We start from the raw sequence: 110,427 nt of genomic DNA on the forward strand, positions 1-110,427 counted from the left end.
TATGTGCTCGAACGCCACGGCGCACCGGCACGCGGTCTCCATGCGATTCAGCTGGAGGTGGATCGGAGCCTCTATCTCGACGAGGCGCTCGACGCACCGGGAGCGGGCTGCGATTCGCTGGTCGAGCGACTCGCGGGACTGGTCCGAGCGCTCGCTTCGGCGGTGGCCGAATGCGCGGGCGAGCGCGGGCCGCGGCGCGAGGCCGCCGAGTAACAACCAAAAAAATGGCCATCCCGCGAGGGGGTGCGGGATGGCCAGGTTCAGGGAGGAGATGCGCCAAGAAGCGCATCCGCCCGACCGGTGAAGAGGGGGAAGTACCGGCGGGCTGAATCCCAAATAGAAACGGGGCGGGCGGTTTCAAGACCGCCCGCCCCGTTCGCGAAACTATTACGAAGTTACTTCTTCTTCTTTTTGGGCTTCGCCGTTTCGGCGGCTGCCGGGGCATCGGCCTGGACGTCGGTCGCGGCCTGCTGGCTGACCGGGCCCTTGCCCTGCTGGACCTGCATCCCGAAGATTTCGCGCGTCATGTTGAGCGAGAACAGGTGGGCATGCATCAGCGCGAGGAGTCCGTTCTGGTTGAACTGCTTGACCGTTTCGGCATCGAGCTCGCGCAGTTTTTCCTCGTTGATCATGCCGAAGCCGCGATAGACGAACGGCTGTTCGCTCTGATTATGTTCGATCGAGACCTCGCCGTCCATGATCAGGTCGTGCTTCTTGAATTCGTCCATCGCCATCTTGGTGCGCTGCGCGGCCTGGTCGAACTGCTCGCAGAAATTGAGCGTGCGCTCGACCGCTTCGGCCGGCTTGTCGCCGTCGAACAGGGCATGGCCTTCCTCGAATTCACCGATCAGGCCCGAAGTCGGGTCGAAGCAGAGCGAAAGGTCGGTCGCGTCTGGCGTCAGCTTGGTGAGCATGAACGGATAACGGCGGACATAGGCCGGAACGTAGGTCGGGCCGGTGACGCGGCCGTCGCTGTCGACATAGACGTTCACGCCTTCGTTGAGGCCCATCAGGCCGAGCGGGATCGGATTGTCGCCCGAAGAGAACACGATCGGGAGATAGCGCTGGGCGAGCGGGAATTCGTCGATGGTCAGCGGGATCGCATTGGCGGTGGCGAGCCACGGCAGGGCATCGGTTTCCTTGGCCTTCCAGTTCGCGTGGTCGCGACTGTTGAGCGGCATGAGGTCGTTGTAGAACAGGGGTAGGCTGTTTTGCGGCGCGCTGGCCATCGGTCTGTCTCCGGATCGGAAATGGAATGTCGGTTGCGCGGCGCACCCAGGCGGACACGGACGCGGCAATGGCCGCGGGCTTTAAGCAGGAGACACTCTTTTCGCAAGGCTTACGGGGTAGGTGTCACGAGCTTGCCTGGGTTGAGCAATCCATCCGGATCGAGTGCCGCCTTTATGCGGCGCAGGAGATCGAGTCGCGCGGGGTCGGCCAGACGCGCAAGCTCGCCCAACTTGGCTTGCCCAATGCCGTGTTCGGCGGAGATCGAGCCACCCCATTCGGTCACGCGCTCGTAAACCTGCGCGCTGATCTCCTTCCCTTCTTCCTCAACCCAAGCCGGTGCCGCTTCGGGCGGCGCGAGCACGTGAAAATGGATGTTGCCGTCCCCCAGATGGCCGAAGCCGACCGCCTTGGTGCCTGGATAATCTCGTTCGATCTCGGGCGCGATGGAGGCCAGGAAGGCAGGCATCTGCGCTTCGGGGACCGAGATATCGTGCTGCACGGCGGGGCCGAGCGCCTTTTCGGCCGGGGCGATCGTGTCGCGCAATTGCCAGAAATCCTCCGCCTGGCCTTCATTGGCGGCAATCACGGCATCGGCGATCAGCCCTCTTTCGAATGCATCGGCGAGCACGGTCTCGAGCGCTTCGCGCGCATCGGCGACCTTGTCCTTGTCCTCGACCGCCAGTTCGACCAGCGCATTCCAAGGCTGCGGTTCGCCCAGCGGACGCCGCGCATCAGGCAGGTGGTCGACGACCGCGGCGAGGCAGTGCTCAGGCAGGACCTCGAAGCCTTCAAGTTCGCCGCGCAGCCTGCCCTGACAGGTGAGCAGCAATGCGCGAGCGTTTTCGAGACTGTCGAGCCCGACCCAGGCGACCACGCGCTCGGCTACGGCTGGCACCAGCGCCAGCGTCGCCCCGGTCACGATCCCGAGCGTGCCCTCGGAGCCGATGAAGAGCTGCTTGAGATCGAACCCGCGATTGTCCTTCTTGAGCGGGGCGAGATCGGAAAATACTTCTCCTAGCGGCGTCACGACCTCGAGCCCGAGGACCAGGGCGCGCATCGTGCCGTGCCGCAGCACCTGCGTTCCGCCAGCGTTGGTCGCGACCAGCCCGCCGACCGTCGCCGAGCCCTTGCCCCCGAGGGTTAGCGGAAATCTGAGTCCTTCCTCCGCGACCCGCTCGTGCAAGGTCTGAAGCACCAGTCCGGCATCGCAGGTGATCCGGCGCAGTGCTGGATCGAAGTCGCGTACCGCATCCATCCGGCGCAGCGAGAGGAGGATTGCCTCACCGCTCGGATCGGGGGTCGCGCCGCCGCACATGCCGCTATTCCCGCCCTGTGGGACGATCGGCACGCCGTGTTCACGTGCCAGCCGCACCAGGGCGGCGACTTCGTCGGTGGTGGCGGGAGAGGCGAGTGCCAGCGCCGCGCCGTGATAGCGTCCGCGCCAATCGGTCAGCCAAGGCTCGACCAGTTCCGGATCGGTGATGAGACCGCGATCGCCAAGGAGTTCGCGTGCGGCGTCGAGAAAGGTCGAACTGTTGCCCATCTGCATCTATTCGCACGGCAAGGCGGGCAAATACCAGCCTCAAATCGCGCGCCGAGCTTGACCGAGCGCGTCAATTAAGCCCCTATTCAATCAGTTCGGGCCATTCGCGCCGCAAGCCTGCCGGGACCACGGATCCGGCGACACTGCCAATCGAGAGGGACACACCCTTCGCGCCATGCTCGGCCTCGCCGCTCATATCGGAACCATGCTGCTGACGCTCGCCACACCGGTCGGCGAAGACACGGGCGCGCGGTCGGTCGACGCACCGCGCAGCGCACCGATGTCGCTCGCGCCCGAACCGGGCGGAATGCTGCCTGCGCCACGTTACCAGAGCCGGGTCGAGGGGCGGATCACGATCCGGATCCGCCCGCGACGCGGGGGATCGCAATTGCTGTCGGCGCTGCCGACCGCACCGATGAGCCGCGAGATGCGCGGCGTGCCGATCGATCGCTGTTTGCCGCTCGAAAGCGTCGCCGGGGTCCAGGTCACGCGCAACAACGGGCTGCTGCTCTACCTGCGCGATCGCCGGATCGTGCTCGCCGCGCTGGAAAATGCGTGCCGCGCACGCGATTTCTATGCCGGCTTTTACGTCGCCCCGCAGGAGGACAAGCTGTTGTGCGTCGATCGCGATCGGCTGCAGTCGCGGGTCGGAGCGAAGTGCAAGGTCAAGTCGTGGCAGGCGCTCGTCCCCGTCGAGGACTGAGGCTCAGCTTGATTTTTTCGCCGTTTTCCCCTTAGGGGCGCAGTGAGCGACCGCGCGACCCCGCGCCGTCCTCCCAGCGGGAATTACAGACAGATATGAAATTTGCCGATCTCGGCCTTTCCGAAGAGCTTCTGAGCGCCGTCCACGATGCCGGCTATACCGAGCCGACGCCGATCCAGGCCGAAGCCATCCCCCAGGTACAAATGATGCGCGACCTGATCGCGGTGGCGCAGACCGGCACGGGCAAGACCGCCAGCTTCGTGCTGCCGATGATCGATATCCTCGCAAATGGTCGCCGCCGCATGCGGATGCCGCGCTCGCTGATTCTCGAACCGACACGCGAACTTGCCGCACAGGTCGCCGAGAATTTCGAGAAATACGGCAAGAACCACGACCTCAAGCTCGCGCTGCTTATCGGCGGGGTGCAGATGGGCGACCAGGTCAAGGCGCTCGACGAGGGCGTCGACGTGCTGATCGCGACCCCGGGTCGCCTGATGGACCTGTTCGAACGCGGCAAGATCCTGCTCACCGGCTGCGAATTGCTCGTGATCGACGAGGCCGACCGGATGCTCGACATGGGCTTCATCCCCGATATCGAGGAAATCTGCTCGAAACTGCCTGACCAGCGCCAGACGCTGCTGTTCAGCGCGACGATGCCGCCCCCGATCAAGAAGCTGGCCGACAAGTTCCTGTCGAACCCCAAGGCGATCGAGGTCGCACGCCCGGCCTCGACCAACGTCAATATCCAGCAGTACAAGGTGCTGTGTACCAACCGGCAAAAGCGCGAGGCGCTGCGCTACTTCCTCAATAATGACAACGTGCAGACCGCGATCGTCTTCGCCAATCGCAAGACGACCGTTCGCGACCTGTCGAAGGATCTGGAGAAGGCCGGCTTCGCCGCGGGCCAGATCCAGGGCGACATGGACCAGGCTTCGCGCAACAAGGAACTTGCACGGTTCAAGGCGGGTGAGATCACCGTGCTCGTGGCGTCCGACGTCGCCGCCCGCGGGCTCGACGTGAAAGATGTCAGCCACGTCTTCAATTACGACACACCGTGGCATCCGGACGATTACGTCCACCGCGTCGGGCGAACTGGTCGCGCCGGCGCCAAGGGCCGCGCGTTCACCTTCGTGACGCCCGAGGACGCCGAGGCGATCGCCAACGTCGAGAAACTCACCAACCAGAAGATCGAAGTGTTCAAGGTCTCGGGCGGCGGCAGCAAGCAGGATGACGCAAGCGGGGAAGAGCCGAAGGGCGACAAGCCAGCGCGCAAGGCTCGCCGTGGCGGAAAGTCGCGTGACGATGCCGCGCAGCCGGAGCGAGACGATCGCTCAGCCAAGAGCCGGCCCGGAAAGCCCGCGACGGACGAAAAGCCTGCGGCAGACGAAAGACCGGCAAAAGCCGATAAACCCGCGTCAAAGGGTCGCAAACCGCGCAAGGATAGCGAGCCCAAGGCGAAAGCGGGCGAGTGGGAAGGACCGCGGCCGTCCTTCCTCGACCATTCGGCGACCTGACCCGGTTTCGAAGGGAACGCCTTAAGGCGTCCTTAGCCATTCTCGGGATAGTCTCGGCCACATGCAGGCCTGGGCCCATCATACCTACGATCTCGCGCACGAGCTGCTGCCGGTCATGGCGGCGTTCGCGCTGCTGACCGTGCTCGTGAAACGCCGCGCAATTATTGCGGCGATGCGCCGATCGCAGCGCGAGACGATGACCAACATCGGCCTGGTCGCGCTCAACAGCGTGTTCCTTGCGCCGTTTATTGTCCTGCCCAAGGCGTGGCTCGAGGCGCAGATGGGCCTGTTTCCGGGCCTCGCGAACTTCTGGGATGTAGTGCCTGCCGCCTTCGCCGGAGTGGCGGCTTTCCTGCTGGCTGAATTCACCATCTACTGGAGGCACCGGCTCGAACACCATCGCCTGTGGTGGCCGATCCACGCGGTGCATCATTCGGACGAGACGATCACCTGGTTCACGCTGCTGCGCAAGCACCCGCTGGCCAAGCTCCTCTCCGCCGTCGTCGACCATTTGCCGCTGCTGTTGATCGGCCTGCCGCTATGGGCGATCGCGCTGGCGGCGGTGATCCGCAGCTGGTGGGGCTTCTTCATCCACGCCGACGTGCCGTGGACGCTCGGCCCGCTCGGCAAGGTGCTGATGTCACCTGCCGCGCACCGCCTGCACCATATCGACGATCTGGTGCTGTGCGGCGCGAATTACGGCAACACGTTGACGCTGTGGGACCGGCTGTTCGGCACATATGTCGACCCACAACCGTATCTGAATTGTGCCACCGGAGTGTGCGGTGGATCGCGCGGGCTGGTCGGCGAACTGGCGCGGCCATTTGTGCGTGACTCACATCTCGCGCCTGAAAACGCAGAGACGGCGACGGCCTGATCAGGCCGCGCTGACGAAGCTGTCGATCACGCGCTTGGTCCCGGCCTTCTCGAATTCGATCTCGAGCTTGTTGCCTTCCTGGCCGAGCACTTCGCCATAGCCGAACTTGTCGTGGAACACGCGGTCGCCGATCGCGATGTCGGTGCGCGGCTTGGCGGCGAAGCTGGCGGCGCTGCGCTTTGGTTCGGGCAGGCGCTTGGGCGCGGCGTCGTAACCGCTCGCCACCGCGCGCTGCCAGCCGGGCCCGCGCGAGCCGGCACGTCCGGGGGCGTCGCGCGCGACATGCGCGAAGGGATCGTCGCGCTCGGAGAAATTGGCGCGCCACATCGATGCGCCGCCGGTCAGCGTGGTTTCGCTGTCGACATGCTCGTCGGGCAATTCGTCGACGAAGCGCGAGGGGATCGAGCTGGTCCACTGGCCGTAGATACGGCGATTGGCGGCGTGGACGATCGTGCAGCGGCGCCGCGCGCGGGTGATCGCGACATAGGCGAGGCGGCGTTCCTCCTCGAGGCTCGCCAATCCGCCCTCATCGAGCGAGCGCTGCGAAGGGAACACGCCTTCCTCCCACCCGGGCAGGAATAGATTGTCGAATTCGAGCCCCTTGGCGGCGTGGATCGTCATGATCGTGACCTTCTCGGCCTCGTCCGACGCATCGTTCTCCATCACCAGCGCGACATGTTCGAGGAAATCGCCAAGCGTGTCGTAATCCTCCATCGCGCGGGCGAGTTCGGAGAGGTTTTCGAGCCGCCCCGCAGCCTCGGCGCTGCGGTCCTTGTTGAGCATGTCCTCATAGCCCGATTCCTGCACCACGGTACGGAGCAGGTCGGCGGGCGGGACCTGCTCGCTCATCTCGCGCCAGCGGAGGAAATCGCGCAGGAGCGCGGCGATCGTGCCGCTCGCGCGTTTGGGCAGCTCGTCGCTATTGGCGAGGTCGAGTGAGGCCGCTGCGAGCGGCATGCCGGTGGCGCGCGCATGGCGGTGCATCGCTTCCAGTGTCTTCGCCCCGAGCCCGCGCTTGGGCTGGTTGTATATCCGTTCGAAGGCGAGGTCGTCCTGCGGCTGTGCGATCACGCGCAGGTAAGCGAGCGCATCGCGGATTTCGGCGCGCTCGTAGAAGCGGAAGCCGCCGACGATGCGATAGTTGACCCCGATCTGGATGAAGCGATCTTCGAATTCGCGTGTCTGATATTGCGCGCGCACCAGGATCGCGACCTTGTTGAGATCGGCGCCTTCGCCTTCGAGCCGCTCGATCTCCTCGCCCACGCGGCGGGCTTCCTCGGGTCCGTCCCACACGCCGATCACGCGAACTTTCTCGCCCGCGTCGACCTCGGTCCACAATTCCTTCTCGTGTCGCTCGCTATTGGCGCGGATCAGGCCCGACGCGGCACCAAGGATGTGCGGCGTGGAGCGGTAGTTTTGCTCCAGCTTCACCACCTTGCAGCCGGGAAAGTCCTTCTCGAACCGCAGGATGTTGGCAACTTCTGCTCCGCGCCAGGAATAGATCGACTGGTCGTCGTCGCCTACCACGCAGATATTCTTGCGCTCCTGCGCCAGCAGCCGCAGCCACAGGTACTGGACTGCATTGGTGTCCTGATATTCGTCGACCATGATATACTTGAAGCGCTGCTGGTACTGCGCAAGCACCTCGCGTTCCTTGCGGAAGATGTTGAGCATGTGGAGCAGCAAATCGCCGAAATCGCAGGCATTCAGCGCCTTCAGCCGGTCCTGGTAGAGCTTGTAGAACTTCTGGCCCTTGCCGTTGGCATAGGCTTCGCTTTCCGCCGCATCGATGTCGGCCGGGTTGAGCCCGCGATTCTTCCAGCGATCGATCAGCCCGGCGAGCTGGCGCGCGGGCCAGCGCTTCTCGTCGAGATCGTTCTGCTGGATCAGCTGCTTGAGCAGCCGGATCTGGTCGTCGGTATCGATGATCGTGAAATTGCTCTCGAGCCCGACCAGTTCGGCGTGGCGGCGTAGCATCTTCGCCCCGATCGAGTGGAAAGTGCCGAGCCACGGCATCCCCTCGACCCGATCGCCCAGCAATTGGCCGACCCGTTCGCGCATTTCGCGCGCCGCCTTGTTGGTGAAGGTGACGCAGAGGATCTCGCTCGGCCAGGCGAGCTGCATGTTGACGAGGTAGGCGAGCCGGTGGGTGAGCGCGGCGGTTTTCCCCGTGCCCGCGCCCGCCAGCATCAGGACGGGGCCGTCCGTCGTGGTCACGGCCTCGCGCTGCGGCGGGTTCAACCGCGCGAGGAAGGCGCGCTCGCCATCGCTGATCTCGCTTTCGGGGGAATTGGGGGAAATCTCGTTCACAGGCGAACAGCTAGGGAACACGGTTCGTCGCGGCAAGGGCTCGACTAACGGAATCGACGGAACCTTGCGACGAAGGGTCCCGTTTCTCAGGCACATACCCAATCGAGAGGAACTTTGTGATGAAAAAGCTTCTGATGACGAGTGTCGCCGCAGCGACCGCAATGGCCATGGCCCCGAACGCGATGGCCGACGACCACATGGAAATGCAGGTCGAACTGACCGCCCAGCAGCAGGCGATGTATGACGACTGGAGCGATGCCAATCGCATGGCCTACGACGCCTGGCCGGCCGATGTTCAGGTCTATTACTGGACGCTGACGCCGATGCAGACGCGTGCCTGGTGGCAGCTCACCGATGAACAGCGCGTCGCAATCTTCGAGATGGCCCCGGCTCAGCGTGCGGCAACATGGCAGTCGATCTCGCAGCAAATGAACCAGCGCAGCGCCACGGCGCAGACGGCAACCACGACGGACGCCACGACGGCTCCGCGCTACCAGTCGAATGCCGTGGTCCAGACCACGCCTGCTTCGACGCGTTCGGCCAAGGGTGAATACCCGATCTGCCGTGGCGACATGACCGATGGCTGCATCCAGCCCCGCGCCGCGGGCAAGAACTGGGGCAATCGCCCGCTCGATTACTGGCCGGGCAAGCCCGCCAGCGAGATGGATGATGACAGCTAATCGCTGACGATCTCACGAAATCGGGCGTCGCATTCGCGGCGCCCTTTTTCTATGCGTGGCACCAACAGGGGAGAAATCGAAATGCTGACAGGCGGCTGCCATTGCGGGGCGATCCGCTACGAGATCGAGGGCGAACCGATCAACCACGCACTGTGCCATTGCGTCGATTGCCAGCGCACTTCGGGCGCGCCGATGGTCGGCTGGCTGATGGTCGAGAATTCCGCGCTCAAGGTCAGCGGCGAGCCGGTGGTCTATCCCTCGTCCGAACACGCACTGCGCTATTTCTGCGTCCAGTGCGGCACCGGCCTGTTCTATTCCAATGCCGGGATGCTGCCCGGCAAGGTCGACGTGCAAAGCGCGACTCTGGACGAGCCCGGCGAAGTGGCTCCACAGGCGCATATCCAGACCGCCGAACGGATCGGATGGATGAAAGATGTGCATCGCCTTCCCGAATTCGAGCGGTTCCCGCCACAGGACGGCGAGGCGGGGTAGCCTATTCCGGGCGCAGGATCGTCAGCTTGGCCTTGCCGACATTGCGCTCGGCCTCGACCGCCAACGTCCTGACTGCAATGTCCTCGTCGCGTGCCGTTTCGAGCGCGATCCAGGTCGCCGGGCCGATCCAGCCGAGGCGGATCATGCGGTCGAGCGCGACCTGGCCGGCACCGGTATCGTAAGGCGGGTCGAGCAGGATCAGGTCGGTCTGCTGCTTGGCGGGGCCCAGCCCCATCACCGAACCGGCCTGCACGGTGGATCGAGCACGCGCGTCGAGCGCATCGATATTCGCGCGGATCGTGTCGATTGCCTGCTTGTCCTCCTCCACGAACAGGCAATGCGCCGCCCCGCGCGACAGCGCCTCGAGCCCGAGCGCACCCGATCCGGCGAACAGGTCCGCGACCGACAGGTCATCGAAGCTGCCGATCCGGCTGGCCAGCATGTTGAACAGTGTTTCGCGCGTGCGATCGGCGGTGGGGCGCGTCGCATCGCTTTTTGGTATCGCAACCTTGCGACCGCGCCATGCGCCGGCGACGATCCGGAGATTGCCTGGCCTCACAGCTTGAGCTTCCGCTTGAGTGCATCGACCGCCGGGCGGGCAATGCGATCAGCTGCGCCGCGCGGCAGGTCGTCGAGCGCGAACGGGCCATAGGCGGTGCGGACCAGCCGCGAGACCTTGAGACCGAGATGTTCGAGCACACGGCGCACCTCGCGGTTCTTGCCCTCTGTAATGGTGATCTCGATCCACTTGTTCGCGCCGGTGCTGCGCTCGAGATTCGCGTCGATCGGGCCGTAGCGGACGCCGTCGATCTCGATCCCCTCACTCAATTCCTCGAGCTGTTCCTGCGTGACCTCGCCGAAAGCGCGGGCGCGATAGGTGCGCGGGATGTTGGAGGAGGGCAGTTCGAGTGCGCGTTTAAGCTCGCCGTCATTGGTCAGCAGTAGCAGGCCCTCGGTGTTGAGATCGAGCCTACCGACAGGCATCACCCGCGGCGAACCCTTGGGCATCGCGTTGCGCAACGCATCGTAGATCGTCGCGCGCCCCTTCGGATCGCGCTCGGCAGTCAACAGTCCGGTGGGCTTATGGAAGCGGTAAACGAGCGTTGGCGCGGGCTTGCCGACCGGCTTGCCGTCGACGGTCACCCCGCGCAGGTCGGGCAGCACGGTGTTGGCGGTGTCGAGCGTCTTGCCGTCGAGCGCCACGCGACCCTCGTCGATCATGCGCTCGGCGGCACGCCGGCTGGCGACGCCGGCGCGCGCCAGCAGTTTGGCGATCCGCTCGCCTTCACGTTTCGGTTCATCAGACATGGGCGCTCAATTGCTGGCGCGGAGCAATTCGTCCAGCGTTTCGTGAAATCGAGCGATCCCGGTTTCGAGCGTGCCGAGGGTGATTTCGGGCACCGCGGCGCTTTCGAGGCCCTGCTGGCCAAGTTCGGCGGCCCGGAAATCCTCGCTCGCGAAAACGCCGCCGTCGAGCAGTTCCCAGCTGCGCTGCCAGTGATCGCGGGCCTTGTCGGTCGCCGGTGGCTCGGGGATCAGCATGAAATCCTCGACCAGCGTGCGATCGTGTGCCTGCGGCATCAGCGTCATGATGTTCACGTAATCGGGGCTGAAGATGAGGATCGTGCCAGGGACGAGCTGGTAGGCATAAGTAATCACGCGGCGCAGGCCGTCGAGGTCCTGCAGGTCCATCCCGTCCATTTCCTCCGCGCGCCCGACGGCCGAACGCTGGTGCGGCCCGATCTGGTCGCCGGCGGTGATCCCGTCCTTGAAGAACGGCCCGATCGTCTTCGCGTGCAGTCGCTGGACGTGGTAGCTTTCGAGGAAGGCATCCATGATCAGCTTCCAGTTCGCCGCGACCTCGTGCGTACGGCGCGCGAACAGGTGCTGGTCGGCGAGGTGGAGCGCGTCGAAGTCCTCGCCGAGCCTTTCCGCCGGACCGAAATCGGCATCTGCATGAGGCGCGAACCAGATCAATCCGCCCGCTTCGACGCTGGGGAGCTCGATCAGGCCCTTCTCCGACTTGTCGAGGCCGGGGAAGGTTTCGGGACGGGGCAGCGCGAGGAGGCGTCCGTCGAGCGCGTAGGTCCAGGCATGGTAGGGGCAGACCAGCCGCTTCGAACATTGCACTTCATCGCCTTCGACCAGCCGCGTGGCGCGATGGCGACAGACATTGGCAAAGACATGCCCGGTGCCGTCCTTGTCACGCGTGATCAGCAGCGGTTGCCCGGTGGCGTCGTGCGGCACCGCCATGCCCGGTTCGGGCAGCAGCGCAGAGGGCGCGAGCACCTGCGGCATCCTCCCGAACAGCGCGGTTTTCTCGCGCACGAAGAAATCGGGGTCGGTATAGCGTCCGGCCGGCAGGGTCAGGCCGGCTTCTCCCTGGCGTGCAATCCCGTCGGCGATGTCCTGAGCGAGCGCCAGTTGCCCCGCTGTAGGTCGCGATTCCCGCTTTTCGGGAGCCTTCGTGGCCATCATCCATTTCCCATTCAACCAGCAGGCGTTAGTCTGGCACACGCGACGGAAAAACAAAAGGAACGCGCATGGCCGATACGGCGATCGAGGGGGACACTCCGAAAAAGGCAAAACCGGGCTGGGGCGAGGTCTTTCGCTCGTTGCGCAACCGCAAGAGCGGTTTCATGGTGCTGTTCGGCTTTGCCAGCGGGCTGCCCTTCGCGCTTTTCCTCGGCACGCTCTATGCCTGGCTGACGGAGGCCGAGGTCGACCTGGAAACGATGGGCGTCTTCTCGCTTATCGGGCTCGCCTATGCCTTCCAGTTCATCTGGTCGCCGCTGATCGACAAGGTCAATCTCGGGCCCTTCCGCCGCTTCGGGAAGCGCAAGCAGTGGATCGTTCCCGCGCAGATCCTGTTGGGCGCCATTCTCGTCACGATGAGTGTGCTCGAGCCGAAGACCCAGCTGGGCTGGTTCTCGCTCCTCGCCGGGATCGGTGCGCTCGCCAGCGCGACGCAGGACATCGCGATCAATGCCTGGCGCATCGACGTCGCCGACGAGGAAGCGACGCTCGATATCCTCTCGACGATCTACCAGATGGGATACCGCCTCGCCTCGCTCGTCGGCGGCGCCCTCGGCCTGATCATCGCCGCGCGGATCGGCTGGCCCGAAACCTACATGATTATGGGCGCGATCCTGCTCGTGATCGGTTTCTTCGGCACCTTCGCACCCGATAGCGGAAGTGACAGCGCGGCCACGATCGGCGCGAGCGAGGACGAACTCGCCGAGCTTTACGCGCCGGGCGAAGTCCATCCCGAGGCGCGCCGCCGGGCGCTGTGGCAGGTCCTGCTGCTGTGGGGCTGGGCGCTGACGATCCTCGGCATCTTCATGGTTCGCGCGCTGGGCGGCTTCGTGCCGATGCTGCCGCTGGTCCCGCTGGGCGACTCCTATGTGTTCAACCCCAACTGGTTTCTGGGGATGTTCCCGCTCGGCGAAGAGGGGCGCCCGGACCCGACCGAATTCACCGCCAAGATGGGGCCGCTGATCATTCTCGCCACAATCGTGCTGCCGGCAATTATCGCAGCGGGGCTGGCCAAGGTGAAGCGGGACGGCAGGAACGTGATCGCCGAGCGAGAGGCGGGTGAAATCGCACCCATGCCCGGCGCGCTCGATCACCTCTATCGCGCGCTGGTCGTCCCGCTGGTCGAGTTCGTCGGCCGCCTCGGCTGGTCGCTGATCCTGATCCTGTCGCTGGTGCTGACCTATCGTATCTGCGACGCGATCTGGGGCACCTTCGCCTATCCGTTCTATCTCGGCGAACTCGAATACACGAACGACGAAGTCGCCTTCGCGTCCAAGTTCTTCGGTGTCGGCGCAATCATCGCCGGGCTTGCCTTCGGAGGCTACCTGCTGACCGTCATCGGTCGGATGGCGACGCTGACGATCGGCGCGCTGCTCGCCGCGCTCACCAACCTGCTCTACGCCGACATGGCGCGAGGCGGTGCGGCGATGCAGGCGGCGAGCGACGCGATCGGCTTTTCAGCGCTGATCAGCTTCATGGCTCCGTTCGGATCGGACGCGCTGCCGCGGCTGACTTTCACGATCATGTGGGAGAACCTAGCGATCGGGATCGCCGGGGCGGCCTATGTCGCGTGGCTGTCCTCGATCGTGTCGAAGAAATATGCCGCCGTGCAATATGCGCTGCTATCCTCTCTGACGCTGCTGATCGGGACGCTGGGACGCGGGGCGCTGGGCGAGATGATCGAGGACAAGGGTTATTACTACGTCTTCATCCTGACCACGCTGATCGGCTTCATCGCGGTGGTGCTGTGCCTCGCAGAATGGTGGCGCGAGCGACGCTACGGCCAGAAGTCGGGCGTCGTGACGCCCGATCATCACGAAGGGGCCGGGAGCTAGTCGGGTGCCTCGTCGTTGAGCCGCAGAACCTCCCCGGCGAGGTAGAGCGAGCCGGCAATGAGCACGGTCAAGCCGTTTTCCGGCAGCGCAGCCAGCGCCTGCTCGACCGTGTCGAATGCCTTCGCGTTCTCGCCGAAGGCCCCGGCGGCGTGCCAATCGTGTCCTGGCACCGGCACCGCGGAAAGGCTTGCGATACTGTCGCCCAGCGGGTCGACGATCGCGAGCGGGTCCTTGTTCGCGAGCATGCCGAGCACGAGATGCAGACGCTGTCCGGCGAAGTGGCGCGCAAGGGCCTCGCCCGCCGAGCGGTTGTGCCCGCCGTCGAGCCACACCTCGCGGCCGCGCGTCAGCGGGCCGTCCGCCAGCCGGTGCAGCCGCGCAGGCCAGCGGGCATCGACCACGCCGCGCCCGAGCGCCTCTTCCGATACGCTCACGAAGTCCTGATGCCGCAGCATGGCGACCGCGAGCGCCGCATTGCCTGCCTGGTGCGCCCCGGGCATGGCCGGGAGGGGAAGCACGATGCGGCCGTGGCGGTCCTCGTATTCGATCCCTGTTCCGACGTTCGCGCTCCATTCGCGCCCGCGCATTGCCAGTGGAGCACCAGCCGCCATCGCCGCGCGCTCGATCTCGAGTGTCGGCCCGTCGGCATAGTCGAGCGTGACCAGCGAGCAGCCGGGCTTGACGATACCCGCCTTCTCGAACGCGATCCGCGCCATCGGATCGTCGGGTACGCCGTCCTCGGGTGCGAGCAGGAAGCGCTCGTGGTCGATCCCCAGTGCCGCGATCCCGCAGGCGGCGGGATGCTCGATCACGTTGGTCGCATCGAACCGACCGCCGAGGCCGACCTCGACCACGCAGGCATCGGCAGGGGTGCGCGCAAAGGCGAGGAAGCTGGCGGCGATGGTGACCTCGAAGAAGCTAGGCGTGAGGTCCGCACCCGCATCGAGCACTTCTTCGAGCAAGTCCGCGAGCAACGCGTCGGACACCAGCTCGCCCGCAATCCGGATGCGCTCGTTGTAGCGCACGAGATGCGGGCTGGTGGCGACGTGCACGCGCTTGCCGTCGGCTTCGAGAATGGCGCGCAGGAAGGCGCAGGTCGATCCCTTGCCGTTGGTTCCGGCGACGTGGAACACCGGCGGGAGCGAGAGATGCGGGTCGTCCAGCCGCGCGAGCAACGCGCGCATCGTGTCGAGCCCCAGCCGCCCCTCGGGAAGCGAGAGCGCCTCCAGCCTGTCGAGCTGGGCCTGGACTCGCACGTCGTCGGACTGCGCGAAATCGCGCAAGGCTGGCCTCAGGCCGCTGCGCGCGGCGAGAGATAGTCGAGCAGCATCGCCAGCTCGTCGCGCAGTTCGTGGCGATGGACCACGCGATCGACCATGCCGTGTTCGTGCAGGTATTCGGCGCGCTGGAACCCGTCGGGCAACTGCTCGCGAATGGTGTTCTGGATCACGCGTGCCCCGGCGAAGCCGATCAGGCAGCCGGGCTCGGCGATGTGGACGTCGCCGAGCATCGCATAGCTCGCGGTGACGCCGCCCGTGGTCGGGTCGGTCAGCACGACAATGTAAGGAAGGCCCGCTTCCTTGAGGCGGCGCACCGCGACCGTCGTCTTGGGCATCTGCATCAGGCTGAGGATGCCCTCCTGCATGCGCGCGCCGCCGGCGGCGGTGCAGATCACGTAGGGCACGCGGTCCTTGAGCGCGCGGTCGACGCCATGGACGAAGGCACTGCCCACCGCCATGCCCATCGACCCGCCCATGAAGGCGAAATCCTGCACGCCGAGCACCACGCGGTGGCCCTTGATCGCGCCTGCCGCATTGGTCAGCGCATCGGGATGCGGGTTCTTTGCGCGCGCCTGCTTGAGCCGCGCGGGGTAAGCCTTCGTATCCTTGAACTTGAGCGGGTCCTCGCGGACCTGCGGCGTCGGCAGGACCTCGTAACCCTGGTCAAGCAGGATGGCGAAGCGCATGTCGGTGCCGATGCGCCCGTGATGGTCGCATTTGGGGCAGACGCGCGCGTTCTCGTCATATTCCTTGGTGAACACCATCTCGTCGCAAGCGGGACACTTGATCCAGAGATTGTCGGCGGTTTCCCGCTTGGCACCGAAGGGAAGCGAATTGCGAACACGTGATAGCCAGCTCATGGCTGAGCCCTTTCGGCGCTGTGGACCGCCTTGGCAAGGGCCGAGACGGCCTCGCGCAGCCTGTCGGGCGCGTTTTCGCCGTGCTCGCCAACCAGCTCGACCAGCGCCGATCCGACCACCACGCCATCGGCATGGGCGGCGATGTCGGCCGCCTGTTCGGGCGTGCGTACGCCGAAGCCGACCGCCACCGGCAGATCGGTCTGCGCTTTCAGCCGCGCGACCGCTTCGGCGATCGAACCGCTCGCGGCCTGCTGCTTGCCGGTGATCCCGGCGACAGAGACGTAATAGAGGAAGCCTCCCGCGCCCTCGAGCACTTGCGGCAGGCGTGCGTCATGGGTGGTCGGCGTGGCGAGGCGGATCACGGCGATCCCCGCGTCGCGCAGCGCCGGTCCGAGGTCCTCGTCCTCCTCGGGGCCCAAATCGACGCAGATCACCCCGTCGACGCCGGCATCGGCAGCGGCTGAAGCGAACCATTCGGGCCCGCGCCGCACCATCGGATTGGCATAGCCCATCAGCACCAGCGGCACGTCCGGATGCCGCGCGCGGAACCTCGTCGCGATCGCGAGCACGTCGGCGGTGGTCGTGCCCTTGCCGAGACTGCGCAGGTTGGCGGCCTGGATCGCCGGTCCGTCGGCCATCGGATCGGTGAAGGGCATGCCGAGCTCGATCACATCGGCGCCGCCCGCGACCAGCGCATCGAGATTGGCGTCGGTATCGCCGTCGCCCGCCGTCACGAAGCAGACGAGCGCGGGGTGCGCTTTGGCGAAGGCGTTGGAGAGGCGATTCGCGGGGTTATCGTTCATTTCGGGGGGCTCGAAGCTGAAGGCATGGACCGGGTGTTACACTGTTCAGGGGAAGAAAAATCGGCGGGGGTCGAGCGGGGGGGGGCGTGAAAGTGGCCGTAGAGGGCGGGATCGCTGCGGTCATCAATCTAAGATGGCACACCCAAAGCTATGTAGGACAGCTTACCTATATCGCTAACATCATCCCTTTTTCTGAAAGCGGGATCTGGTTGCGAACCAAATCTTGACAGCAGCCAACGCGCAGAGGGCGATAAACAAGCACAGAAAAATTGCCGTCTTCCATAAGGGCGTCCAGCTGCCACAGCCATCAAACATGAGCACGTTAGGCGGGAGTTCGAGCTCAGGACAGAATAGATCGTTGAGCCACAGTGACTGATGGAAGATTGCGGCGATTCCTAGCGCCGCGACGAGAGCGGATACGTTGCGATAAGCAGCGAGCGCAATCTTGGTGGTTCGAGCTTCAACAAAATCAGCGAAATGCCAGAGTGCGACCGGTAAGAACATCCACTGGAAGAAATCGATTGCTCCGAACAGGGTGATGATTTGATCTGAGAATGGACGATTGAGCGCGTACGTTTTTGGTAGCCAAGTAAACCATTCATGTAATGCCATAAGGGACGACATCAGCATAAGAAGCATCATGCTGGTCAGCCAATTGACTAGCTTGAGGCGGTATTCGGCGCTCAACTTTTCACATCTCCACCCCCAGCGCATCGGCCACGGTGAAGATGTCCTTGTCCCCGCGACCACACAGGTTCGCCAGGATGATCGCATCGCACGGCATCTCCCGCGCCCGCTCGGCCACCGCCGCAATCGCGTGACTGGGCTCCAGGGCGGGGATGATGCCTTCGGTGCGACACAACAGCTGGAAGGCGTCGAGCGCCTGCTTGTCGGTGATCGCGGTGTATTCGACGCGGCCCGATTCCTTGAGCCACGAATGTTCGGGGCCGATGCCGGGATAGTCGAGCCCGGCGCTGATCGAGTGGCCTTCGGTGATCTGGCCGTCCTCGTCCTGCAGGAGGTACGTCTTGTTGCCGTGGAGGACGCCGGGCGCGCCGCCGAGCAGGGACGCGGCGTGTTCATTGCCGTCGAGCCCGCGACCCGCCGCCTCGACCCCGAGCATCTTCACGTCCGCGTCGTCGAGGAAAGGGTGGAACAGGCCGAGCGCGTTCGAGCCGCCGCCGATCGCGGCGACCAGCAGGTCGGGCAGGCGGCCGATGCGGTCCTGCATCTGCACGCGCGCTTCCTTGCCGATCACGCTCTGGAAATCGCGCACGAGCTCTGGGTAGGGATGCGGGCCCGCGGCGGTGCCGATGATGTAGAAGGTGTCGTGGACGTTCGCGACCCAGTCGCGCAGCCCCTCGTTCATCGCGTCCTTCAACGTCGCGCGGCCGCTGGTGACCGGGATCACCTCGGCGCCGAGCAGTTTCATCCGGAACACGTTGGGCTGCTGCCGTTCGACGTCGGTCGCGCCCATATAGACGGTGCAGGGCAGGCCGAAGCGCGCGCAGACGGTGGCGGTGGCGACGCCGTGCTGGCCTGCGCCGGTCTCGGCGATGATCCGCGTCTTGCCCATGCGGCGGGCGAGCAGGATCTGGCCTATGCAATTGTTGATCTTGTGCGCGCCGGTGTGATTGAGCTCGTCGCGCTTGAACCAGACTTGCGCGCCCCGTTTTTCGCCATTTGGGCCGTCGGGCGCGGACTTCCGCAGCTCCTCGGTCAGCCGCTCGGCGTAATAGAGCGGGCTGGGTCGGCCGACATAATGTTCGAGCAAATCGTCGAACTCGGCCTGGAATTCGGGATCGGCCTGCGCCGCGCGGTATTCGCGCTCGAGATCGAGCACGAGCGGCATCAGCGTTTCGGCGACGTAGCGCCCTCCGAACTGGCCGAAATGGCCGCGTTCGTCGGGCTGATTGCGATAGGAATTGGGGGTCTGGTCGGTCATGCGTTTCTCGCCGCCTCGCAAAACGCGCGGATCTTCTCCAGGTCCTTGACCCCGGGCTCGCTTTCGGTGCCGCTCGAGGTGTCGACCAGCATGGCGTCGGTCTCGCGGATCGCCTGTGCGACGTTGTCCGGGTCGAGACCGCCGGCGAGCCCATAGGGCAACTTGCCGTCATACCCCTTGAGCAGCGTCCAGTCGAAGGCGGTGCCGTTGCCGCCGGGCAGCTTCTGTGCCGGTGCGTCGAACAGCAGCATGTCGGCCGCGCCTTCATAGGCCTTGGCGCGTTCGAGCGTCTGCGCGTTCTGGAGGCCGCGTGCCTTCCACACCTCGACGGGGGCATTTTCCTTGACGACCTTGAGCCATTCGGCGGTTTCGCTGCCGTGGAACTGGACCACATCGGGGCGCACCGCCTCGATCGCGAGTGCGGTCGGCTTGGGTTCCTGGTTGACCAGCAGCAGCACGACCTTGAGCGAGGAGGGCGCGCGCATCCGCAGCTTGGCCGCCTGGTCGAGCGTGACGTGGCGCGGGCTCGGCTCGTAATGGACGAGCCCGATATGGGTCGCCCCGGCCTCCGCCGCCGCGTCCATCGCCGCCTCGTCGCGAATGCCGCAAATCTTGATCTGGATGCTCATGCGCGCACCGATTACGCGGTTATGCGCCGCGCGCAACCCCGGCGATCGGGACTGGCGATCGGGCTTATCGGCGCGCATCCTCCGCCATGCGTATCGTATGGCGGATCGCCTCGCGGCCTTCGGGGGCGGAATGGCTCATCAGGATGGTCGAGGCGGCGGGAAAGGCCGCGCCGAAGCGGCGCGCGGCCGCGGCGTAATTCGCGACGTCCGCATCGGCGAGATTGCCGAGGCTGCGCGCGCCAGCGCCCTTGATCAGGCATCCGCCGAAGGCGACCCCCGGCTCGGGCTGGACGGTGATGTTGTCGCTTGTGTGGCCGGGGCCCGGGTAGAACAGCTTAATTGGCCCGAGCGCTGCGGTGGCGGGACCGGTGGCGAAACCGTCGGCGCCAAAGTCGATCGTGTTCCTTGCGGGCTCGAAATCGACCGTCGGGGCGAGTTCGTTGGTGAGCGCATGGGCCCAGGTCTCGACCCCGGCGCGGTGGAGCGCGCCGATTCCGCCCATCTTGTCCTGGTGGAAATGGGTGATCACCGCCGCGCGGACCGGGCGGTCGAGCACCGCGGCGGCATAGCGCAGGATGTCTTCGGTCTGCGGTTCGGTCCACGCCGTGTCGACCAGCACCGCGTCATCGTCGCGCAGCACGATCATCCCGTTCGACGCAATCGGCCCGGTGCCGGGAAGGTCGAGATAGGAAGTGTGCATCCACACGTCGTTTGTAATTCGGCTCAGCACGATCTCGCCGAACTCGACACGTTCCTCGATCTGTCGGCTTTCGGTGACGCGATACTCGTCCTTCGGCATCGAAATGCAGGACGACAGGGCGAGCAGGGCGGCGAGGGCGGCGAACCGCTTCACAGCGTCGCCTCGATCTCCCGCGCAGCCTGGACCGGGTCCTCGGCCTTGGCGATCGGGCGGCCGATCACGAGCACGCCGGCGCCGTCGTCGCGCGCCTGGCGGGGGGTGACCACACGCTTCTGGTCGCCGGTCGCCTTGCCGCCGGGCCGCAGGCCGGGGACGACGAAATAGCCGTCCTTCCACTGCTTGCGCACCGCTCCGACCTCGTGGCCCGAACACACGATTCCGTCGAGACCGGCTTTTTCGGCGAGTTCGGCGAGGCGCATGACCTGGTCGTGCGGCTTACCGTTGATGCCGGTGCGCTCCATGTCGCGATCGTCGAGACTGGTAAGCAGCGTCACCGCGACCACTTTCGTATGCTCGCCCGCCGCCGCCTTGGCGTCCTCCATCATCGCCCGCCCGCCGCTGGCATGGACGGTGACGATCGCGGGTTCGAGCACGTGCAGCGAATGCATCGCGCCGGCGACGGTGTTGGGAATATCGTGCAGTTTCAGGTCGAGGAAGATCGGCAGTCCGAGATGGGCGATCTCGTGGACGCCGTGGTGGCCGTGCGCGCAGAAGAACTCGAGCCCGAGCTTGAATCCGCCGACATGGCCCTTGACCTGCTTCGCGAGCGCCTTGGCGGCGTCGAGCCGCGGAACGTCGAGCGCGAGGAAGACCGGGTTGTGGTTCATGTGCCCGCTTCTTTTTGGGGATTGGTCGGGCTCAGCGGGCTGTCTTCCGCAGGCGTATCGGGATCGGGATCGACCGAATCCGGAATGCCGTCGCCATCGCGATCGCGGATGCGCTCGGTGTTGGCCTTGGCGTAGTTGAGCGAATTGGCCTTCTGCGCATTCTCGAGCGCGGCGATGCGGCGCTTGAGCCGCCATTTCTCGCCGCGATGGAACAGCCACATCGGCACGAAACCGATCAGGAAGCTGACGATCACCAGCGCGGGGATCTTCGTGTCGAGGACGATCCCTTCCCAGATCTGGACCGTCACCTGCGGTTCCCAGTTCGCCACCGAGAAAGCGACCAGCACCACGAGGAGCAGCGCCCACAGGATCGTCTTCAGGACTTGCATCGGTTCAATCTCCGCCCTTTTTCTGCCGTCCTAGCGGGTTGCGCGGAAACTGGCGAGTCCCCGTGCCGGGGCGGGTTCAGCCCTCTTCCTGTTCTTCGGCGAAGACGCGTTCGAAAATCGTATCGACATGCTTGAAGTGGTATTCGAGGTCGAATTTCTCTTCGAGCTGCGCGTCGGAAAGCACCCCGGTGACCTCGTCGTCGGCCTTGAGCAGGTCGAGCAGCGAAAGCCTGCCGTCCGATTCCCACACCTTCATCGCGTTGCGCTGGACCGCGGCATAGGCGTTCTCGCGGCTCATCCCGTTTTGGGTGAGGGCGAGCAGCACGCGCTGCGAGTGCACCAGACCACCCATCCGGTCGAGATTGGCCTGCATGCGTTCGGGATAGACGAGCAGCTTGTCGATCACCCCGGTGAGCCGCGCGAGCGCGAAATCGAGCGTGATGCAGGCATCGGGCCCGATGAAGCGTTCGACCGAGGAGTGCGAGATATCGCGCTCGTGCCACAGCGCCACGTTCTCCATCGCGGGGAGCGCATAGGCGCGGATCATGCGCGCCTGCCCGGTGAGGTTCTCGGTCAGGATCGGGTTGCGCTTGTGCGGCATCGCCGACGAACCCTTCTGGCCGGGCGAGAAATACTCCTCGGCTTCGAGCACTTCGGTACGCTGGAGGTGCCGCACCTCGACCGCGATGCGCTCGATCGAGCTGGCGATCACGGCCAACGTGGCGAAGAACATCGCGTGGCGATCGCGCGGGATGACCTGGGTCGAGACCGGCTCGGGCACCAGTCCCATCTCGGCGGCGACATGCGCCTCGACCTGCGGATCGATATTGGCGAAGGTGCCGACCGCCCCGCTGATCGCGCAGGTCGCGATCTCGGCGCGGGCATCCCACAGCCGCTCGCGATTGCGCTTCATCTCGGCATAGGCCTGCGCGAGCTTGAGGCCGAAGGTGACCGGCTCGGCATGGATGCCGTGGCTGCGACCGATCGTGGGGGTATACTTGTGTTCCTCGGCACGTCGGGCGATCGCCTCGAGCAATGCGTCCATATCCTCGAGCAGCAGGTCGGCCGAACGCATAAGCTGGACCGCCAGCGTGGTATCGAGCACGTCCGAGCTGGTCATGCCCTGGTGGAGGAACCGGGCCTCGTCACCGACATTGTCCGCCACCCAGGTGAGGAAGGCGATCACGTCGTGCTTGGTCACGCGTTCGATATCGTCGATCGCATCGACGTCGATCTTCGGGTTCGTCGCCCACCAGTCCCACAGCGCCTTGGCCGCGCTTTCGGGCACGACGCCGAGTTCGGCGAGCTTGCTGGTCGCATGCGCCTCGATCTCGAACCAGATGCGGTATTTCGCCTCCGGTTCCCAGATGGCGGTCATATCGGGGCGGGCGTAACGGGGGACCATGGTCGACTCCGGGAAGAGGGGGATGGGCTGCGCTGCGCGCCTATGGGGCGCGTGCCCGCTTGGCAAGGTCGCTTGCGGCGCAAGCGGCGGTTAACCACCTTCGAACGAGCGATTGCGTTGCACCGACAGTCCGTGCATCATGGGCGGCGAAACGATTGAATTGTCGAAGGGTCCCGCGCGTGAACATGCACCATCTCCTGTCCGCCACCGCGATCGTCGCGGTCTGCGCAACCCCCGCCGTCGCGGGTGAAGAAATCATCTACGAGGAGGTGCCGTCCTGGGTCGTCGCGCCCGATCTCGATGCGGCGATGGAGAAGGACGAGACGCTCGTGCTGATCGACCGGCAGGTGCGGATGGAAGACGGCGTCGTGCACGATTATTTCGACGTCGCGATCAAGATGGAAAACCCGCAGGTCGTCACCCAGCTCGGTACGCCGCAGCTGCAATGGCAGCCCGACAAGGGCGATCTGCGCGTCCACCGGATTCAGATCATCCGCGACGGCGAGGTGATCGACGTGCTCGCCGACGGCACCAAGCTCGAGGTGATCCGGCGCGAACGCCAGCTCGAAAGCCGGCTGATCGACGGCATGCTTACCGGAACGATGGCCGTGCCCGGCCTGCGGGTCGGTGACGTGCTTCGGATGTCGCATTCGACGACCAAGCGCGACCAGGCGCTCGATGGCGAGATGCAGGTGCTCCAGGGGATCCTGCCCGAGCCGATGGAGATGGGCTACGGCCGCATCCGCGTGAGCTGGCCGGAAGACGAGCCGATGCGTTACAATGCCACCCGCGATTTCGCGTTGGCCGAGCCGGTGATCGAGGACGGCTACAAGGTCCTGTCGGTCGAATTCCCGATCCCCGAACTCGACGAGATGCCCGACGATGCTCCGCGCCGCTATCGCATGCCGCCTCTGCTCCAGGTTGGCACCTATGACAGCTGGCGCGAATTGTCGGCGCAGATGGCGACCCATTTCACCACCGAGGGCACGATCGATCCCGAAGGCGAAATCGCGGCGAAGATCGCCGAGATCGAAGCCAAGACCGACAAACAGCTCGAACGCGCGGCGCTGGCGCTGCAGATCGTGCAGGACGACGTCGCCTATCACCTCAACGGTCTCGATGGCGGCAACTATCTGCCGCAAAGCCCGGAAGACACGTGGGAGCTGCGCTATGGCGACTGCAAGGCCAAGTCGCTGCTGCTGCTCGCCATGCTGCGCGAGATGGGGATCGAGAGCGAAGCGGTGCTGGTCCATTCGAGCTCGGGCGACTGGGTGCCCGACATGCTCCCGATGCCGGGCAATTTCGACCACATGATCGTCCACGCCGTCATCGATGGCGAGGATTACTGGCTCGACGGCACCAATGCCGGCGTTCGCCTCGCGACGATCGGCGAGGTCCCGCCGTTCTTCAATGCGCTGCCGCTGCGCCCCGAAGGTGCCGAACTGATGCCGATGACGCAGCGCTGGCCGAGCGTCCCCGATCGCACCGCGGTGGTCGAAATCGATCATTCGGCAGGTTTCGATTATCCGGCGATGTTCTCGATCGACGTCACGCTTGAAGGCACGATGGCGACACGGCTGCGCGATCCGGCAGAAGAAAGCGACCGCGAGAAGGTGCTCGATTTCGCCAGCAATTTCGCGCGCAACCTCGTCGGCACCAATTTCGTCAAGGACGCGACCGTCACCTTCGACGAGGACAGCGGACAGGCCCGGCTCGAAGCCGAAGGCGTGACCTATAGCTGGTGGGAGTTCGAGCGCGGGCGCGCCAAGCTGACGCCGTATGTGTCGAGCAACGATTTCGGCTTCTCGCCCGATCGCGCACGTCGCGAATGGCGCGATATTCCCTACCAGAGCGGGGGCCCCGTGCGCTGGCGCGAGGATTTGCGGATCGAACTGCCGCAGGGCGATGTCGCCTACGACCTGCGCGGCGTCGAGGTGCGCGAAGAAGAAATCGCAGGCACGCGGATTTCGCGCAGCGCCACGCTCGACGGCGCGAGCCTGCGGGTGCAGTCCGACAAGGCCGAAATCCCGGTCGAGATCCCGGCCTCGGCTTTTGCCGAGAACCGCCGCGCGGCGTCGCGGCTGGGTAGCGGCGACTACGTCGTCCGCGTCAGCGAGGGGGCCAAGCGTTATTGGGAATACTCGGCCGAGGAAGCCGAACGCCTGATGGCACCGATGGAAGCCGCGCTCGACGCCTATGTCGACACCGATCCAGACGAAGCCTCGCGCCATATCCGCCGCGCCGAAATGCGCGTCTTCACCTATGATTACGCCGCCGCGGCCGAAGATTACACGCGGGCGATCGAACTCGAACCGAGTGCGACGCTCTACAACCAGCGGGCGCAGGCCTATGCCAATGCCGGCGAATGGGACCTCGCGCTCGACGATGCGCTCTATGCCTACGAATTGCAGGGCGATGTCGCGACCGCGCTCAACCTCGCGGCGATCCAGGCCGAAATGGGCGACGTCGATACCGCACTCGCGCTGCTCGAGGAATTCGAGCTCGGCGGCGACGAGCGTGCCACGCTGGCGCAAGTCCGCGCCGAATACGAAGGCGAGGCGGGCCGCCCCGAGGCGGGCTGGGCGATGCTCGAGGACGTCCTGCTCGAACGCCCCGGAGACAGCGAGCTGCTGAATTCGCAGTGCTGGCACATGGGCACGTGGAAATATCGTCTCGACGAAGCCGAGGCAGTGTGCACCGAAGCGGTGCAGGCTTCGCAATACGGGGCCAACGTGCTCGATAGCCGGGCGATGGTCTATTATCGGAATGGCGATTACGACAAGGCGATGCGCGATATCGACGCCGCCTTGCGCAGCGAACCGAGCCTTGCCGCTTCGCGCTACCTCAAGGGCCTGATCCTGATCGAACAGGGCAAGACCGCGGAGGGCCGGCGCGAGATCGCCTATGCCGAGCGGATCTCGCCGCGGATCGTGCGCCAGTACGAGCGCTACGGTATCTCCTCGGCCAAGTGATCGATGCGGGCGAAGGGGCTAGATCAGCCCCTTCGCGCGCAGCGAGGCGTGGCCCTCGCGCCCGACAATCACATGATCGTGGACGGTCACGCCGAGCAGGCGACCGGCCTCGGCGATCCTGCGGGTGATGTCGATATCGGCGCGGCTCGGTTCGGGACTGCCGGAGGGGTGGTTGTGGACGAGGATCAGCGCGGTCGCGCCGATCTCGAGCGCGCGCTTGATGACCTCGCGCGGATGGATCGCGGCCTCGTCGATCGATCCGTCCGACACGCGCTCGTCGAGGATAAGGCGGTTGCGCGCGTCGAGATGGAGGACCCGCACGCGCTCGTGCATCAGGTGCGCCATGTCGATGTGAAGATAGTCGAGCAGCGCCTGCCAGCTTCCCAGAACCGGCCTTTCGGCAACCTTAGAACGCGCCATCCGACGTGCCGCGAGCGCGACGATCTTGAGCGCGGCGGCACTGGTCTCGCCCATCTGCGGGTGATCGGCGAGCGCTTTCGCGTCGGCGTCGAGTACGGCCGAGAGACTGCCGAAACGCGCGATCAGCGATTTGGCGATCGGTTTGGTATCGATCCGCGGGCGCGCGGTTGCGAGCAGGTATTCCAGCACCTCGTAATCCGCCAGCGCCTCGGCCCCGCCTTCGAACAGCCGTTGCCGCAGCCTTGCGCGATGGCCGCTGTTTCCGCCTACATTTGCGTCACTTGCGTCCATCGGGAACGCGCTCCCCCCTGCCGCATTGATGCCCGGCGCAGCATTGCCTTTGCATTGGCGTACGCGCAAGGGGACAGGCATGGCGAAGCGCCGCGACAACAGTGAGGGTGGAATGCCGCCCGTGCCCCGACGGGGCTTCTGGCGGCCGGCGCTGCCATGGATTGTCGTGGTGCTCGCCGTGGTGCTGGGATTCGCCTGGTCGCAGCGCAACGAGATCGCCGACGACATCATCGCTTCCGAACTGGAAAAGCGCGGGATCGAGGCAAGCTACACCGTCGAGCGGATCGGCGGGCGGCGACAGGTGCTGCGTGACCTGGTGCTGGGCGATCCGGATCGGCCCGACGCGACGGTCGAGCGCGCCGAGGTGCGGATCGGATGGACGATGCTCGGGCCTGCGGTGCGCTCGGTCACGCTCGAGCGCGCCCGGCTCTACGGCACACTGCGCGACGGCGAGTTGAGTTTCGGCGCGCTCGATCCGCTGCTGTTCGCCGAAGACGAGCCCGACCGTCCGCCGAGCCTGCCCGATCTCGACGTGACGATCGTCGACGGACGCGCGCGGATCGCGAGCGAATACGGGGTGCTCGGTCTCGTTCTCGAGGGAAGCGGCAACCCAAGCGACGGCTTCGAGGGGCAGCTTGGGGCACTAATGCCCGACCCGCGGTACGCGGGCTGCGAAGCGACGCGCGCGAGTTTCTACGGTACGGTGACAACCAACGACAGCCGCCCGACGTTCGACGGACCCTTGCGCCTTCGCGAGCTTGCCTGCGAAGACCGCCAGATCGCGCTCGCGGCGCTCGATTCCGAGCTCGAACTGACCTTGCCCGCCACTTTCGATGCGGCCGAGGGCGAGCTCGCGATCGAGACCGGGGCGGCGCGCTACGGTGCGTTCGCCGCCCAGGCGCTCGAGGGGAGCGGGCGGTTCGACCTCAAGCCCGGCGAGGCGACCCTCGATTACGACCTCGCGCTGCTCGGGCTCGATACGCCCGAAGCCACGCTGGCGCGGCTCTCGAGCGACGGCGTGGTCCGGTTGCGCGACGATTTCGCGCGACTGGAGTGGTCGGGCGGTTTCGACGGCCGCAATCTGCGACCGGGCGAATCCTTCAATCGCGCGCTCGCCGCGATCGGGAGCGGGGCCAACGACACCCCCTTCGCCCCGCTTGCGGCGAAGCTGCGCGCCGCGCTGTCGCGCCAGACGCTCGGCAGCAGCCTTGAGGGGAACGTAACGCTCCGGCGCGGGGAGGGTACGCTCAGCCTGGTGATCCCCGCCGCGACCTTGCGCAATCGCAATGGCGTGCGGCTCGCCGAACTCAGCCGGTTGCGCTGGAGCAATGCCGAAGGCGGCAATCTCGGCGGCTCGTTCCGGACCGGCGGGCCCGACCTCCCGCGCATGACCGGTTCGCTGACGAGCGCGGCGGGCGGCAGTGCCGTCTGGCAGCTCTCGCTCGAGGAATATGCGGCGCGGTCGAGCCGGATCGCGGCACCCGACCTGCGGATCGTGCAGTCGCCGGACGGTCGCTTCGACCTGACCGGAGATGTCCGGCTGAGCGGCCCGCTGCCAGGCGGTTTCGCGCGCAACCTCGCCTTCCCGCTCGACGCGGTGTTCGAGAAGGATGGGTCGTTCCGCGCCTTCACCCGATGCACGCCGGTCCGTTTCGACCGTTTCGAATACGCCAACCTAAGGCTCGCGCGGCATGCGGTGACCCTGTGTCCGCCGACCGGCAGGGCGATCGTGCGCGGGGGCAACGGACCGCTGCGGATCGTCGCCGGCGCGCCATCGCTCGATCTGGCCGGCACGCTGGCGGGGACCCCGATCCACATTCGCTCGGGGCCGATCGCGATTGCCTATCCCGGGATCGTGCGTGCGAGTGAACTGTGGGTGCATCTTGGCCCGCCCGACAGCGGGGCGGATTTCGTCCTCTCCGATCTAGACGCGGAGCTCGGCGGGAAGGAAATCTCGGGTACCTTCGCCGATACCGAGGCGCGGCTCGTCGCCGTCCCGCTCGATGTCAGCAATGCCGCGGGCGAGTGGCGTTACGCGAATGGCGTGCTGTCTCTCTCTGGAGCCACCTTCCTGTTGGCCGATCGCAACGATCCGCAGCGCTTCTACCCGCTCGACGCGACCGAGGCGGCGTTGACGTTAGAGGACGGCGATATCCGCGCAGAAGCCAACCTGCGCGATCGCGACACCCAGCGTCTCGTCGCCGCGGTCGAGGTCTTTCACGATCTCGCGAGCGGTTCGGGCAATGCCACGCTCGACACCGATGCCCTGCGCTTCGATGCCGCGTTCCAGCCCGAAGACCTGACCTACCTCGCCAAGGGAACGATCGCCAATACGCGCGGGCTCGTGAGCGGGCAGGGGCGGATCCGCTGGGCCGACGGTACGATTGACAGTGGCGGTGAGTATTCCTCCGCCGACCTCGATTTCGCCGCCCCGTTCGGCCCCGTAGAGGGCGCATCGGGCACGCTGGTCTTCACCGACCTTCTCGCGTTCGAGACGGCGCCCAGCCAGACCTTCCAGGTGCGCTCGATCAATCCCGGGATCGAGGTCAATGACGGCGAGATCACGCTGGCGCTGCGGCGTGGCTTCGAAATCGGGATCGAGGGCGGTCGCTGGCCCTTCATGGGCGGCACGCTGACCCTGCGCCCGACCGATGTGCGCTTCGGCGAGGGCGAAGTGCGGCGGTTCACGCTGGTGGTCGACGGCTTGCAGGCCTCGCGCTTCATCGAACGGTTCGAACTCGCCAATCTCAGCGCGACCGGGACCTTCGACGGGCGGTTGCCGCTCGTTTTCGACGATAGCGGTGGCCGGATCGAGGGCGGCGTGCTCGTCTCGCGCCCGCCGGGTGGGAATCTCTCCTATGTCGGCGAACTGACCTATCGCGACCTGTCGACGATGGCGAACCTCGCCTTCAACGTGCTCAAATCGCTCGATTACGCGCAAATGCGGATCAACATGGACGGCGACCTTACCGGCAATATCGTCACCCGCGTCCGCACGTTCGGGGTCCGCCAGGGCGAGGCGGCCGAGCGCAACATCGTGACCCGCAGCCTCGAAGGACTGCCGATCCAGCTCAACCTCAACATCAATGCGCGGTTCTACGAGCTGATCGCGCTGCTCAAGTCGATCTACGATCCCACCGCCCTGCGCGATGCCCGGTCGCTCGGGCTGATCGACGACCAGGGTAATATTATTGCGCGCGAAGTACGCAATCCGCCACCGCCAGACGTCGATCCCTTCGAAGACGAAATAGACGATATTCAGCCTTCCGAAAGCGAGGAACAGCCATGATTTCGACCAATTTCCGGCGCATTTTGGCGCTGGCCGCGATCGCGGCGGGCCTTTCGGGCTGTGTCACCGTCGACGCCCCGACCGAGCCGATCGTGATCGAATTGAACATCAACATCCGCCAGGAAGTGATCTATCGTCTGGCGGCAGACGCGGAAGACGCGATCGACGAAAATGCCGACATCTTCTGATGCGGCCTGAAAGGAGCGAAACGATGATTCGCAAGCTAATGATCACCGCCGCATTGGGCGCGCTCGCGCTGGGCGGCACCGCACAGGCGATGCAGGATCGCGATCCGGCCTACGAGGCGGCGCGTGCATCGGGCAAGGTCGGCGAGAAGGTCGACGGATATCTCGGCATCGTGGGCGAATCGACCCCCGATCTCGAGCGCATCGTCGCCGACATCAATATCCGCCGCCGCGCGGTCTATACCCAGCGCGCCAAGGCGCAGAACGCGACGATCAACGAATACGCGATCTCGGCGGGCTGCAAGCTGATCCTGCGCACCGCGCCCGGCGAAAAATACCAGGCCCCCGACGGCAGCTGGCAGACCCGCACGCAGGATCCCCCGATCCTGCTGCCACAGTGCCCGCGCAGCTGACGCAAACCGCGTCCGCTTCGGTTGACTTGCCACAGGCCCCCTACTAAGGGGGCGGCGCCCTTGGCGGGCAAGTCCGTGCCCGTGCCATCGATCCCTTCAGGAGAGCAGGCATGAGCGAAGACAAACCCGCACGGGATTCAATCGAGGAGGATGCGCGAGTCGACGCGCTCGAAGCGCGGCTTAAAGCCGCCGAGAGCCGCGAAGAATTGCGCAACCGGAAGCAATCCTCGGGTGCCGACGCGAATTATCGCAGCGGCAACCGGGTGCTTGCGGACTTGCTCGGAGGAATCCTCGGCGGAGCGGTGATCGGGTGGGCCATCGGCTTTTTCACCGGCACCAATCCGTGGGCCCTGCTGGTAGGCCTGTTCCTCGGGATCGTGGTCGCCTTCAGGAACATCATTCGCGCGGCAAATGTGCGACCCGACGAATGACCCCTCGCGGGGTTCGGGGCGCGCAGCTTAGAGATTACGAAGGTTAGACTCACGTGGCAGCCGAAGAAGGCAAGGTCGACCCGATGCACCAGTTCGCGATCGAACCGATCGCGGGCACGGAGGCGTGGGAAATCGCCGGTTACAACATCGCTTTCACCAACAGCGCGCTGTGGATGCTCATCACCACGGTGGTGCTGTTCCTGTTCGTTATGGGCGGCATGAAGCGCCAGCTCGTGCCGGGCCGTTGGCAGATGATGGTCGAATCCTTCACCGGCTTCATCGACAACATGCTCGAAGCGAATATCGGCAAGGCGGGGCGCAAATACGTGCCCTACGTCTTCAGCCTGTTCATGTTCATCCTGTTCGCGAACCTGCTCGGCCTGCTGCCGCTGGGCGTGATCGGGCTCCACCCGTTCACCTTCACCAGCCACTTCACCGTGACCGGCATCCTCGCGATCCTCAGCTTCTCGATCGTCCTCATCGTCGGTTTCTGGAAGCACGGCCTCCACTTCTTCTCGCTGTTCGTGCCGCACGGCACCCCGCTGCCGATGATCCCGGTGATCGCGCCGATCGAGTTCATCTCGTTCATGGTGCGCCCGTTCAGCCTCGGCCTGCGTCTGTTCGTCGCGATGATGGCCGGCCACGTCCTGCTGGAAGTCCTGTCGAGTTTCGTGATCGACGGTACCAATGCCGGGATCGGTTTCGGCTTCCTCGTCGGCCTGCCGAGCTTCCTGCTGATGATCGGCATCTGTGCGCTCGAACTGCTGGTCGCGGGCATCCAGGCCTATGTCTTCGCCCTTTTGACGTCGCTGTACATCAACGACGCCGAGAACCTTCACTAATCGTCTCAATCTAACGGAATACCAAAGGAGTTCATTATGGATATGGAAGCTGCCAAGCTCATCGGTGCTGGCCTCGCTGCGATCGGTGCCGGTATGGCCGCCATCGGCGTGGGTAACGTGTTCGGCTCGTTTCTCGAAAGCGCGCTGCGCAACCCGGGTGCCGCCGACGGCCAGCAGGGCCGCCTGTTCATCGGCTTCGCCGCGGCGGAACTTCTGGGCCTGCTGGCCTTCGTCGTCGCGATGATCCTGATCTTCGTCGCCTGACGAATACCTGAACTTGCGGGCCGGGGCAGAGCTCCGGCCCGTCCCATGATTTGACTGTCGAACCGCGAGTGCGTCGATGCCCCAGATAGCCCAGCTTGCCGAAACCTGGTCTAGCCAGTTCTTCTGGCTCGCCGTCTTCTTCGGAATCACCTTCTTCCTGATCGGGATGGGGATGGTGCCGAAGATCATGGACACCGTCGACCAGCGCGACAGCAAGATCGCCGACGACCTCGCCGCGGCCAAGGCCGCCCGCGATGCCGCGGACGAGCAGGAAGAAGCCTGGCGCGTGCGCGAGAACGAAAACCGCGAGAAAGCGCGCGGGATCGTCAACGCGGCGAAGGCCGATGCCGCGGCCAAGTCGGAAAAGACCATCGCGGCCGCGCAGAAGCGTCTCGACAAGAAGCTCGACGAGGCGGAAATCCGCATCGGCGAGGCGCGCAATGCCGCGCTGGCCGAGATCGAAGCGGTCGCCACCGAAGCCGCGCAGGACATCGTCCAGCGCGTGGCCGGTATCAAGGTGACCAAGCCCACTGCGGCCAAGGCCGTCAAGGAGACGCTGGCTCATGGCTAACACGCCCGCCCCCCTGACCACCGGCGCGCCGGAAGCTTATACCGAAGTCGACGCCTCTGGCGCGACGCACGAATCGCCTTCGCTGTGGGGCTTCGAGCCCTATCAGTGGGTCTCGGTCGCGATGCTCGTCCTTCTCGCCTTCGCCTTCATCGGCGCCAAGGTGCACAGGACCATCGCCGGCGGACTCGACAAGAAGATCGCCGATATCCGCGAACAGCTCGACGAGGCGAAGGAGCTGCGCGCCGAGGCCGAGGCGCTGCGCAACGAATACGCCGCCAAGATCGCCAACGCCGAGAAGGACGCCGAGGCGATGATCGAAAGCGCCAAGGGCGAAGCCGAAGGCATCGTCGCCAAGGCGGAGGCCGACAGCAAGGCGATCGTCGAACGCCGCAAGCGGATGGCCGAGGACCGCATCGCGGCCGCCGAGCGCGACGCGCTGGACGAGGTGCGCAACCGCGCCGTCACAGCCGCCACCGCAGCGGCCGGCACGCTGATCGACGACAGGTTCGACGCTGACGCCGATCGCGCGCTGGCCGACAAGGTGATCGCCGACATCTGATCGGGCGACACACTGCGAATTTCGAAAGGGCGGCCTAAGGGTCGCCCTTTTTCGTTGGCGGGTGCGATCAGTCGAAGATCGACAGGTCGAGCGGTTCGGATTCGCCGAACCAGACCACGTGTCGGGTATGATCGGCGAGATCGTCCCCGCTGAGGCCATGCGCGAAGATCGTGAGGTCTCCGCGCGCCTCGGCCGCCCACACGGCGAATTCACCGAATTGCGCCGGGCGGAGTGTCAGCTGGCAGGATCCGCGCGGATGGGGCCCGACCGGCGCGATATGGAAATGTCCGACCGGACAGCCGAACCGGTCCTTTGCGCGGGCCGCGAAATGTTGGGCTTCATCCAGCTCGTCTGCATCGAAGTAGATATGCGCATGGAAGCCCTTGATCGTCATCAGAACGCGTCCTTGGCAGCCCTCAGTGCGGCGAAAGTCTCGTGTGGGGCCTCGCCGCCCCAGCGCGCCTGCATCTCGTCGTCGTCGGCGCGGAGGAAGGGATTGGTCTCGAGCTCGCGATCGAGCGGGAACGGCACGGTGGGCTCGCCCGCCTCGCGCTTGGCGTCGATTTCCCTGGCATAGGCAGCCAGCGCATCGTTGCCAGGATCGGCATGGAGCGCGAACTGCGCGTTCGCTTGCGTGTATTCGTGGGCGCAATACATCGTCGTGTCGGCGGGCAGGGTCTTCAATCGCGACAGGCTGTCCCAGAACTGTCCGGGCTCGCCCTCGAACATCCGCCCGCAGCCGAGCGCGAACAGCGCATCGCCGACGAAGGCGATCCCGTCATCGGCGAGGTGGAAGGCGATGTGGCCGTTGGTGTGGCCGGAGACGTCGATCACGCGCGCCGTGTGGTCGCCCAGCGAGACCGTGTCGCCGTGCGCGACCTCGCGATCGATCGGCGAGAGCTTCTCGACTTCCTGCGGGGCGATCACTTTCGCGCCGGTCGCTTCGACGATCGCCTTGTTCCCGCCGGCATGGTCGGGATGCCAGTGCGTGTTCCAGATATGGGTGATCTTCCACCCCTTGGCTTCGGCCTGCTTCAGGTATTCGGCGCCATCGGGCGTATCGATGCAGGTCGTCTCGCCGCTGGCGGGATCGTGGACGAGGAAGCCGTAATTGTCGGACAGGCAGGGGAACTGGTGGATCTGGAGCATGCCCATGAAGGTAGGCGCCCGTCTCGCCGTAGAAAAGGCCCGCCATAGAAAAGGCCCGCCGCTCCGGTGGGGAGGGCGGGCCTTCGCTATCCGCTGGTGCGGCGTGGAAGAGCTTAGTCTTCCTTCTTCTTCAGCGCTTCGCCGAGGATGTCGCCGAGCGAGGCACCCGAGTCGGCCGAACCGTACTGTTCGACGGCCTGCTTCTCTTCGGCGATCTGGTACGCCTTGATCGAGAAGTTCGGCTTCTTCGAACGGTCGAAGCCGGTGACCATCGCGTCGAGCTTCTGGCCGGTCTGGAAGCGATCCGGACGCTGTTCGTCGCGGTCGCGGCCGAGGTCCGAACGCTTGATGAAGCCCGTGGCGCCATCTTCGCCGACCTGCACTTCGAGACCGCCATCGCGGACTTCGAGGACGTGCACGGTGACGACCTGGCCCTTGCGGAGCGAGCCCGAAGCGGCGGCTTCGGTCGGCGCACCCTTTTCGAGCTGCTTCATGCCGAGGCTGATGCGCTCCTTGTCGGTGTCGACGTCGAGCACGACGGCTTCGACCTGCTCGCCCTTGCGGTGCAGCGCGAGCGCGTCTTCACCCGAAATGCCCCACGCGATGTCGGACATGTGGACCATGCCGTCGACGTCGCCCGGAAGACCGATGAAGAGGCCGAATTCGGTGGCGTTCTTGACTTCGCCTTCGACTTTCGAGCCCACCGGATGCGCTTCGGCGAACTCTTCCCACGGATTGCGCTGAGCCTGCTTGAGGCCGAGCGAGATGCGACGCTTCTCGCTGTCGACCTCGAGCACCACGACTTCGACTTCCTGCGAGGTCGAGACGATCTTGCCCGGGTGGACGTTCTTCTTGGTCCAGCTCATTTCCGAAACGTGGACCAGGCCTTCGATGCCCGGCTCGATTTCGACGAATGCACCGTATTCGGTGATGTTCGTGACCTGGCCGTCGAGCTTCGCGCCGACCGGGTACTTGGCCGAAACGCCGTCCCACGGATCGCTTTCGAGCTGCTTCATGCCGAGGCTGATGCGCTGCGTTTCCGCGTTGATGCGGACGATCTGCACCGTCACGGTCTGGCCGATCTCGACCACTTCGCTCGGGTGGTTGACGCGCTTGTAGCTCATGTCGGTGACGTGGAGCAGGCCGTCGATGCCGCCGAGGTCGACGAACGCACCGTAATCGGTGATGTTCTTGACCACGCCTTCGATGACCTGGCCTTCGGCCAGCTGATCGATCAGTTCGCTGCGCTGTTCGGCGCGGGTTTCTTCGAGGACGGCGCGACGCGAGACGACGATATTGCCGCGGCGACGGTCCATCTTGAGGATCTGGAACGGCTGCGGCGTGTCCATCAGCGGGGTGACATCGCGCACGGGGCGGATGTCGACCTGCGAACCGGGCAGGAAAGCCACGGCGCCGTCGAGGTCGACGGTAAAGCCGCCCTTGACGCGACCGAAGATGCGGCCTTCGACGCGCTTGCCTTCGCCGAATTCGCTTTCGAGCTTGTCCCAAGCGGCTTCGCGGCGGGCGCGATCGCGGCTGAGCATGGCTTCGCCGTCGGCGTTTTCGACGCGGTCGACATAGACTTCGACTTCGCTGCCGACTTCGAGACCGTGCTCGTCTTCGCCGCGCATGAATTCCTTGAGGTCGACGCGGCCTTCGCTCTTGAGGCCGACATCGATGATCGCCTTGTCGTTCTCGATACCGGTCACGGTACCCTTGACGACGCGGCCTTCGAAGCCGCCGTCGATCTCGTCGCCGAGTTGTTCGTTGAGAAGCGCTTCGAAATCGTCGCGCGAGGGGGTGGCACTGGTTGCCATAAGGTGAAATTCCTGGACTGAATTGCCGGCCACCGGGAAAGCCCGGGGACTTAGGAGGCCGAACGTCCCGCGGGGCCGAATGCCGTCGCGGGAGCCTTCGGGTGCGGGGTTCGTCGGCAGGTGCCAAAAGCACGGGGGAGGGCGGCTCTGCGCCCTTCAGTCAACCCAGCCGTGCTTGGGATAGCCTGCCGCCGAACGGTTCCACACCGTCGGACCGGCGCGCGCCTAGGCGAAAAACGCGCGTAAGGCAAGGGTGATTCGTGCCGGGGGAACGGCGGAGAGAGGGGTCAGTTTTCGCCTTTCAGCGCCCGCTCGACCGCACGGATAGCAGCCGCAATCGCCTCTTCCTTCTTCATCAGCGTGGTGTCGAGGACATAGGCATCGGGCGCCGGCTTGAGCGGCGAATCCTCGCGCTCCTGGTCGCGCTTGTCGCGCGCCTCGATCTGCTCGGTGATCTCCTCGAGCGTCGTGTCGACGCCGTTCTCCTGCATTTCGCGAAAGCGGCGCGAAGCGCGCGCAGCGGCGCTGGCGGTGACGAACAGCTTGGCGTCGGCCTCTTCGGGCACGATCACCGTCCCGATGTCGCGCCCGTCGAGCACCGCGCCGCCATCCTGCAGTGCGAAGGCGCGCTGGCGCTCGAACAGCGCCTGGCGCACGCCGGGGTGGATCGAGACGCGGCTCGCCAATCCGCCGGTTTCCTCGCTGCGAAGTTCGGGATCCTCGAGCAGCTTGTCGTGGAAACCGCAGGCGCAGAGCGCCTCGACCGGGCTGTCGGGATCGAAATCGGAAATGAACGCCTGACGCCCGACCGCACGGTAAAGCAGGCCGGTGTCGAGATGCGGGAGCCCGTAATGTTCGGCGAGGGCGCGGGCGATGGTGCCCTTGCCCGAGGCAGTCGGTCCGTCGACGGCGATGATCATGCGCCTGCCTCCTGTCGTGCTGCCGACCGTTCACGCAGCGCGACGATGATGCCGTAGGTGGCGATCGTCATCCACACGATTTCGAGCACGAGCGTCGGCAGGTTGAAGTTGACCAGCAGCGACACGGTCAGCAGCGCCGCCCCGAGCAGGTTGACGAGATTGTAGACGAGCTTGTCCATCCGCTTCGCGCGATTGGCGTAGGCGAAAGCGGCGACGATGCAGAAGCTGCCGGCAAAGCCGATCAGGTTCGCGGTCTGGGACGAAATGGGAATCATGCGCGAGTGCGCTCCAGCGTATCGATGAAGGTCGGAAAGCTGGTGCCGATAGGCGAAGCGTCGTCGATCGTCACCCCCCGCGTGCTGGCGAGGCCGGCCACCGCCATGCTCATCGCGATGCGGTGATCGAGACGAGTGGGGACGGGACCGCCCCCGGCCAGCGGCGCGCCGCCGGTGCCGTGAATGGTCAGGCCGTCGGAGTGTTCTTCAACCTGCGCCCCGATCGTGCCCAGCGCGGCGGCCATGGCGGCCAGGCGATCGCTTTCCTTCACCCGCAATTCGCCGAGGCCGGTCGTGCGAGTCGTCCCTTCCGCCAGTGCGGCGGCAACAAAGAGGATCGGGAATTCGTCGATCATCGAGGGTGCGAGGGCCGGATCGATGTCGAGTCCGGCAAGCGTCGATTGCCGCACCCGCAGGTCGGCGACCGGCTCACCACCCGCCTCGCGCTCGGCGGCGATCTCGATCGCACCGCCCATCTCCCGCAATATCGCGAGCAGCCCGGCGCGGCTCGGGTTCATCCCGACGTTGCGAATGGTCAGGTCGCTGCCTTCCACGAGCAGCGCGGCGACGATAAAGAAGGCGGCCGAGGAGGGGTCGCCTGGAACCATGACGTTTTGCCCGCGCAGCCCGGATTCGCCCTTCAGTCGGATGACCTTCGCGCCGTCCTCAGCGCCGGACTCCAGCTTCGCCCCGAAGGCCTGCAGCATGCGTTCGGTATGGTCGCGGGTCGTCTCAGACTCGATCACGGTGGTCGTGCCGGCCGTATTGAGCGCGGCGAGCAGCACCGCGCTCTTCACCTGCGCGCTGGCGACGGGAAGGCGGTAGGCAATCGGGATCGCGCGCTTTGCGCCCGTGACCGTCATCGGCAGGCAGCCATCGCGCGACCGGAACTCCGCGCCCATGCGGGAGAGCGGCTCGATCACGCGCCCCATCGGGCGGCGCGACAGGCTGGCATCGCCGGTCAGCGTGACTGCTATGTCCTGGCTCGCGACCAGTCCGGACAAAAGCCGGGCGCTGGTCCCGCTATTGCCCATGTCGAGCGGCGCGCGCGGCGACATCAGCCCGCCCGTGCCGAGGCCCTGGACCACCCAGTCTGCGCCGTCGCGTTCGATGGCGACGCCCATTGCGCGCAGCGCGGCGGCGGTGGCGCGCACGTCATCGCTCTCGAGCAGGCCGGAAATCCGCGTCTCGCCCAGCGCGCTGGCGCCGAGCATCAGCGCGCGGTGGCTGATCGACTTGTCGCCCGGCACCGCGATCGTGCCGCGCAGCGGGCCGCCGGGCGTAAAGGTGCGGGAAGGGCCGTTCATGAGAAGCCGCGCTTTGACAGCGACCGCACCCTATGGCAAGGCGCGCCGCCAATGCGAAAGGGCTTGATTCCATCCCGCCCCGCCGCCACCTGCATCACTGAATTTTCTCCCGCGATTTTCGCGGGGCAAGCGTTTGAGGAAGACCATGGCCAAACCGGAATGGGGCACCAAGCGGACCTGCCCGAAATGCGGCACCCGCTTCTACGACCTGGGCGAAGAGCACCCCGTCACCTGCATCGAGTGCGGGAACGAGTGGGACCCCGAGCCCGTGCTGAAGCCCAAGCAGCCGATCCCCTTCGAGGACGAGAAGAAGGAAAAGGACAGCGATTCCGATTCGGATCTGGCCGATGACGATCTGGACGATATCGACGAGGACGACGATTCGCCCGACAACGAAGTCGACCTCGGTGGTGACGACGACCTTGGCGTGACCAAGGGCAAGGGCGACGACGACAAGGAAGACGACAGCTAATTCGTTTTCTGATAAGGGTTGCCAAACCCGGGGCGCGGTCATAAAGGGCGCGTCCTCGCCACCATCCGGGTCTCTCCGGCAGGCGGCGAAAATGAATGATTGGGGCCTTAGCTCAGCTGGGAGAGCGCAACACTGGCAGTGTTGAGGTCAGCGGTTCGATCCCGCTAGGCTCCACCATTCATCCGTCCTGACCAATATTCGGGACGAACGGTTTTACATCTAGTCGGGGCATGCGCCTCGCACGCTGGCCGACGAGGTTTCGTCCGCCGGCGTTTTTCGCGTTTGGCGGGTTTTCCGCTGAAAAGGAGTACGGCAAAGCGTGTTCGACAACCTGTCCGATCGCCTCGGTGCCACGTTCGACAAGCTGCGGGGGCGCGGTGCGCTCAAGGAGCAGGACGTGCGCGATGCGATGCGCGAGGTGCGGATCGCGCTGCTCGAAGCCGACGTCGCGCTGCCGGTCGTCCGCCGCTTCATCGATGCCGTCACCGAAAAGGCCATCGGCCAGGACGTGCTGCGCGCGGTTTCGCCCGGCCAGCAGGTCATCAAGATCGTCAATGACGAGCTTGTGCGCACGCTGGGCGGCGATCCCGACGAAGAGGAAGGCGCGCCCGCGCCCGAGGAATCGCGCCTCAAGCTCGAGGTCAAGCCGCCCGCCGTCGTGATGATGGTCGGCCTGCAGGGCTCGGGCAAGACCACCAGCACCGCCAAGATCGCGCGCTATATCCGCGAAAAGCACGGCAAGAAGGCGATGATGGCGTCGCTCGACGTCGCGCGCCCGGCGGCGCAGGAACAGCTCGCGGTGCTTGGCCAGCAGGCCGATATCGCCACGCTGCCGATCGTCCCGGGCCAGCAGCCGGTCGACATCGCCAGGCGCGCGCTCGAATCGGCGCGGCTGCAGAATTTCGACGTGCTGATGCTCGACACAGCGGGCCGCCTGCATGTCGACGATGCGCTGATGGCCGAGATGAAGGCGGTCGCCGGCGCGGCCGATCCGGCCGAAGTCTTGCTGGTGGTCGACTCGCTCACCGGCCAGGACGCGGTCAACGTCGCCAAGAGCTTCACCGACGAGGTCCCGCTGACTGGCGTGGTCCTCACTCGGATGGACGGCGATGCGCGCGGTGGTGCGGCGCTCTCGATGCGCGCCGTAACGGGCAAGCCGATCAAGTTCGCCGGTACCGGCGAGAAGCTCGATGCGCTCGAAGCGTTTCATCCGAAGCGCGTCGCGGGCCGCATCCTCGGCATGGGCGACGTCGTCAGCCTGGTCGAGAAGGCTGCCGCGACGGTCGATGCCGAAGACGCCGAACGCCTCGCCAAGCGCATGTCGAAGGGCGAGTTCGACTTGAACGACCTTCGGACCCAGCTGAAGCAGATGCAGAACATGGGCGGGCTCGGCATGCTCGCGGGCATGCTGCCCGGGATGAAGAAGGCCAAGGCCGCGATGGCCGCCTCGAACATGGACGACAAGGTGCTGCTCCACATGGACGCGATCATCGGCTCGATGACCGCGAAGGAACGCGCCAAGCCGGGCCTGATGAACGCCAAGCGCAAGAAGCGCGTCGCCGCCGGTTCGGGCACCCAGGTGCAGGACGTCAACAAACTCCTGAAGATGCACCAGGAGATGTCCAAGGCGATGAAGCAGATCAGGAAGATGGGCGGCCTCGGTGGCCTCGGGAAGCTGTTCGGCGGCGGCGGGATGCCCGGCATGGGCGGCGGTGGCGCGGGCGCTCCTTCGCTCCCCGGTCTCGGCGGCTCAGGGGGCGGCGATATTCCTCCCGAAATCCGGGACATGATGAACAAGAAAAAGTGATTTCAAGAGTTTAGGACTGAAAGGTAATATCAAATGGCAGTTGCAATCCGTCTTTCGCGTGGTGGCGCCAAGAAGCGTCCCTACTACCGCATCGTCGTCGCCGACGCGCGCAGCCCGCGCGACGGCAAGTATCTCGAGCAGATCGGCGTCTACAACCCGCTGCTCGCCAAGGACGACGAGAAGCGCGTCCAGCTGAACGAAGATCGCGCCCGTTACTGGGTCGGCGTCGGCGCGCAGCCGAGCGATCGCGTCTCCCGTTTCCTCGATGCCGCCGGCATCGTCGAGCGTGAAGCGCGCAACAACCCGCAGAAGGCCGAGCCGGGCGAGAAGGCCAAGGAACGCGCCGAAGAGAAGGCTGCGAAGGAAGCCGAAGCCAAGGAGGCCGAAGAAGCGGCCAAGGCCGAAGCCGAAGCGCCGAAGGAAGAAGAAGCCAAGGCCGAAGACGCTCCCGCCGAGGAAGCGGCTGCGGAAGAAGCCAAGGAAGAAGCTCCGGCCGAAGAAGAGAAGAAGGACGAAGCCGCCGACGAAGAGAAGTCGGAAGGCTAAGCCTCGATGTCGGACAAGCCCGTCACCCTCGCGGCCATCACCGGCGCGCACGGCGTGGCGGGCGAAGTCCGGCTCAAGCTGTTCGGAGAGGGGTGGGAGCAATTGCGCTCTCACCCCTCTTTCAATGACGGCGCGCTGAAGCTCGCCAAGGTCCGTTCGGACAACAAGCGCGGCGCGATTGCCCGTTTCGAGGGCGTCTCGAACCGCAACGAGGCCGAGGCGCTGCGCGGCACCGCGCTCACCGTTCCGCGCGACGCGCTGCCCCCGCTCGAAGAGGGCGAATACTACCACGCCGACCTGATCGGGCTCCCGGTGGTCACCGAGCAAGGCGAGGCGATCGGCACCGTCGCCGACGTGATGAATTACGGTGCGACCGACCTCGTCGAGATCGAGCGCGCAGACGGCAGGAAATTCATGGTCCCGCTGACCGAACAGGCCGTGCCCGAGTGGAACGACGAGCGCCTGGTGGTCAACGCGGCCTTCGCCGAAGACTAGGAACGGTCGCGCTCACGACGCTTTGAATCGGTATGACCGATACGAAGTCGCTCCTCTCCGCCATCCTCTTCGCGCCGCTCCTGTCGCTCGGCGCATGCCAGCAATCGACCGAACCGCCGGGCGATCCCTCCAGCGACGATCCAGCAGCGACGCGCCCCTCGGGGAGCCCTTCGCTGCTGACCGTCGAAGGCCGCATCGAAAGCGGCGTCGAATGCCGCGTACTGCACACACCCGATGGCAAGCGCTACGCCTTCAACGGCGGGGATGAATTCGCCTCCGGTGATTACGTCCGCATTACCGGCGAGCTTGCCGATGCAAGTTTCTGCCAGGAGGGCGAGGGCACGCTCGTGATCGATTCGATCGAGAGCGCCGATGCCCCTGCGCGTGATCGCGACCCGGCGCGTACTGGCGGAGTCGCACTGACCGAAGACTACGTGATCGGCAGCTGGACCGCGAAGGGTGTCGGTGCGAACTGCGCAAAGCCCGATTTCCAGATCAGCCGCAGCCCCGGCGCGCTGGTGCTCGAATCGAGCGTCAACGGCGTACCGACCGACAGCATGGTCGTGCTGGGGGACTATCCGCGCCTCGTGCTCGACGATCCGCTGCCCGACCTTCCGCTGGAGAGTCGCGGACCCGACGGTATGGCGATCCTGCGCCCCGCTACCGATGCCGCCTACGATCCGGTCTCGATCGGCGGACACCAAATCGTCGGCGACGGCGTTGTGTTCGTCAAATGCGGAAATTGAGGGCCTAGCGCCGCAACGGTTCGTCCTCGGCCAGGTGATTGCGGATCGTCGTCGCGGCGACGCCTGCCTGACCCATCGCATGGCTGATCTGGTCGAGCCCTATCACCACGTCGCCCGCCGCGAACAGGCCAGGGACGCTGGTTTCGAGATGGTCGTCGGTCGCGACGCAGCCTTCGTCGCTCAGATCGGCCCCCGCCTGCGCGGCGAGTTCGGAACGGATATCCGAGCCGAGCGCGGGGTAGACACTGGCGAATTTCATCCGTCCCTCGGCGGTGTCGAAGGCGAGGCAATCGCCCTCGATCGCGAAATTTTCGACCGGGCCGCCGACCGCATCGATCCCGGCGGCGCGGAGCCGGCGGTCGCAGCTATCCGAAAAATCGTGCTTGGGCAGCGGCGAGACGAGGGTGACATCCTTGGTATAGGTGCGCACGAACTCGGCCTCGGCGCAGCCATGCTTGCCGGTGCCGATGACCGCGACGCGCTTGTCGGTAACCTCGTAGCCGTCGCAGACGGGGCAATAGCGCAGCAGCCCGCGTGATAGCGCCTCGTCGTGGAGATCGTCCTCCATTCCCTCGGGCCGCCGATTGACGACCCCGGTGGCGAGCAGGACCGAGCGTGCGCGATAGGTTGCGCCTTCGGTGCCGACGATAAAGCCCTCTTCGTTGCGCTCGAGATGTATGACCCGCTTCTCCTCGCGATGCGCACCGTATTTCTCGGCCTGTTCGAGCATGCGCGCGAGCAGCTCCTTGCCATTGATGCCGTCGGGAAAACCCGCATGGTTGTGGCTCTTCGGGATCCATGCAGCACGGCTCTCGCCGTCGTCGAAAAGGCGGATGTCGAGGTGGTAGCGCGCGAGATAGATCGCCGCCGTCAGGCCGGCGGGGCCAGCGCCCACGATGATGCAATCGTCCATGAGTGCTCAACGCATGGGATGGTTATACGCTCCGTAAGAGGATAAAGCATTGTTCGGCGCTCAATAAGCAGTTTTGAAGTAGCCGGTTGAACGGTTCACTAGCGATTGGCGGGGGGATTTCTGATGGGTTGGATCGCTTTCCTGCTTCCTATTGCGGTTGCAGTCTGCTTGCGTTTATTCGCGAAGAGCAGAGGGTTTTGGTTCCTGATCGGGTCCCTTTTGGTATCGTACTGGCCTCTGATTGCAGCTGCGCCGACTGCGCTTTGCGGAGATGGCAGTTGCGAAATCGACTGGGTGCCTAATCCCATAGGTCTTCTGATTTTGCTTATCTCTCCGTTTATGTGGATCCATTTTTTGGTCACTTTCCTCATTGTATTTTTCATGCGACCCGACCCGAGAAATTCTGAATGACCTTCGCCGCCACCATCATTACGCTCTATCCCGAAATGTTTCCCGGGCCACTGCGGCTGTCGCTCGCGGGGCGGGCGCTCGAGGAGCAGAAATGGTCGCTCGACACCGTGCAATTGCGCGATTTCGCGCAGGACAAGCATCGCACGGTCGACGATACGCCGGCCGGGGGCGGGGCGGGCATGGTGCTGAAGGCCGATGTGCTGGGCGCAGCGATCGATCATGCGCGGCGGCTGTCGCCCGATGCCCCGGTGCTCGCCATGACACCGCGCGGGAAGCCGATCTCGCAGGCCCGCATTCGCGAGCTGGCGGCGGGGCCGGGGGTTACGCTGCTGTGCGGCCGGTTCGAGGGGTTCGACGAACGTATCTTCGAGGGCCGCGACGTCGAGGAAGTCTCGCTCGGCGATATCGTGCTGTCGGGCGGAGAACCTGCGGCGCTGGCGATACTCGACGCTTGCATTCGCCTGCTTCCCGGCGTAATGGGCGCCCCCGATAGCGGGGTCGAGGAATCGTTCGAGAACGGCCTCCTCGAATATCCGCAATTCACCCGACCTCAGGAATGGGAAGGGCGCACGATCCCTGAAGTGCTGCGATCGGGGGATCATGCGAAGATCGCGGCGTGGCGCAAGGCACGTAGCGAGGAAGACACACGGTTACGCAGGCCGGACCTTTGGGAACGTCATACGGACGCTCGGGACCAGTCTGCCTCTGGCGCGCGGCACGAAACGAAGGACGATTAGGCATGAACCTGATCCAGACACTCGAAGCCGAGGCGATCGAAAACCTCGGTAAGGACATTCCCGAATTCCGCGCGGGCGACACCGTCCGCGTCGGCGTGCGCGTCAAGGAAGGCGAGCGCGAGCGTATCCAGAACTTCGAAGGCGTGTGCATCGCGCGTTCGAACCGCGGCATGGGTTCGAACTTCACCGTGCGCAAGATGAGCTTCGGCGAGGGCGTCGAGCGCGTCTTCCCGCTCTATTCGCCGAACGTCGACACCGTCACCGTGATCCGTCGCGGCGCCGTGCGTCGCGCGAAGCTGTATTACCTGCGCGGCCGCACCGGCAAGAGCGCGCGTATCGCCGAACGTCGCGACACGCGCCCGGCGAAGGACGCCAAGTAAGCTTTCAGGCTTTCGAGCCGACGAACACACGAGGGGCGCTTCCGGCAAGGGAGCGCCCCTTTTGCATTCCGGCCCCGATTTCGTCATTGCGAGCGTAGCGAAGCAATCCAGGGCGCCGACTCGCTTCTTCACTGGATTGCCGTGGCGACTGCGTCGCCTCGCAATGACGAGTTTGGGAGAGAATGACACACCATGCGACTGTTTCTTGCCGCCCTGATGCTAAGCGCTTCGACCGTTCCTGCCGCCGCGCAGGAGGCTGCGATGACTGAGCCCGCCGAAGCCAAGCAGTTGACGTTCGAACGCGTCTTCGGCTCGCCGTCGCTCGACGGATCGAGCCCGCGCGGGGTGAAGATTTCGCCCGACGGCCGTTATCTCACCCTGCTGCGTAACCGCGAGAACGATCGCGATCGCTACGATCTGTGGGCGTTCGATCGCGAGACGCGCGAATGGACGATGCTGGTCGATAGCGAGACGGTAGGATCGGGCCGCGAACTGTCCGAGGACGAGAAGATGCAGCGCGAACGCGCGCGCGTCGGTAATTTGAAGGGCATCATCACCTATCAATGGGCGCCCGACGGCGAGGGACTGCTCGTCCCGCTCGATGGCGATCTCTACCTCGCGCGGCTCGATGGCAGCGTCACGCGGCTGACCGATACCGAGGAAAGCGAACTCAACCCGACGCTCAGCGAAGAGGGCGGTTTCGTCTCCTTCGTGCGCGATCGGCAGTTGTGGGTCGGCGCGGTAGGTGAAGCCGCACAGCCGGTAACACCGAAGGAAGGCGAGGATATTCGCTGGGGCGAGGCCGAATTCGTCGCGCAGGAGGAAATGGGCAGGCTGACCGGCTTCTGGTGGAGCCCCGACGACCGCCGCATCGCGGTCCAGCGCTTCGACGAAAGCGGGGTCGGGATCGTGACCCGCGCCGCGATCGGTGCGACCGGGACCAAGGTTTTCGACCAGCGCTATCCGGTCGCGGGCAGCGCCAATGCCGTGGTCGAACTTTTCGTCATGGATCCCGACGGCAGCGACCGGGTGAAGGTCGATCTGGGCGAAGAAACCGATATCTACCTCGCGCGTGTCGACTGGGCGCCCGATGGCAGCGCGCTTTACGTCCAGCGGCAGGATCGCGGCCAGACCAGAATCGACATGCTCAAGGTCGATCCCGCCACCGGTGACAGCGAAGTGCTGTTCACCGAACGGGCGCGCGACGGATATTGGGTGGAAATCAGCGACAGCTATCGCTTCCTCGAGGACGGTTCACTGATCTGGTGGTCCGAGCGCGACGGCTGGGGGCATCTCTACCGTTTCGCGGACGGCGAATGGACCCAGCTGACCGACGGTGACTGGCAGGTGATGGACCTGGTCGGCATCGACGAGGTGCGCGAGCGCATTACCTTCCGCGCGAACAAGGACGATGTGCTCGCGCCGCAGATCTACGCGATCGACGATTGGTCGGGCGAACCGCAGCTGCTGACCGACCCTGACTACGTCAACGGCGCCTCGATGGACCGCAAGGGCCAGACGCTGCTGGTTTCGCGTTCGAACGATACGCAGCCCACGCAGAGCTACATAGCCGATGCCGAGGGCAATCGCCTCGCCTGGATCGAGGAGAACCGCGTCGAAGGGGACCACCCGTACGCGCCCTATCTCGCGAGCCACGCGCTGGCGCGTTACGGCACGATTCCCGCCGTCGACGGTAGCGAACTCTATTACGAGATGGTCACGCCCGAGCTCGAAGAAGGCAAGAAATACCCGGTCTTCTTCTACCATTATGGCGGTCCGACCAGCCAGGTCGTCGACAAGGGCTGGGGTGGCGCGCTGCGGCAGGCAGTGGTCGACAAGGGCTATATCTGGTTCGCGCTCGACAATCGCGGCACCCCCAATCGCGGGGTCGATTTCCTCAGCCAGATCTACCGCGCGATGGGGACGATCGAAGTCGAGGACCAGGCGACCGGGGCCCAGTGGCTCAAGACGCTGGATTTCGTCGATCCCGACAAGATCGCGACCTATGGCTGGTCGTATGGCGGCTATATGTCGATCCTGATGCTGCAAGCTGATCCGGGCCTGTATGCCGCCGCGATCGCGGGTGCCCCGGTGACCAAGTGGGAGCTTTACGACACCCATTACACCGAGCGCTACATGGGCACCCCGCTGGACGATGCCGAAGCCTATGAGATCGGCAATGCGATCGTGAACGCCGACAAGATCGAGGACCCGCTACTGCTGGTGCACGGCATGGCCGACGACAACGTAGTGTTCGAGAACGCCACCGAGCTGATCGCCGCGATGCAGGAGGCCAACGTCCCGTTCGATATGATGCTTTATCCCGGCTACACGCACCGCGTGGCCGGCGAGAACATCTCGCCGCACCTGTGGAACACCTATTTCCGATTCCTCGAGCAGAACGGGGTGACCGCACCCGAGTGACGAAGCGCGGCGGCAAACTGGGCTTCAATGCCGCCTGGTCGATGGCGGTCGGGGGTATGATCGGCGGCGGCATCTTCGCCACTTTGGGCGTGGTCATCGCCGTGGCGGGCAAGCTCGCCTGGTTGAGCTTCGTGATCGGTGGCCTGATCGCGCTGGCGACCGGATACAGCTATGCGCGGCTGACGCAGGATTTCGACTGCGCCGGGGGCGCCTTCGCATTCTTGCGCCGGGTGGGCGCCGAGCGGGCCGCGCGGGTGACGGTCTGGGCGCTGATGCTCGGCTATACGCTGACCGTATCGGTCTATGCCTTCACCTTCGGGGCCTATCTCGCGCATGCCGTCGGCGGGCCTTCGTGGCTGCCGCAGGTGGCGGCTCTCTTGGCGATCTTCGTGCTGGCCGGAGTCAATCTGAAGGGGGTCGGCGAAAGTGCGACCGTCGAGATCGTCGCCGTTTGGGGCAAGCTGGCGATCCTGTTCGGGTTGGCGTTCATCGGCCTCCTCCGCTGGGCACCCGAACGGATGGCAGCGGCGGACAGCAGCGGGAGCGGGATCAGCGGGGCCATCGTCGGCGCCGCGACCGTGTTCATGGCCTATGAAGGCTTCCAGCTGCTGGCTTACGATTACGACGACATGGAAGACGGCAAGGCCTTGATCGGCAAGGCCATGCTGTGGGCGATCGTTACTACGATCGCGATTTATGTGCTCGTCACCCTGGGCACTGCCATGCTGGTCGGGGCCGATGCGATCATTGCGAAGAAGGAAGTCGCCCTGGCGGATGCAGGTCGTGCTGCGGCCGGAACCGCTGGCTTGATCGCGGTCACGATCGCCGCGGTGTTCTCGACTGCCTCGGCGATCAACGCGACGATTTTCTCCACCGCGCGCCTCGGCAAGGAAGCCGAGGCCGAAGGTGAGCTCCCCGCGATCTTCGGCAAGACCGACAGTGAGGGCGTGCCCTGGGCGGGTGTATTGATCGTCGCGGTCGTGGCGGCGGTGCTCGCGGTCTTCGGTGGTCTCAGCCAGCTCGTGCAAGGCGCGAGCTTCGTGTTCCTTGCGGTCTTCGCCGTCGTCAACGTCGTTGCGGTGCGGCATGGCGTGGCCCATCCGGCGATCGCCTATACCGGCGCCCTCGGCGCTGTCGCGGCCATCCTGCTGCTTGCGCTGCATCTGGCGGGAATCATCTGACCGCAGGGTCGGTCAAGCGAATGTGCGCTTGCGGGTGGGCAGGTAATCGCTATCTCGGCGGCACACTCTCACAGTGGAGACATGGATTTGGGTTACAGGGTAGTCGTCGTCGGTGCGACCGGGAATGTCGGGCGCGAAGTGATGCAGGTGCTCGCCGAGCGCGAGTTTCCGTGCGACGAGGTCGCTGCGGTCGCATCCTCACGCTCGCAGGGGAGCGAGGTCGAATTCGGCGACACCGGCAAGATGCTCAAATGCAAGAATATCGAGCACTTCGATTTCACCGGCTGGGACATCGCGTTGTTCGCCGCCGGGTCCGACGTATCCAAGACCTATGCGCCCAAGGCCGCGAAGGCGGGATGCGTGGTGATCGACAATTCTTCGCTCTACCGGATGGACCCGGACGTTCCGCTGATCGTGCCGGAGGTAAATCCGGACGCGATTTCAGAATATTCCAAGCGCAACATCATCGCCAACCCGAACTGTTCGACCGCGCAGATGGTCGTCGCATTGAAGCCTCTGCACGATGCCGCCACGATCAAGCGCGTGGTCGTCTCGACCTACCAATCGGTCTCGGGCGCCGGGAAGGCCGGGATGGACGAACTGTTCGAGCAGAGCCGCGCGATCTTCGTCGGCGACAGCCCCGATCCGGCAAAGTTCCAGAAGCAGATCGCCTTCAACGTCATTCCTCAGATCGACGTCTTCCTCGATGACGGATCGACCAAGGAAGAATGGAAGATGGTCGTCGAAACAAAGAAGATCTTGAGCGCAAAGATCAAGGTCCAGGCGACCTGCGTGCGCGTGCCGGTGTTCGTGGGCCACTCCGAAAGCATCGCGATCGAATTCGAGGACGAGATGTCGGCGGAGCAGGCCCAGGATATCCTGCGCGAGGCGCCCGGCATCATGCTTGTCGACAAGCGCGAAGACGCCGGATACGTCACCCCGGTCGAATGCGTCGGCGACAGTGCGACCTTCATCAGCCGTGTGCGCGACGATCCCACGGTCGAGAATGGCATCGCGCTGTGGTGCGTCTCGGACAACCTCCGCAAGGGCGCGGCGCTCAATGCGGTCCAGATCGCCGAACTGCTCGGGCGGGAGTGCCTGAAGAAGGGATGATCGCGATGCGGGCGCTACCGGTTCTTGCTGTCCTTTTGCTGGCCGCCTGCGGCGAGCCCGCCTCCGACGAGAGCACATCCGACCAGTCGCAGGTAGAGCTGCCTTCCGAAGCGATCGCCGAGCCCGAGCCTCTCCAGGAAGGCGAAACGGTCGTGTCCGAGGCGCGACCGATCCCGGCGCTCGACGGCGAGGGGCTGCGGATGGTCATTCCGTCGGGCGCGACCCGGCTGATCGCCTTCGGCAGCGGGCGGCAGGTGGTCGAGAACGCGCTCGGGCGATCGCTCGGCAAGGGCGGTACGCGCAGCAGCAATCGCGAGTGCGGTGCCGGCCCGATGGAATTCTCGACGATCGACGGGCTGACGCTCAATTTCCAGGACGGGAAGTTCGTCGGCTGGAACATCGACGGCACGCTCGGCCTGACGACGATCGACGGCATGGGCGTCGGAAGCAACCGCGCGGTGCTTGAGCAGTCGCGCACGCTGGCGATGCAGGACAGCACGCTCGGCAAGGAGTTTCGCAGCGGCGGGATCGGCGGATTCCTCGACGAGGAGGGCGACACGGTCACGATGCTCTACGCCGGCACGCAGTGCTTCTTCCGCTGACATGACCGGCGCCAACCCGATCCTGCCCGCCGATCTCTTTTTCAGCTTTCGTTCGCCCTACAGCTATCTCGCGATCGGGCGCTATCGTGCATTGGCGGAAAGCCATACGGTCGATATCGCGCTGCGCCCGGTCTACCCGCTCGCGATCCGCAAGCCTGATTTCTTCGAACAGAGCAATCCGGCCTGGCTCGGCTACCTGCTGCGCGATGTGCCGCGCCTCGCCGAATATCACGGCATCCCCTTCGGCATCCCGCGGCCGGATCCGATCGTGCAGGACCTCCACACGCGCAAGATTGCCGACAAGCAGCCCTATATCCGCCGCATCACTCGGCTGGGCCAGGCCGCTGCGCGGCGCGGCCACGGCCTCGCCTTCGCGCATGAAGCCGCCGGACTGATCTGGGGCGGCGCGGCGAACTGGCACGAGGGCGATCATCTCGCACAGGCTGCGTCGGCCGCGGGTCTAGACTTTACCGACCTCGAAGCCGAAGCGCGAGACGACGCGGATGCCCTCGACGTCGAGATCGCCGCCAACCAGCAAGCGCTCGAGGACGCCGGCCATTGGGGCGTGCCGACGCTGGTGTTCGAAGGCGAGCCGTTCTTCGGACAAGACCGTATCGACATTGCCAGGTGGCGCATGGAGCAGAAGGGATTGCAGGCACGATGAGCGAACGGATCGCCAGTTTCGACGGGCAGGAAATCGCCGTTCATCGCATGGGCGAGGGACGCCCGGTGTTGCTCCTGCACGGCCTCTTTTCGAGCGCCGAGATGAACTGGATCAAGTACGGCCATGCGGCAAAGCTCGCCGAGGCCGGGTTCGAATGCATCATGCCCGATCTGCGTGCGCACGGCGAAAGCGCCAAGCCGCACGCGGCCTCGGCCTATCCGCACGACGTGCTGGTGAGCGACGTCGCAGCGCTGGTGCAGGCGCTCGATCTGGTCGACTACGATCTGGTCGGTTTCTCTCTCGGTGCGCGAACGGCGGCTCGGGCAGTGCTGTCCGGCTTGACCCCGCGCAGGCTGGTGCTCGCGGGAATGGGGCTCGAAGGGCTCGCCGGATGGGACAAACGTGCCGCCTTCTTCATCGACGCGATCGATCGCTTCGACGAAATCGAACGCGACGATCCGGCCTATTTCGCCAAGAACTTCATGAAGACGATGAAAACCGACCGGGTGGCCGCGCGCCATCTGCTCCAGAGCGTGGGCGACACCGCACCCGAAGCACTCGAAGCGATCTCGATGCCCACCGCGATCGTGTGCGGCGACGAGGATCGGGACAACGGTTCGCCCGAACGCCTCGCCGAGGCGATCCCCGATGCGAAGCATGTCGAGGTGCCGGGCACGCATATGTCGAGCGTGGTGAAGCCCGAGCTTGGACAGGCGATCGCCGATTTCCTATCCGCTTGATTTGGCGCGGCGCGAAGTCCAGACTTCGCGCAACGCAAAATCGAGAGGATGCCGTTTCATGAAATTCCGTACCGCCGCCGCCATCGCGCCGCTCGCGCTGGGGCTCGCCGCCTGTAGTACCGCCAATGCCGAAGCCCCTGCCAGCGCGCCGGTGGCCGCGCAGGATGAGGCGCGCGAGTACCCGCTGACGCCCGAAGGCGCGGCGAAGTGGGTCGCGATGGTCGAGGCGGACCTGTTCGACCATTCGGTCGAGGCCGCGCGGATCGACTGGATCAACGCGACCTACATCACCCACGACACCAACGAACTGGCCGCCAAGATCGGTGCGGTGAGCACCGAGAAGACGGTGCGCTACGCCCTCGAAGCTGCGAAATATGCCGAAGTGGCCGGACTCGCGCCCGACGTCGCTCGCAAGCTCGATATCCTGCGTACCTCGGTGAACCTGCCGGCGCCCACCACACCGGGCGCGGCGGAACGGGCTGCGCAGCTCGCCGTCAGCCTCAACTCGCAATACGGCGCGGGCAAGGGCACGCTCAACGGCGAACCGATCAGCGGCTCGGACATCGAGGCCGAAATGGGCAATCTCGATCGCACGCCCGCTGAATATGCCGAAATGTGGGCCAGCTGGCACACCAATGTCGGTGCGCCGATGAAGGACGAATATCGCGAACTAGTCGGAATCTCGAATGCCGGCGCGCAGGAACTGGGCTTCAGCGACGTCGGTGCTATGTGGCGCTCGGGCTATGACATGACACCCGAGGAATTCGCCGCCGAGACCGAGCGGATGTGGCAGGAAGTGAAGCCGCTCTATGAAAGCCTGCACACCTATGTCCGCTGGAAATTGAACGAGCACTATGGCGATGCGATCCAGCCCAAGACCGGGCCGATCCGTGCCGACCTGCTCGGCAATATGTGGGCGCAGGAATGGGGCAATGTCTACCCGCTGGTCGCGCCCGAGGGATCGGGAGATCTGGGCTACGACCTGACCGAACTGATTGCGGAAAAGGGCCTCGACGAACGCGGGATGGTGAAGGTGGGTGAGGATTTCTTCTCCTCGCTCGGCTTCGATCCGCTGCCCGGGACCTTCTGGGAGCGCAGCCAGTTCACCAAGCCCGAAGACCGCGAGGTCGTGTGCCATGCTTCGGCCTGGGACCTCGACAACAAGGACGACATCCGCATCAAGATGTGCATCAAGCGCAATGCGGACGATTTCATCACCATCCACCACGAGCTCGGCCACAATTATTACCAGCGCGCCTACAAGGACCAGTCCTACCTCTACCTGTCCGGCGCGAACGACGGGTTTCACGAGGCGATCGGCGACATGATCGCGCTATCGATCACGCCCGAATACCTCGTCCAGATCGGGATGCTCGATCGTGACCAGGTGCCCAGTGCCGACAAGGATATCGGCCTGCTGCTGCGTCAGGCGATGGACAAGGTCGCGTTCCTGCCGTTCGGCCTGCTGGTCGATCGCTGGCGCTGGGGCGTGTTCGACGGCTCGATCACGCCCGCCGAATACAATTCGGCGTGGCACGGTCTGAAGCGCGAATACCAAGGCATCACCCCGCCGGTCGATCGCCCCGCCGATGCCTTCGATCCGGGTGCGAAGTACCACATCCCGGGCAACGTCTCCTACACCCGCTACTTCCTCGCACGGTTGCTGCAGTTCCAGTTCTACAAGGCCGCCTGCGACCAGGCGGGCTGGGACGGGCCGCTCCACCGTTGCTCGTTCTACGGCAACGAGGAAGTGGGCGAGAAATTGAACGCCATGCTCGAACTCGGCGGATCGAAGCCGTGGGCAGACGCGCTCGAGGAGTTCACCGGCGAACGCCAGATGAGCGGCAAGGCGATGATGGAGTATTTCGCCCCGCTCAAGGCATGGCTCGACGAGCAGAACGAAGGCAAGCCGACCGGATGGTGAGGTCGCTCCTGCCGCTCGTCGCGCTCGCCCTCTTGGGCTGTGCGCCCATCGCCGGGGAAGAGACGCGCGCGTCCGGCGCCTCGGATGTGGGCGGCGCGCTGTTCGTCGCGGGCAAGTTCGGCAACACGCTCGCGCGGATCGACCTTGCCTCCGGCGAGGAGACCGCGCGGGTGGCCAGCTGTGTCAACCCGCACGAGCTCGCGACCTCGCCGGATGAGCGGTATGTCGCGCTCGCCTGCTATGGCGGACGCACGGTCGATATCTTCCGCACTTCCGATCTCGCCAAGGTGAAGAGCATCGAACTGGGCGAGGGCGCGCGTCCGCACGGGATCGTCTGGCACGCCAATGGCGATCTCTATGCGACCGCCGAGGGCCGCCAGTCGATCTACTGGATCAAGGACCCGCTGGGAGCGGCGGAGACGTTCGAATATGCCAGCGGCCAGCGCGGCACGCACATGCTCGCGGTCGCGCCCGATGGGCGCCATGCCTGGACCACCGACCTGGGTTCGAAAACGGTCACGCGAATCGATTTGCGTACGCGCCGCGCGCCCCTGTCGGTCGAGGTCGGCGAGGAGCCGGAAGGCATCGCGCTGTCGAGCGACGGAGCGACGCTCTACGTCTCGGCGCGCGGTTCGAACGAGGCCTATGCGATCGACCCGCAGACGCTCGAAGTGCGCAAGACCATCCCGACCGGACGGTTCGCGCTGCGCATCGTCACCCGGCCGCAGGGCGACTACGCGGTGACTTCGAACCTGATGGACGGATCGCTGACGGTAATCGACCTCGACACTTTCGAACCGGTCCGCACCATCCCGGTGTCGAGCCCGGCCGAGGCCGAGGCGCGCACGCAGGTCACCGTGCTGTGGTCGCCCGACGGCGAGCGCATCTATGCCGCCGAAACGATGAGCAACACGATCGCCGAGATCGATTTCGCCAGCGGCGACGTGCTGCGCCGGCTTCCGGGCGAGGGCGGTGGCGACGGGATCGCGATCGTCGAATGAGCAAACGCCGCAAGGAGCTGCCCGTGGTGGGCTGGCGCGAGCTGGTGCACCTGCCCGAACTCGGCCTGCACGAGGTTCCCGCCAAGATCGACACCGGCGCGCGAACTTCCTCGCTCCACGGCCAAGTGGTCGAGGAATTCGAACGGGACGGAGAAAAATACGTTCGTTTCAGCGTCGAATTTCCCGAGCAAAAAGTGCGCCAGATTTGCGAGGCGGTGCATGTCGACATTCGCGGCATCACCAGTTCGAACGGCGAGAAACAGCGGCGCTACGTGATCAAGTCGCCGCTACGGATCGGCGATCTCGAATTCCGGGCAGAGATCAGCCTCGCCGACCGCTCGGACATGAAATTTCCGATGCTGATCGGGCGATCCTCCTTGCGTCGGCGCTTCGTCGTCGACAGTGGGCATTCCTGGTTGCAGACAGACGGCCGCGAAGCGGTGAAAGGGCATAAACCATGAAGATTGCGATGCTTGCCCGGAATCCCAAGCTCTATTCGCACCAACGCCTCGTCGAGGCGGCGGAAGCGCGTGGACATTCGCTCGATATCCTCAATACGACCCGCTGCACGGTGCACATCGCGAGCCATCGACCCGAGGTCTATTACAACGGCGAGCCGTGCATCGGCTATGATGCGATCATCCCGCGCATCGGCGCGTCGGTGACCAATTACGGCCTCGCGATCCTGCGCCAGTTCGAGATGCGCGGCTGCTGGCCGCTCAATGAAAGCGTCGCGATCGGGCGTAGCCGCGACAAGCTGCGCAGCATGCAGATCCTCGCCAAGTACGGACTCGGCCTGCCGCTTACCGCCTATGCCAACGATCCCAAGCAGGCCGAGGAGATCATCAAGGCGGTCAAGGGACCGCCGGTGGTGATCAAGCTGCTCGAAGGCACTCAGGGCATCGGCGTGGTGCTTGCGGAGACGATGTCGTCGGCCAAGTCTGTGATCGAGGCGTTCCGCGGCGCCAACGTCAATATCCTCGTGCAGGAATTCATCAAGGAAGCGGGCGGCACCGATATCCGCGCGCTGGTGATCGGCGGGAAGGTCGTTGCCGCGATGAAGCGCACGGGCGCACCCGACGATTTCCGCTCCAACCTCCACCGCGGCGGCAGCGCGCAACTGATCAAGATCACGCCCGAGGAACGCAGCACCGCAGTTCGCGCGGCGAAACGCATGGGCCTCAACGTTTGCGGCGTGGACATGCTGCGCAGCAACCATGGCCCGGTGATCATGGAGGTGAATTCCTCGCCGGGACTCGAAGGGATCGAGAACGCCACCGGCAAGGACGTCGCGGGCATGATCATCGACTATATCGAGAAGAACGCGAAGATCGGGAAGACGAAGACGAAGGGGCAGGGCTGACCTCCTACCACTCGCTCAGGATGTCGACCGGGCTGGTTTCCCTCTCGATTACAAATGGTTCGCCCTATGGAACCGAACAATTGGGTTCGACAACCGTAAATCCCGATGCTAACTCCAATTTCCGGGGGAATTTCATGAATTGGTCGCGCTGTCCCTCATAGAACGATCAACAGGTTCGCAGGGCGACGGATGGCAGCATTGGCCAATACCGGGAGGGGTCCGGCTTCACTGCTCGGATTACGAGTTGCCGATGGATCAATTGGAGGAGCCGCTCGACCCGCAAAGCTGGATCGCGGCAATCGCGCGCCTGCATGATCGCGCCGCAGCGGATGACGAGCCGACGCATCAAGAGCGCTACTTGCGCAGCGCCCATACGCTGTCGCGCCTCGCCCCGGCTGCGCTCGGGGATATATTCGCATCCGAGGCGTCCGAGGCGGAATATGACGAATTCCTGCGCGCGAGCGACCTCTACAAGGCCTCGATCGAACTGCTGAACCCGTCGCTAAAGCTGGTGATTGCCAAACCCGACGGGACGCTCAAGCTGGAGGTCCACGCGCCCGTTTTCGATGCCGTCGGGGCGGCGAACGACGTGTTTCCCCGTGCCATCGTGCTTGGCTGGACGCGATGCGTGATGGCGATGGCGGATCGGGCCGATGAAATCGAAACCGATGTCAGCCGTCAAGACCGGCATACACGCCGGTCCGAACCGCATCCGCCGTCGAGTTCGCATTGATCTTGGAGAACATGTTGGCGCGGTGGATCTCGACCGTGCGCGGGCTGATGCCGAGATTGCGTGCGATTTCCTTGTTCGACAGGCCGTTGGTCAGGCTTGCCAGCACTTCGGATTCGCGGCTCGAAAGCCCGCGAACCAAAGACTGGGCTTTCTCGATCCGTTCGAACTTGGCGCGGCGCACTTCGGCGCGCTTCGTGATATCTCGTAGCGCCCGCTCGAAGCTGTCAGAACTTTGCGGCCATTCGAGGTAGCCGACCGCACCCGACAGCATTGCCTCGATCACGCGTTCGACCTCGGGTTCGTCCGAATACATCGCCACCGGCAGCGTTGCATATGCCGAATCGCCTGCCTCGTTCAATCGCGCAAGCGGTCGGAATTCGCCGCCCTCGAACGCGAGTACGTACCCGCTGCGCGCGCGCCAGGAGAGGAACTCATCGGTATTTTCATAGATTTCGACGTGTTGTCCGTTCTGCAGTATCAGGCGCGAGATTTCCGCGCGCCTTGCAGCATCGGGATCGATGACGTGTACTTGCATGTAATTGCGACCTGACGGGTTACCCAAGACCTGCAGTTTCCCCTATGCGACAGCCCCGAACAACTAGGTGCTAACGCGTAAACCGGTCAAGGGACAGGCAGGTTGGACAACGCGTATGACCGTGCCGTGCGGGTCAGCGGAAGGGCGGTTCGTTGAACGCGCGCAGCTTGCGCGAATGCAGTCGCGGGCCCTCGGCGCGAAGTAGCTGGCAGGTGCGGACCCCGATCTGGAGGTGCGCTGCGATCGCCTCCTCGTAGAACTTGTTGGCCTGGCCCGGCAACTTGATCTCGCCGTGGAGCGGCTTGTCACTGACGCATAGCAGCGTGCCGTAGGGGACGCGGAAGCGATAGCCCTGCGCGCTGATCGTGGCACTTTCCATGTCGATCCCGACTGCGCGGCTGAGTGACAGGCGACGCGCCGAACTGGTGTAGCGCAGCTCCCAGTTGCGATCGTCGGTGGTGACGACGGTGCCGGTGCGCATTCGCTTCTTCAAATCGCTGCCATGCTCGCCCGAGACTTCCTCCGCCGCGGTGGCCAGCGCCTGTTGCACCTCGGCGATCGCGGGGAGGGGGATTTCGGGCGGCAACACCGGGTCGAGAACATGGTCGTCGCGCAAATAGGCGTGGGCGAGCACGTAGTCGCCGATCTTCTGGCTCGGGCGCAGGCCGCCGCAATGTCCGATCATGAGCCAGGCTTCGGGGCGCAGCACGGCGAGATGGTCGCAGATCGTCTTCGCGTTCGACGGACCGACACCGATATTGACCAGCGTGATCCCGCCGCGGTCCTCGCCGACGAGGTGGTAGGCAGGCATCTGGTGGCGCCGCCAGGCGGTGTCCGACAGGCGGTTCCGTGCGTGCTCGACCGGTTCGGACAGGTGCAGCCCGCCCGCGCCGTGGAGCGCCTGATAACCGTTCTTCCCGAGCTGGGCGCCCGCCCAGTCGACGAATTCGTCGACGTAGCGGTGGTAATTGGTGAACAGGATGAAGCGCTGGAAATGCTCTGTGCTGGTGCCGGTATAATGGGCCAGCCGCGCGAGGCTGAAATCGGTCCGCAGTCCGTCGAACAGCGACAGCGGCTTGGGAAATTCGGGATCCTGCAGGTCGTAGCCGTCGGCCAGTTCGTCGCCGATATCGGCGAGCTCGGTCGAGGGGAAATGGCGCGCGAGGTCGTTCGGGCTGACCGAAGCCATCGCCGCGCCTGCCGCACCATCGAGCACGTAGGGGAAGGGAATCTCCTGGGTAGACCGTCCCACCGAGATCTCGACGTCGTAATCGGCGCTCAGCAGGCTCAGCTGCTCTTCGAGATAGGCTGCGAACAGCGTCGGCTTGGTGATCGTGGTGGCATAGATACCGGCCTCGTTGAGCCGCCCGAAGCTGCGTCCGAACCCGCCGGCGGCCTCGCCCCCGCGATAGCGCAGACGCAATTCGGGATAGCACCAGGCGCTTTCCTGCCGCCGGCTATCGGGCGGGATCGTGCCGTCCTTGGCAAACGCGGCAATATCGGCCTGAAGGGTGGCGACGGCTTCGTCGTAGAGCCGCTGCAGGTCTTCGATGATCTTTTTCGTCTTTTGCATCGCGGGCTGATAGCCATAGCAATGTTACAAAGCAAAGGGAGGGCATGCCTTCCGGTCGCTTCCCCAAGTCCGGGCGGCATCTGGTCACTGTCCGAATCCGACCGATTGCCGCACCCGATTTTCGAATTACAAGGTGGGAATGCGATCGAGGTCTCGGCTGGTACCGCGGGGCCCTGTTGCTGGTCCGTTACAACGATCCGCAATCGCAGGTCGGTATCCGGACCATGGGCGAAGCGGCCAGCGTGCTGATAAGGCTGGGGCAACTGGAAGAGGCGCGCGACCTGCTGGTCGATGCGTCGGAAATCACGCGGGAGCGCCTGGCGTCGGCGCCGGAATTCGACGCGGTCGCCCGCCGCCAGCTGGACGAGGCCGGCCCGATCTTTCTCGACCGGGTGAGGACCGATTGGTTGCTTTCGCGAGCACCATGAAAAAGGGGCGCGGTCCCTAGCGAACCGCGCCCCCTTGTCGTTGCTTGATCGAAAGCGATCAGCCTTCGGTCGTTTCGTCCGTGGCTTCGGCTTCTTCGCCCTCGGCCGAATCCACACCCTCTTCGAGCATTTCGGCCGGGATCTCGCCGGGTTCGGCGTTGGGATCGCGTTCCTCGGTGAAGTCCGACGGAACGTTGTCCTCTTCGAACATCTGCGCCATCACGTCGACGCCCTGCGCCTGGAGTTCGGCTTCGTCGTCCGAACGGGCGACGTTGGCCTTGACCGTGATCGAGACTTCGGGGTGGAGGTCGATGCGCACGTCATGCATGCCGATCGTCTTGATCGGGTTGCCCATGATGACCTGCTTCTTGTCGATCTCGTGGCCCTTTTCCTCGAGGCCGGCGACGATATCGCGCACGTTGACCGAACCGTAGAGCTGGCCCGAGTTCGACGAGGCACGGATCAGGACGATCTCGGTACCGTCGATCTTTTCGCCCGCCTTCTCGGCTTCGGTGCGACGCTCGGCGTTCTCTTTCTCGAGACGCTCGCGGTTGGCTTCGAAGACCTTCTTGTTGGCCTCGTTGGCGCGCAGCGCCTTCTTGTTCGGCAGCAGGTAGTTGCGCGCGTAGCCGTCCTTGACGGTCACGACGTCGCCGATGGTGCCGAGCTTCTCGATCCGCTGGAGGAGAATGATATCCATGTGCTCTCTCCTTACTTCACGATGTAGGGCAGCAGGCCCAGGTGACGCGCACGCTTGATCGCCTTGGCGAGTTCACGCTGCTTCTTGGCGGAAACGGCGGTGATGCGCGAAGGCACGATCTTGCCGCGTTCGGACATGAAGCCCTGGAGCAGGCGCACGTCCTTGTAATCGATGGCGGGTGCATCCTTGCCCGAGAAAGGGCACGACTTGCGGCGGCGGAAAAACGGACGGGCCATCAGCTGTCTCCCCGGCGTTTGCGATCGCGGTCGTTCTTGCGCATCATGACCGACGGGCCTTCTTCGTGCTCTTCGACGCGGATGGTCAGGAAGCGCAGGACGTCTTCGTTGATGCGGGTCTGGCGCTCGAGCTCGGCGACGACCGAACCCGGTCCGTCGATGTTGAGCATGACGAAATGCGCCTTGCGGTTGCGGTCGATCTTGTAGGCGAGATTCTTGAGGCCCCAGGTCTCCGTCTTGGTGACCTTGCCGTCGTTCTTCTCGACGATTTCGGTGGCTTGCGCGGCCAAGGCGTCGACCTGAGACTGACTCAGGTCCTGGCGCGCAAGAAACACGTGCTCGTAAAGAGCCATGCATCTTCCTTTCACTTCAATGCCGATCGCTGGCTGATCCGCGGGATTGCGGGGCCCCTCCGGCTTTCTTGGATTTCCCGGCTGTGCTGGGAAGCGGCGCACATAGCGCGATCGGCGAATAATGCAAGCGCGAAGCGGGCTTGCCAGCGGCAGCGCGAGACAGCAATGCGATCGCGCAAAGAGGGAGAAACGAATGCCCGGTGGTTTGACGGCCCTGCTCGACGATGTCGCGGTGATCGCGCGCGCGGCGGCGGCTTCGGTGGACGATGTCGCGGTGGCGGCGGGACGTGCAGGCTCGAAGACCGCGGGCGTGGTGATCGACGACGCGGCGGTGACTCCGTCCTACGTCACCGGCCTCACCCCCGATCGCGAACTCCCGCTGATCTGGAACATCACCAAGGGCAGTTTCAAGAACAAGCTGATCTTCCTGCTGCCCGGCGCATTGTTGCTGAGCGAGTTCCTGCCCTGGGCGATCATCCCGATCCTGATGCTTGGCGGTCTGTACCTGTCCTACGAAGGTGCCGAGAAGGTGATGGAGAAGCTCGGCGGGAAGAAGCACGGCGACACGCTCGAAGACCCGATCGAGGACCTGGCCAAGTTCGAGAAGGAAAGGACTGCAGGGGCCATCCGAACCGACTTGATCCTTTCGGCGGAGATCATGGCGATCACGCTCAACGAGGTCGCCGCCGATACGCTCTTCACCCGCGCTGTCGTCCTGGCGCTCGTCGGGATCGCGGTGACGGTGGCGGTTTACGGCACGGTCGCACTGATCGTGAAGATGGACGATATCGGTCTGCACCTCGCGGAAAAGCCCGGCGCCGGTGCGCAGAAATTCGGCGATTTCCTCGTTCATGCGATGCCTAAATTGCTGACCGCGCTTTCCTTCATCGGCACCATCGCGATGCTGTGGGTCGGCGGCGGAATCCTGCTCCACGGGCTCGAGGAGTTGGGCTGGCATGCCCCGGCCGAGATCGGTCACGGTATCCAGCATGCTGTTGAGGACATGACCGGCGCGCTGTCGGGCATCCTCGGATGGGCGACTTATGCCGCCTATTCGGCGCTGGCGGCGCTGGGCGTGGGGGCGGTGGTGGCCGTGGTGCTGCACAAGGTGTTCAGGGTCGGCAGCGACGGGGCGCATTGACGGTCGTCAGAGCCGCGCAAGCACACCTTTCGCGAATTCGCTGAGCGTATCGTCGCGCGCGCCCATCACCACGACCCGGTCGCCGGGACGGGCGAGTTCGACGATCCGTTCGCCGCATTGCTCGCGGCTCGCGATGTGTTCGGCCGAACCGCCGACTTGCTCGATCATCGCGACGATCCGTTCGCTGCCTTCGCTGCGGTCGGTCGTGCCGCCGAAATAGACCGGGTCGGAGAAGATCGCGACGTCGTCGCTGTCCAGTTCGCGGGCGAAAGTCTCGGCGAGCTCGTGCCCCATCTGCCTGAGCGGCCCGTAGCCATGGGGCTGGAAGAACGCGATCACGCGCCCCGGATGGGCCTTGAGCGTGCGCAATGTGGCCGCGCATTTCTCCGGATTGTGGCCGAAATCGTCGATCACGATCACGCCCGATTCGCTGGTCCCGACGATATCGAAACGTCGCGCGAGGCCGGTGAAATCGCCCAGCGCCTCGACCGAAGCAGCGACCGGCACCCCGGTCGCCGCCGCGCCCGCGATCGCGGCCAGCGCATTCGACAGGTTGTGACGCCCGGGCATGGCGAGTCGCAGGGCATGCGTGCTGCCATCATGGCGATCCACGACCATCGCCGCCTGGCGGGTCGGGCTTTCTGCCCGCGATCCGGCATCGATGCCGATCTGCGCCCGCGTCTGATCGATGCCGAAGGTGATCGCCTCTGACGCGCGCGGCAGCAAGGCGAGCGATTCCTCGTCGTCGGCGTTGATTACCGCGATCCGGCTGCGCTCGAGATAGTCGCCGAACAATGCGCGCAATTCGTCCATCGACTTGTGGTCGAGCGAGACGTTGAGCAGCACCCCCACCGCCGGGCGATAAAGCGCGATCGAGCCGTCGCTCTCGTCGACTTCGCTCACATAGAGCGACTGACCGCCGACCGCCGCGCTGGCGTAGGGGCGCTCGTCCGAGACGAAGTTCTTCATCACCGCGCCGTTCATGATGGTCGGGTCGCGCCCCACCGCGTGGAGGATCCAGCCCAGCATCGCGGTGACGGTCGACTTGCCGCTGGTCCCGGCAATCCCGATCCCGGCACCGCTCGTGTTGAACAGGATCGAGTTGAGTTCGGCGCGGGTCAGCCGCAGCAGGTCGAGCTCGGTGGCGCGCCGAATTTCGGGGACCGTGTCCTCGATCGCGGCAGAGGCGACCAGCACCTGGTCCGCGCTCACGATACCGCTGCCGTCCTGCGGGCGGAGATCGAAACCCTGCCGCTCGAGTGCGGCGAATTTCTCCGGCGTGCGGCCCTGGTCGAAACTGCGATCCGAGCCGCCCACCACGCACCCGCGGCCTTTCAGGATCTGCGCCAGCGGCAGCATGCCCGATCCGCCGATTCCGCAAAAAAAGAACGGGCGGGCGAACAGTTCGTCGGGGGAGGGGAAATCGGTCATGGGCAAAACGCCTATGCGGGGAGTGGCGCTTTGTGAAGCGGATGTTAGAGGCTTGGGCATGACCACGCGGATCGCCATCTGCTGTCCCGGCAAGCGCCTGCGCCGCGAGCGCGCGGAAAAAGTCGCCACGCTCGCGAAGGCCGAATTTCCGGACGTGGAACTCGTCTTCGCCGAACAGTGCTTTCACGAAGAGGGGCACTTTGCCGGCGACGACGACACACGTCTCGAAGCGTTTCTCCAGGTGGCGAACGATCCGCAGATCGACGCGGTGTGGTTCGGCATGGGCGGCTATGGCGCGAACCGGATTGCGCGCGACGCGATTGCCGGGCTTGGCGCGGCGGCGAAGCACAAGAAATTCCTGGGCTATTCCGACACCGGCACCTTGCTGGGTGCGCTTTACAAAGCCGGGATCGGCGTGCCGGTGCACGGCCCGCTGGTGGGCGATATCAAGCGCGAGGGCGGCGAGGAGGCAGTGCGCCGTGTGCTTCGTTACCTGACCGGAACGGGGCGCGCCGGCGATCTCGAACCGTCGCTCGACGAGCGCCCGGTCGCCGCGTTCAACCTGATGACGCTGGCGATGCTGGTCGGCACCGAGTTCACGCCCGACCTGACCGATCACGTGGTGATGGTCGAAGAGGTCGGCGAGCATCTCTATGCGGTCGACCGGCTGATGTTCCACGTTACCGAGCACCTTCGCGGGATTGCGGGGCTGCGGCTCGGTCGCATTTCGCAAGTGCCCGCAAACGACCGTCCGTTCGGCAGCGGCGAGGAGGATATCGCGCGTGACTGGTGCGAACGCACCGGCATCCCCTATCTCGGGCGGGCCGATATCGGCCACGATGCCGCCAACAGGATCGTGCCCTTCGGACTTGCGGGGCGCGACGTGCAGGCATAGGCGGCGCGACGAGAGGAGTTACCATGATTGCATTCGTATTTCCCGGCCAGGGCAGCCAGAAGGTCGGCATGGGCGCCGAACTGGCCGAAGCCAGCGCCGTGGCGCGCCAGACGTTCGAGGAAGTCGACGACGCGTTGAGCCAGAAGCTGTTCGCACTGATGACGAACGGTCCGGCCGACGACCTGACGCTGACTGCCAACGCCCAGCCCGCGATCATGGCGCATTCGCTCGCCGTTCTGCGCGTGCTCGAGGATGGCGGGCTCAAGCTCGCCGACAAGGCCAATTGCGTCGCGGGTCATTCGCTCGGCGAATATTCGGCACTGGCGGGCGCGGGCGCGTTCCGGCTTGACGAAACGGCGCGCCTGCTCCGCCTGCGCGGGCAGTCGATGCAGGAAGCGGTGCCAGTGGGCGAAGGCGCGATGTGCGCGCTGCTCGGCGCTGACATGGAGAAGGGCGAAAAGCTCGCCGAAGCCGCCGCCGAAGGCCAGGTATGCGAACTCGCGAACGACAACGATCCGGGTCAGGTCGTACTCTCGGGCCATGCCGAGGCGATAGAGCGCGCGATCGCCATGGCGAAGGACCACGGGATCAAGCGCGGCGTGAAGCTGCCTGTTTCTGCACCGTTCCACAGTTCGCTGATGCAGCCCGCCGCCGACGCCATGGCCGGCGCACTCGAGCTCACCCCGCCCGGTGCGCCGAGCGTACCGCTCTACGCCAACGTCACCGCGGCGCTCGAAGGCGATCCGCCGCGCATTGCCAAGCTGCTGGTCGACCAGGTCACCGGCCGCGTCCGCTGGCGCGAAAGCGTGATCGCGATGAAGGAAGCGGGCGTCACCCATTTCGTCGAACTGGGCGGCAAGGTGCTCGGCCCGATGATCGGCCGCACTGTCGACGACGTGACCGTCACCTCGGTGGTGACGATGGACGATATCGAAGCCCTCGCGAAGGAGATCGGATAATGTTTTCGCTCGAAGGAATGACCGCGCTCGTGACCGGAGCGTCCGGCGGGATCGGCTCTGAAATCGCCAAGGCGCTGGCGCGACAGGGCGCGCGGCTCGCATTGTCGGGCTCGAACGGCGGCAAGCTGCGCAGCTTCCGCGAGGAACTCAATGACGAGATCGGCGGCGACCATGTCGAGATCACCTGCGACCTGTCGAACAGCGAGAGCGTCGAGGAACTGGTCCCGGCGACGATCGACACGCTCGGCAAGCTCGACATCCTCGTCAACAATGCCGGCATCACGCGCGACAACCTCGCCATGCGGATGAAGGACGAGGAGTGGGAGCAGGTGATGACGATCAACCTCGAATCGACCTTCCGCCTGATGCGCGCCGCCGCGCGGCCGATGATGAAGGCCCGGTTCGGACGGATCGTCACGATCACGAGCGTGGTCGGCGCGACCGGTAATCCGGGGCAGATGAATTACGCCGCGGCCAAGGCCGGGGTCACCGGAATGACCAAGAGTTTCGCGCAGGAAGTCGCCAGCCGCGGGATCACTGCCAATTGCGTCGCGCCGGGCTTCATCCGCACGCCGATGACCGACGTTCTGCCCGACGCCCAAAAGGAAGCGCTCAACCAGCGCATCCCGATGGGCCGAATGGGCGAGGGCGAGGATATCGGCAGCGCGGTGGCGTTCCTCTCGTCGAGGGAAGCGGACTACATCACTGGCCAGACGCTCCACGTGAACGGCGGCATGGCGATGATCAGTTGAGGGTTTTTATCCCCAATTCTCCCCGTAAAACCGGTGCGGGAACTTGCCCGCTTGGCCTCACCCGTTAAGGGTAATATCCATGTTTTCCGGCGCTGGCAGGCGATTCCGGCCCTGTCCGCGCCCAGAGGGGTAAGGCACTAGCCATGAAAGCCACGATCGAACGCGCCACGCTTCTGCGGTGCCTCAGCCACGTCCAGTCGGTGGTCGAGCGGCGCAATACCATCCCGATCCTCGCCAACGTCCTGCTCGAAGCCTCGGGCGACGGCGCGATCAAGGTGACCGCGACCGACCTCGACCTGCAGGTGGTCGAAAGCCAGCAGGCCGTCTCGGTGGAGAGCCCCGGCGCGATCACCGTCTCGGCGCACCTGCTGTTCGACATCGCGCGTAAGCTGCCCGACGGCAGCCAGGTCAGCCTCGAAGCCGCCGACGGCCGAATGACGGTCAAGGCCGGGCGGAGCCGCTTCAAGCTGCCGACGCTGCCGCGCGACGATTTCCCGATCATCGCCGAAGGCGACCTGCCGACCAGCTTCGCGATGCCTGCGAAGACGCTCGCCGAACTGATCGACCGCACGCGTTTCGCGATCTCGACCGAAGAGACGCGCTACTACCTCAACGGTATCTTCTTCCACGTCGCCGACGATGACGGCCCCGTGCTCAAGGCCGCCGCGACCGATGGCCATCGCCTCGCGCGCTTCACCCTCCCGCGCCCCGATGGCGCCGAGGGCATGCCCGACGTGATCGTCCCGCGAAAGGCGATCGGCGAACTGCGCAAGTTGCTAGAGGAATCGCTCGACGGCGATGTGCAGATCGACCTTTCGGCGAGCAAGGTGCGATTCTCGATGGGCGGAGAGGGCGGAACGATCCTCACCAGCAAGCTGATCGACGGGACCTTCCCCGATTACAGCCGCGTCATTCCGACCGGGAACGACAAGCTGCTCAAGATCGACCCGAAGACCTTCTACGCAGGCGTCGACCGCGTCGCGACCATCGCCACCGAGAAGACCCGCGCGGTCAAGATGGCGCTCGAAAACGACAAGGTCACGCTCTCGGTCACCAGCCCCGACAACGGCACCGCGGCAGAAGAAGTGCCCGCGAGCTATTCGAGCGAAGGCCTCGAGATTGGCTTCAACGCCAATTACCTCAAGGACATCCTCGGCCAAATCGACAGCGACAATGTCGAACTGCATCTCGCCGATCCTGGCGCGCCGACGCTGATCCGCAAGGACCAGGACAGCCCCGCGCTCTACGTCCTTATGCCGATGCGGGTGTAGCGCCACCGCAAGGTTCTGGACGATGAACTAGGCTGCCTCGGGCAGAGCCTCGCCTTCGTCGAGAAATGCCCTGATTTCGGCGACCGCTTCCTCGCTGTGGGTCAGCAGGAAGAGGTGGCCGCCATCCTCGAATTCGACGAGTTTGGCATTCGGGATCAACCCCGCGAGGATCTTGCCGTTGGCAGGCACGACGATGCGATCGTCGCCGCCCATCATCACCAGCGTGTCCTTCTTCAGGAACGGCAGCGCGGGGGCGCTGGTCCAGCCGAGCATGGCAATCAGCTGGTAGAGGTAACCGCGCGGGGAAGGGGGCTTGATCCGCCCGATGTGATCGCGCCTCGCGGTCGCCTTCGTGTCGCGCGTCATGCCGCCATAGAGCGTGGCGAAATGCTCGTTCATGTAGTTCGGATCGACGTAGCGGCGCGGGTCGACCATCTTCGACAGCGCCGACCACTTGCCGGGCACCATCAGCATGCCCGGGGTGGTCGCGGCAAGCACCAGCTTGCGCGTACGACCGCCGTGCTGGAGCGCGAAATGCTGCGCCATCGCGCCGCCCCAGGACACACCCATCACATCGACTTCCTCGTTGCCGAGCGAGTCGAGCAGCTGTGCCGCCGTCCAGCACATGGTGAAGGGATTGTAGGGCAGCACCGGCTCGGGCGATTCTCCCACCCCCGGCATGTCGAAAATGATGAAACCTCGCTCCGGCATGGCCTCGGCCAGCGGCGCGACCGCCTCGATATTGGCACCGATACCATTGAAGAACAGGATCGGCGGGTGGTCCGACGGTTCGTCGAGCCGCCAGTGCGCAACGCGCAACGTGCGACCGCCGACCTCTTCGAGCGACACGGTAGCGGAATTCATCGGATCGCCCATGCAATCGGCCTTTTCATTGTGCGCCGCAACGTGTGTCAGCATGCCTCGCGCACGTAAAGCCCCGGGGCCGGATCGCTCGCCGGGTATTCCTTGCTTCCGACCTCCTTCGGTGCGTCGACAAGATCACCCGATCGCGCCTGCAGCCACTCCATCCAGAACGGCCACCAGCTACCCGCGACTTCTTCTGCGCCCTCGATCCACTTCTCGGCCGTGGCGGGGAGCTTGCCCTTCTTTTTCTGGACGAAATACTTTGCCTTGGGATTTGTCGGCGGGTTGAGGATCGCCTGCATGTGACCCGACTGGCTGAGTACGTAGGTCACGTCCTTCGATCCGAACAGTTGCGTCGAGCGATAGGTCGCACGCCACGGGGTAATGTGGTCGGTCACCCCGCCGAGAATGAAAAGGTCGCTCTTCACCTTCGAAAGGTCGACCTTGTGGTCGAGCATGGCGACCTCGCCCTTCTTCGTGAAGGCAAGCGTTTCATAGATGGTGAGGAAATCGCCCATCAGGCTGGCCGATAGATTGGTCGCATCGGCATTCCAGTAGAGCACGTCGAAGGCTGGCGGGTCTTCGCCCAGCAGGTAGTTGTTGACGACGTAGTTCCAGATCAGGTCGTTGGGTCGCAGCCATGCGAAGCCGCGCGCAAGATCGTCGCCCTTGATCACGCCCGCCTTGTCCGCGCGGCGGCGGGCGAGGGCGAGCCCGTTCTCGCTGATAAGCGACCCGGCCTCGATATCGTTCTGCTTGGGATGCAGCACGCAGACCATCAGCGTCAGCGCGCCGAGCAAATTGTCCCCATCGGCCGCCATCTTGCTCGCGAGCATCGCAGCAGTCTGTCCGCCCGAGCAGCCGGCCGAGACGTTGACCTTGTCCGACCCGGTGATTGCCGCGGTCACTTCCATCGCCTCGCGGCACGAGCGGACGTAATCGGCCATGTCCCAGCTGCCCTGTTCGGGGCTCGGGTTCTTCCAGCTGATGACGAAGGTCTGGATGCCGTTGTCGACGAGGTATTTCACCACCGACTTCTCGGGCGAGAGGTCGTTGATATACATCTTGTTGATCTGCGGCGGAATCGTGAGCGCCGGCACTTCGTGGACCTTGTCGGTGCTCGGCGCGTAGTGGACCAGTTCGAACATCTCGGTCCGGTGGACGACCGCGCCGGGGCTGGTCGCGATGTTCCGGCCCAGTTCGAACGGGCGTTTGTCGACCTGGCTGACCATGCCCTTGTTCTCGGTCATGTCGGTGTAGGCGTTCTTCAAGCCCTTGATCAGGCTGAGCCCGCCGCTGTCGATCGCGCGCTTCTGCGCGGTCGGGTTGCCCGCCAGCGTGTTGGTCGGTGCGATCGAATCGATGATGATGTTGGAGATGAACCGCGCCCGGTCGCGTTCGAGTTCGTCGAGCTCGAGCTCGTCGAGCCACTCGGCCATCCCCTTCTGCACGGCAAGGTAATATTGCGCCCCGGCGCGCATGAACGGGTTGTACTGCCACGCCGGGTCCATGAACCGCCGGTCCTTGGGGTGCGGGGCGAGTTCGGACTGGCCGGTCATGATCTTGACCATTTCCGAACCCATCGCCTGGCTGTGACGCATCAGCCGCGCAGGATCGGACGCCGTTTCGCGCAGCAATACCGCGACCGCGCCGAAGATATCCTCGCGCGTCAGGCCGATCAGCGGGCCGAGCGCCGAAGTGTGCTGTGCGGCTTCGTCTTCTAGGTCAGGCATCAATCCGCTCCCCTCGCGGCAATCATGGCGTCGATATCGACGAATTTCTCGCGCGGGCTGCCCTCGCGGGCAGCGGCATTCTCGGCATCTTCGATCCTTTTCCAGTCCTGGAAGGTGACGACGTCGAGCCCGCGTTCGGCGGCGAGTGCGTCGAACCCCTCGCGCCCCTTCTTGCCGCCCTTGCCCAGCGCGCCGCTGGCGATGTCGTCCTCGATCAGGTCGACGATACCGAAGCCATCGGGCTTGTTGGTTCCGATCGTGCCCGAGGGGCCGCGCTTGGCCCAGCCGACCGCATAGAGGCCGGGCAGGATCCGGCCCTCGTCATTGGCGAAGCGACCGGCGCGCTCGTCGAACGGCACGCCCTCGATCGGGGCGGTTCGGTATCCGATCGCGGTGAGCACGATCCCGCAGGGGATGGTATAGGTTTCGCCGGTACCGACGGCGCGGCCGGCCTCGACCTTGGTGCGCTCGACCTCGATGCCGGAAACCCTGCCCTCTTCGCCGATGATGGCTTTCGGGCTGGCGAAGAAATCGAATTCGATCTCGATCGTCTTGTCGGCGCGCTCGCTCTCCGGAATGGCGGCGAAACTGCGGACATGCGCGACCGACTTGCGCAGTCCCGGTTCGAGCAGCGCGTCCTCTTCCCCGTCGGGCAGGTCGTCGGCATCGACCCGCGGCGTGGCGCGTTCAAGGAGCATGAGCTCGCCCAGTTCCTTGGGCGTCATCATGATCTGGTGCGGCCCGCGCCGACCGAGGATGACGATGCGGCGGATCGCGGAGCTCTCGAGCGCGTCGAGCGCGTGCAGCACGATGTCGCTGCCCTCGAATTCGGCGGTCGTCTTGGCGAGGATTCGCGCGATGTCGAGCGCGACATTGCCCATCCCGATGACCACCGCCGTCTCGCTCGAGAGGTCGGGGTCGAGCCCGGCGAACTGTGGATGGCCGTTGTACCAGCCGACGAATTGCGCGCTCCCGTGAACCCCGGCGAGATCGGCACCCTCGATCGAGAGCGTCCGGTCGTGCGGCGCGCCTGTCGCCAGCACGACCGCGTCGTAAAGCGATTGCAATTCGGCGATCGAGACATCGCTGCCGATCGTGACGTTGCCTACGAACCGGACATGGTCGGTAAACGCGGTCTTTTCATAGCGTCGCGAGACGGCCTTGATCGATTGATGATCGGGCGCGACCCCCGTCCGGATCAATCCGTAGGGCACCGGCAGGCTGTCGAACACATCGACCCGCACATCGCCGCCCCATTTCTTCTGCGCCGCCTCGGCCGTGTAATATCCCGCCGGGCCGGAGCCGATAACCGCGATATGCCGCATCGCCTCTCCTGTCTCTCCCGGTTTCTTAAGACCTCGACCGGGCTTGCGATCGAGGATGCCCGCCTCCGAACCCATTGGCAAGCAGGCGGCGCAGTTGGGCGAACCTAAAGCCGGAATTAACCATTATGTCATACCACCCCCTAAGCTCTCGCGCGCTACGCGTGTGCGGGGGAGTTGCGCACGGGGTCGATGCGCCGCGGAAGGGAGTCGTCTTGCTCGAAATATTGCGCAGGAATTCCGGCGGCGACTGGGGAAAGTATTCAGCTCTCCTCGACCCGCTGAGCCGCGAGGAAATCGCGCAAAGCGTCCTGCTGATGCGCGAGTACGAATCCAGCGGGCACGGCTGGTTCTGGTCGACCGACAGCCATGGCCGCATCACCTATATTTCGCCGCGTCTCGTCGCCCAGATAGGGTTCGAGGAAGGGCAGCTGATCGGGCGCACCCTCGGCCGGGTGTTCGTCGAGGATCGCGAGATCGAACGCGCCGAGGACGATGACGGCCGCGCCCGGGGGCTCAAGATCTACCTTGCAGGCCGCAAAGCGTTCTCGAACATCGTGATCCACACGCAATGCGGGAAGTTCGACCAGCGCTGGGCATTGAGCGGGCATCCCCAACGCGACAACGATGGTCGGTTTGCCGGTTATCGCGGGCACGCGGTCGACGTGACCGAGCAATATCGTTCGGAATCCGAAGCTTCGCGTCTCGCCATGTTCGATTCGCTGACCGGACTTTCCAACCGCCATCGCCTGACCAGCCAGCTCGATCGCGAAATGAAGGTTTGTGTCGCGGCCAAACGATCTTGCGCGGTGATGATGCTCGATCTCGACCGGTTCAAGGCGGTCAACGATACGCTCGGCCACCAGGCCGGCGACGAACTGCTCAAACAGGTCGCGCAGCGATTGCGCAATCTGATAAAGGACGAGTTCGAGCTCGGCCGGCTCGGGGGTGACGAGTTCCAGATCATCCTGCCCGATATCGACGATCGCGGTCGCCTCGCCGATCTCGGGCATTCGATTGTCACCCACCTCTCGCAACCCTATTCGGTCGACGGCAATCGCTGCGTCATCGGCGCATCGGTGGGCATCGCGGTGGCGCCCTATGACGGCATAACCAGTGAGGAACTGGTGCGCGGTGCCGACCTCGCGCTCTACGCCGCCAAGGGCAGCGGGCGCGGGCAATTCCGCTTCTATTCGTCCGAGCTCCACGACAAGGCTCGCGAACGCAACGATATCGAGGAAGCGCTGCGCGATGCGCTCCAGAACGAGGAATTGTCGCTGCATTACCAGCCCTTCGTCCACCAGGAGAACGGCAAGGTGGCGGGCTACGAGGCGCTGATGCGGTGGCAGCATCCGAAGATGGGCTGGATCGAGCCGTCGAAGTTTATCCCGATCGCCGAAGAGACCAATCTGATCACCTCGCTGGGAGAGTGGGCGATCCGCCAGGCCTGCAGGGACGCGGCGAAGTGGCCGAACGACGTTTCGGTCGCGATCAATGTGTCGGCGGCACAGTTTCAGCAGGAGGGACTCGCCGCGATCATTGGCGGCGCGCTCGCCGCCTCCGCGATCGATCCGGCAAGACTCGAGATGGAAATCACCGAAAGCGTCTTCATCAGCGACATGGAGCGTACCGACAAGCTGTTCCGTGACCTGAAAAAGCTCGGGGTGCGGCTGTCGCTCGATGATTTCGGGACCGGCTTCTCCTCGCTCAGCTATCTCGGTCGCGCTCCTTTCGACAAGGTCAAGATCGACCGCAGTTTCGTGGTCGGCTCGACCGAAGAGGGGTCGCGCAATCCAGCGATCATTTCCGCGATCGTGAGCGTCGCTGGAGCGCTTGGCATGCGCACCACGGTCGAAGGCGTCGAGGCGCTCGACGAGCTGGCGTTGGTGCGCGAGAAGGGCGTCGACTACATCCAGGGCTATCTCTTCTCCAAGCCGCTGACGCAGGACAAGATCCTCGAAAAGCAGGGATCTGGGGAATGGGTGCTCGAGGCCAAGGGGCCCTCGCGCAATCGCGCCCAGCGCTTGAGCGTGCTCCGCAAGATCGGCGTGATCCACGGCGATTACCGCTATGAGGTGCGCATGAGGAACCTCTCGCGAACCGGGGCAATGATCGAGGGGGTCTCCGACGTTCCGGTGGGCACGGAGCTGGTTCTAGACCTCGGCGAAGGCCAGCTCGCCGTGGCGACCGTGCGCCGATCGGAGGGGGACGTGCAGGGGGTCGAGTTCGAGACCGGCCTCGTCAATGACGGCGCCGACGGGTTGTGCACCCGCTTCCGGATCAGCCCCTATGCGCTCGCTGCCGCGGGCATGCCGCTCCAGGCGCTCCCGCCCGGTGCCTATCCGCTCGCCGAAAACGTCCCGGCGACGACCGAGTCCCGCCCGAGCTTCGAAACCCGCACCTTTGCCGACACGGCGACGAGGCGCGGGTCCGACTGATCGACGCTCGGTGCGCGCCGGTGCCGCGAGCGCTGGCCTTGCCGCAACTCCCCCGCTAAAGGGCGCAGCACACGCGCACCCCCGCGCATCTGCCCATTAGAAGCGTTCAATGACCGACCTTTCCAAGATCCGCAATTTCAGCATCATCGCGCATATCGACCATGGCAAGTCCACGCTGGCGGACCGGCTGATCCAGGCGTGCGGCGGGCTGACCGAGCGCGAGATGTCCGAGCAAGTGCTTGATAACATGGACATCGAGAAGGAGCGCGGGATCACCATCAAGGCCCAGACCGTGCGCCTTTCCTACACCGCGAAGGACGGCGAGACCTACGAGCTCAACCTGATGGACACGCCCGGCCATGTCGACTTCGCCTACGAGGTCTCGCGCTCCCTCGCCGCCTGCGAAGGCGCGCTGCTGGTGGTCGACGCGGCCCAAGGCGTGGAAGCCCAGACCCTCGCCAACGTCTACCAGTCGATCGAGCACGACCACGAGATCGTCCCTGTCATCAACAAGATCGACCTCCCCGCCGCCGAGCCCGAGCGCGTCGCCGAGGAGATCGAGGAAATCGTCGGCATCCAGGCGACCGGGCCTTGGGCTGAGGGCGGCGCCGTCCTCGCCAGCGCGAAATCCGGCCTCGGCGTCGAGGACGTGCTCGAGGCGCTGGTCGCGCGCATCCCCCCGCCGCAAGGCGATCGCGACGCGCCGCTCAAGGCCAGCCTCGTCGACAGCTGGTACGATCCCTATCTCGGCGTGGTCATCCTCGTCCGCGTGATCGACGGCGTCCTCAAGAAGGGCCTCAACGTCCGCTTCATGCAGGGCGGCACCCAGCACCTCGTCGACCGCGTCGGCTGCTTCCGGCCCAAGCGCACCGACCTCGCGGAGATCGGCCCCGGCGAGATCGGCTTCATCACCGCGCAGATCAAGGAGGTCGACCAGGCCCGCGTCGGCGACACGATCACCACGGTCAAGGGCGGGGCGGACAAGCCGCTGCCCGGCTATCGCGAGCCGCAGCCGGTGGTGTTCTGCGGGCTGTTCCCGGTCGACGCCGCCGATTTCGAGAAGCTGCGCGAAAGCATCGGCAAGCTGCGCCTCAACGATGCGAGCTTCACCTACGAGATGGAGAGCAGCGCGGCACTCGGCTTCGGCTTCCGCGCCGGCTTCCTCGGCCTGCTGCACCTCGAGATCATCCAGGAGCGGCTCTCCCGCGAATACGATCTCGACCTCATCACGACCGCGCCCAGCGTCGTCTACCGCGTCCACCTCGGCAAGACGAAGAACGAGGACGCGAAGGTGATCGACATCCACAACCCCGCCGACTGGCCCGACGTCAACCGCATCGACGCGATCGAGGAACCGTGGATCAAGGCGACGATCTACACGCCGGACGAATATCTCGGCCCGATCCTCAAGCTGTGCCAGGACCGCCGCGGCGTCCAGACCAACCTCACCTATGTCGGCGGCCGCGCGCAGGTGACCTACGAGCTCCCATTGAACGAGGTGGTGTTCGACTTCTACGATAGGTTGAAGTCCATATCGCGCGGCTATGCCAGCTTCGATTACGAGCAGATCGGCCTGCGCGAAGGCGACCTCGTGAAGATGAACATCCTCGTCAATGCCGAGCCGGTCGACGCGCTCTCGCTGATCGTCCACCGCACCGTGGCGGAAGAACGCGGCCGCGGCATGTGCGAGCGCCTCAAGGACCTCATCCCCCGCCACCTCTTCAAGATCCCGATCCAGGCCGCCATCGGCGGCAAGATCATCGCCCGAGAGACGATCGCCGCCCTGCGCAAGGACGTCACCGCCAAGTGCTACGGCGGCGACATCACGCGCAAGAAGAAGCTGCTGGAGAAGCAGAAGAAGGGCAAGGCGCGGATGCGGGAGTACGGGAACGTGTCGATTCCTCAGGAAGCCTTTATTGCAGCGCTCCGAATGGGCGAGGAATAACTCTCATTCTGAGGATGCGGGAGCGCCCGTAAGGCGGCCTGCCCCGGCGGAGGCCGGGGAGGAGCGATATCCGGTCGGTTTACTAGGTTTTCAGTAGCTTCCGAAGTCGGCCTTTGATGTTTTCTAAAACAAGTTTCAGGTGAGCTTTAGAGTTATCAGTCAACGTACCGGTATGGCCAACAGCATTTCTGACCGGTTTGAAATTAATTGCGTCAAGCCAGAGAGACTGTTTCGACTTGTCTTTGGATCCTTCGGCGGTGAACGCGAGATCGTCCATTCCAAGGTAGCTTAGATCGTCATCGTCTCGCCTTATGTCAAAGCTTATATTCGCTTCTTCTTTCCTCTTCTCCTCGGTTTCTCGATAGCCTTTTATATTTGTCTTAATCCCCTCAATGGGAGCTATCCCTTTATGCCCAACATACTTCCTTATAAGGTTTTCGGAAAGAAAGCAGTCTGCGTACGAAGAAAGATTAAACTCGGCATCGGGTTCAAGATCATCAAGCCATTTTTCTACTAAATCGGCGTTGGCGTCGGTCTTTTTCAACTTGAATTCTTTTTTTGCTGCCCCGGCCAGTTCGGCAGCCTTTCGATCCTTCACGCTTTTACGCTTGTTTTCATCGTCGCCGGTCTGCCGATATTTTATACGAAGCTCATCCCACTGATCAATGACCTGCGGGAAGAGGGTGGACTTGAGATAATCTATTAGCTCAACGAAATTGTCGTCGTCTGCGACCACTCCTTCGCGACTGCTGGTGAACGGTGAGTCCCCATCTCCATCCATCGAATTGAAATGAATTTGCCCATATACGTAGCTTTCTACAATCCTCTGGGATGGTAGATGGCTTAGAATATTCTTTTCCCGAAGTCGTCCATTTACAAAAAGGTCGACTGTCGCTCTTTCGCCTTTGCCACGAATATTAAGGTGGCTTGGCTTTTCGACGGTGGCGATAAAGCCAGTAAGATCTAGTTCCGTCTCCGGAGCGTCAACTTGCTCCTTCAGATTTGTAAACGCCTTTTTAAATTCATCGTCATAGCTTTCGATCTTCCACACAAATTCAGTCTTAGACGTGAGCGTTTGCAGATCGTCCAAACTGATTGGTTTTCCATTCACATGGATTGTGAAGGCTTCATCCAAAAGAGAGAAATGAAAGGAGAGCGCAAGCAATTTTCGGATTTGTTCTTCAGAAGTTCGCAGGATTCGGTCCGCGCCTTCGAAGACTATAATCGTGCCAGTTTCGTGACCATCTTCTTTCCCAATAAGAAGATTTTCATCGGGCTGTTCGAGTTGATATTGGCCAGGTTCTAGGTCATCGGTTATGGCTTCATCTAGGCCACTATTATCGATGACGCCGCCCACATAATCCTCGTCGGCGTCGTCTCTTGTGAAAATAGTGATTCTTTCTGCGCAAGAAAGAAGAGCGAGTTTTCCGATACCTTTGGCTCCGATGAAGGGTCGTCCGGATTCCGATTCCGAGCCTAAATCCTTTCTTTTCGAATAGCCTATTTTCAAGAACTTATTCTGAAAATCGGCGGCGTTCATCCCATTCCCGTCGTCCTTCACATAGAAGGAATTCTTGTTTTTATCGAAGGAAATCCAGACATTATTTGCGTCGGCATCCCATGAATTGGAAATTGCCTCACCCAGAACGGTGATGAAATTGCGATATAGGTTTCGACCCAAATGGTTGAGAACACTTAATGATATCGCAAAATTGAACTCGCTGGCGTCTTCCTCTTCCATCTCTCTACCCCGTTGCTTGAATTATGCTGCTCCCAATAGCTCGCCCGAGTTCCACCGGAACTGCATTTCCGATCCAGCGGCCCACTTCCTTCATTTTCGGCTTTTCGCCGCACGGAAGAAATGCGTATTCCGGCGGAAATGACTGCAGATTTGCAGCTTCGCGAAGACTTATCGCCCGGTTCTGTTCTGGATGTCCGAACCGTCCATTGCCGAACCCGAAGCATTGAGTCGTCATGGTTGGTGAGGGCTTGTCCCATTCCATGCGCGCATAAACGCCGGGATACGTCTTCCCGCTGACACGGCGATGACATTCCGCCCGGAGGTCTTCCGGCCAGTCTCGCCATGTCCCGCCTGGCTTGGCCGCAATCATCCGCTGCATGTTGAGAGGCGACAACTCCGACGCGACGTGGAGCGTGTCATGGTGGTGTGTCTGTCCCGCTTCGATTGGCGGTAGGTCGGCGATCGCGTCTCGGACGGTTCGACCAACATTCTCCGATGTTGGTAGGCGGCCAACCTTCCGGCGCCGTGCAGCAACAACAACCAGCCGCCGCCGCTTTTGTGGAACGCCGAACAATTCGCACTTCGCGATCGTCACGCGTAGAGGGTAGCCCGCTTCATTCAAAATCCCTTTGAACATGCGAAATACGGAACCGTTCTTGTAACGCAGCAGCGATGGCACGTTTTCCATAGTGACAAAGTCGGGCTGCACTTCGGCGGCCAGTTCGGCGAACTTCCTCACCAGCCCCCATTGGGGGTCTTCTGCGTATCTCTGCTTATACGTCGAGAAGGGCTGGCATGGTGCGCAGCCTGCCAAAACGCTAGGTGCCTCCCCTGAATAATGGCTCATGATTTCATACGCCGACATCTTGCCGACGTCGCGTTTGATGAATTCCCCTCCATTATTCGTCTCGAAGGCGAACTTGCAGCGCTCATCGGTATCGTATCCGGCCAAAATCTTGCACCCGGCAAGCTTCAAGCCGTGGCTCAGGGCGCCAACCCCGCAGAAGAGGTCCACGACTTCCGGCTGCGCACTCATCGTCCCAGCTCCAAAAATTCAACCAGACGATCGACGATTTCTTCGGGCTTTTCAGCTTCGCATTGCCACACGACCATCGTTTCCCACCCCAATTCGGACAAGTCGTTCAAGTTCTTATTGTCCCTCATAATATTCGCGTCAAATTTGTTTTCCCAGAATTCCACATTGGTCTTCGGCGTTGTGGCTTTCTTGCAATCGTGCCGATGCCAATAGCAGCCGTGCACGAAGATGACCTTCTTCTTTCCCGGAAAAACGAGGTCGGGTGTTCCCGGCAGATCACGTCGATGCAGTCGAAACCGATACCCAAGTTTGTGGACGAGTCGACGGACGGCCATCTCCGGATTGGTATCCTTGCCGCGTACACGCGACATCAAGCGGCTGCGCTCTTCCGGGCTAAGGTTATCCACCATCAGGGTGCTACTAGGTAATGATGTACGGCGGGGCGAGGGGTCTTTTGTTGAGACCCTCAAACGCCGGGCGCGTGCCATCCGGCTCGCTTGGCTTCGCCGCATAAGCGGCGGCGGCCGGTCGGCCTTGCCTCGCGCTGGTCGCGCTCGGGCTTTCGCCAGATAGCAGCGTCATCGCCAGCGCCGGTCTTTGAGCCGCCTGACAACCGCCGCGCGCTCGTCCTCCACCTCCGGTTCCTCGCCTCTCCGCCAATCCGGCGGCGGCAGCGCGGCGCTCTCAGCTTCCGCCGCGCGGTCGGCGGCTTCGCGTTGCCAGCGGTCGCGGCGGGTGAGGAGCCAGTCTTCGGGGGCGTCCCACCAGTTTTCGCGCTCGGGGTCGCCGTCATGCGGCAGGAGGAAGAAGGGGATGTCGGGTTCTTCGCCCAGGTCGCGGGCGCGCAGCCGGGTGTAGCGCACGAAGGCCTGGCGGGCCTCGTCGGAGAGGCGGGCCCAGTCGCGGCGGCGATTGTCGAGGACCTGCTCGCGCAGCCCCTGCACCTTGCGCTCGATGCTGGCGTAGACCTCGCCGGGGGAGACCTTCTTCTTCTCCGCCTCCCACTCGGCGCGCCATTTCCTTTTCAGGCGGCGCTTTTCCATCTTGCCGATGGCGCCCCGGCCTTTCGGTTTGCCCCCGTTGATCTGGGTGCCGAAGCGGTCGGGCGCGCGGTTCCTGAGCATGAACATCAGCAGGCGGTCGTTGTAGACGGTGCGCGCGCCGACGAGCTTGCCGTAGGAATAGACCGGCACCTCGACCCCGTTCAGCGCGCGGTCCATCGCGACGTCCTCGATCCGCTGCATGCCGAGATCGAGCGCGGCCTGCCACGCGGCGCGGAAGCTCGCCGCCTCGGGGTGGCGGCGCAGGAGGTAGGCGCCGACCTCGGCGCGGCCGACCTTGCGACAGGCGGCCTTGACGCTGCCGGTATCGGCCAGCGCCTCGATGAAGGCGCGCTGGACCTCAGGCTTCCAGCCGTTCGAGCGGTCCTTCTGCCGCGGCACGCTGGTGAAGGCGGGGAGGATGCCGCGCTGGCTCTGCGGGCGCTGGGGGGTGGCGGGGCACTCGGGCGGGGTGTCGGGCGCGGTTTCGGGCGGCTGTTCGGGCATCCGCGAGCTTGGAGCAGAAAAGCGCGGAGTAGGAAAATGGGGGGGAGGAGTCTTTGCGGTTACGGACCCGCATCCGCGGGTCCATCCTCGCGGCTATTCTCTCCGCTTCGCTACGAGGCCGCTGCGGGCGCGCGGTCGCGCTTGCCTCCGCCTGGTCGGCGTCGGTCTGGTGCCCTGATCTGCCGTCGTGTCAGGCGGCGCGGAAGTTGCGGAGCTTGCGGCGTTCGCGCAGCGTGACGGGGGCGATCTCGACGCGGTTGCGGCCGGCCTTCTTGGCCTCGTAGAGCGGGGTGTCGGCGGTGCTCAGCGCCTCGGCCGGGGTCATCGGCTCGGCGATCCGCGCGACCCCGACGCTGGCGGTGACGTTGAAGCGGACGCCGTGATGGCTTTCGAGGTCGAGGTCCTCGATCGTGCGGCGCAGTTCCTCGCACAGTTCGATCATCCCGGTGAGCGAGATCCGCTCTGCGACGAGCACGAATTCCTCGCCGCCGAGACGCGCGAAATAGCGGCCCGGGCCGGTGAGCTGGCGGAACACGCCCGCGACCTGCGCCAGCGCGGCGTCGCCCGCGGTGTGGCCGTGCGTGTCGTTGACTTCCTTGAAGTGGTCGAGGTCGATGATCGCGAGCGCCATCGACTGCTCGCCGGCACGCTCGAGCCGGGGTTCGACATGGCGGAGGAAGGCGCGGCGGTTGGGCAGGCCGGTGAGCGCATCGGTCTCGGCGTCGCGCACCGCGCTCAGCTCGGCGCGCTTGCGCGCGGTGACGTCGCGGATGGTGACGGCATAGCCGGTCACGCCCGGGCCCTCGGGATTGGGGACGGCGCGCAGCTTGGTCTCGAGCCAGCGCACTTCGCCTTCGCGCACCACGGCGCGTTCGAGCGTCCGCGTGACGTCGGGGTTGTCGGCGGCGAGCACCAGTTCGCGGCGCACCAGCGGTTCGTCGTCGGGATCGAAGAACTCGATCAGCGAAGCGCCCACCAGCTGGTCCGAACCGCAGAGCCGCTCGCTCGAGGGCGAGTGGTAGCGAACGTTGCCGTTGACATCGAGGTTGAGCAGCGCGTCGTCCGAATGATCCGCAACGAGGCCTTCGAGCGCGCGTTTCTCGTCGAGCTCGAGCAGGACGAGCTTGTGCTGCTTGAGCGCGACCGAGGCGGGCAGCGACAGCAGCAGCAGGACCGCGAGGTAGAATTGGAGGAACTGCACGTCGTTGGCGAGCGCGAACTGGGTATGGCTCAGGTCGCCCTGCTGCATCTGGAGCGCGGTCGCGCCGACGCCCGCGATGATCACGAGGCCGAGCAGCGTGGCGATGCGGCCGCAGCGGAACGAGGCATACATCAGCGGCGCCACGGGCAGGAACAGCAGCGCGAGCGAGCTTTCGAAGAAGGCCAGCCAGCTGACCCCCGCGATCAGCACGCAATGGATCGCGCATTCGACCACATAGGACGACGTTCCCTGCGCGACCTTGCGGTGCATGATGCCCGAAGTGAGGAAATACGCGATCGGGAAGCAGAGCAGCGAGCCGAGCGTGTGGCCGGTGATCCATTCGATCACGTGGGTCTGGACGTCGCCCGCCACCGCCCATGCCGCGAGCATGCCGCCGGGGAACGCCGCGAGACAGGTACCCAGCACCACGCTCAGCAGCATCCGTTCGAGCCCGGCGACGCTCTTGAGCCAGTCGCGCTCCGGGCGGAAGTGGCGCAGCAAGGCGGCGATCGCGAAGCCCTCGAAGATATTGACCACGGCGAGCGGGGCCGCGACGCGCGGACCGAAGCCGAAGAATGCGGTGGCGATCGTGCTCAGCAGGGCGAAGAAGGCGATTGCGCCGAACCAGCGCTGGGTGGGCAGGACGACCAGGAGCGCGGCGAGAATCGCGGACCCCGGCCAGATCAGGGCCAGCCCCCCGCTGAAGCGGGACCAGGCAATAGTCAGGCTGGTGATCAAGAAGAAGGCTGCTCCGGCAGCCAATATCTTGCTCGTTTCCCGTCTCATCGAAGTCCCCGTGTTCAGCATCGGGTTCTAGCCAATGGTTAAGTAGACTGTCTAACACGCGAGCTAGGTACAATCCCCTAGCCGCGCATGGAAAAAGTCGAAAGGTGCGTTTTCCTTCCGCGATTTGAGCAGTTTAAGACGTATCGCGCAACGCGTTCGGGAGGTTCTTGATTAAGGGTCTCTTGGGCTCGCCTGAAGGGAAAGGGGCCGGGATCGCGTTGGATCCCGGCCCCTTTCATTCGCTCGATATCATGGCGTGAACGGGAGGCCCCATGCACTTCGGACCGATCAAGGTCCGGGCCTCGTTCGGCTCACGGACGTGTCTGTCCGCTGCCGTGGACGAGGTACTTGAAGCTGGTGAGCTGTTCGAGCCCGACCGGTCCGCGCGCGTGCATCTTGCCGGTGGCGATGCCGATCTCGGCACCCATCCCGAATTCGCCGCCATCGGCAAACTGGGTCGAGGCGTTGCGCATCAGGATCGCGCTGTCGATGCTGGTCATGAACTTGCGCGCCGCCTCGTCGTCCTCGGTCATGATCGCGTCGGTGTGGTGCGAGGAATGGGTGTCGACCCACTCGATCGCCTCGTCGAGCCCGTCGACGATCTTCACCGAGGCGATCTGGTCGAGATATTCGGTGTCCCAGTCCTCGTCACTGGCGGGCTTGATGCGGTTGTCGATCGAGACCGCGGCCTTGTCGCCGCGCAGTTCGCAATCGGTCCCCATCGCGTCGACGATCTTGGGCACCGCCTGCTCGGCCACCGCGCGATCGATCACGATGCTCTCGGTCGCGCCGCAGACGCCGGTGCGGCGCAGCTTGGCGTTGCGGATCACCTCGGCCGCCTTGTCGAGATCGGCGGCTTCGTGGACATAGGAGTGGCAGTTGCCGTCGAGGTGGAGCAGCGTGGGGACGCTGGCCTGGTCGCGCACCAGTTCGACCAGCCCGCGCCCTCCGCGCGGGATCACGAGGTCGACGAACTCGTCGGCCTTCAACAGCGCGGCGACGGCGGCACGATCGGTGGTGCGCACGGTCTGGACGGCATCGGCCGGAAGGCCCGCGGCTTCGAGTCCCTTCTGCATGCACTCGACGATCACGCGGGTCGAATGGCGGCTTTCGCTGCCCCCGCGCAGGATCACGGCATTGCCCGATTTGAGGCATAGCGCGCTGGCATCGGCGCCGACATTGGGTCGGCTTTCGTAGATCATGCCGATGACGCCGATGGGTACCGCGACGCGCTCGATCTTGAGGCCGTTGGGGCGATCGAACTGCGCGAGCTGACGGCCGACGGGATCGGGCAGTTCGGCGATCTGTTCGAGCGCGGTGGCCATGCCTTCGACCCGTTCCTCGTCGAGCGCGAGGCGGTCGATGAAGCTGTCGGGCTTCTTGCCGCGGACGCTCTCGACGTCCTTGGCGTTCGCCTCGAGCAGTTCGGCCATCGAGGCGCGCAGCGACTTGGCGGCTTCGGTGAGCGCGGTGTTCTTGGCCTCGGTCGAGGCGGTGAGGAGGCCGCGCGCTGCCTTGCGGGCGCGCTGGCCGAGTTCGTGGACGTGGAGTTGCGGATCGAGTTTCTGGTCGGTCATGTGGGTCCTCTGTTTCTGTTCTAACGACGAGCGGAACGGGCATTGCGTTCCCGGGGGCCCCGGCTGTTCGCGCGGGGCGCGATCAAGACGCGGATCGTCGGAAAATGAGTGCGCCGGCAGGCGGAACTGCGGCGAAGTGGTTACTTTATAACACACTCCAGCAAGAATTGCACGCGGTTGTCTAATTCGCGGCCAGCCCCTAGGTGAAGGGGCATGCCGCACAAAACCGATATTTCCTGATGTCCAGAAGCAATACCGTCGTCGTCAAGATCGGCTCGACTCTCGTCGCGAACTCCGATCGCCTCACACCGCGCTTCGGCTTCATGCAGCGCCTGCTCGACGATATCGCGCGTCTGCGCGATCGCGGGACGAACGTGATCCTGTGCAGCTCGGGCGCGGTCGCGCTCGGGCTCAAGACCGTGGGGGAGACCCCCGAGAGCGCCGGGATCAGCGACAAGCAGGCCGCCGCCGCCTGCGGGATGCCGCTGCTCACCAACGCCTACAAGCAGATCGGCCACGAATACGGCATCGAGATCGCGCAGGTCCTGCTGACGCTGGGCGATTTCGAGGACCATCGCCGCTTCCTCAACACCCGCAACACCGTGTTCCGCCTGATGGAAGCGGGCGTGATGCCGATCGTCAACGAGAACGATTCGATCACCACCGAGGAGATCCGCGTCGGCGACAACGACCGGCTCGCGGCCAAGGTCGCGCAGATGGTCGATGCGCGCGATTTCATCATCCTCACCGAGGTCGACGGCCTCTACGATCGCCACCCCGACGAGGAGGGTGCCAAGTTCATCGAGGAAGTGACCGACGTCGCCCCGTTCATGGAAGCGACCAAGGGCAAGAGCACGCTGGGCACCGGCGGGATGACGACCAAGCTGATGGCCGCGAATATCGCGCAGGAAGCCGGCGTCACCACCTATATCGCGCATGGCGAGGTCGACCACCCGCTGACCTCGATCCTCGACGGCGAGCGGCGTTGCACGCGCTTCGTCGCGCATGAGGACGCCGCCTCCGGGTGGGAAAGCTGGATCGCCAACCGGCTCCAGATGGCGGGCAGCCTGCGCGTTTCGAACGAGGTCGCGGAGGAACTCATCGACGGCGATCGCGCGGTGATGCGCGCCGACATCAAGGGGATCGACGGCGAATTCACGCGGGGCGACGTGCTCCACATCTACGACGAGGACGGGATCGAGCGGGCGCGCGGCCTGTCCGATTTCACCTCGGAGGAATTGCGCGTGCTCGCGGTCAACCCGCATCTCGATGCAGAGCAGCTGCTCGGCTACAAGACCAAGGGCGAGATCGTGCGCTCGAAGAACCTCGTTTCACTGGTCAAGCGCCACCTGCGCTGGGATCTGCCCGAAGGCACCTCCGACCCCACCATCTGACGCGGCGTCAATTTACGCGGCACTGGCACGCTGACTTCACTTGGCGTTCAGCGCGCGGCTGGTTATACGCGCTGCCATGACGATCACCCCTGTTTCGCCGCGCCGCCCGATTTCGCGGGCCCTGCGCGCCGCCATCCTCGCCACGGGCACCCTTTCGATCGCCGCTTGCGGCGGCGGTGCCGGGGGCGGTCCGTCGGACACTGCCTATGTCGCGCGCGACGTCGAAACGCTCTACATGGCGGCGAAGGAACGGCTCGATCGCGGGGCGTCGCGCGATGCCGCGGTGCTGTTCGACGAGGTCGAGCGCCAGCATCCCTATTCGCCCTGGGCCCGCCGCGCCCAGCTGATGAGCGCTTTCAGCTATTACACCGCGCGCGACTACAACAAGGCGATCCAGAGCGCGCAGCGCTTCCTCTCGATCCACCCGGGCAACAAGGATGCGCCCTACGCCTATTACCTGATCGCGCTCAGCTATTACGAGCAGATCAGCGATGTGACGCGCGACCAGAAGGTGACCGAACAGGCACTGACCGCGCTGCGCGAGATCGTGCGCCGCTACCCGGCGACCGACTATGCCACCGACGCGCGGCTCAAGATCGACCTCGTCAACGATCACCTCGCGGGCAAGGAAATGGAAATCGGCCGCTATTACCAGAACAGCGGCAAGTGGCTGGCGAGCGCGCTGCGCTTCCGGCAGGTGGTCGAGAACTACCAGACCACCAGCCATGCGCCCGAGGCGCTGTTCCGGCTGGTCGAAAGCTACCTCGCGCTCGGCATCCCGGCCGAGGCGAAGAAGGCCGCCGCGGTGCTCGGCCGCAACTACCAGGGCTCGGAATGGTACGAACGCGCCTACGAGCTGATGCAGCGCCACGCCCCCGAGACGGTCGCCAGCGCCGCGAGCTGAATTCCTGAATTACTGCGAAATAGGTTAGCCGGGAATCAGGCTGCGCGGTGATCGCGGGCCTGGCCTTCGTCGGCAACGGCCGCGTCGGTCGGCGCGTCGCTCGATCCGGCGACGGCGCAGTCGCGGCCCTCGGCCTTGGCTTCGTAGAGCGCCTGGTCGGCCAGCGAATAGAGCAGCTTCCAGTCGTCGTCCGACTTGAGCGGACCGCTCGCCATGCCGATGCTCGCGGTGACGCGGGTGCCGTGCGGCATATCCGCCTGGCGGAGCGTGGTGAGCAGGTGCAGCCCGGCCACCGCCGAGAGGTCGTCGATCCGTCCGACCAGCGCGAATTCCTCGCCGCCGACCCGCGCGACCGCGACGCCCGGCAGCGCGAATTTCTCGATGATCCGCGACACCGCGCACAGCACCCGGTCGCCCATTTCGTGACCGTAGCTGTCGTTGATCGCCTTGAACCGATCGAGATCGAGCAGGATGAGCCGGAGGTGATCGGCCGTCCGCCCGAGTTCGTAGGCGTCGTCGAGGAAGGCGCGGCGGTTGGGCAGACCGGTGAGCGAATCGCAGCGCGACAATTGGTGCAGCGCCTGGCGCTTCTCGAGCAGTTCGACGAGGAAGCGACGATTGTTGCTCGCCATGATGAAGAGGAAGACGGCCGCCACGACCATCGCAGCGCCGCAGGCCTTTTCAACCAGGTTTCCTTGCACCAGCACGACCGTGGCGATCGGCAATATCCCGACGATCAGGCAGGCGCCGGCCAGGCGGCGGACCTTGGCGAAGGCATAGCCGGTCACGATCACGCCCAAGGCCATGAAAAACGGGAATCCGAAGCGTGTGGCTTCGTCCGCGCCTTGCCACGAGAGGATCGACCACACCGATCCGAGCGCAATGATGCCCCCCGTTCGCGCCGTCGCCATGGTCAGCGAGCGGGTGGCTTCGCGCTCGGTGGTCGGCAAGCGCGGACGGAACACCACGCCGAGCAGGCACAGCACGAAGATCGCGGTCGGGAGACCGAAGCGCAACAGGACAGGGAGCGACTCGCCCATCAGCATCGCGCAGGGAACGCCGAAGGTGAAGCCGGCCAGAAGCAGCGGCTCCTGCGCGCGCACGTGCTGCGCCGCGACGATCGCATAGTCGGCGCGCACTTCCTTGGGCACGGTGGGTTCGACGACCCAGCTGGACTTGATCGGTTCCATTACGGCGGGTGCTAGGAGAAAACCTCTAATATTGACTAAAGCCTGTCCCCTTTTCTGGGGACAATTCCGCGCGGGCGAGAAAGCTGTTCGTGCGCGGGCCGACAACGCTACCAAGCCGAGGGGGAACGCGTTAGGAACGATCCCGCGATGCTCACCCGCCTTTCCATCCGCAATATCGTGCTGATCGAGGCGCTCGACCTCGACTTTTCGCGCGGGCTCGGCGTGCTCACCGGCGAGACCGGCGCGGGCAAGTCGATCCTGCTCGACGCGCTCGGCCTCGTGCTCGGCAACCGTGCCGATAGCGGGCTGGTGCGCAGCGGTGAGGCGAAAGCGAGCGTGACCGGATCGTTCGAGTTCGACGCGCTGCCAGCACCGGTGGCCGAGGCGCTCGACGATGCCGATCTCGAATTGGAGCCGGGCGAACCGCTGATCATCCGGCGGCAATTGAAGGCGGACGGCGGCTCGAAGGCCTTCGTCAACGACCAGCCGGTCGGCGTCGCGCTGCTGCGCCAGATCGCGGGCGCACTGGTCGAGATCCACGGCCAGCACGACGATCGCGGGCTCGTCAATCCGCGTGGCCACCGGGCGCTGCTCAATCGGTTTGCGGGGAGCGATGTGGCGGCAGTGTCCACGGCGTGGGCGGAATGGCGCGCGGCGGAAGAGAAACTCGCCGCGGCCAAGGCCGAGATCGCGCAGGCGAGCGCCGATCGAGATCTGCTGCTGTCGTGGCTCGAGGAACTGACCAACCTAGCCCCGGAGGAAGGCGAGGAGGCCGAGCTCGCCGCGATACGCGCCAACATGCAGAAGGGCGAGCGGCTGTCGGGCGATCTCGAGGAACTGCGGCAGCTGTGGGAAGGCTCGGACGGCGCGCTGGCGACCTTGCGCGGCGCGGCGCGGCGGCTCGACCGGATCGCGGGGGAACACGACCAGTTGCAGGCCGCGCTCGACGCGCTCGACCGCGCGGTGATCGAGGCGGGCGAGGCCGAGGAAGCGCTGGCGCGCGCCGCCGAGGCGCTGGTCCACGACCCCGCCGAACTCGACCGCGCCGAAACCCGCCTGTTCGAACTGCGCGCGCTCGCCCGAAAGCACGATTGCGAGGCCGACGAATTGCCCGCCAAGATGGCCGAGCTACGCGGCAAGCTCGACGCGATCGAGGGCGGCGAGGCCGAGATCGGCGCGCTGGAGAAGGCGGCACGAGACGCGGGCGATGCCTACCGCGCCAAGGCACAGGCGCTGCACGAGGCGCGCAGCAAGGCGGCGGCGAAGCTCGACACTGCGGTGGCGGGCGAACTCGCGCCGTTGAAGCTCGATGCCGCACGGTTCCACACGAAGGTCGAGGCGCTGCCCGATGAACGCTGGGGCGCGCACGGCATGGACGCGGTCGAATTCCTGATTGCGACCAATCCGGGCGCCGATTTCGCCCCGCTCAACAAGATCGCGAGCGGAGGCGAATTGTCGCGCTTCATCCTCGCGCTGAAGGTGGCCTTGGCGGAAGAGGGCGGCGCGGCGACGGTGATCTTCGACGAAATCGACCGCGGCGTCGGCGGCGCGGTCGCCAGCGCGATCGGCGAGCGATTGGCGCGGCTGGCGAGCGACGGGCAACTCCTTGCCGTCACGCACTCGCCGCAAGTCGCCGCGCGCGGTACGACGCACTACCTGATCGCCAAGTCCTCCACCGGCACCGTCACGAAGACCAGCGTCGCGCGGCTCGACGAGAGCGGACGGCAGGAAGAGATCGCGCGCATGCTCAGCGGGGCCGAGGTGACGCCCGAGGCGCGCGCGCAGGCGGATCGCTTGCTGGAGGGTGTTTAGGCTTCGACGTCTCGCAGGCTGACATAGATCAGCGCCATCATCGCCATCGCACCGTAGAAGAACGAGCCGTAGAACGGGCCTTCGCCGAGCGGCATCTGCCACAATTGGTAGCCCGCGACCGCGATGCCCTGGAACAGGCCCCACCAGTTGAACACCGCGCAGGCGAGCGCGATCTTGGCCCATTTCTTACCGGCCTCGAAACTCGCGGCGTCCGCCTTGCGCAGCGTCCAGAGGTGCCAGGCACCGTAGAACCCGAGGATCCCGGCGATCGCCTCGAGCGTGAAGACCACCACGATCGCGATCACGATCAGGAAGGCCGGCGGCACCGGCAGCAAGGTGACCGGATAGGCTTCCTGGTCGACATGGCTCGTGGTGTAGACGAAGAAATCGTATGCCTGCGGCAGGTTGGCGATATTGTGCGCGACGTAAAGCAGCGCGAACAGCGCGATGGATGCTACCACCACGGCCTTGATGATCCGGTCGGTCATGTTTCCCCCCTTGGTCTCGTTTGCGGCACTTTCCCCGGTGCCGTGGCTGAGGCATAGCGAGGCGAATGGGACAGGATCAAATTTCGGCGACAGCGCCTGTGGACATGACCGAAGCCGACGCAGCCAATGAACTGATGCGTTTGGCCCGCGCGATCGCCAAGCACGACCGGCTCTACCACGCCGACGACGCGCCCGAAATCACCGACCAGGAATACGATGCGCTGGTCCGGCGCAATGCGGCGCTGGAGGAGGCGTTTCCGCATCTGGTTCGCGACGACTCCCCGTCGAAGAAGGTCGGGCACGAGATCGCCGCCTCGCCGCTGTCGAAGGTGACGCACGAGGTGCGGATGATGAGCCTCGACAATGCGTTCGACGATGCGGAGGTGGCCGAATTCGTCGCGCGGGTGCGGCGGTTCCTCGCTCTCGGCGAGGATGCGCCGCTCGTCTTCACCGCCGAGGACAAGATCGACGGGCTCTCGCTTTCGCTACGCTACGAGCAGGGCGTGCTGGTCCGCGCCGCGACGCGCGGCGACGGGCAGGTGGGCGAGGACGTGACGCCCAATGTCGCGCATATCGCCGATATCCCGCAGCAGCTTCCCGACGATGCGCCCGAAATCTTCGAAGTGCGCGGCGAGGTCTATATGGAGCGCGCGGCGTTTGCCGAATTGAACGCGCGGCAGGAGGAAGCGGGAGGCAAGACTTTCGCCAATCCGCGCAATGCCGCTGCCGGATCGCTGCGGCAGAAGGACGCCAGTGTCACCGCCGCGAGGCCGCTGCGCTTCTGGGCGCATGGCTGGGGCGCGGCGTCCGAAGTGCCGGGCGAAAGCCAGGTCGAGGTGATGCAACGGATCGCGGAATGGGGTATCCCGGTCTCGCCGTTCTTCACGCGCTGCGAAAGCCTCGAGCAAATGCTCGCGCATTATGCGAAGATTGCCAAGCAACGCGCTGACCTGCCGTATGAAATCGACGGCGTGGTCTACAAGGTCGACCGGCTCGATCTGCAACAACGGCTGGGCTTCGTCGCCAAGGCGCCGCGCTGGGCGATCGCGCGCAAATTTCCCGCCGAGCGGGCCGAGACGACGCTGGAAAGCATCGATATCCAGGTCGGGAGGACGGGCAAGCTGACGCCCGTGGGCCGCCTCGCGCCGGTGCTGGTGGGCGGGGTGACGGTGACCAATGTCACGCTCCACAATCGCGACGAGATCGAACGGCTCGGCGTGCGCCCGGGCGACCGGGTCCTGGTGCAGCGCGCGGGCGACGTGATCCCGCAGGTGGTCGAGAACCTCACCCCCGATGCGAAGCGCGAACCCTTCGTCTTCCCCGATCATTGCCCCGAATGCGGCAGCGAGGCGGTGAGCGAAGAGGGCGAGGTCGATGTCCGCTGCACCGGCGGGCTGATCTGCCCCGCGCAGCGCACCGAGCGCCTCAAGCATTTCGTCAGCCGCGCCGCGCTCGATATCGACGGGCTGGGCGAGAAGACGATCGACCAGTTCTTCGCGAAGGGCTGGCTCGAAAGCCCCGCCGATATCTTCCGCCTCAAGGACCGCCGCGAGGATATCCTCGCGCTCGACGGGTGGAAGGAGACCTCGGTCGACAAGCTGCTCGCGAGCGTGGAGGCGCGGCGCGAGCCCGATGCCGCGCGGCTGCTGTTCGGGCTCGGCATCCGCCATGTCGGCGCGGTCACCGCGCGCGATTTGCTGAAGTATTTCCACACCCTGCCCGCCTTGCGCGAGGTCGCCGAGAAGGCCCGCGCGGGCGACGAGGATGCGGCGGGCGAACTCACCTCGATCGACGGGATCGGCGGCGCGGTGGTCGAGGCGCTGGGCGACTTCTTCCACGAGGAACACAATCGCGGCGTGTGGGACGACATCCTCTCCGAAGTGTCGCCGCCGCGTTACGAGGTGGAAACGAAGGATTCGCCCGTCGCGGGCAAGACGGTCGTGTTTACCGGCAAGCTCGAGACGATGAGCCGCGACGAGGCCAAGGCGCAGGCCGAACGGCTCGGCGCCAAGGCCTCCGGATCGGTCAGCGCGAAGACCGACCTGCTCGTCGCCGGGCCGGGTGCGGGCAGCAAGCTCAAGAAGGCCGAGGAACTCGGGATCGAGGTGATCGACGAGGCCGGCTGGGCGGAGATCGTCGCCGCGGCCAAGTAGGGGGGGAGAAAAACGGATGGAAGTGAAAGCGGCGCAGGCCGAATTGCGGCAGGCCTATACCGATGGCGGACCCGGCGTGGTGGTGTCCGGGCTGATCTGGCTGGCGGCTGCCTTCGTCGAGCGCCAGCAGGGGGTCGAAGCGGCGTTCCTCGCACTCTTTTTCGGCGGCATGCTGATCTTCCCGTTCGCGCTCTTCATCAACCGCGCGATCCTCAAGCGGCGCGGCGAAAGCAAGACCAATCCGTTCGGCAAGCTGGTGCTCGAAGGGACGATCGCGATGATCGGGGGCCTGGTCGCGGCGTGGCTGTTCCTGCCGTTCAAGCCCGAATGGGTCATCCCGCTCGCCGCGATCGCCGTGGGCACGCATTACTTCGCGTTCCGCACGGCCTATGGTCTCGCGATTTTCTGGTTGCTGGGCGCAGGCGTCACGGCGCTGGGCGCGCTGGCGATCTTCACCGGGTGGCTCGAAACCAATTTCGTGACCGTTGCGGTTGCGGTGACCGAGCTCGTCTTCGGGGGAATCCTTTGGCTGCGCGCGGGCAACACCTCCGAATAGTTCGGAACTTCGCGGCAGCGACGCGTTGAATCAGCGTGTCGCACGCAGTCAGATTCATCGCCGTCCTGTTCCCCGTGCTCGGGATCGCCGCGCTCGCGGTGCTCGTCCTGCCGCGCATGTCGGCACAGGCGAAGGATCCCGTGGCGGAAGAGGCCGAGGCGCTGATCGAAGTCGAACTGCCGACCCCCGAGGAAGCCGCGCTCGACCGCCGGCTGAACGAGATCGGCTCCAAATTCGCCGGGCAGGTCGGAATCGCGGTGCGCCCGGTCGAAAGCGACCGCACGATGCATTACCGCGGGCTCGAACCGTTTCCGCAGCAAAGCGTGACCAAGACCTGGGTCGCGCTCGCCGCGTTCCGCCAGGTCGACGAGGGCAAGCTGGCGCTCGACGAGCCGCGGATCGTGCGGCGCGAGGACCTGACGCTGTTCCACCAGCCGATCCGCGCCGAGGTCCTGCGCAAGGGCTCGGTCTCTACCGATTACGCCGACCTGCTCGACCGCGCGCTGACGCGCAGCGACAACACCGCCAACGACGTGATCCTGCGGCGCGTCGGCGGCCCCGATGCGGTGCAGGGTACGCTCGACAAGCTCGGGCTCGGCAGCATCCGCTTCGGCACCGACGAGCGGACCAAGCAGAGCGCGACCGCGGGGCTGACCTGGCAACAGGCCTATTCGCTCGAACGCAATTTCTACGATGCGCGCGACGCGGTGCCCGACGAGGATCGCCGTGCCGCTTACGAAGGCTATCTCGCCGACCCGATCGACGGCGCACCGCCGGTGGCGGTGGTCGCGGCGCTGGCGCGGCTGGCGAAAGGCGAATTGCTGTCGGATGACAGCACCGAGCGCTTCCTCAAGATCCTGTCCGAAACGCGCAGCGGGCCGAACCGATTGAAGGGCGGGCTGCCGCCGGGCTGGACGATCGCGCACAAGACCGGGACCGGGCAGGCGCTGGTGCACGAGCAGACCGGCTACAACGATATCGGCCTCATCACCGCCCCCGACGGCAGGCGCTACGCCGTCGCGGTGATGATCGCGCGCACCGAACAGCGCGTGCCCGAGCGGATGGCGATGATGCACGAGGTGGTCGCCGCGGTGGTGGAGTACCACGAAGCTACTTCGTTGCCAGATTGAACCTCATGAAAACCAGTTCGAGAAGTGCAACCAGCACCGAACTGATTGCAAACAGTTGCAGACCAGCCTCGTCGTTGAAAAATGACCGGCCTTTCGGCGACATCAACCATGAGAAGAACCAGAAATGCGCCGCGAAGAGCCCGCTTGCCAAGATCGGTTTGCCCCAATGCCTTGTCACGTTGGCGAGGATGATAAGGCTCAAGAAATAGCCCGAAAATACGACAAAGAATCCCGCCGCGAGCCAGGGGATCACAAAAAGAAGATTGGCATCGGGCAAGCCGTCAGTTCCGACCACGAAGCTCAAGATGAAAGCAATTCCACCAACGAACGTGTTGCCGAGTATCCGGGTCAGGTAGGGCGAAGGCGTCAGCCTGCTGCGCAATTGTTCGATCACATCGCCGGCTCCTCGACCCATTTCATCACCCCGCCGGCGAACGGCGTCCAGTAGCCGGTCTCGACCCCCGCATCGGCGAGACGGTCGCTGGTCCACTGGTTGCAGGTGTTGCCGAGCGTGTAGTCGGCGCGCGCGTCGTAGAAACGGTCCTGCGCGCGGAAGCCGGTGAGGACGGGGCGTTCGCGGCCTGCGGGGGCGGGCGCGAGCTCGGCCTCGATCGCGGCAACCAGCGCGGCATATTGCCGCTCGCTCAGCCGGATCGGGCGCTTGTTCGGGCCGGGCCCGGGATTGGTCAGGTGATCGACGCGGACCACGCCCGGGCCTCCGGTGGTGGCGATGCGCCACACGGTCCGCGCTTCGAGATCGCCCCAGCTGGGGTTCTCGAGGAACACCTCGCGGTCGCCCCAGCCGACGCCGATATGGGTGATCGCGCGGCCGGGATAGTCTTTATCGATGCTGGGGAAGGTCTCGCGCCAGTCCTTCTGCGGCGAGGTCACGGGCAGGACCAGTTCGGTGTGGATTCCGTTGGTGGCGAGCAGGATCTCGACGCCGCTCTCGGCCGGTTCGGCGCCGGCATTGCGCGGGATCGAGCTGCCCGCCCAGTTCCACAGCATGACGAGGCCCAGGAAGAGCGCGATCCAGGTCAGCGCCTTGCCGATGAACTTCGCGATCCCCCTCATCGCCCAAGCGTCACCCGCGCTTGCGCAGCCACAGGATCGACCAGTCGCCCTTCACCAGCCGACCCGCCAGCCGGAAGCCGTGCCAGCGATAGGCGCGGCGCACCGCGGCTTCCTGCGTTTCGAGCAGCCCCGCGAGCAGCACGTTCGCGCGCGGGGCGGTCACGCGGGCGAAATCGGGCGCGAGGTCGATCAGCGGCTGGGCGAGGATATTGGCGATCAGCAGGTCGTAGGGCGCGCGCACGAGAATCGCCGGATCATCGATCCCCGGCGCAATCACGGGGAGCACCTCGCCCGCGCTCGCGCCGAGCGGGATGTCGTTCTGCCGCGCGTTTTCCTCGATCACGCCGAGACACACCGGATCGATATCGGTCGCGGTGAAATCGGCCCGGGGCCACAGCGCGCGCGCGGCGAAGGCGAGCAGGCCGGTGCCGGTGCCGATGTCGGCGACGTCGCGTGCGACCACGCCGCTTCTCTTCATCGCGTCGAGCAGGGCGAGGCAGCCCGCGGTCGTCTCGTGATGCCCGGTGCCGAAGGCCTGCGCCGCGGGGATCACGAAATTGACCGCTTCGGGGTCCGGGTCGTGGTCGGGCGTGTGGACGTGGAAGCGGCCCGCGCGGATCGGGTCGAGCCCGCGCTGGCTTTCGGTCAGCCAGTCGGTCTCGGGCAGCTTCTCGACCGTGAAGTCGGGCGCGTCGCCGGCGAACAGCGCGGCAATCGCGGCGCGATCGGCCTTCGAGGGGTTGCGCGGCAGATAGGCGTCGAGCCGCCAGTCGTCGGGCTTGTCCTCGGCGATCTCGAACCCGGTGAGGACGATCTCGGGATCCCAGTCGAGCCGTTCTTCCTGCCGCGCGAGCGCGGCCTCGATCCAGGGCTTCCTGCCGAAGCCGGTGAGTTTCCAGCTGGCCATCAGCGGACGTAGCTCGCGCCGTTGGCGTCGATCGTCGCGCCGGTCATGCTCGGCGGGGCGTCGAGCGCGCAAAAGGCGATGATCGCGGCCATTTCCTCGGGTTCGGCGACGCGGCCGAGCGGTATGTCGGCGAGCAGGCCCGGGCCGCCGCGGCTTTCGAGGTAATCGCCCGCCATCGCGGTATCGGTGAATCCCGGCGTGATCGCGTAGCTGAGGATGTTTTCCGAGGCATAGGCGCGCGCGATCGTCTTGTGCATCGCCAGCATCCCGCCCTTGGCCGCGGCGTAGTGCCAATGCGCGGGGCTGTCGCCGCGATGCCCGGCGCGGCTCGCGACATGGACGATCCGCCCGCCCGCATTGCTGTCCTGCCAGTGCCGCACCGCATAGCGCGAGAGCTGCGCGGCGGCGGTCAGATTGATGCGGATGGTCTCTTCCCACCCGTCGAGCCATTCGATGTCCGAACGGTCGAGCGGATTGGGGTCGAAGAACCCGGCGTTGTTGATCAGCACGTCTATTTTTCCGCCGGCGCGCTCGAGCGCCTCTTCCCAAAGCAATTGCGGGGCCTGCGGGTCGGTCAGGTCGGCGCCGATCGTGTGTGGGTCGTGCGCTTTCGAGCCATGCCCGATAACGGTGCAGCCGCGCGCTTCGAGCGCGCTGCGCGCCGCGGCGCCGATCCCTCGCGAGGATCCGGTGAGGAGAATATTGGTCATGGCCGCGCGATAAACCGAGACATTGCCGATCACAATGATGTGCTTCCCCACCTTGCCTCGCGGCCTCATTCCTTTAAGGGACGGGCCAGAAATTCACGCGACAGGAAAGCCCATGGCCGGAAGACCGCTCTCACCGCATCTGCAAATCTGGAAATGGGGTCCGCACATGCTGACCTCGATCCTCCACCGCGTCAGCGGGGACGGGCTCGCGCTGGTCGGCCTGCCCGTGCTGCTGTGGTGGCTCGGCGCGCTCGCCAGCGGGCCCGAGGCTTATGAGACCTTCGCGCTCGCCGCCTCCTCGCCGATCGGATACATCGTGCTGATCGGCCTGACCTGGGCGTTCTTCAACCATCTCGCATCGGGCCTGCGCCACTTCGTGCTCGATATCGGCGCGGGCTACGAACTCGATACCAACAAGACCTGGGCGATCGGGACCACCGTGATCGGCGTGGTCCTGACGATCGGCTTCTGGCTGGTCGTGCTCGCCAAGCAGGGAGTGCTCTGATGGCTCATGAAACCCCCATCGGCCGCGCGCGCGGCCTCGGCTCCGCCCATCACGGCACGCATCACTGGCTGCTCCAACGCTTCACCGCGATCGGCAACCTCGTCGCGGTGCTGTTCCTCGTGATCAGCTTCCTGCTGCTCGACGATTACGGCTACGCCGGTTTCGCCAAGTGGGTCGCGAGCCCGTTGCCCGCGCTGGCGCTGTCGCTGCTGGTGATCTCGGTGTTCTGGCACGCGCGGCTCGGCCTGCAGGTGCTGGTCGAGGATTACGTGAACACCGCGGGCAACCGCTTCGCCCTCAATGCCCTTCTCAATATCGCGGCGTTTGCCGGCGCGGGTTTCGCGCTGATCAGCATCGCCCGCATCGTCTTCGCAGGAGCCGCCTGATGGCCGCAGCTGACACGTTCGAAATCGGCGGACGCGCCTACAACATCATCGACCACACCTACGACGTCGTCGTGGTCGGCGCGGGCGGATCGGGCCTGCGCGCGACGATGGGCGCGGCCGAGGCCGGGCTGAAGACCGCCAATATCTCGAAGGTCTTCCCGACCCGTTCGCACACCGTGGCGGCGCAGGGCGGGATCGCTGCCTCGCTCGGAAACAACACGCCCGACCACTGGTCGTGGCACATGTACGATACCGTCAAGGGCTCCGACTGGCTCGGTGACCAGGACGCGATCGAATACATGGTGCGCGAGGCGCCGCACGCGGTCTACGAACTCGAGCACGCGGGCGTGCCGTTCAGCCGCAACGATGACGGCACGATCTACCAGCGCCCGTTCGGCGGCCACATGCAGAACATGGGCGAGGGCCCGCCGGTTCAGCGTACCTGCGCCGCGGCGGACCGCACGGGGCATGCCATGCTCCACGCGCTCTACCAGCAGAGCCTCAAATACGACGCCGATTTCTTCATCGAATATTTCGCGATCGACCTGATCATGAAGGACGGCAAGTGCGTTGGCGTGATCGCGATGTGCCTCGACGACGGGACGATCCACCGCTTCCGCGCGCAGGGCGTGGTGCTGGCGACTGGCGGCTACGGCCGCTGCTACTACACCGCCACCAGCGCGCACACCTGCACCGGCGACGGCGGCGGCATGGTGCTGCGCCAGGGGCTCCCGCTGCAGGACATGGAATTTGTCCAGTTCCACCCGACCGGGATCTACGGCGCGGGCGTGCTGATCACCGAAGGCGCGCGCGGCGAGGGCGGCTACCTCACCAATTCCGAGGGCGAGCGCTTCATGGAGCGGTATGCGCCGAGCGCGAAGGACCTCGCCAGCCGCGACGTGGTATCGCGCTCGATGGCGCTCGAAATGCGCGAGGGACGCGGCGTGGGCGCCGATGGCGACCACATCTACCTCCACCTCGACCATATCGATCCCAAGGTGCTGGCCGAGCGCCTGCCGGGCATCACAGAGAGCGGCAAGATCTTCGCCGGCGTCGACCTCACGCGCCAGCCGCTGCCGGTCACCCCGACCGTGCATTACAACATGGGCGGCATCCCCTGTAACTATCACGGAGAGGTGATCGCGGGCGATCCCAACGATCCGGAAAAGATCGTCCCCGGCCTGTTCGCAGTGGGCGAGGCGGCGTGCGTTTCGGTCCACGGCGCGAACCGCCTCGGCTCGAACTCACTGATCGACCTCGTGGTGTTCGGCCGCGCCACCGGTTTCCGGCTCAAGGAAACCATCAAGAGCGGCGCGAACCAGGACGAGCTCCCGACCGACAGCGCCGAGATGGCGCTCACCCGGCTCGACCATTTCCGCCATGCCGACGGCAGTTCGCCGACCGCCCGCGTGCGCGAGGAAATGCAGAAGGCGATGCAGGCGCATTGCGCGGTGTTCCGCGACAGCGCGCTGCTGTCCGAGGGCGTCGAGAAGCTCAAGCAGGTCAACAAGCGCATGGAGGACATCCATGTCTCCGACCGCTCGCTGATCTGGAACAGCGACCTCGTCGAGACGCTCGAGCTCGACAACCTCATGGCGCAGGCCAACGTGACCATCGCGAGCGCCGAGAACCGCAAGGAAAGCCGCGGCGCCCACGCGCACGAGGATTTCCCCGAGCGCGACGACGCCAAGTGGATGAAGCACACCATCGCCACCTTCGACGGCTGGGGCGGCAAGGGCGGCAAGGTCGATATCGGCTACCGCCCGGTGCACGAGTTCACGCTGACCGACGACATCAAGTATATCGAGCCGAAGAAGCGGGTGTATTGAGCTGGAACCGAAGGGCGGGGAAAATCAGCTCGGCTTGAGGCGTTCGCCGCGGTTCGGTTGGCCCGGGATCAAGGACGAGCTGGCCGAAATGGGCTGGGCCGCGGGAATCGCGTTCTATACGCCGATCCTTGTTTTCCTCCCGCTTCTGCTATGGTTGGAATGGGCCGAGTTACCTGACACCGAAATCGTCTATGCGCCGTCCTCTGGCGTATGGGCCGCGGGCGGTTTCCTCGTCTTTGTGACGTCGATCGTCGCCGGTGTCTCGATCTACCGCTGGTGCGAAACCAAGTTATCCGAGCTGCGCTCGTTCTTCGTCGCCGCCGTGATGTGGTTCGCCTGGGTCTTCAGCGGCTGGCTGCTCCTCAGCGTCGCGGACACCATCGAGCGGGTTCGGGCTTACTTCCCGGCAGATCAGGTTGAGCGTTTCGAGGGCTACGTCTCGATCTCCCGCGCGTATTTCAGTGAAGGATATAAGCACAAGAAGGATGGTTGGATCGTCCAGACCAGCCCCGTCTTCCTCATCATGGACATCACCGAGAACGACTTCCGCTATATGTTGGACAACGCCCCCGCAGGTATGGTGAAGGATGGCGGCACGGAGATTTCGAGCCGCGGCCATTTTTGTGCTTTGATGTCGTTCGAACGCGGACCCCGCGCCCTTCGAATTCTGAACAGTGGACGCAAGCCGCTGGAAATGGGAAGTGTCGTGGAATGCCCCGAGGACGTCGAAAAGGTACCGCTGGCTCGTTGACCATGGCGCTTGGAAGCGCTGCGTGCGCGGTTGCGGTGGGCCTCGCCCTCACATCGTGCAGCCCTAAAATGGCGCCTTCGCGACCCCCCGCCGGATTACGGGTGGATCCGTTCTACACGCAATACGTGCCCGCCGCGGGCATTCCGGTCCTGTCGTCGAACCGCGTCTCGTCCGACGCGCTGTTCGCCGCGCGCGACATGATTGCCGCGATGCTGATCGATCGGCCCGATCTCGCGCAGTGGCTGGCGGCGAACGACTATCGCGTCGCGATCATGGCCGAGGACGAGGCGATCACCGACCTTCCCGAGAATCGCGGTTGGACCAAGCCGGGGCCCGACGATCCGCGGCTGACGCGCTGCGAGCGCAAGCATTACGATGCGCGGATCGGCGCACTCTCCGATCGCCAGTACTGGAACGCGCGGGTGCGCGGGATCGGCGGCAAGCGTGCGGTCGCGGCGGAGGAGGACGTGCTAGGCCTGCGGAGCTCGCGTTATTGGGGCGAGACGATCCTCGTCCACGAATTCGCGCATGGCGTGCACGATGCGATCCGCGCGGTCGATCCGGCGCTCGCGGCCGATATCGACGCCGCCTATGCCGCCGCGCTCGCCGACAGGCTGTGGTACCAGGAGTACGCCACCACCACGGTCGAGGAATATTGGGCCGAGGGCACACAGTTCTGGTTCAATTCGAACCGCCTCGCGGTGATGGACGGCACGCGCGTGCTCGATCACGAGGACCTGCGCGCCTACGACCCGCGCCTCTACCGCGTGCTCGCGCGGGCCTATGGCAGCGGTCACCGGCTCGAAGGCGATCCGTTCTATCTGAGCGAGGCGCGCGTTCCCCCGGGGCCGATCCCCGAGAACACCGCCGAGGTCTGCTAGTCCGTCGGCTCAGGCCGCGTTGGCGGCAAGTCGGCGCAGCACCGCGTTGCGATCGGCGGTAATGTCAGCGAGCGTGTACTTGTCGAGATGCGCGAGGAAGGCCTCGAGCGCGCCGCCGAGCGCGGGCTTGAGCCCGCAGGCGCCGTCGATCGCGCAATCGGCCTTGCCACCCATGCAGGCGACGAACCCCTCGAAATGTTCGAGCTTGCGCACCACCGCCCCGACATTGATCCGCTCGGCCGGGTGCGCGAGCCGCAAGCCCCCGCCGCGCCCGCGCTGGGTCTCGATATAGCCCGCCGCCGCGAGGTCCTGCGCGACCTTGGCGAGATGGTTGCGCGAGATCGCGTAGCGCTCGGCGATCCAGTCGATCGAGACGGTATCGTCGCAGACGGCGAGCGCCATCATCATGCGCAGGGCGTAATCGGTGCGGAGGTTGAGCTGCATAAAAGAGGTATATTGAATATTGCTTTTTATCGCAAGTGCCGTAAGGGGTATATCAAATACCTGTTAACGAGTCGGAGCGATCGATGCCTGCAATACGCGAACGGACCCGCAGCGAAGTGCTGCAGGCGCGCAAGGCGAAGCGCGCGCAGGCCGAGGCGCTGGGAGTGGACGAGGCCTTCGTTTCGCGGATGGTCGAGGCCTTCTACGCCGCGGTAAGGGCGGACGAAATGCTCGGGCCGATCTTCGCCGAGCGGATCGAGGACTGGCCCGTCCACCTCGAGCGGATGAAGCGGTTCTGGCGCTCGATCCTGTTCAACAGCGGCGAGTTCTCGGGCAACCCGATGCAGAAACACCTCGCCATTCCCGGGCTCGAGCAGCGCCATTTCGCCCGCTGGCTCGAGCTTTTCTACGACACGCTACGCAGCCTCGAACGCGATCCCGGCGGCACCTCGCTGGTCGCCGGTCGCGCCCGTTCCATCGCCGACAGCCTGCTCACCGGGATCGCCGTCAACCGCGACGGCCTGTCGGGCTCCAGTGCCGGAAAGGACCTCCCGCATGTTTGAAGACCGCCATTTCGAATTCGACGAAAGCACCGCGACCGAGATCCACGCGGTCGATGCGCTGGTGACGCCTGTCGCCGCCCCGCCGGTCGCGCCCGCCAACCAGGGCTTCCAGCTGCCGGCGCGGGTCTGGCTCGCGATGCTCGGCTGCTACGCGGCGTTCTTCACCGCGCTGGCGATCGCGACCTCAGCGAGCGGGAAGGCGCTGTTCGCGATCGCGATCTCGGTGCTCTACACGGCAATCTATTTCGGTGTCGCCCGGATCGGCGCGGCGCAGGCGGGGCCCGAGGCGCAATCGCCGCTCGACTGCGGCGAGCCGCTGCAGACCTGGACCGGCCCGATGGATGCGATCTCGGTCTATGCGCAGATCCTGATCGTCCCGCTCGCGGTCGCCGGTTTCGGGATCGGCGTCGCCGTCATCGCACTGGTGACCGCATGAGTACGCCCGCGCTCGATATTTATCACACCATCGGTCCGTTCGATCGCGCGTCGGTGCCCGAGGGACTGCTGCGCGAGCACAGCCTCAAACCGGGGACCTGGGGCAGGATCACCGTGCTCTCGGGCAGCGTCGGGCTGGCGTGGGACGATGATGCGGACGAGGCGGTCGAGCTGGGCGAGGGCGACACGCTGGTGATCCCGCCGCTAAGGCCGCACCACCTCGTTCCGACGGGCGCGTTCGAACTGACGATAGATTTCCTGCGCGAAGCGTAATCCAGTCGGCGGTTCTGTCGGGCCGCTTTAGATCACCCCGCCGATCAGGCCGCGCTCGGCGGCTTCTTCGCAGGTGATGTACCAATTGTCGGGCGCCTTCTCGCGCAATTCCTCGAAGTCGACCTCCGACCCGTCGACGATCGCGCGGAAGCCGTCTTCCTCGATCGTGATCGAGTGCTCGATCTCGTTGAGCGCGGCCTTGAGCTGCGCGGTGCAGCTGCGCAGGGGGCCCGAAAGGTTGATCGTGCGGGTGATCTGGCGCTCGTGCAGCAGCAGGCTCGTCCCCTCGGTCATGAAGCGACAGTCGATCGGGAACCCCGCCATGAAGGTCGCCCCGGCCGAATAGACCGCCGCCTTGCCGAGGAAATAGAGCGTCCGGCCCGTTTCGGCGATCAGCCGGACATCGGCCGCCATCGCGCGCGCGATCTCGGGATTGCCGCCGAGCGTGGTGATCGCGATCGTCAGCGGCCCGTCGCCCGGCGCGGCGGACAGCTGGTTGCGAAATTCGTCGTACATCGCCTCGTCGACGCTCCCGACGAGCCGCAATTGCGGCGAAGTCAGCACGTTCTGCCGATGATCGGTGGTCTGGTTGTCGCGTGCCACGGGTTCCTCCTGCTGTCGTTGCAACAGGCTGGGGCGGGGCAGCGTTCCGTGTCGTTTGCAGAAAACCATGCACCGTTTGGCTGTTTACATTCGTAATCATTGCAATTACACCTGTAAACGAATCGCAGCAAGGGAGAGAGGCATGTCCTCCAACGCCGACACCAACGAACGGATTTCCGAAGCCGAGCACGCGGTGATGGAAGTATTGTGGGAAAAATCCCCGCGTACCGCCGCCGAAGTGTGCGAGGAAGTCTGCCAGCGGCGCGACTGGTCGATCGCCACCGTCAAGACGCTGCTGTCGAGGCTGGTGTCGAAGAACGCGCTCGCGACCGAGCCCGACGGCCGCCGCTTTCTCTACCGCCCGCTGCTCGAACGCGGCGATTATCGCACCAGCGAATCGCGCCGCCTGGTCGACCGGCTGTTCGGCGGCCGCGCCGCGCCGCTGGTCGCGCACCTGGCCGAGGCCGAAGCGCTGACCGATGACGATATCGCCGAGATCGAGAAGCTTCTGAAGGAGATGAAGGCATGATCGACTGGCTGCTCGATACGCTGGTCTGGACCGGGGCGCTGATCGCGCTGGTCCTGCTCGTCCGCCGCCCGGTGGCGCGCCACCTCGGCGCGCAGGCCGCTTACATGCTGTGGCTGCTGCCGTTCGCGCGGCTGTTCGTGCCCGTGATCGAACTGCCCGCCGCACTCGCCCCCGAAGTCGCCGCCGCGCCCGCGCCGATGGTTGCGATCGACCCGGTGGTGCTGATGGCGATGCAGGCGCAACCGGCGCCGCAGCCCGATGCGAGCTGGCTGTGGTTCGCGCTCGCGATCGGCGCGTGGCTGACCGGTGCCGCGGTGATGCTTGGCTGGCGCTATCTCGCCTATTTCCGGATGCGCGCGCGCCTGCTCGACGGCGCGGAGGAGAAACTCCGCATCGGTGGGGTGCGGATCGTCGAGACCGGCGAGACCGAGAGTCCGCTCGCCTTCGGGATCGTCGACAAGGTGATCGCGGTGCCGCTCGATTTCCTCGAAACCGCCGACAAGCGCACCCGCAACCTCGCGATCGCGCACGAAATGGCGCATCACGAGCGCGGCGACCTGATCGCCAATTTCGCCGCCCAGCCACTGTTCGCGCTGCACTGGTTCAACCCGCTCGGCTGGCTCGGCTGGCGCGCGCTGCGGCGCGACCAGGAGGCCGCCTGCGACGCACGGGTGATCTCCAATCGCGACGATGCCACCCGCGCCGCCTATGCGCAGACCATCGCGCGCTTTTCGGCCGGTCCCGATCTGGCACTGGCCGCACCGATGGCTTGCCCGGTGCTCGGGGAAAAGAGCATCATCCAGCGGTTGAGGAGCCTGTCGATGGCCGACATTTCACCCCGCCGCCGCTGGGCCGGCCGCGCCGCGCTCGCCACCGGCCTGCTCGCGCTGCCGCTGACCGCGAGCTTCACCTATGCGACCCCGAGCGTGGCGCATGATGCTTGGGCTTCGCAGGATGCGCAGGTTGAGGGTGACCGCGTGGTGATCCGCGAGGTCGATCCCGATGCCGCGCCGGTGACCGAGGAAGAGGCCGAGGAACTCGCCGAAGCGATCGAGGAACGGTCCGAGGCGATCGCCGAAGCGGCGAAGGAGCTCGAACGCGAGATGCGGGTCGTGTTCGTGCAGGACGGCAAGGTCATGTCCGAAAAGGAAATGCAGGCCCGCGCCGCATCGATGGATCGCGCCGCGGCCAGGCTCCGGGCAAAGGGCGTGAAGGATATCGAAGTCATGCTCGACCTCGGCGATGTCCGCATGGTCGACGCCGCGAAGCTCGCCGAGCTCGAAAAGCTGGGCAAGGAGATGGAGCGTCTCGAGGTGCGGGTCGAGAAGAGCCCCGAATGGCACGCCAAGATGGAGAAGCTCCAGTCTTCCGCGATGGCGATGGTCGAGGCGGAACTGCCGAGGGTGCTCGAGCTCCAGCGCGCGGTCGCCAGGGACGGCGTGATCGCCGAATGCAAGAAGGATGGCGAGGCGGTGCCCTGCTCGACGTTCGATTTCGCCAAGGTCCAGCGTGAGGCGCTCGCCGAGGCGCGCCGGGAGATCAAGGCGAACAAGGACCTGACCGAGACCCAGCGCCAACGCGCGCTCGAAGCGCTCGACAAGGCGCTGCGCGCCGACTGATTTCGAAGGATGGGAGGACCCGAACGATGAAAACCAATGCAATGCTTGCGACGCTCGCCGCCGCGACTTGCCTCGCTTCGACGCCGCTGATGGCGCAGGAGATCGAGATCGAGGAAGACGTCTCGGTCGATCGCCGGGTGGTCGTGATCGAAACCGACGATGCCGAGAACGGCAAGAAGGTCGAACACAAGGTGCGCGTGGTCCGCCGCGGCGCCGATGGGGCCGAAGTCGCCCGCGAACTCGACGAGATGGAAAAAGTCGAGGTGCGGATCGTCAAGATGGGCGAGGGCGCGGACCTGTCCGAAGCCGAACTGCGAGCGCTGACCGAGGAGCGGCTCGCCGATCGCGAGATGATCGTCTTCAGCGGGCGCGAGATGGAATGCGAGCGTCAGGCCACCGGCGAAGTCCGCCTCAAGGTGTGCAGCTCCGAAGGCCGGGCGTCGGTGCTCAAGGCATTGCGCGAGGCGCGCGGTACGCTGGCGACCGAAACGTCCCTCGGCGACGATGCCAAGGCGCGCGCGCTGGCTGCGCTCGATCGCCGGATCGTCGAGCTGGAAACCGCGACCGAAGACTGAGTGTCGCGCGGACCCGATTGGGTCGCGCTTTCCCCAACACGGTCCGCGCCCGCGCCATCAGTCCCGGCCCGGGCGAACGGACAGGCGCGATCCGGGCGGGTGCGATCTCCAGCGCACCCGCCCCTCGCGCATCCAGCTCAGCCGCAGCGCACTTCGAGGATGGTGCGGTCGTCTTCGAGCAGCAGGTTGAGGCGGGTGCCGACGAAATTGGTCGCCACCGCGGGGGCGCCTTCCTTGTAGGCGCGCGTGTTGGGATTGGTTTCCTGGATTTCGTAGAGCTTTTCGTCGGTCAGCATCGTCCCGACGAGGTCCTGGAACTGGTCGGCGTTGCAATCGGCGTCGGTGACGGTCTCGGGCGTGAGTTCGGGCGCCTCCTCGACCGGTTCGGGCGCGGGCTCCGCGGTTTCGGAGCAGGCGGTCATGGCGAGTGCGGCTGCAGGGATCGCGGCGAGCGCGAAAACGAATTTCATGTATTTTCCCTCCCGTTTGGAAGCGGCGAAACTGCCGCGCCGGCGGGGCGGTGTAAAGGTGCTTAATCCTTTATCCCAGTATCGCGTCGGCCCACGGTCCGACGTCCGGCGGGACGGCCCCGCGCGGCCAGCCGGCAGGGGGCTGGTTGCGGAACCAGGTGTATTGCCGCTTGGCATATTGCCGCGTCGCGGTCGCGCCGGCCGCGATCGCCTCCTCGCGTGAGAATTCTTCGCGCAGCAGCGCCGCGATCTCGGGCACGCCGATCGCACGCATGACGGGGAGGGCGGGATCGAGACCGCGCGCGAGCAGCGCCTCGACCTCTTCGATCGCGCCCCCGTCGAGCATCAGCTCGAAACGGCGCTCGCAGCGCTCGTAGAGCCAGTCGCGATCGGGGAGCAGTACGAGCGGATGGAGCGCGATATCCGCCGCGATCCCGCCGGCCTTTTCATGCTGCCAGTCGGACAGCGGGCGCCCGGTCGAGCGCACGACCTCGAGCGCGCGCAGCGTCCGCGTGCGATCCGCCGGGGCGAGCCGCGCGGCGGCGGCGGGATCCTCGGCCTCGAGCGCGGTGCGCGCCTCGTCCTGCGGCAGATCGCGCACCTCGACGCGGATCGCGGGGTCGATCTCGGGCACCGGGGCGATCCCGTCGAGCAGGGTGCGCATGTAAAGCCCGGTCCCGCCGACGAGGATCGGCACCTGCCCGGCGAGATGCGCGTTCTCGATCTCGCGCCGCGCCGCATTGGCCCAATCGGCGGCGGAGCAGGCGTCGGCCCCGTCCCATGCACCGAACAACCGGTGCGGCACACCGTCCATTTCCGCCTCGGTCGGGCGCGCGCTCAGGACGGCGAGGTCGCGATAGACCTGGGCGCTGTCGGCATTGATCACCACGCCCGGCGTGCCGCGTGCCGCGAGCGCCTGTGCGAGCGCGACCCCGAGCGCGGTCTTGCCGCTGGCGGTCGGCCCTGCGATGAGCGCCAGCGGTGGTTTCCCGCTTTTCCAAGGAGTCTCGCGCTTGCTCATCGCCCGCCTGATAGCAGAACCGGCCACACTGGAGGCAAGCCTCGAAGGCGCGCTATCCGCGCTCGCGGCCTGCGACATGCCCGTCGCCAACGCGCATATGCTCGAACATTGCGGCGAGGTGCTCGAACTCGAACTGCCGCATGGCGAGGCGGCGGATCTGCGCCGCGTGCTCGACGCGCAATTCGGTCCTTGCGACCTGCTCGTTTCCGACCGCGCGATCGCGGTCCCGCGGCTGTTCGTCTCGGACATGGATTCGACCATGATCGGGCAGGAATGCATCGACGAGCTGGCCGATTTTGCCGGGCTCAAGGACAAGGTCGCGGCGATCACCGAGCGCGCGATGCAGGGCGAGCTCGATTTCGAGGCGGCGCTGCGTGAACGCGTCGCGCTGCTCGAAGGGCTGTCTGAGGACGCGATCGGGCAGTGCCTGGCCGAGCGGATCCATCCCACGCCCGGCGCGCGCGCACTGGTCGCGACGCTCGCCCAGAAGGGGTGCCGCTCGGTGCTCGTCACCGGGGGTTTCCACGATTTTGCCGACCGGGTGGCCGAGCAGCTCGGATTCGATCGCGTGGTCGGCAACCGGCTCGCCACTCGCGACGGGAGGCTGACCGGCGGGTTGCTCGGCGCGATCAGCGATTCCTCGACCAAGGCGCGTACGCTGGCCGAGGAAGCCGCCGCGCTCGGCGAGGGCGGGATCACGCTGGCGATGGGCGATGGGGCGAACGACGCGCCGATGCTGCGCGAGGCGAGCTACGGCATTGCCTTCCGCGCCAAGCCCGCCGCGCGCGATGCCGCCGACGGCTGGATCGAGAGCCGCGACCTGACCGCCATGCTCCGGCTGCTCGGCATTCCCGAGCGCGAATGGTCGGCGGGGAAGGGCGGCTGAACGCGAAGGGGGCTTGGAACCGATCCGCATTTGGATTATATTTACACTTGTGTAAGTAAGAGCGTGACGACCATGACCGACCAGACCACCCTTCCTCCCCTCGTCGCCCCGGGCTCGACCGGTACCGCCGAAGCCGCGCCCGACGGCACGCTGTTTCGCCATCCCGCGCGGCAGAAACCGCGCATGCGCCCGCTCAAAGCGTTCGGCCATTTCCGCCAGCTGCTGAAGGATAAGGAAGACACCAGCCAGGTCTTCCATATCTTCGAATCGCTGCCGAGCCGCGACTTCGTGCCGATGGCACGCAGCCTCGCGCTGAGCGAGCAGGGCGAACGCCTCCGCGCGACCGAGCCGTACCTGCCCGACGTGCTCGACGATCACGATACGTTGCGCAAATTGCCGAAGGGCACGGTCGCGCACGCCTATTGCGATTTCATGGAAGCCGAAGGGCTGAGCGCCGCGGGCCTCGTCGAGGAGCACAACCGCTTCTTCGGTGACCGCCCGAAATATGGCGACCTGATCGAATGGTACGCCTCGCGTCGCCGCGATACGCACGACCTGCTGCACGTCCTCACCGGCTTCGGTCGCGACCCGCTCGGCGAACAATGCGTCCTCGCCTTCACCCACGGCCAGAATGGCGGCCTCGGGAATCTCTTCATCGCCTATCTCGGCGCGCTGCACATTGCGCGTACCGCGCCCGAGACCCGCGGGCGCAAGGCGCCGGTGATCAAGGCGGTCCGCCAGGCGCAGAAGCTCGGCAAGGGGGCGCCGCGCGTCACCGATATCTCGATCCGAGAGTTACTTGCCATGCCGCTCGACGAGGCCAAGGCAATGCTCAAGATCCCGACCGGGCCGACGCTCTACGAGGAATGCCATCGCATCTGGCGCGAGAACGGGATCGATCCGTACAGCCTGATTACCGACCAGCAGGCCGTCGCAGCTTAACTTGTCAGTCGGGCTGGTGCCTAGGTCTGGCGGATGCCAGGCCGCACCAGCGTCAGCCGGAAAATTCCCCTAGATCCAGCTCGCGATCTGCTCGAGCGGCTTCTTCTTCAGCGCGTGTCCGGGCACCGTCGCATCGTCGGACGGATGCCCGACGACCACGATCATCAGCGGCTTTTCCCATTCGGGGCGGCGGCAGATCTCGCGCAAGAAGCCCATCGGAGAGGGGGTGTGGGTCAGCGTCGCCAGCCCGGCCTCGTGCAGCGTCGAAATCAGCATCCCGCAGGCAATCCCGACGCTTTCGTTGACGTAGTAGTTCTGCGTCTTGCCGTCTTCCTCGATCCCGCCCTTGCGTTGTGCGAAGCAGACGACGAGCCACGGCGCGGTTTCGAGGAACGGTTTGTGCTCGTCGGTCCCGATCGGGTCGAGCGCGCCGAGCCATTCCTCGCTAGCCTTGGGCTTGTCTCCGTCGGCGCCGTAGAAGCGGCGTTCCTCGGCCTCGGCCGCTTCGCGGATCGCGCGCTTGGTCTCGGGCGAGGAAATCGCGACGAAATGCCACGGCTGGTGGTTGGCGCCGTTGGGCGCGGTCCCTGCCGCGCGGATCGCGTATTCGATCACCTCACGGGGGACCGGCGCAGTGGTGAAAGCGCGGCACGATCGGCGGGTCTTCAATCGATCGAGCGCCGCCTTCGCCCGCGCCACCCTTTCCTCGTCCGAAAACTCGGGCAGGGCAGGGTAGGGATGATGCTTTTCGCTCATCTCAACTCCTTGCGGATCACGAGCTTGAGCCCCGACCAGGTCTCGTCGACCGCGCATTTCTTGGTGTCGACGAAGCCGAGCGCGAGCCCGGCGGCGCGGACCTCGTGCTCGCCGATTTCGGTCTCGACGCCCGAGGCCTGCTTGGGCCAGCTGACCCAGACCTGCCCATCGGGCGCGAGCACGTCGCGCAGCGTTTCGAGCCGGTTTGCGAGCGTCTCGGCCGTGGTTACGAAGATATGCGCGGCATCGAGCCCCTCGCAGGGTTCGCCGACGAAATGGAGCGAGAGTGCGTATTCGCCGATCTCGTCCTGAACGTTCTCGGGCATCCGGTCGAACCAGCAGGTCTGCCCGTCGCGCAGGTTGAGCTTCTTCGCCAGCGGTGTTTCCGAATATCCCGCCGGCATCTCGCTCAGGCCTCCATCCAGTCGCGGAAGAAGCTGCGATGGGCTTCGCGCAGATCTTCGAGCGAGGCGCCGAGCAGGCTGTCGCCACCGACAGTGCCGATGCGGTGGAAGCCGACCCACTCGGCCTCGTCGGTCTCGGGACCCTCGGCGACGAGCCGGTTGAACGCATCGACCTTGTCCGCCGGAACGGTGATCACGTAGCGCGCCTGGTCCTCGCCGAACCACCACTGCGCGGGCGTATAATCGTCGCTCGCGCGGACGTCGGCACCGCGATTGCCGCCCAGCGCCATCTCGGCGAGCGCGACCGCGAGGCCGCCGTCGGAAATGTCGTGGACCGCGTTGACCACGCCTTCCTCGATCAGGCGGCGCACGATCTGGCCCGCGCCGCGTTCGGCGGCGAGGTCGACCGGCGGCGCGCGACCTTCGTCGCGGCCATGCACCACCGACAGCCACAGCGACTTGCCCAGATGCGAGCGGGTCGGATCGGGGCGCGACCAGAATTCGGGGGCGACGAGGTAGATCGCGTCGCCTTCGGATTTGAACGGCATGGTCGCCATCGCGTCGTAATCCGCGATGATGCCGACCCCGCCGATCGCCGGGGTGGGCAGGATCGCCGAACCGCCGCCGGTCGCCTTGCTCTCGTTGTAGAGCGAGACGTTGCCGCTCACGATCGGGAAATCGAGCGCGCGGCAGGCATCGCCCATGCCTTCGAGCGCGTGGACGAACTGCGCCATGATCTCGGGCCGCTGGGGATTGGCGAAATTGAGGCAATTGGTCACCGCCAGCGGGCGCGCGCCGACCGCGCAGAGGTTGCGATAGGCCTCGGCGATCGCCTGCTTGCCGCCCTCGTAGGGATCGGCATGGACGTAGCGGGGGGTGCAATCGGTGCTGATCGCGAGCGCCTTCTTCGTGCCGTGGACGCGCACCACGCCGGCATCGCCGCCGGTCTGGAGCGTGTCGGCACCGACCTGGCTGTCATACTGTTCCGAAATCCAGCGCTTGCTGGCGAGGTTGGGCGAGGCGAGCAGCTTGAGCAGGTCGCCGCGCACGTCGTCGCTGTCGGGACGGTTCGCCATCGGCTTGATCCCCGCCCATTCGGTGTATTCGGCGCGGCTCAGATAGGGGCGGTCGTATTCGGGCGCATCGGCGGCGAGCGGACCGAGCGGGATGTCGCAGACGACTTCGCCGCCGAATTCGAGAACCATGTGCTGGGTATCGGTGACCTCGCCGATCACCGCGAAATCGAGTTCCCACTTCTC

At 65.2% G+C, this 110,427-nt stretch carries 113 protein-coding genes and 1 tRNA gene (2 of these 114 running past the window's edge); 62 read left to right on the plus strand and 52 right to left on the minus strand.

Translation table 11 applies throughout. The annotated features are described in order from the left end of the window. Positions 1 to 213 carry the end of an N-formylglutamate amidohydrolase gene (locus IEW49_RS04310; RefSeq protein WP_188641524.1) on the plus strand. It extends 693 nt beyond the left edge of the window, so 213 of the gene's 906 nt are visible here — the last part of the coding sequence; the start codon falls outside the window, past its left edge; the stop codon is at positions 211 to 213. A gap of 182 nt (positions 214 to 395) precedes the next feature. Here the strand turns inward: IEW49_RS04310 and IEW49_RS04315 are convergent, their stop codons facing one another. Then, entirely contained in the window at positions 396 to 1,229 is an 834-nt protein-coding gene (locus IEW49_RS04315) for a SapC family protein (protein WP_188641525.1), read from the minus strand. A 110-nt stretch (positions 1,230 to 1,339) separates the two neighbouring features. Continuing rightward, positions 1,340 to 2,773 (minus strand): FAD-binding oxidoreductase, encoded by a 1,434-nt coding sequence (locus tag IEW49_RS04320; protein ID WP_188643084.1) that lies wholly within the window; start codon positions 2,771 to 2,773, stop codon positions 1,340 to 1,342. 175 nt (positions 2,774 to 2,948) lie between these two features. Here IEW49_RS04320 and IEW49_RS04325 point away from each other — a divergent pair, with 175 nt between their 5' ends. The 3 genes from IEW49_RS04325 (at position 2,949) to IEW49_RS04335 (ending at position 5,867) form a co-directional block, all read left to right on the plus strand. Beyond that, complete coding sequence (locus IEW49_RS04325; protein WP_188641526.1) at positions 2,949 to 3,476, plus strand: hypothetical protein; 528 nt, start codon at positions 2,949 to 2,951, stop codon at positions 3,474 to 3,476. A 95-nt stretch (positions 3,477 to 3,571) separates the two neighbouring features. Then, complete coding sequence (locus IEW49_RS04330) at positions 3,572 to 4,990, plus strand: DEAD/DEAH box helicase (RefSeq protein ID WP_188641527.1); 1,419 nt, start codon at positions 3,572 to 3,574, stop codon at positions 4,988 to 4,990. A gap of 61 nt (positions 4,991 to 5,051) precedes the next feature. Beyond that, on the plus strand, positions 5,052 to 5,867 hold the full coding sequence (locus IEW49_RS04335) for a sterol desaturase family protein (RefSeq protein ID WP_188641528.1): 816 nt from the start codon (positions 5,052 to 5,054) through the stop codon (positions 5,865 to 5,867). On the opposite strand, the gene IEW49_RS04340 is transcribed toward IEW49_RS04335, so the two are convergent. After that, entirely contained in the window at positions 5,868 to 8,168 is a 2,301-nt protein-coding gene (locus tag IEW49_RS04340; RefSeq protein WP_229658208.1) for an ATP-dependent helicase, read from the minus strand. Positions 8,169 to 8,296: 128 nt separating this feature from the next. On the opposite strand from IEW49_RS04340, the gene IEW49_RS04345 reads away from it, so the two are divergent. Together IEW49_RS04345 and IEW49_RS04350 are read left to right on the plus strand one after the other, a co-directional pair. Continuing rightward, positions 8,297 to 8,857, plus strand: a complete 561-nt coding sequence (locus IEW49_RS04345; protein ID WP_188641530.1) for a hypothetical protein — start codon at positions 8,297 to 8,299, stop codon at positions 8,855 to 8,857. Positions 8,858 to 8,938: 81 nt separating this feature from the next. After that, a complete protein-coding gene (locus tag IEW49_RS04350) occupies positions 8,939 to 9,349 on the plus strand; it encodes a GFA family protein (protein ID WP_188641531.1) in 411 nt (136 codons plus the stop codon). Between the two features lies 1 nt (position 9,350). Here IEW49_RS04350 and rsmD read toward each other — a convergent pair whose 3' ends face one another. The 3 genes from rsmD to IEW49_RS04365 are packed head-to-tail and all read right to left on the minus strand — an operon-like array spanning position 9,351 to position 11,827. Then, positions 9,351 to 9,908 carry a 16S rRNA (guanine(966)-N(2))-methyltransferase RsmD gene (rsmD, locus tag IEW49_RS04355; protein ID WP_188641532.1) on the minus strand — a complete coding sequence of 186 codons (558 nt, stop codon included), beginning with the start codon at positions 9,906 to 9,908 and terminating at the stop codon, positions 9,351 to 9,353. Then, complete coding sequence (locus tag IEW49_RS04360; protein ID WP_188641533.1) at positions 9,905 to 10,657, minus strand: pseudouridine synthase; 753 nt, start codon at positions 10,655 to 10,657, stop codon at positions 9,905 to 9,907. Before IEW49_RS04360 ends, rsmD begins: the two co-directional genes overlap by 4 nt. 6 nt (positions 10,658 to 10,663) lie before the next feature. After that, positions 10,664 to 11,827, minus strand: a complete 1,164-nt coding sequence (locus IEW49_RS04365; protein ID WP_229658077.1) for an aromatic ring-hydroxylating oxygenase subunit alpha — start codon at positions 11,825 to 11,827, stop codon at positions 10,664 to 10,666. Between the two features lie 65 nt (positions 11,828 to 11,892). Between IEW49_RS04365 and IEW49_RS04370 the strand changes: the two genes are divergently transcribed. Further along, positions 11,893 to 13,719, plus strand: coding sequence for an MFS transporter (locus tag IEW49_RS04370; protein WP_188641534.1), 1,827 nt, complete (start codon positions 11,893 to 11,895; stop codon positions 13,717 to 13,719). On the opposite strand, the gene IEW49_RS04375 is transcribed toward IEW49_RS04370, so the two are convergent. The 10 genes from IEW49_RS04375 to purB all read right to left on the minus strand — a co-directional run bounded on the left by IEW49_RS04375 (position 13,716) and on the right by purB (position 22,557). Beyond that, complete coding sequence (locus IEW49_RS04375; protein ID WP_188641535.1) at positions 13,716 to 15,002, minus strand: bifunctional folylpolyglutamate synthase/dihydrofolate synthase; 1,287 nt, start codon at positions 15,000 to 15,002, stop codon at positions 13,716 to 13,718. The genes IEW49_RS04370 and IEW49_RS04375 overlap by 4 nt on opposite strands. Positions 15,003 to 15,010: 8 nt before the next feature. Beyond that, positions 15,011 to 15,859, minus strand: coding sequence for an acetyl-CoA carboxylase, carboxyltransferase subunit beta (gene accD, locus IEW49_RS04380; protein ID WP_188641536.1), 849 nt, complete (start codon positions 15,857 to 15,859; stop codon positions 15,011 to 15,013). Continuing rightward, positions 15,856 to 16,662, minus strand: coding sequence for a tryptophan synthase subunit alpha (trpA, locus tag IEW49_RS04385; protein ID WP_188641537.1), 807 nt, complete (start codon positions 16,660 to 16,662; stop codon positions 15,856 to 15,858). Before trpA ends, accD begins: the two co-directional genes overlap by 4 nt. A gap of 180 nt (positions 16,663 to 16,842) precedes the next feature. Beyond that, positions 16,843 to 17,349: a hypothetical protein gene (locus tag IEW49_RS04390; protein ID WP_188641538.1), complete on the minus strand. Its 507-nt coding sequence runs from the start codon at positions 17,347 to 17,349 to the stop codon at positions 16,843 to 16,845. A 4-nt stretch (positions 17,350 to 17,353) separates the two neighbouring features. Beyond that, positions 17,354 to 18,607, minus strand: coding sequence for a tryptophan synthase subunit beta (trpB, locus tag IEW49_RS04395; protein WP_188641539.1), 1,254 nt, complete (start codon positions 18,605 to 18,607; stop codon positions 17,354 to 17,356). Next, positions 18,604 to 19,236, minus strand: a complete 633-nt coding sequence (locus IEW49_RS04400) for a phosphoribosylanthranilate isomerase (protein ID WP_188641540.1) — start codon at positions 19,234 to 19,236, stop codon at positions 18,604 to 18,606. The genes trpB and IEW49_RS04400 overlap by 4 nt, the downstream gene beginning before the upstream one ends. A gap of 64 nt (positions 19,237 to 19,300) precedes the next feature. Then, positions 19,301 to 20,035, minus strand: a complete 735-nt coding sequence (bla, locus tag IEW49_RS04405; RefSeq protein ID WP_188643086.1) for a subclass B1 metallo-beta-lactamase — start codon at positions 20,033 to 20,035, stop codon at positions 19,301 to 19,303. A gap of 50 nt (positions 20,036 to 20,085) precedes the next feature. Further along, positions 20,086 to 20,763 (minus strand): orotidine-5'-phosphate decarboxylase, encoded by a 678-nt coding sequence (gene pyrF, locus IEW49_RS04410; RefSeq protein ID WP_188641541.1) that lies wholly within the window; start codon positions 20,761 to 20,763, stop codon positions 20,086 to 20,088. After that, positions 20,760 to 21,152 (minus strand): LapA family protein, encoded by a 393-nt coding sequence (locus IEW49_RS04415; protein ID WP_188641542.1) that lies wholly within the window; start codon positions 21,150 to 21,152, stop codon positions 20,760 to 20,762. The genes pyrF and IEW49_RS04415 overlap by 4 nt, the downstream gene beginning before the upstream one ends. Before the next feature lie 76 nt (positions 21,153 to 21,228). Then, a complete protein-coding gene (purB, locus tag IEW49_RS04420; protein WP_188641543.1) occupies positions 21,229 to 22,557 on the minus strand; it encodes an adenylosuccinate lyase in 1,329 nt (442 codons plus the stop codon). A 185-nt stretch (positions 22,558 to 22,742) separates the two neighbouring features. Here purB and IEW49_RS04425 point away from each other — a divergent pair, with 185 nt between their 5' ends. Further along, a complete protein-coding gene (locus tag IEW49_RS04425; RefSeq protein WP_229658209.1) occupies positions 22,743 to 25,529 on the plus strand; it encodes a DUF3857 domain-containing protein in 2,787 nt (928 codons plus the stop codon). A gap of 18 nt (positions 25,530 to 25,547) precedes the next feature. Here the strand turns inward: IEW49_RS04425 and radC are convergent, their stop codons facing one another. Continuing rightward, on the minus strand, positions 25,548 to 26,240 hold the full coding sequence (gene radC, locus IEW49_RS04430; RefSeq protein WP_229658079.1) for a RadC family protein: 693 nt from the start codon (positions 26,238 to 26,240) through the stop codon (positions 25,548 to 25,550). A gap of 79 nt (positions 26,241 to 26,319) precedes the next feature. Between radC and IEW49_RS04435 the strand changes: the two genes are divergently transcribed. The 8 genes from IEW49_RS04435 to IEW49_RS04470 all read left to right on the plus strand — a co-directional run bounded on the left by IEW49_RS04435 (position 26,320) and on the right by IEW49_RS04470 (position 32,794). After that, positions 26,320 to 29,529, plus strand: a complete 3,210-nt coding sequence (locus IEW49_RS04435; protein WP_229658080.1) for an intermembrane phospholipid transport protein YdbH family protein — start codon at positions 26,320 to 26,322, stop codon at positions 29,527 to 29,529. Next, entirely contained in the window at positions 29,526 to 29,717 is a 192-nt protein-coding gene (locus IEW49_RS04440; protein WP_188641546.1) for a YnbE family lipoprotein, read from the plus strand. The genes IEW49_RS04435 and IEW49_RS04440 overlap by 4 nt, the downstream gene beginning before the upstream one ends. Positions 29,718 to 29,740: 23 nt before the next feature. Next, a complete protein-coding gene (locus IEW49_RS04445) occupies positions 29,741 to 30,127 on the plus strand; it encodes a YdbL family probable chaperone protein (RefSeq protein WP_229658081.1) in 387 nt (128 codons plus the stop codon). A gap of 110 nt (positions 30,128 to 30,237) precedes the next feature. Continuing rightward, the gene (locus IEW49_RS04450) at positions 30,238 to 30,558 is read left to right on the plus strand and encodes an AtpZ/AtpI family protein (RefSeq protein ID WP_188641547.1); all 321 of its coding nucleotides are present in this window, start codon (positions 30,238 to 30,240) and stop codon (positions 30,556 to 30,558) included. A gap of 83 nt (positions 30,559 to 30,641) precedes the next feature. After that, positions 30,642 to 31,400: a F0F1 ATP synthase subunit A gene (locus IEW49_RS04455; protein ID WP_188643089.1), complete on the plus strand. Its 759-nt coding sequence runs from the start codon at positions 30,642 to 30,644 to the stop codon at positions 31,398 to 31,400. A 36-nt stretch (positions 31,401 to 31,436) separates the two neighbouring features. Then, positions 31,437 to 31,664: a F0F1 ATP synthase subunit C gene (locus tag IEW49_RS04460; RefSeq protein WP_057884388.1), complete on the plus strand. Its 228-nt coding sequence runs from the start codon at positions 31,437 to 31,439 to the stop codon at positions 31,662 to 31,664. 76 nt (positions 31,665 to 31,740) lie between these two features. Then, complete coding sequence (locus tag IEW49_RS04465) at positions 31,741 to 32,235, plus strand: F0F1 ATP synthase subunit B family protein (RefSeq protein WP_188641548.1); 495 nt, start codon at positions 31,741 to 31,743, stop codon at positions 32,233 to 32,235. Further along, entirely contained in the window at positions 32,228 to 32,794 is a 567-nt protein-coding gene (locus IEW49_RS04470; protein WP_188641549.1) for a F0F1 ATP synthase subunit B family protein, read from the plus strand. The genes IEW49_RS04465 and IEW49_RS04470 overlap by 8 nt, the downstream gene beginning before the upstream one ends. Positions 32,795 to 32,861: 67 nt before the next feature. On the opposite strand, the gene IEW49_RS04475 is transcribed toward IEW49_RS04470, so the two are convergent. From IEW49_RS04475 to aroA, 6 genes are all read right to left on the minus strand, one after another. Further along, the gene (locus tag IEW49_RS04475) at positions 32,862 to 33,188 is read right to left on the minus strand and encodes a DOPA 4,5-dioxygenase family protein (protein WP_188641550.1); all 327 of its coding nucleotides are present in this window, start codon (positions 33,186 to 33,188) and stop codon (positions 32,862 to 32,864) included. After that, on the minus strand, positions 33,188 to 33,943 hold the full coding sequence (gene gloB / locus IEW49_RS04480; protein ID WP_188641551.1) for a hydroxyacylglutathione hydrolase: 756 nt from the start codon (positions 33,941 to 33,943) through the stop codon (positions 33,188 to 33,190). The genes IEW49_RS04475 and gloB overlap by 1 nt, the downstream gene beginning before the upstream one ends. A gap of 113 nt (positions 33,944 to 34,056) precedes the next feature. Beyond that, entirely contained in the window at positions 34,057 to 35,760 is a 1,704-nt protein-coding gene (gene rpsA / locus IEW49_RS04485) for a 30S ribosomal protein S1 (protein WP_188641552.1), read from the minus strand. Positions 35,761 to 36,047: 287 nt separating this feature from the next. Beyond that, positions 36,048 to 36,680: a (d)CMP kinase gene (locus tag IEW49_RS04490; protein WP_188641553.1), complete on the minus strand. Its 633-nt coding sequence runs from the start codon at positions 36,678 to 36,680 to the stop codon at positions 36,048 to 36,050. Next, positions 36,677 to 36,955, minus strand: a complete 279-nt coding sequence (locus IEW49_RS04495; RefSeq protein ID WP_188641554.1) for a CBU_0592 family membrane protein — start codon at positions 36,953 to 36,955, stop codon at positions 36,677 to 36,679. Before IEW49_RS04495 ends, IEW49_RS04490 begins: the two co-directional genes overlap by 4 nt. After that, entirely contained in the window at positions 36,952 to 38,262 is a 1,311-nt protein-coding gene (aroA, locus tag IEW49_RS04500) for a 3-phosphoshikimate 1-carboxyvinyltransferase (RefSeq protein WP_188641555.1), read from the minus strand. Before aroA ends, IEW49_RS04495 begins: the two co-directional genes overlap by 4 nt. 145 nt (positions 38,263 to 38,407) lie before the next feature. Here aroA and IEW49_RS04505 point away from each other — a divergent pair, with 145 nt between their 5' ends. From IEW49_RS04505 to IEW49_RS04530, 6 genes are all read left to right on the plus strand, one after another. After that, a complete protein-coding gene (locus tag IEW49_RS04505; protein ID WP_188641556.1) occupies positions 38,408 to 38,734 on the plus strand; it encodes a TIGR02300 family protein in 327 nt (108 codons plus the stop codon). 101 nt (positions 38,735 to 38,835) lie between these two features. Next, a tRNA-Ala gene (locus tag IEW49_RS04510) sits at positions 38,836 to 38,911 on the plus strand. A gap of 142 nt (positions 38,912 to 39,053) precedes the next feature. After that, complete coding sequence (ffh, locus tag IEW49_RS04515; protein ID WP_188641557.1) at positions 39,054 to 40,541, plus strand: signal recognition particle protein; 1,488 nt, start codon at positions 39,054 to 39,056, stop codon at positions 40,539 to 40,541. Between the two features lie 33 nt (positions 40,542 to 40,574). Then, entirely contained in the window at positions 40,575 to 41,087 is a 513-nt protein-coding gene (rpsP, locus tag IEW49_RS04520) for a 30S ribosomal protein S16 (protein WP_188641558.1), read from the plus strand. Between the two features lie 6 nt (positions 41,088 to 41,093). After that, on the plus strand, positions 41,094 to 41,582 hold the full coding sequence (rimM, locus tag IEW49_RS04525; RefSeq protein ID WP_188641559.1) for a ribosome maturation factor RimM: 489 nt from the start codon (positions 41,094 to 41,096) through the stop codon (positions 41,580 to 41,582). A gap of 32 nt (positions 41,583 to 41,614) precedes the next feature. Next, complete coding sequence (locus IEW49_RS04530) at positions 41,615 to 42,328, plus strand: DUF5818 domain-containing protein (RefSeq protein WP_188641560.1); 714 nt, start codon at positions 41,615 to 41,617, stop codon at positions 42,326 to 42,328. Between the two features lie 4 nt (positions 42,329 to 42,332). Here the strand turns inward: IEW49_RS04530 and IEW49_RS04535 are convergent, their stop codons facing one another. Continuing rightward, on the minus strand, positions 42,333 to 43,241 hold the full coding sequence (locus IEW49_RS04535; protein WP_188641561.1) for an NAD(P)/FAD-dependent oxidoreductase: 909 nt from the start codon (positions 43,239 to 43,241) through the stop codon (positions 42,333 to 42,335). 407 nt (positions 43,242 to 43,648) lie between these two features. On the opposite strand from IEW49_RS04535, the gene trmD reads away from it, so the two are divergent. The 13 genes from trmD to IEW49_RS04600 all read left to right on the plus strand — a co-directional run bounded on the left by trmD (position 43,649) and on the right by IEW49_RS04600 (position 56,514). Then, entirely contained in the window at positions 43,649 to 44,389 is a 741-nt protein-coding gene (gene trmD, locus IEW49_RS04540) for a tRNA (guanosine(37)-N1)-methyltransferase TrmD (RefSeq protein WP_188641562.1), read from the plus strand. Between the two features lie 2 nt (positions 44,390 to 44,391). Next, positions 44,392 to 44,769 (plus strand): 50S ribosomal protein L19, encoded by a 378-nt coding sequence (gene rplS, locus IEW49_RS04545; protein WP_188641563.1) that lies wholly within the window; start codon positions 44,392 to 44,394, stop codon positions 44,767 to 44,769. Positions 44,770 to 44,961: 192 nt separating this feature from the next. After that, positions 44,962 to 47,193 (plus strand): S9 family peptidase, encoded by a 2,232-nt coding sequence (locus IEW49_RS04550; protein ID WP_188641564.1) that lies wholly within the window; start codon positions 44,962 to 44,964, stop codon positions 47,191 to 47,193. Then, entirely contained in the window at positions 47,190 to 48,374 is a 1,185-nt protein-coding gene (locus IEW49_RS04555) for an APC family permease (protein WP_229658082.1), read from the plus strand. Before IEW49_RS04550 ends, IEW49_RS04555 begins: the two co-directional genes overlap by 4 nt. An 87-nt stretch (positions 48,375 to 48,461) precedes the next feature. Continuing rightward, complete coding sequence (locus IEW49_RS04560) at positions 48,462 to 49,487, plus strand: aspartate-semialdehyde dehydrogenase (protein ID WP_188643091.1); 1,026 nt, start codon at positions 48,462 to 48,464, stop codon at positions 49,485 to 49,487. Between the two features lie 5 nt (positions 49,488 to 49,492). Further along, the gene (locus IEW49_RS04565; protein WP_188641565.1) at positions 49,493 to 50,089 is read left to right on the plus strand and encodes an aspartate-semialdehyde dehydrogenase; all 597 of its coding nucleotides are present in this window, start codon (positions 49,493 to 49,495) and stop codon (positions 50,087 to 50,089) included. A gap of 1 nt (position 50,090) precedes the next feature. Beyond that, entirely contained in the window at positions 50,091 to 50,753 is a 663-nt protein-coding gene (locus tag IEW49_RS04570; protein ID WP_188641566.1) for a 2-hydroxychromene-2-carboxylate isomerase, read from the plus strand. Next, positions 50,750 to 51,493 carry an alpha/beta fold hydrolase gene (locus tag IEW49_RS04575; protein ID WP_188641567.1) on the plus strand — a complete coding sequence of 248 codons (744 nt, stop codon included), beginning with the start codon at positions 50,750 to 50,752 and terminating at the stop codon, positions 51,491 to 51,493. The genes IEW49_RS04570 and IEW49_RS04575 overlap by 4 nt, the downstream gene beginning before the upstream one ends. 58 nt (positions 51,494 to 51,551) lie before the next feature. Then, complete coding sequence (locus IEW49_RS04580; protein WP_188641568.1) at positions 51,552 to 53,417, plus strand: M2 family metallopeptidase; 1,866 nt, start codon at positions 51,552 to 51,554, stop codon at positions 53,415 to 53,417. Next, positions 53,411 to 54,418 (plus strand): YncE family protein, encoded by a 1,008-nt coding sequence (locus tag IEW49_RS04585; protein ID WP_188641569.1) that lies wholly within the window; start codon positions 53,411 to 53,413, stop codon positions 54,416 to 54,418. Before IEW49_RS04580 ends, IEW49_RS04585 begins: the two co-directional genes overlap by 7 nt. After that, on the plus strand, positions 54,415 to 54,879 hold the full coding sequence (locus tag IEW49_RS04590; RefSeq protein WP_188641570.1) for an ATP-dependent zinc protease family protein: 465 nt from the start codon (positions 54,415 to 54,417) through the stop codon (positions 54,877 to 54,879). The genes IEW49_RS04585 and IEW49_RS04590 overlap by 4 nt, the downstream gene beginning before the upstream one ends. Continuing rightward, positions 54,876 to 55,781 (plus strand): 30S ribosomal protein S6--L-glutamate ligase, encoded by a 906-nt coding sequence (gene rimK / locus IEW49_RS04595; RefSeq protein WP_188641571.1) that lies wholly within the window; start codon positions 54,876 to 54,878, stop codon positions 55,779 to 55,781. Before IEW49_RS04590 ends, rimK begins: the two co-directional genes overlap by 4 nt. Before the next feature lie 139 nt (positions 55,782 to 55,920). Continuing rightward, entirely contained in the window at positions 55,921 to 56,514 is a 594-nt protein-coding gene (locus IEW49_RS04600) for a hypothetical protein (protein ID WP_188641572.1), read from the plus strand. Here IEW49_RS04600 and IEW49_RS04605 read toward each other — a convergent pair. Further along, positions 56,453 to 57,049, minus strand: coding sequence for a response regulator transcription factor (locus tag IEW49_RS04605; protein ID WP_188641573.1), 597 nt, complete (start codon positions 57,047 to 57,049; stop codon positions 56,453 to 56,455). The genes IEW49_RS04600 and IEW49_RS04605 overlap by 62 nt on opposite strands. A gap of 133 nt (positions 57,050 to 57,182) precedes the next feature. Continuing rightward, positions 57,183 to 58,622 carry an AMP nucleosidase gene (locus IEW49_RS04610; RefSeq protein ID WP_188641574.1) on the minus strand — a complete coding sequence of 480 codons (1,440 nt, stop codon included), beginning with the start codon at positions 58,620 to 58,622 and terminating at the stop codon, positions 57,183 to 57,185. A 176-nt stretch (positions 58,623 to 58,798) separates the two neighbouring features. Here IEW49_RS04610 and IEW49_RS04615 point away from each other — a divergent pair, with 176 nt between their 5' ends. Then, a complete protein-coding gene (locus IEW49_RS04615) occupies positions 58,799 to 59,050 on the plus strand; it encodes a hypothetical protein (protein WP_188641575.1) in 252 nt (83 codons plus the stop codon). 58 nt (positions 59,051 to 59,108) lie between these two features. Here IEW49_RS04615 and rplI read toward each other — a convergent pair whose 3' ends face one another. Genes rplI through rpsF form a run of 3 tightly spaced genes read right to left on the minus strand, consistent with a single transcriptional unit; the run spans position 59,109 to position 60,339 of the window. Then, entirely contained in the window at positions 59,109 to 59,750 is a 642-nt protein-coding gene (gene rplI, locus IEW49_RS04620; RefSeq protein ID WP_188641576.1) for a 50S ribosomal protein L9, read from the minus strand. An 11-nt stretch (positions 59,751 to 59,761) separates the two neighbouring features. Further along, positions 59,762 to 59,986: a 30S ribosomal protein S18 gene (gene rpsR / locus IEW49_RS04625; protein ID WP_188641577.1), complete on the minus strand. Its 225-nt coding sequence runs from the start codon at positions 59,984 to 59,986 to the stop codon at positions 59,762 to 59,764. Further along, positions 59,986 to 60,339: a 30S ribosomal protein S6 gene (gene rpsF / locus IEW49_RS04630; RefSeq protein WP_188641578.1), complete on the minus strand. Its 354-nt coding sequence runs from the start codon at positions 60,337 to 60,339 to the stop codon at positions 59,986 to 59,988. Before rpsF ends, rpsR begins: the two co-directional genes overlap by 1 nt. A gap of 193 nt (positions 60,340 to 60,532) precedes the next feature. Here rpsF and IEW49_RS04635 point away from each other — a divergent pair, with 193 nt between their 5' ends. Further along, complete coding sequence (locus tag IEW49_RS04635; RefSeq protein ID WP_188641579.1) at positions 60,533 to 61,480, plus strand: DUF808 domain-containing protein; 948 nt, start codon at positions 60,533 to 60,535, stop codon at positions 61,478 to 61,480. Between the two features lie 6 nt (positions 61,481 to 61,486). On the opposite strand, the gene IEW49_RS04640 is transcribed toward IEW49_RS04635, so the two are convergent. After that, positions 61,487 to 62,911, minus strand: coding sequence for a glutamate ligase domain-containing protein (locus IEW49_RS04640; RefSeq protein ID WP_188641580.1), 1,425 nt, complete (start codon positions 62,909 to 62,911; stop codon positions 61,487 to 61,489). Between the two features lie 58 nt (positions 62,912 to 62,969). On the opposite strand from IEW49_RS04640, the gene IEW49_RS04645 reads away from it, so the two are divergent. From IEW49_RS04645 to dnaN, 4 genes are all read left to right on the plus strand, one after another. Beyond that, the gene (locus IEW49_RS04645) at positions 62,970 to 63,806 is read left to right on the plus strand and encodes an LD-carboxypeptidase (RefSeq protein WP_188641581.1); all 837 of its coding nucleotides are present in this window, start codon (positions 62,970 to 62,972) and stop codon (positions 63,804 to 63,806) included. Between the two features lie 23 nt (positions 63,807 to 63,829). Then, entirely contained in the window at positions 63,830 to 64,765 is a 936-nt protein-coding gene (gene fabD / locus IEW49_RS04650; RefSeq protein ID WP_188641582.1) for an ACP S-malonyltransferase, read from the plus strand. Further along, positions 64,765 to 65,517 (plus strand): 3-oxoacyl-[acyl-carrier-protein] reductase, encoded by a 753-nt coding sequence (gene fabG, locus IEW49_RS04655; protein ID WP_188641583.1) that lies wholly within the window; start codon positions 64,765 to 64,767, stop codon positions 65,515 to 65,517. The genes fabD and fabG overlap by 1 nt, the downstream gene beginning before the upstream one ends. Before the next feature lie 143 nt (positions 65,518 to 65,660). Further along, entirely contained in the window at positions 65,661 to 66,788 is a 1,128-nt protein-coding gene (gene dnaN, locus IEW49_RS04660; RefSeq protein WP_188641584.1) for a DNA polymerase III subunit beta, read from the plus strand. A gap of 27 nt (positions 66,789 to 66,815) precedes the next feature. On the opposite strand, the gene IEW49_RS04665 is transcribed toward dnaN, so the two are convergent. The 3 genes from IEW49_RS04665 to IEW49_RS04675 are packed head-to-tail and all read right to left on the minus strand — an operon-like array spanning position 66,816 to position 70,710. Beyond that, positions 66,816 to 67,706 (minus strand): alpha/beta fold hydrolase, encoded by an 891-nt coding sequence (locus IEW49_RS04665; RefSeq protein WP_229658083.1) that lies wholly within the window; start codon positions 67,704 to 67,706, stop codon positions 66,816 to 66,818. Next, positions 67,700 to 69,385 carry a PHA/PHB synthase family protein gene (locus tag IEW49_RS04670; protein WP_188641585.1) on the minus strand — a complete coding sequence of 562 codons (1,686 nt, stop codon included), beginning with the start codon at positions 69,383 to 69,385 and terminating at the stop codon, positions 67,700 to 67,702. Before IEW49_RS04670 ends, IEW49_RS04665 begins: the two co-directional genes overlap by 7 nt. Then, positions 69,385 to 70,710, minus strand: coding sequence for an FAD-dependent oxidoreductase (locus IEW49_RS04675; RefSeq protein WP_188641586.1), 1,326 nt, complete (start codon positions 70,708 to 70,710; stop codon positions 69,385 to 69,387). Before IEW49_RS04675 ends, IEW49_RS04670 begins: the two co-directional genes overlap by 1 nt. A gap of 212 nt (positions 70,711 to 70,922) precedes the next feature. On the opposite strand from IEW49_RS04675, the gene IEW49_RS04680 reads away from it, so the two are divergent. Both IEW49_RS04680 and lepA read left to right on the plus strand, forming a co-directional pair. Then, positions 70,923 to 73,145: an EAL domain-containing protein gene (locus tag IEW49_RS04680; protein WP_188641587.1), complete on the plus strand. Its 2,223-nt coding sequence runs from the start codon at positions 70,923 to 70,925 to the stop codon at positions 73,143 to 73,145. A 109-nt stretch (positions 73,146 to 73,254) separates the two neighbouring features. Continuing rightward, entirely contained in the window at positions 73,255 to 75,090 is a 1,836-nt protein-coding gene (lepA, locus tag IEW49_RS04685; protein ID WP_188641588.1) for a translation elongation factor 4, read from the plus strand. Between the two features lie 82 nt (positions 75,091 to 75,172). On the opposite strand, the gene IEW49_RS04690 is transcribed toward lepA, so the two are convergent. The 6 genes from IEW49_RS04690 to IEW49_RS04715 all read right to left on the minus strand — a co-directional run bounded on the left by IEW49_RS04690 (position 75,173) and on the right by IEW49_RS04715 (position 82,978). Beyond that, positions 75,173 to 76,831, minus strand: a complete 1,659-nt coding sequence (locus tag IEW49_RS04690) for an ATP-binding protein (protein ID WP_188641589.1) — start codon at positions 76,829 to 76,831, stop codon at positions 75,173 to 75,175. Positions 76,832 to 76,835: 4 nt separating this feature from the next. Continuing rightward, positions 76,836 to 77,867, minus strand: coding sequence for a DNA cytosine methyltransferase (locus IEW49_RS04695; RefSeq protein ID WP_188641590.1), 1,032 nt, complete (start codon positions 77,865 to 77,867; stop codon positions 76,836 to 76,838). Further along, the gene (locus IEW49_RS04700; RefSeq protein WP_188641591.1) at positions 77,864 to 78,277 is read right to left on the minus strand and encodes a very short patch repair endonuclease; all 414 of its coding nucleotides are present in this window, start codon (positions 78,275 to 78,277) and stop codon (positions 77,864 to 77,866) included. Before IEW49_RS04700 ends, IEW49_RS04695 begins: the two co-directional genes overlap by 4 nt. Before the next feature lie 168 nt (positions 78,278 to 78,445). After that, positions 78,446 to 79,414 (minus strand): hypothetical protein, encoded by a 969-nt coding sequence (locus tag IEW49_RS04705; RefSeq protein WP_188641592.1) that lies wholly within the window; start codon positions 79,412 to 79,414, stop codon positions 78,446 to 78,448. A gap of 190 nt (positions 79,415 to 79,604) precedes the next feature. Then, positions 79,605 to 81,401, minus strand: coding sequence for a sensor domain-containing diguanylate cyclase (locus tag IEW49_RS04710; protein ID WP_188641593.1), 1,797 nt, complete (start codon positions 81,399 to 81,401; stop codon positions 79,605 to 79,607). Positions 81,402 to 81,712: 311 nt separating this feature from the next. Beyond that, positions 81,713 to 82,978, minus strand: coding sequence for a glutamate-5-semialdehyde dehydrogenase (locus IEW49_RS04715; RefSeq protein WP_188641594.1), 1,266 nt, complete (start codon positions 82,976 to 82,978; stop codon positions 81,713 to 81,715). Positions 82,979 to 83,217: 239 nt separating this feature from the next. Here IEW49_RS04715 and proB point away from each other — a divergent pair, with 239 nt between their 5' ends. Next, on the plus strand, positions 83,218 to 84,372 hold the full coding sequence (proB, locus tag IEW49_RS04720; RefSeq protein ID WP_188641595.1) for a glutamate 5-kinase: 1,155 nt from the start codon (positions 83,218 to 83,220) through the stop codon (positions 84,370 to 84,372). 76 nt (positions 84,373 to 84,448) lie between these two features. Next, the gene (locus IEW49_RS04725) at positions 84,449 to 85,276 is read left to right on the plus strand and encodes an outer membrane protein assembly factor BamD (protein WP_188641596.1); all 828 of its coding nucleotides are present in this window, start codon (positions 84,449 to 84,451) and stop codon (positions 85,274 to 85,276) included. Between the two features lie 35 nt (positions 85,277 to 85,311). On the opposite strand, the gene IEW49_RS04730 is transcribed toward IEW49_RS04725, so the two are convergent. Continuing rightward, positions 85,312 to 86,466: a GGDEF domain-containing protein gene (locus IEW49_RS04730; protein ID WP_188641597.1), complete on the minus strand. Its 1,155-nt coding sequence runs from the start codon at positions 86,464 to 86,466 to the stop codon at positions 85,312 to 85,314. 147 nt (positions 86,467 to 86,613) lie between these two features. Here IEW49_RS04730 and recN point away from each other — a divergent pair, with 147 nt between their 5' ends. Beyond that, complete coding sequence (recN, locus tag IEW49_RS04735; RefSeq protein ID WP_188641598.1) at positions 86,614 to 88,278, plus strand: DNA repair protein RecN; 1,665 nt, start codon at positions 86,614 to 86,616, stop codon at positions 88,276 to 88,278. On the opposite strand, the gene IEW49_RS04740 is transcribed toward recN, so the two are convergent. Then, entirely contained in the window at positions 88,275 to 88,766 is a 492-nt protein-coding gene (locus IEW49_RS04740) for a DUF2165 family protein (protein WP_188641599.1), read from the minus strand. The genes recN and IEW49_RS04740 overlap by 4 nt on opposite strands. 104 nt (positions 88,767 to 88,870) lie before the next feature. Between IEW49_RS04740 and ligA the strand changes: the two genes are divergently transcribed. Genes ligA through bla (IEW49_RS04755) form a run of 3 tightly spaced genes read left to right on the plus strand, consistent with a single transcriptional unit; the run spans position 88,871 to position 92,605 of the window. Further along, the gene (gene ligA, locus IEW49_RS04745) at positions 88,871 to 90,919 is read left to right on the plus strand and encodes an NAD-dependent DNA ligase LigA (protein ID WP_229658084.1); all 2,049 of its coding nucleotides are present in this window, start codon (positions 88,871 to 88,873) and stop codon (positions 90,917 to 90,919) included. A 16-nt stretch (positions 90,920 to 90,935) separates the two neighbouring features. Further along, positions 90,936 to 91,475, plus strand: a complete 540-nt coding sequence (locus IEW49_RS04750; protein ID WP_188641601.1) for a DUF7010 family protein — start codon at positions 90,936 to 90,938, stop codon at positions 91,473 to 91,475. Positions 91,476 to 91,510: 35 nt separating this feature from the next. Further along, complete coding sequence (gene bla / locus IEW49_RS04755; protein ID WP_229658085.1) at positions 91,511 to 92,605, plus strand: class A beta-lactamase; 1,095 nt, start codon at positions 91,511 to 91,513, stop codon at positions 92,603 to 92,605. On the opposite strand, the gene IEW49_RS04760 is transcribed toward bla (IEW49_RS04755), so the two are convergent. From IEW49_RS04760 to IEW49_RS04775, 4 genes are read right to left on the minus strand one after another with little or no spacing between them, the layout of a single operon-like run. Next, positions 92,586 to 92,999 carry a hypothetical protein gene (locus IEW49_RS04760; protein WP_188641602.1) on the minus strand — a complete coding sequence of 138 codons (414 nt, stop codon included), beginning with the start codon at positions 92,997 to 92,999 and terminating at the stop codon, positions 92,586 to 92,588. The genes bla (IEW49_RS04755) and IEW49_RS04760 overlap by 20 nt on opposite strands. Then, the gene (locus IEW49_RS04765; RefSeq protein ID WP_188641603.1) at positions 92,996 to 93,679 is read right to left on the minus strand and encodes a DUF2459 domain-containing protein; all 684 of its coding nucleotides are present in this window, start codon (positions 93,677 to 93,679) and stop codon (positions 92,996 to 92,998) included. Before IEW49_RS04765 ends, IEW49_RS04760 begins: the two co-directional genes overlap by 4 nt. A 10-nt stretch (positions 93,680 to 93,689) precedes the next feature. Next, entirely contained in the window at positions 93,690 to 94,586 is an 897-nt protein-coding gene (locus IEW49_RS04770; RefSeq protein ID WP_188641604.1) for a 50S ribosomal protein L11 methyltransferase, read from the minus strand. Next, positions 94,586 to 95,296: an SDR family NAD(P)-dependent oxidoreductase gene (locus IEW49_RS04775; RefSeq protein WP_188641605.1), complete on the minus strand. Its 711-nt coding sequence runs from the start codon at positions 95,294 to 95,296 to the stop codon at positions 94,586 to 94,588. The genes IEW49_RS04770 and IEW49_RS04775 overlap by 1 nt, the downstream gene beginning before the upstream one ends. 112 nt (positions 95,297 to 95,408) lie before the next feature. Between IEW49_RS04775 and sdhC the strand changes: the two genes are divergently transcribed. The 5 genes from sdhC (at position 95,409) to IEW49_RS04800 (ending at position 99,648) form a co-directional block, all read left to right on the plus strand. After that, positions 95,409 to 95,801, plus strand: a complete 393-nt coding sequence (sdhC, locus tag IEW49_RS04780; protein ID WP_188641606.1) for a succinate dehydrogenase, cytochrome b556 subunit — start codon at positions 95,409 to 95,411, stop codon at positions 95,799 to 95,801. Further along, on the plus strand, positions 95,801 to 96,187 hold the full coding sequence (gene sdhD / locus IEW49_RS04785; protein WP_188641607.1) for a succinate dehydrogenase, hydrophobic membrane anchor protein: 387 nt from the start codon (positions 95,801 to 95,803) through the stop codon (positions 96,185 to 96,187). Before sdhC ends, sdhD begins: the two co-directional genes overlap by 1 nt. Continuing rightward, positions 96,187 to 98,016 carry a succinate dehydrogenase flavoprotein subunit gene (gene sdhA / locus IEW49_RS04790; protein WP_188641608.1) on the plus strand — a complete coding sequence of 610 codons (1,830 nt, stop codon included), beginning with the start codon at positions 96,187 to 96,189 and terminating at the stop codon, positions 98,014 to 98,016. The genes sdhD and sdhA overlap by 1 nt, the downstream gene beginning before the upstream one ends. Before the next feature lie 34 nt (positions 98,017 to 98,050). Then, entirely contained in the window at positions 98,051 to 98,767 is a 717-nt protein-coding gene (locus IEW49_RS04795; RefSeq protein WP_188641609.1) for a hypothetical protein, read from the plus strand. Between the two features lie 101 nt (positions 98,768 to 98,868). After that, entirely contained in the window at positions 98,869 to 99,648 is a 780-nt protein-coding gene (locus IEW49_RS04800) for a glycoside hydrolase (RefSeq protein ID WP_229658086.1), read from the plus strand. A 9-nt stretch (positions 99,649 to 99,657) separates the two neighbouring features. On the opposite strand, the gene IEW49_RS04805 is transcribed toward IEW49_RS04800, so the two are convergent. Then, the gene (locus IEW49_RS04805) at positions 99,658 to 100,092 is read right to left on the minus strand and encodes an RrF2 family transcriptional regulator (protein WP_188641611.1); all 435 of its coding nucleotides are present in this window, start codon (positions 100,090 to 100,092) and stop codon (positions 99,658 to 99,660) included. 83 nt (positions 100,093 to 100,175) lie between these two features. Here IEW49_RS04805 and IEW49_RS04810 point away from each other — a divergent pair, with 83 nt between their 5' ends. From IEW49_RS04810 to IEW49_RS04820, 3 genes are read left to right on the plus strand one after another with little or no spacing between them, the layout of a single operon-like run. Beyond that, positions 100,176 to 100,655 (plus strand): group III truncated hemoglobin, encoded by a 480-nt coding sequence (locus IEW49_RS04810; RefSeq protein ID WP_188641612.1) that lies wholly within the window; start codon positions 100,176 to 100,178, stop codon positions 100,653 to 100,655. Next, on the plus strand, positions 100,648 to 101,091 hold the full coding sequence (locus IEW49_RS04815) for a hypothetical protein (RefSeq protein ID WP_188641613.1): 444 nt from the start codon (positions 100,648 to 100,650) through the stop codon (positions 101,089 to 101,091). The genes IEW49_RS04810 and IEW49_RS04815 overlap by 8 nt, the downstream gene beginning before the upstream one ends. Further along, positions 101,088 to 101,363 (plus strand): TehB-like domain-containing protein, encoded by a 276-nt coding sequence (locus IEW49_RS04820; RefSeq protein WP_188641614.1) that lies wholly within the window; start codon positions 101,088 to 101,090, stop codon positions 101,361 to 101,363. Before IEW49_RS04815 ends, IEW49_RS04820 begins: the two co-directional genes overlap by 4 nt. A gap of 27 nt (positions 101,364 to 101,390) precedes the next feature. Here IEW49_RS04820 and IEW49_RS04825 read toward each other — a convergent pair whose 3' ends face one another. Continuing rightward, on the minus strand, positions 101,391 to 101,966 hold the full coding sequence (locus tag IEW49_RS04825; RefSeq protein ID WP_229658087.1) for an ATP-dependent Clp protease proteolytic subunit: 576 nt from the start codon (positions 101,964 to 101,966) through the stop codon (positions 101,391 to 101,393). A gap of 142 nt (positions 101,967 to 102,108) precedes the next feature. Between IEW49_RS04825 and IEW49_RS04830 the strand changes: the two genes are divergently transcribed. Genes IEW49_RS04830 through IEW49_RS04840 form a run of 3 tightly spaced genes read left to right on the plus strand, consistent with a single transcriptional unit; the run spans position 102,109 to position 104,689 of the window. Beyond that, a complete protein-coding gene (locus tag IEW49_RS04830) occupies positions 102,109 to 102,495 on the plus strand; it encodes a BlaI/MecI/CopY family transcriptional regulator (protein ID WP_188641616.1) in 387 nt (128 codons plus the stop codon). After that, positions 102,492 to 104,114 (plus strand): M56 family metallopeptidase, encoded by a 1,623-nt coding sequence (locus tag IEW49_RS04835; protein WP_188641617.1) that lies wholly within the window; start codon positions 102,492 to 102,494, stop codon positions 104,112 to 104,114. Before IEW49_RS04830 ends, IEW49_RS04835 begins: the two co-directional genes overlap by 4 nt. Before the next feature lie 26 nt (positions 104,115 to 104,140). Continuing rightward, positions 104,141 to 104,689, plus strand: coding sequence for a hypothetical protein (locus tag IEW49_RS04840; protein WP_188641618.1), 549 nt, complete (start codon positions 104,141 to 104,143; stop codon positions 104,687 to 104,689). A 137-nt stretch (positions 104,690 to 104,826) separates the two neighbouring features. Here IEW49_RS04840 and IEW49_RS04845 read toward each other — a convergent pair whose 3' ends face one another. Beyond that, positions 104,827 to 105,159 (minus strand): hypothetical protein, encoded by a 333-nt coding sequence (locus IEW49_RS04845; RefSeq protein WP_188641619.1) that lies wholly within the window; start codon positions 105,157 to 105,159, stop codon positions 104,827 to 104,829. Between the two features lie 70 nt (positions 105,160 to 105,229). Continuing rightward, on the minus strand, positions 105,230 to 106,180 hold the full coding sequence (miaA, locus tag IEW49_RS04850) for a tRNA (adenosine(37)-N6)-dimethylallyltransferase MiaA (RefSeq protein ID WP_188641620.1): 951 nt from the start codon (positions 106,178 to 106,180) through the stop codon (positions 105,230 to 105,232). On the opposite strand from miaA, the gene serB reads away from it, so the two are divergent. Both serB and IEW49_RS04860 read left to right on the plus strand, forming a co-directional pair. After that, the gene (gene serB / locus IEW49_RS04855) at positions 106,173 to 107,066 is read left to right on the plus strand and encodes a phosphoserine phosphatase SerB (RefSeq protein WP_229658088.1); all 894 of its coding nucleotides are present in this window, start codon (positions 106,173 to 106,175) and stop codon (positions 107,064 to 107,066) included. The two genes, miaA and serB, sit on opposite strands and share 8 nt — an antisense overlap. A 72-nt stretch (positions 107,067 to 107,138) precedes the next feature. Beyond that, on the plus strand, positions 107,139 to 108,008 hold the full coding sequence (locus tag IEW49_RS04860; protein ID WP_188641621.1) for a Coq4 family protein: 870 nt from the start codon (positions 107,139 to 107,141) through the stop codon (positions 108,006 to 108,008). A gap of 69 nt (positions 108,009 to 108,077) precedes the next feature. Here IEW49_RS04860 and IEW49_RS04865 read toward each other — a convergent pair whose 3' ends face one another. The 3 genes in view from IEW49_RS04865 to purL are tightly spaced (at most 5 nt apart) and all read right to left on the minus strand, a layout consistent with a single transcriptional unit that may run on beyond the window. After that, positions 108,078 to 108,764, minus strand: a complete 687-nt coding sequence (locus IEW49_RS04865; RefSeq protein WP_188641622.1) for a nitroreductase family protein — start codon at positions 108,762 to 108,764, stop codon at positions 108,078 to 108,080. Beyond that, positions 108,761 to 109,168 (minus strand): DUF3052 family protein, encoded by a 408-nt coding sequence (locus IEW49_RS04870; RefSeq protein ID WP_188641623.1) that lies wholly within the window; start codon positions 109,166 to 109,168, stop codon positions 108,761 to 108,763. The genes IEW49_RS04865 and IEW49_RS04870 overlap by 4 nt, the downstream gene beginning before the upstream one ends. A 5-nt stretch (positions 109,169 to 109,173) precedes the next feature. Then, positions 109,174 to 110,427, minus strand: partial view of a phosphoribosylformylglycinamidine synthase subunit PurL gene (gene purL, locus IEW49_RS04875; protein ID WP_188641624.1) — the 3' portion only. The gene runs 1,011 nt beyond the window's last position; the window shows 1,254 of its 2,265 coding nt (coding positions 1,012–2,265); its start codon lies off the right edge, out of view — the gene reads right to left on this strand; it ends in the stop codon at positions 109,174 to 109,176.

Source organism: Pseudoblastomonas marina (assembly GCF_014641655.1).
Lineage (GTDB): Bacteria > Pseudomonadota > Alphaproteobacteria > Sphingomonadales > Sphingomonadaceae > Alteriqipengyuania_A > Alteriqipengyuania_A marina.

What these genes read in the sequence shown, in the direction of transcription:
- IEW49_RS04315 (WP_188641525.1), bottom strand. Translation starts at nt 1,229, where the DNA reads ATGGCCAGCGCGCCGCAAAACAGCCTACCCCTGTTCTACAACGACCTC.
- IEW49_RS04320 (WP_188643084.1), bottom strand. Translation starts at nt 2,773, where the DNA reads ATGGGCAACAGTTCGACCTTTCTCGACGCCGCACGCGAACTCCTTGGC.
- IEW49_RS04325 (WP_188641526.1), top strand. Translation starts at nt 2,949, where the DNA reads ATGCTCGGCCTCGCCGCTCATATCGGAACCATGCTGCTGACGCTCGCC.
- IEW49_RS04330 (WP_188641527.1), top strand. Translation starts at nt 3,572, where the DNA reads ATGAAATTTGCCGATCTCGGCCTTTCCGAAGAGCTTCTGAGCGCCGTC.
- IEW49_RS04335 (WP_188641528.1), top strand. Translation starts at nt 5,052, where the DNA reads ATGCAGGCCTGGGCCCATCATACCTACGATCTCGCGCACGAGCTGCTG.
- IEW49_RS04345 (WP_188641530.1), top strand. Translation starts at nt 8,297, where the DNA reads ATGAAAAAGCTTCTGATGACGAGTGTCGCCGCAGCGACCGCAATGGCC.
- IEW49_RS04350 (WP_188641531.1), top strand. Translation starts at nt 8,939, where the DNA reads ATGCTGACAGGCGGCTGCCATTGCGGGGCGATCCGCTACGAGATCGAG.
- IEW49_RS04360 (WP_188641533.1), bottom strand. Translation starts at nt 10,657, where the DNA reads ATGTCTGATGAACCGAAACGTGAAGGCGAGCGGATCGCCAAACTGCTG.
- IEW49_RS04365 (WP_229658077.1), bottom strand. Translation starts at nt 11,827, where the DNA reads ATGATGGCCACGAAGGCTCCCGAAAAGCGGGAATCGCGACCTACAGCG.
- IEW49_RS04370 (WP_188641534.1), top strand. Translation starts at nt 11,893, where the DNA reads ATGGCCGATACGGCGATCGAGGGGGACACTCCGAAAAAGGCAAAACCG.
- accD (WP_188641536.1), bottom strand. Translation starts at nt 15,859, where the DNA reads ATGAGCTGGCTATCACGTGTTCGCAATTCGCTTCCCTTCGGTGCCAAG.
- trpA (WP_188641537.1), bottom strand. Translation starts at nt 16,662, where the DNA reads ATGAACGATAACCCCGCGAATCGCCTCTCCAACGCCTTCGCCAAAGCG.
- trpB (WP_188641539.1), bottom strand. Translation starts at nt 18,607, where the DNA reads ATGACCGACCAGACCCCCAATTCCTATCGCAATCAGCCCGACGAACGC.
- IEW49_RS04400 (WP_188641540.1), bottom strand. Translation starts at nt 19,236, where the DNA reads ATGAGCATCCAGATCAAGATTTGCGGCATTCGCGACGAGGCGGCGATG.
- bla (WP_188643086.1), bottom strand. Translation starts at nt 20,035, where the DNA reads ATGCCGAAGGACGAGTATCGCGTCACCGAAAGCCGACAGATCGAGGAA.
- pyrF (WP_188641541.1), bottom strand. Translation starts at nt 20,763, where the DNA reads ATGAACCACAACCCGGTCTTCCTCGCGCTCGACGTTCCGCGGCTCGAC.
- IEW49_RS04415 (WP_188641542.1), bottom strand. Translation starts at nt 21,152, where the DNA reads ATGCAAGTCCTGAAGACGATCCTGTGGGCGCTGCTCCTCGTGGTGCTG.
- purB (WP_188641543.1), bottom strand. Translation starts at nt 22,557, where the DNA reads ATGGTCCCCCGTTACGCCCGCCCCGATATGACCGCCATCTGGGAACCG.
- IEW49_RS04425 (WP_229658209.1), top strand. Translation starts at nt 22,743, where the DNA reads ATGCACCATCTCCTGTCCGCCACCGCGATCGTCGCGGTCTGCGCAACC.
- radC (WP_229658079.1), bottom strand. Translation starts at nt 26,240, where the DNA reads ATGGACGCAAGTGACGCAAATGTAGGCGGAAACAGCGGCCATCGCGCA.
- IEW49_RS04435 (WP_229658080.1), top strand. Translation starts at nt 26,320, where the DNA reads ATGGCGAAGCGCCGCGACAACAGTGAGGGTGGAATGCCGCCCGTGCCC.
- IEW49_RS04440 (WP_188641546.1), top strand. Translation starts at nt 29,526, where the DNA reads ATGATTTCGACCAATTTCCGGCGCATTTTGGCGCTGGCCGCGATCGCG.
- IEW49_RS04445 (WP_229658081.1), top strand. Translation starts at nt 29,741, where the DNA reads ATGATTCGCAAGCTAATGATCACCGCCGCATTGGGCGCGCTCGCGCTG.
- IEW49_RS04450 (WP_188641547.1), top strand. Translation starts at nt 30,238, where the DNA reads ATGAGCGAAGACAAACCCGCACGGGATTCAATCGAGGAGGATGCGCGA.
- IEW49_RS04455 (WP_188643089.1), top strand. Translation starts at nt 30,642, where the DNA reads ATGCACCAGTTCGCGATCGAACCGATCGCGGGCACGGAGGCGTGGGAA.
- IEW49_RS04460 (WP_057884388.1), top strand. Translation starts at nt 31,437, where the DNA reads ATGGATATGGAAGCTGCCAAGCTCATCGGTGCTGGCCTCGCTGCGATC.
- IEW49_RS04465 (WP_188641548.1), top strand. Translation starts at nt 31,741, where the DNA reads ATGCCCCAGATAGCCCAGCTTGCCGAAACCTGGTCTAGCCAGTTCTTC.
- IEW49_RS04470 (WP_188641549.1), top strand. Translation starts at nt 32,228, where the DNA reads ATGGCTAACACGCCCGCCCCCCTGACCACCGGCGCGCCGGAAGCTTAT.
- IEW49_RS04475 (WP_188641550.1), bottom strand. Translation starts at nt 33,188, where the DNA reads ATGACGATCAAGGGCTTCCATGCGCATATCTACTTCGATGCAGACGAG.
- gloB (WP_188641551.1), bottom strand. Translation starts at nt 33,943, where the DNA reads ATGCTCCAGATCCACCAGTTCCCCTGCCTGTCCGACAATTACGGCTTC.
- rpsA (WP_188641552.1), bottom strand. Translation starts at nt 35,760, where the DNA reads ATGGCAACCAGTGCCACCCCCTCGCGCGACGATTTCGAAGCGCTTCTC.
- IEW49_RS04490 (WP_188641553.1), bottom strand. Translation starts at nt 36,680, where the DNA reads ATGATCATCGCCGTCGACGGACCGACTGCCTCGGGCAAGGGCACCATC.
- IEW49_RS04495 (WP_188641554.1), bottom strand. Translation starts at nt 36,955, where the DNA reads ATGATTCCCATTTCGTCCCAGACCGCGAACCTGATCGGCTTTGCCGGC.
- aroA (WP_188641555.1), bottom strand. Translation starts at nt 38,262, where the DNA reads ATGAACGGCCCTTCCCGCACCTTTACGCCCGGCGGCCCGCTGCGCGGC.
- IEW49_RS04505 (WP_188641556.1), top strand. Translation starts at nt 38,408, where the DNA reads ATGGCCAAACCGGAATGGGGCACCAAGCGGACCTGCCCGAAATGCGGC.
- rpsP (WP_188641558.1), top strand. Translation starts at nt 40,575, where the DNA reads ATGGCAGTTGCAATCCGTCTTTCGCGTGGTGGCGCCAAGAAGCGTCCC.
- rimM (WP_188641559.1), top strand. Translation starts at nt 41,094, where the DNA reads ATGTCGGACAAGCCCGTCACCCTCGCGGCCATCACCGGCGCGCACGGC.
- IEW49_RS04530 (WP_188641560.1), top strand. Translation starts at nt 41,615, where the DNA reads ATGACCGATACGAAGTCGCTCCTCTCCGCCATCCTCTTCGCGCCGCTC.
- IEW49_RS04535 (WP_188641561.1), bottom strand. Translation starts at nt 43,241, where the DNA reads ATGGACGATTGCATCATCGTGGGCGCTGGCCCCGCCGGCCTGACGGCG.
- trmD (WP_188641562.1), top strand. Translation starts at nt 43,649, where the DNA reads ATGACCTTCGCCGCCACCATCATTACGCTCTATCCCGAAATGTTTCCC.
- rplS (WP_188641563.1), top strand. Translation starts at nt 44,392, where the DNA reads ATGAACCTGATCCAGACACTCGAAGCCGAGGCGATCGAAAACCTCGGT.
- IEW49_RS04550 (WP_188641564.1), top strand. Translation starts at nt 44,962, where the DNA reads ATGCGACTGTTTCTTGCCGCCCTGATGCTAAGCGCTTCGACCGTTCCT.
- IEW49_RS04565 (WP_188641565.1), top strand. Translation starts at nt 49,493, where the DNA reads ATGCGGGCGCTACCGGTTCTTGCTGTCCTTTTGCTGGCCGCCTGCGGC.
- IEW49_RS04570 (WP_188641566.1), top strand. Translation starts at nt 50,091, where the DNA reads ATGACCGGCGCCAACCCGATCCTGCCCGCCGATCTCTTTTTCAGCTTT.
- IEW49_RS04575 (WP_188641567.1), top strand. Translation starts at nt 50,750, where the DNA reads ATGAGCGAACGGATCGCCAGTTTCGACGGGCAGGAAATCGCCGTTCAT.
- IEW49_RS04580 (WP_188641568.1), top strand. Translation starts at nt 51,552, where the DNA reads ATGAAATTCCGTACCGCCGCCGCCATCGCGCCGCTCGCGCTGGGGCTC.
- IEW49_RS04585 (WP_188641569.1), top strand. Translation starts at nt 53,411, where the DNA reads ATGGTGAGGTCGCTCCTGCCGCTCGTCGCGCTCGCCCTCTTGGGCTGT.
- IEW49_RS04590 (WP_188641570.1), top strand. Translation starts at nt 54,415, where the DNA reads ATGAGCAAACGCCGCAAGGAGCTGCCCGTGGTGGGCTGGCGCGAGCTG.
- rimK (WP_188641571.1), top strand. Translation starts at nt 54,876, where the DNA reads ATGAAGATTGCGATGCTTGCCCGGAATCCCAAGCTCTATTCGCACCAA.
- IEW49_RS04605 (WP_188641573.1), bottom strand. Translation starts at nt 57,049, where the DNA reads ATGCAAGTACACGTCATCGATCCCGATGCTGCAAGGCGCGCGGAAATC.
- IEW49_RS04610 (WP_188641574.1), bottom strand. Translation starts at nt 58,622, where the DNA reads ATGCAAAAGACGAAAAAGATCATCGAAGACCTGCAGCGGCTCTACGAC.
- rplI (WP_188641576.1), bottom strand. Translation starts at nt 59,750, where the DNA reads ATGGATATCATTCTCCTCCAGCGGATCGAGAAGCTCGGCACCATCGGC.
- rpsR (WP_188641577.1), bottom strand. Translation starts at nt 59,986, where the DNA reads ATGGCCCGTCCGTTTTTCCGCCGCCGCAAGTCGTGCCCTTTCTCGGGC.
- rpsF (WP_188641578.1), bottom strand. Translation starts at nt 60,339, where the DNA reads ATGGCTCTTTACGAGCACGTGTTTCTTGCGCGCCAGGACCTGAGTCAG.
- IEW49_RS04635 (WP_188641579.1), top strand. Translation starts at nt 60,533, where the DNA reads ATGCCCGGTGGTTTGACGGCCCTGCTCGACGATGTCGCGGTGATCGCG.
- IEW49_RS04640 (WP_188641580.1), bottom strand. Translation starts at nt 62,911, where the DNA reads ATGACCGATTTCCCCTCCCCCGACGAACTGTTCGCCCGCCCGTTCTTT.
- IEW49_RS04645 (WP_188641581.1), top strand. Translation starts at nt 62,970, where the DNA reads ATGACCACGCGGATCGCCATCTGCTGTCCCGGCAAGCGCCTGCGCCGC.
- fabD (WP_188641582.1), top strand. Translation starts at nt 63,830, where the DNA reads ATGATTGCATTCGTATTTCCCGGCCAGGGCAGCCAGAAGGTCGGCATG.
- fabG (WP_188641583.1), top strand. Translation starts at nt 64,765, where the DNA reads ATGTTTTCGCTCGAAGGAATGACCGCGCTCGTGACCGGAGCGTCCGGC.
- dnaN (WP_188641584.1), top strand. Translation starts at nt 65,661, where the DNA reads ATGAAAGCCACGATCGAACGCGCCACGCTTCTGCGGTGCCTCAGCCAC.
- IEW49_RS04665 (WP_229658083.1), bottom strand. Translation starts at nt 67,706, where the DNA reads ATGCTGACACACGTTGCGGCGCACAATGAAAAGGCCGATTGCATGGGC.
- IEW49_RS04670 (WP_188641585.1), bottom strand. Translation starts at nt 69,385, where the DNA reads ATGCCTGACCTAGAAGACGAAGCCGCACAGCACACTTCGGCGCTCGGC.
- IEW49_RS04675 (WP_188641586.1), bottom strand. Translation starts at nt 70,710, where the DNA reads ATGCGGCATATCGCGGTTATCGGCTCCGGCCCGGCGGGATATTACACG.
- lepA (WP_188641588.1), top strand. Translation starts at nt 73,255, where the DNA reads ATGACCGACCTTTCCAAGATCCGCAATTTCAGCATCATCGCGCATATC.
- IEW49_RS04690 (WP_188641589.1), bottom strand. Translation starts at nt 76,831, where the DNA reads ATGGAAGAGGAAGACGCCAGCGAGTTCAATTTTGCGATATCATTAAGT.
- IEW49_RS04695 (WP_188641590.1), bottom strand. Translation starts at nt 77,867, where the DNA reads ATGAGTGCGCAGCCGGAAGTCGTGGACCTCTTCTGCGGGGTTGGCGCC.
- IEW49_RS04700 (WP_188641591.1), bottom strand. Translation starts at nt 78,277, where the DNA reads ATGGTGGATAACCTTAGCCCGGAAGAGCGCAGCCGCTTGATGTCGCGT.
- IEW49_RS04705 (WP_188641592.1), bottom strand. Translation starts at nt 79,414, where the DNA reads ATGCCCGAACAGCCGCCCGAAACCGCGCCCGACACCCCGCCCGAGTGC.
- IEW49_RS04710 (WP_188641593.1), bottom strand. Translation starts at nt 81,401, where the DNA reads ATGAGACGGGAAACGAGCAAGATATTGGCTGCCGGAGCAGCCTTCTTC.
- IEW49_RS04715 (WP_188641594.1), bottom strand. Translation starts at nt 82,978, where the DNA reads ATGACCGACCAGAAACTCGATCCGCAACTCCACGTCCACGAACTCGGC.
- proB (WP_188641595.1), top strand. Translation starts at nt 83,218, where the DNA reads ATGTCCAGAAGCAATACCGTCGTCGTCAAGATCGGCTCGACTCTCGTC.
- IEW49_RS04725 (WP_188641596.1), top strand. Translation starts at nt 84,449, where the DNA reads ATGACGATCACCCCTGTTTCGCCGCGCCGCCCGATTTCGCGGGCCCTG.
- IEW49_RS04730 (WP_188641597.1), bottom strand. Translation starts at nt 86,466, where the DNA reads ATGGAACCGATCAAGTCCAGCTGGGTCGTCGAACCCACCGTGCCCAAG.
- recN (WP_188641598.1), top strand. Translation starts at nt 86,614, where the DNA reads ATGCTCACCCGCCTTTCCATCCGCAATATCGTGCTGATCGAGGCGCTC.
- IEW49_RS04740 (WP_188641599.1), bottom strand. Translation starts at nt 88,766, where the DNA reads ATGACCGACCGGATCATCAAGGCCGTGGTGGTAGCATCCATCGCGCTG.
- ligA (WP_229658084.1), top strand. Translation starts at nt 88,871, where the DNA reads ATGACCGAAGCCGACGCAGCCAATGAACTGATGCGTTTGGCCCGCGCG.
- IEW49_RS04750 (WP_188641601.1), top strand. Translation starts at nt 90,936, where the DNA reads ATGGAAGTGAAAGCGGCGCAGGCCGAATTGCGGCAGGCCTATACCGAT.
- IEW49_RS04765 (WP_188641603.1), bottom strand. Translation starts at nt 93,679, where the DNA reads ATGAGGGGGATCGCGAAGTTCATCGGCAAGGCGCTGACCTGGATCGCG.
- IEW49_RS04770 (WP_188641604.1), bottom strand. Translation starts at nt 94,586, where the DNA reads ATGGCCAGCTGGAAACTCACCGGCTTCGGCAGGAAGCCCTGGATCGAG.
- IEW49_RS04775 (WP_188641605.1), bottom strand. Translation starts at nt 95,296, where the DNA reads ATGACCAATATTCTCCTCACCGGATCCTCGCGAGGGATCGGCGCCGCG.
- sdhC (WP_188641606.1), top strand. Translation starts at nt 95,409, where the DNA reads ATGGCCGGAAGACCGCTCTCACCGCATCTGCAAATCTGGAAATGGGGT.
- sdhD (WP_188641607.1), top strand. Translation starts at nt 95,801, where the DNA reads ATGGCTCATGAAACCCCCATCGGCCGCGCGCGCGGCCTCGGCTCCGCC.
- sdhA (WP_188641608.1), top strand. Translation starts at nt 96,187, where the DNA reads ATGGCCGCAGCTGACACGTTCGAAATCGGCGGACGCGCCTACAACATC.
- IEW49_RS04805 (WP_188641611.1), bottom strand. Translation starts at nt 100,092, where the DNA reads ATGCAGCTCAACCTCCGCACCGATTACGCCCTGCGCATGATGATGGCG.
- IEW49_RS04810 (WP_188641612.1), top strand. Translation starts at nt 100,176, where the DNA reads ATGCCTGCAATACGCGAACGGACCCGCAGCGAAGTGCTGCAGGCGCGC.
- IEW49_RS04815 (WP_188641613.1), top strand. Translation starts at nt 100,648, where the DNA reads ATGTTTGAAGACCGCCATTTCGAATTCGACGAAAGCACCGCGACCGAG.
- IEW49_RS04820 (WP_188641614.1), top strand. Translation starts at nt 101,088, where the DNA reads ATGAGTACGCCCGCGCTCGATATTTATCACACCATCGGTCCGTTCGAT.
- IEW49_RS04830 (WP_188641616.1), top strand. Translation starts at nt 102,109, where the DNA reads ATGTCCTCCAACGCCGACACCAACGAACGGATTTCCGAAGCCGAGCAC.
- IEW49_RS04835 (WP_188641617.1), top strand. Translation starts at nt 102,492, where the DNA reads ATGATCGACTGGCTGCTCGATACGCTGGTCTGGACCGGGGCGCTGATC.
- IEW49_RS04840 (WP_188641618.1), top strand. Translation starts at nt 104,141, where the DNA reads ATGAAAACCAATGCAATGCTTGCGACGCTCGCCGCCGCGACTTGCCTC.
- IEW49_RS04845 (WP_188641619.1), bottom strand. Translation starts at nt 105,159, where the DNA reads ATGAAATTCGTTTTCGCGCTCGCCGCGATCCCTGCAGCCGCACTCGCC.
- miaA (WP_188641620.1), bottom strand. Translation starts at nt 106,180, where the DNA reads ATGAGCAAGCGCGAGACTCCTTGGAAAAGCGGGAAACCACCGCTGGCG.
- IEW49_RS04860 (WP_188641621.1), top strand. Translation starts at nt 107,139, where the DNA reads ATGACCGACCAGACCACCCTTCCTCCCCTCGTCGCCCCGGGCTCGACC.
- IEW49_RS04865 (WP_188641622.1), bottom strand. Translation starts at nt 108,764, where the DNA reads ATGAGCGAAAAGCATCATCCCTACCCTGCCCTGCCCGAGTTTTCGGAC.
- IEW49_RS04870 (WP_188641623.1), bottom strand. Translation starts at nt 109,168, where the DNA reads ATGCCGGCGGGATATTCGGAAACACCGCTGGCGAAGAAGCTCAACCTG.